This window comes from Streptomyces sp. NPDC033845, assembly GCF_055576225.1.
This window is the reverse complement of sequence record NZ_JBVIRI010000005.1, coordinates 270,329-381,751: the sequence shown is the minus strand read 5'-3', so window position 1 is coordinate 381,751 and position 111,423 is coordinate 270,329. Positions and strand designations below refer to the sequence as shown.

Here is a 111,423-nt window from a genome sequence, read left to right as displayed (position 1 = left end):
CGGCCCCCGGCGTAGGCGTCCACGCCGTAGTAGCCGGAGGTGACGTCCTTGGCGACGACGGCGGTGCCGGTCCAGGTGGCGTTCCCGGTCTTCTTCAGGAGGACCTTGCCGCCGAAGGCGCGTGAGGAGACGTACGCGTCCTTCTCGCCGGTCCGGACGGTGACCGTGACCTTGTCGCCCGGCCGGCCGAAGTCGGTGGACAGCTTGACGGTCGGGGAGACGGCGGCCGAGGCGGCGGGGGACGGGGAGTGGGAGGCCGGATGGCCGGGGCCGTCGGCGGCGAACGCCATCGCGGGGGCGCCGAGGGCGATCGACGCGGCGAGCGCGACGGCCGGAACGGTGAGTGCCATACGCATGGGAGAACCTCCTGAACGGGCCGGGTGCGTTCCCGGCACACCAGACATGAGGGACATCCCGCCCCGCCGGTTGCACCCCACCGGTCCCCCGCCGCCACCCCCCGCCGAAGGTCCCACCCGAGAACCCGCAGGCCACACCCCCGCCCAAACGCCCCCTTTGTGACCTCTTTACCCGGATTTTCGGGACCAAGGTCCTGTCGCCGGCCCCTGCGAGGCGTGGGTCGACCCGTACGAGAAGACGAAACACCAGCGGCGGAAGCTGAGTTAGCCGGTTCCGGACACGACTGAGCCCCGACGACGGACGAACCGTCGTCGGGGCTCAAGCGATCAAGCGCTCACGCGCTCAGCGGCTCGCGCCGCCACGCGCTCAGAGCTTGTCGATCACGTAGTCGATGGACGCGGTCAGGGCCTGCACGTCCGCCGGGTCGATCGCCGGGAACATGGCGATGCGCAGCTGGTTGCGGCCCAGCTTGCGGTAGGGCTCGGTGTCCACGATGCCGTTGGCGCGCAGTACCTTGGCTACCGCTGCGGCGTCCACGTCGTCCGAGAAGTCGATGGTGCCGATGACCGAGGACCGCTTGGCCGGGTCGGTGACGAACGGCTCCGCGTACTTCGAGGCCTCGGCCCAGCCGTACAGGTTGGCCGCCGAGGCCGCCGTACGGGAGGTCGCCCAGTCCAGGCCGCCCTGGCCGTTGATCCACTTCAGCTGCTGGTCGAGGAGGAAGAGGGTCGACAGCGCCGGGGTGTTGTACGTCTGGTTCTTCAGCGAGTTGTCGATCGCCGTCGGCAGCGAGAAGAACTCCGGGATGTGCCGGCCGGAGGCGTGGACGCGCGCGGCGCGCTCCAGGGCGGCCGGGGAGAACGCGGCCAGCCAGAGGCCGCCGTCCGAGGCGAAGGACTTCTGCGGGGCGAAGTAGTAGACGTCGGTCTCGGTGATGTCCACCGGCAGGCCGCCGGCGCCCGAGGTGGCGTCCACCAGGACGAGGGAACCCTCGTCGGCGCCCGCGACCCGCTTCAGCGGGGCCGCGACACCGGTGGAGGTCTCGTTGTGGGTGTACGCGTAGACGTCGACCCCGGCCTCGGCGACCGGCTCCGGGTGGGTGCCCGGGTCGGCGGAGATCACCGAGGGGTCGCCCAGCCACGGCGCCAGCTTGGCGGCCTTGGCGAACTTGGAGGAGAACTCGCCGAAGGTGAGGTGCTGCGACTTCTGCTCGATGAGCCCGTGCGTCGCGACGTCCCAGAAGGCGGTGGAGCCGCCGTTGCCCAGGATCACCTCATAGCCCTCGGGGAGGGAGAACAGGTCCCGGATGCCCTGCCGCACCGAGCCGACCAGGTTCTTGACCGGGGCTTGGCGGTGGGAGGTTCCGAGCAACGAGGTACCGGTGGCGGCCAGCGCGTCCAGCGCTTCCGTCCGCACCTTGGAGGGGCCCGCGCCGAAGCGTCCGTCGGCGGGCTTGATGTCAGCGGGAATCTGGATCTCGGCCACGAGCGGAGCGTATCGGGTCACCGCCGCGCCCGAGCCCCCGCGTCCAGCGGATGAGACGGGAAGCGTCAGGTGCCGGGAAGCATCATGGACGGATGACGCGACGGTGGACGGGGCGGGCGACGGGGCGGTTGGCGCGGCGGCGGGCGGGGCGGACGACCGGGCCGGCGGCCGGCGGGGCGTCGGCACGGGCCGCCGGAGCGGCCGCCGACCTGGAACGGGCCCTGCGGGCGGCGGTCCGCGGCGGGGTGGACTTCGGTGCGGCGGCCAGGGCGCTGACCACGATGGACGCCTCCAACTACCGGCGGGTGCCGGTGGGGGTGGTGGCCCCCCGGGACGCCGAGGACACCGAGGCGGCCCTGCGGGTCTGCGCGGAGGCCGGGGTCCCGGTCGTACCGCGCGGCGGCGGCACCTCCATCGGCGGCCAGGCCACCGGTACCGGGGTCGTCCTCGACTTCACCCGCCATATGTCAGGTCTGCTCGCCCTGGACCCGGTCGCCCGCACCGCGGTGGTCCAGCCCGGACTGGTCCTGGACACCCTGCGGGCGGCCGCCGCCCGGCACGGCCTGACCTTCGGCCCCGACCCGTCCACCCGGTCCCGCTGCACGCTCGGCGGAATGATCGGCAACAACGCCTGCGGCCCCCACTCGGTGGCCTGGGGCACCACCGCCGACAACGTGTCCGAACTGTCGGTCCTGCGCTACGGGGCCGGAGGCGCGGCCGGGGGCGGCGGGAACGGTGAGGGCGGCGGGAACGCCGGAAGCGGCGGGGTGCGGCGGATCGGCACCGGCTGGGAGGGCACCCCGCCCGCCCTGCGCCCGCTGATCGAAGCCCATCTGGGACCGCTCCGCACCCGCATGCCGGCCGACTTCGGGCGCCGGGTCTCCGGCTACGCCCTGGACGCCCTGCTGCCCGAACGGGGAGTGGCGGCGGCCCGCGCGTTCTGCGGGTCGGAGGGGACGCTGGGGGTGGTGACCGAGGCGGTGGTCCGGCTGGTGCCGCTGCCGGAGGCCCCCGTACTGGTCGTCCTCGGCTACCCGGACGAGACCGCGGCCGCCGACGCCGCCGCGGGCCTGCTGCCGTTCGGCCCGCTGACCGTGGAGGGGATGGCCGCCGACCTACTGCCGGCCGGGGCCGCGGCCGGGCTGCCCAGGGGCGGGGCCTGGCTGTTCGTGGAGGTCCCGGACCCGGCGGTGGCGGCGGCGGTACTGCGGGCGGCGGACGCGCTGGACGCCGTACGGGTCACCGATCCGGCCGGGCAGCGGGCCCTGTGGCGGATCCGCGAGGACGCCGCCGGCACCGCCACCCGCCTCCCGGACGGCACCGAGGCCTGGCCCGGCTGGGAGGACTGCGCGGTCCCGCCCGCCCGGCTCGGCTCCTACCTCCGCGAGTTCCGGGCCCTGACCGCCCGCCACGGGCTGCGCGGAGCGCCGTACGGGCACTTCGGCGAGGGCTGCGTGCACGTGCGCCTCGACTTCGACCTGGCCTCGGCGGCCGGGGTGGCCCGGTTCCGGGCCTTCTCCACCGAACTCGCCGACCTGGTCGTCGCCCACGGCGGGTCCCTCTCCGGCGAACACGGCGACGGGCAGGCGCGGGCGGAACTGCTGCCGAGGATGTACGGGCCCGAGCTGATCGGGCTGTTCGCCGCGTACAAGGACGTCTGGGACCCGGCGGGCGGCATGAACCCCGGCATCCTCACCCGCCCCTCCCGCCTCGACGAAAACCTCCGCTTCACCGTCCTCCCCCCACCCGGCACCCCCACCGCCACCCTGGGCCGCGAAGTGGCCCGCTGCGTGGGCGTAGCCAAATGCCGAACGCGCGGCCCGGCCCCTACAGGCGGCCCCGCCGCCCCCGCGTCGGCCGCGGCCCCCGCCCCGGCCGGACCCGGCGGTGGGGCGGCTGTGATGTGTCCGTCCTATCGGGTCACCGGTGAGGAGCGGCACTCCACGCGTGGGCGGGCACGGCTGCTGCACGAGATGCTGGCCGGGGAGATCATCACCGACGGGTGGCGGTCGGCGGAGGTCCATGAGGCGCTGGACCTCTGTCTCGGCTGCAAGGGCTGTCTGAGCGACTGCCCGGTGGGCGTGGACATGGCCACCTACAAGACCGAGTTCCTGCACCACCACTGGGCGGGCGGTATCCGCCCGCTGTCCCACTACACCCTCGGCGGCCTCCCGACCTGGCTCCGCCTCATCGCCGCCCTCCGAGCCACCCGCCCGGCCAACCTCCTGTCCCGCCTCTCCCCGATCCGCCATCTGACCGGCCTCTCCCCCCGCCGCCCCCTCCCGCTCCTGGCCCGTACCCCCTTCACCCGCCTCTGGCGGACCGCCACCCCGCCCACCACCCCGCCCGCCACGCCGCACGCCGTGCTGTGGCCGGACACCTTCACCCAGTACCTGTCCCCACGGACCGGCCTCGCCGCCGCCCGCGTCCTGGCCGCCGCGGGCGTGTCTCCGCGGCTGCCGCCCGCCCGGGTCTGCTGCGGACTCACCTACGTGTCCACCGGCCGCCTCGACCGGGCCCGCGCCACCCTCCGCCGCACCCTGGACGCCCTGGGCCCCCTCTCCGCGGGCGAACCCGTCGTCGTACTCGAACCCAGTTGCGCCGCGGCCCTCCGCGACGACCTGCCACGGCTCCTCCCCGAGGACCCCCGGGCGGCCCGGCTCGCCGCCTCGGTCCGTACGTTCGCCGAGGCGCTGGAGGAGCTGGCCCCCGACTGGCGGCCGCCCCGGCTGGACCGGCCCGTGGCCGGGCAGACGCACTGCCACCAGCACGCCGTACTGGGTGATGCCGCCGACCGCCGCCTCCGGGAGCGTGCCGGGCTGTCGGGCGAGCTGTCGGGGGGCTGCTGCGGGCTGGCCGGGAACTTCGGTTTCGAGCGCGGGCACCACGAGGTGTCGGTGGCCTGCGCCGAGGATCAGCTGCTGCCCGCCCTCCGGGCGGCCCGGGACGCCGACCCGGACGGGGTGGTCTTCCTCGCCGACGGATACTCCTGCCGGACCCAGATCACCCAGCTCGGCGGCTTCGGGCCTTCCCACCCGGCCCGCCACCTGGCGGAAGTCCTCGCGGAAGCCCTCCCCGAAGACCCGAGACCCGGCGGACGGCCCGTAGGAAGGCCCGCAGCAGGCCCGGCCGAAAGCCTGTCGGAAGGCCCGCCGGATGGCTGACGGAACCTCGCCGCCGCCCCCGTCCCGCCCCTGCCCCGGCGCCGCCCCGGGCCGGGCCGCCGGGGCCGGGCCGCCGGGGCCGGGCCGCCCGCCGTAAGGCAAAACACGGCGGCATGCCCCTTACGTCGGGCTTAGGCTGATGGAATGACCCGCTCCACCTCGGCTCCCGCCGCCGCCCCCGTGACCGCCGCTCCGTCTGCCGCCGGTTCCACCGCCCGTAGCTCCTCGCGGTTCGGCCCGGTGGGACTGGTGTTCACGGCCGGGGTCTCGGTGCAGTTCGGCGCGGCGCTGGCGGTCATGATCATGCCGCGGGCGGGTGCCGCCGGAGTGGTCGCGCTGCGGCTGGCCGCGGCGGCCCTGGTCCTGCTCGTGCTGTGCCGGCCCAAGGTCCGCGGTTACAACCGGTCCGACTGGGGTACCGTCCTCGCCTTCGGCGTGGCCATGGCCGGCATGAACGGCCTCTTCTACCAGGCGGTCGACCGGATCCCGCTCGGCCCGGCGGTGACCCTGGAGGTGCTGGGCCCGCTGGCGCTCTCGGTGATCGTCTCCCGCCGCCTGGTGAACCTGCTCTGGGCCGGCCTGGCCCTGGCCGGAGTGGTCCTGCTGTCCGGCCACGGCGGCGACGGCGGATTCGGTTTCGGCGCGCTCGACCCGGCCGGAGCGGCGTTCGCGCTGGGCGCGGGCGCGATGTGGGCCGCGTACATCGTCTACAGCGCCCGGACCGGACGCCGGTTCCCGCAGGCGGACGGGCTGGCCCTGGCGATGGCGGTGGCCGCGGTCCTCTCCCTGCCGCTGGGCATCGCCGACGCGGGGTCCGCGCTGCTGGTGCCGGGGACGCTTGCGCTGGGCGTGGGGGTGGGCCTGCTGTCCTCGGTGCTGCCGTACACCCTGGAGCTGCTGGCCCTGCGCCGGCTCCCGGCGCCCACCTTCGCGATCCTGATGAGCCTGGAACCGGCCATCGCGGCGACGGCCGGGTTCCTGGTGCTGCACCAGGCGCTGGGCGTGACGGACGCGCTGGCCATCGCCCTGGTGATCGCCGCCAGCATGGGCGCCGTCCGCTCCCAGACCCGCAAGCCCCGGCCGCCGGCCCCGCTCCCGTAACCCGCACTGCTCTCCAGCCGCCCCCGCGTAGGCAAGTCGTCTGGTGCGGGCGGGAGTTCGGGGTGTAAAAATCATGCAAGCATGCTTGATTGTTTTTCGTCGGGCTGCCACGCTTCCCCTCACGCCGTCGTCCCCGAGGGGAGCGCCCCGTGTCCGACCCGCTTGCTCCGCACGATCCGCACGATCCGTTCGTCGCCGTCCGGTCCGATCTGCGGGCGGAGGGGGAGGAGCTCGATCTGCTCGTCGCCGGGCTCGACGAGGAGGCGTGGGCCCGGGCCACCCCCGCGCCCGGTTGGACCGTCGCCCACCAGATCGCCCATCTCGCCTGGACCGACCGGGCCGCCTCGCTGGCGCTCACCGACGGCCCCGGCTTCGCCGCCATGGTGGAGAAGGCCCTGGCCGCCCCCGACCGCTTCGTCGACGACGGCGCCGAGGAAGGGGCCGCGCTGCCGCCCGCCGAGCTGCTGGCCGGCTGGCGGGCCGGCCGCGAGGTACTGGCCACCGCCCTCGCCACCGCCTCGACGGACGCCCGGTTCCCCTGGTTCGGGCCGCCGATGAAGGCCCCCTCGATGGCCAGCGCCCGGCTGATGGAGACCTGGGCGCACGGCCAGGACATCGCCGACGCCCTCGGAGTCCGCCGGGCACCGACCGCCCGGCTGCGGCAGGTCGCCCGGATCGGGGTACGGGCCCGGGACTACGCCTTCGCGGTACGCGGACTGCCGGTGCCCGGCGACCGGTTCCGCGTGGAGCTCACCCCGCCGCCCGGCCTGCCCGGCGACCCCGGTCCCGCGGTGTGGGCGTACGGGCCGCCCGACGCGCCCCAGCGGGTCACCGGACCGGCCCTGGACTTCTGTCTGCTGGTCACCCAGCGGGCGCACCGCGCGGACCTGGCCGTCGAGGCGTACGGTCCCGATGCCGACCGGTGGCTGGACATCGCCCAGGCCTTCGCCGGCCCGCCCGGCCCCGGCCGTGCCCCGACCGACCCCGCGACCGGAGCCCCGACGGATCCCGCGACCGATCCCGCCACCGGCGGCCCCCGATGAGCCACCCGGGGCACGGAGACGGAGACGGCCCCGCCGGTGTCCGGCGGCCGTTGCTGATCGGGAACGCCTCGGGGTTCTACGGGGACCGGGCCTCGGCGATGCGCGAGATGCTGGCCGACGGCCCGCTGGACGTCCTCACCGGGGACTACCTCGCCGAGCTGACCATGCTGATCCTCGGCCGGGACCGGCTCAAGGACCCCGGTGCGGGCTATGCGAAGTCCTTCCTGCGCCAGCTGGAGGACTGCCTGGGCCTGGCCCACGAGCGCGGGGTGCGGATCGTCGCCAACGCGGGCGGCCTCAACCCGGCCGGGCTGGCGGAGGCCGTCCGTACGCTCGCCGCCAAGGCCGGTCTGGCGATGACGGTGGCGCACGTCGAGGGCGACGACCTGATGCCGTACCGCGCGGGCGTGGGCGAGGGCGGCCCGGCCCGCCCCGGCGCGAACGCGCCCGGTGCCGGCGCCGACGGCGCGTTGACCGCCAACGCCTACCTCGGCGGCGCCGGGATCACCGCCTGTCTGCGGGCCGGCGCCGATGTGGTGGTCACCGGCCGGGTCACCGACGCGGCCCTGGTCACCGGCCCGGCCGCCTGGTGGTTCGACTGGGCCCCGGACGACTGGGACCGGCTCGCCGGGGCCGTGGTCGCCGGCCATGTCCTGGAATGCGGAACCCAGGCCACCGGCGGCAACTACGCCTTCTTCGCCCGCCCCGGAACCGATGTGCGGCGCCCCGGCTTCCCGCTCGCCGAGCTCGCCGCCGACGGCTCCTGCGTGATCACCAAGCATCCGGGCACCGGGGGACTGGTGACGGCCGGGACGGTCACCGCACAGCTCCTCTACGAGACGGCCGGCGTCCGCTACCCCGGCCCGGACGTCACGGCCCGCCTGGACACGGTCCGGCTGGCGGACGCCGGACCGGACCGGGTGCGGATCAGCGGGGTGCTGGGCGAGCCCCCGCCCGCCACGCTCAAGGTGGGGGTGACCCGGATCGGCGGCTGGCGCAACGAGGTGGTGTTCGTGCTGACCGGCCTGGACATCGAGGCCAAGGCGGCCCTGGTCCGGGAGCAGTTGGCCGGACCGCTGGAGGGGGTGGGCTCCGCCGAGTGGACCCTGGCGCGTACGGACCACCCGGACCCGGCCACCGAGGAGACGGCCTCGGCCCTGCTGCGGCTGGTGGTCCGGGACTCCTCGGCGGACCGGATCGGCCGCCCGCTGACGGCCGCCGCGATCGAGCTGGCGCTGGCCAGCTACCCGGGCTTCCACGTGGCGGGACTCCCCGGCGCCCCCCAGCCGTACGGGGTGTTCACCGCCGGGACCGCCCGGCCGTCGGAGGTCCCGCACACCGCGGTCCTCCCCGACGGCACCCGCCTGGCCATCGCCCCGGCGCCCGCCGCGACCCCGGCCCCGACTCCGGCCCCGCAGTGGTCCCGGCCCCCCGCCCCGGTCGTGGCGGTCGGCCCGACCGTCCGCGTACCGCTCGGCCTGCTGGCCGGGGCCCGCAGCGGTGACAAGGGCGGGGACGCCAACGTCGGAGTCTGGGTGGAAGCAGCACAAGGAGGGGAGCGAGGCCGGGAGGACCGCGCCGGGGAGGCCTACGCCTGGCTGCTCTCGGCCCTCACCGTCCCCGAGTTCCAGCGGCTGCTGCCCGAGACGGCCGGGCTGGTGGTCACCCGGCACGAGCTGCCCGCCCTGTACGCCCTGAACTTCACCGTCGAGGGCATCCTCGGCGACGGGGTCGCCGCCGGACACCGCTTCGACCCCCAGGCCAAGGCGCTCGGCGAATGGCTCCGCGCCCGCCACATGGACATCCCCGCCCACCTCGTCCACCCGGCCCCCGCGCCCACCCCCACCCCCACCCCGACCCGCACCCCCACCCCGACACCCACTCCGGAGGCAGGTCCGTGACCCGGCTCGGCAGCAGCGTCGACACCCGCGACCCCGACTACCTCGCCCACCGGCAGGCCGCCCTGGAGCGGCTCGCCGAGCTGGACGGAGAGCACGCCAAGGCGTTGGCCGGCGGCGGCCCCAAGTACACCGAGCGGCACCGGAGCCGCGGCAAGCTGCTGGCCCGGGAGCGGATCGAGTTGCTGCTCGATCCGGACACCCCGTTCCTGGAGCTGTCGCCGCTGGCCGCCTGGGGCAGCGACTATCCGGTGGGCGGCTCGATGGTCACCGGTATCGGCACGGTGGAGGGCGTCGAGTGCCTGGTCACCGCCAACGACCCGACCGTGCGCGGCGGCGCCTCCAATCCGTGGACGTTGAAGAAGGCGCTCCGCGCGCATGAGATCGCCTTCGCGAACCGGCTGCCCTGCGTCAGCCTGGTGGAGTCCGGCGGTGCCGACCTGCCCTCGCAGAAGGAGATCTTCATCCCCGGCGGGGCCGTGTTCCGTGATCTCACCAGGCTCTCCGCCGCCGGGATCCCGACCGTCGCCGTGGTCTTCGGCAATTCCACGGCCGGCGGGGCCTACGTCCCCGGCATGTCCGACCACACCGTGATGATCAAGGACCGGTCGAAGGTGTTCCTGGGCGGTCCGCCGCTGGTCAAGATGGCCACCGGCGAGGAGAGCGACGACGAGTCCCTCGGCGGCGCGGAGATGCACGCCCGGACCTCCGGTCTGGCGGACCACTACGCCCTCGACGAGGAGGACGCGATCCGGCAGGCCTGCCGGATCGTGGCCCGCCTCAACCACCGCAGGGCGCTGCCCGATCCGGGCCCGGCCGCCGAGCCGCTGTTCGACCCCGAGGAGCTCCTGGGGATCGTGCCCGCCGATCTGAAGACCCCCTTCGATCCGCGCGAGGTGATCGCCCGGCTGGTGGACGGGTCCGACTTCGACGAGTTCAAGCCGCTGTACGGCACCAGCCTGGTCACCGGCTGGGCCGCCCTGCACGGCCACCCGGTCGGCGTCCTGGCCAACGCCCAGGGCGTGCTGTTCAGCGCGGAGTCGCAGAAGGCGGCCCAGTTCATCCAGCTGGCCAACCAGCGGGACATCCCGCTGCTCTTCCTCCACAACACCACCGGCTACATGGTGGGCAGGGAGTACGAGCAGGGCGGCATCATCAAGCACGGCGCGATGATGATCAACGCGGTGTCCAACTCGAAGGTCCCGCACCTGTCGGTGCTCATCGGCTCCTCCTACGGGGCCGGCCACTACGGCATGTGCGGCCGCGCCTACGAGCCCCGCTTCCTGTTCGCCTGGCCCAGCGCCAAGTCCGCCGTGATGGGACCGCAGCAGCTGGCCGGGGTGCTCTCGATCGTGTCCCGGCAGTCCGCCGCCGCCAAGGGCCTGCCCTACGACGAGGAGCAGGACGCCGGGATGCGCGCCTTCGTGGAGGCCCAGATCGAGTCCGAGTCCCTGCCCCTGTTCCTGTCCGGGCGGCTGTACGACGACGGGGTCATCGACCCCCGCGACACCCGGACCGTCCTCGGCCTGTGCCTGTCCGCGATCCACAACGCCCCCGTCGAGGGCGCCCGCGGCGGCTTCGGCGTCTTCCGGATGTGAGGCCCCCCATGAGTCCCCTCCCCTCCCGCACCCTGAGCTCCGTCCTGGTCGCCAACCGCGGCGAGATCGCGGTGCGGATCTTCCGGACCGCGCGCGCCATGGGCCTGGACACCGTCGCCGTGTACTCCGATCCCGACGCCGGGGCCCTGCACGTCCGGGAGGCCGACGCGGCCGTCCGGCTGCCCGGGGCGGCCCCCGCCGAGACCTATCTGCGGGGCGATCTGCTGATCAAGGCCGCGCTGGCGGCCGGGGCCGACGCCGTGCACCCCGGTTACGGGTTCCTCTCCGAGAACGCCGGTTTCGCCCGGGCCGTGGAGGACTCCGGGCTGCTCTGGATCGGGCCGCCGCCCGGGGCCATCGAGGCGATGGCCTCCAAGACCCGGGCCAAGGAGCTGATGCGGGCCGCCGGGGTCCCCCTGCTGGAACCGGTGGACCCGGAGAAGGCCGGCCCGGACGACCTGCCGCTGCTGCTCAAGGCGGCCGCCGGCGGCGGCGGCCGCGGTATGCGGGTGGTCCGCGAACTGGCCCGGCTGCCCGAGGAACTGGCCGCGGCCACCGCCGAGGCCCGGTCCGCCTTCGGCGACGGGGAGGTCTTCGCCGAACCGTACGTGGAGCGCGGCCGCCATGTGGAGGTGCAGGTCCTCGCCGACGCCCACGGCACCGTCTGGGCCCTCGGCACCCGGGACTGCTCCCTCCAGCGAAGGCACCAGAAGGTGATCGAGGAGGCCCCGGCGCCCGCACTGCCCGAGGCCCTGCGAACCGCTCTGCACGAAGCGGCCGTGGCCGCCGCCCGGGCCGTGTCCTACCGGGGCGCGGGCACCGTGGAGTTCCTGGTCACCGCCGAGGGCAGGCCGTACTTCCTGGAGATGAACACCCGGCTCCAGGTGGAGCACCCGGTCACCGAGGAGGTGTTCGGCCTCGACCTGGTGGAACTCCAGCTGAGGATCGCCGAGGGCGCCGCCCTGCCGCCGGCCCCTCCCGAACCCTCCGGCCATGCCGTCGAGGCCCGGCTCTACGCCGAGGACCCGGCCCGCGGCTGGCGCCCGCAGGCCGGTGTGCTGCACACCCTCGCCGTCCCGGGGCGGGTCCGGGTGGACACCGGTTACGCCGACGGGGACCGGGTCGGCGTCCACTACGACCCCATGCTCGCCAAGGTCATCGCCCATGCGCCGACCCGCCCCGAAGCCCTCCGGGCCCTGGCGCACGCCCTGTCCCGGGCCCGGATCCACGGCCTGACCACCAACCGCGAGCTGCTGGTCCGCTCCCTGCGCCACCCGGAGTTCACCGCCGCCCGCCTGGACACCGGCTTCTACGACCGCCACCTGCCGGCCCTCACCGGAACCGGAACCGAAACCGCAGCCGAAACCGGAGCCGCCGCCGAAACCGAAACCGCGGCCGGAGCCGGGGCCGCGACCCAAACCGGGGCGGACACCGGAGCCCAAAGCACCGCCCTCGCCGCCCTGGCCGCCGCCCTCGCGGAGGCCGTCCCGCCCCCCGGGGCCCCGCTCGCCGCCCGGCTCGGCGGCTGGCGCAACCTGCCCTCCCAGCCCCAGTGCCGCACCTACCGCACGGCGGACGGCACGGAACACCCCGTCCGCTACCGCCACACCCGCCGCGGACCCGAACCGGAGGACCACCCCGGACTCCGGGTGGTCAGCACCGCCGCCGACCGGGTGGTCCTCGAACAGGACGGGGTGCAGCGGATGTTCCACGTGAAACACGACCCCCAGGGCACCGAGGTGTACATCGACTCCCCGCTCGGCGCCCACACGTTCACCCCCGTCCCCCGCTTCACCGACCCCCAGGACCGCACCGAACCCGGCTCCCTGCTCGCCCCCATGCCCGGCACCGTGGTCCGGGTCGCCGAGGGCCTCGCCCCCGGCACCCCCGTCACCGCCGGGCAGCCCCTGCTCTGGCTGGAGGCCATGAAGATGGAGCACCGCATCCTCGCTCCCGCCTCCGGCACGCTCACCGCGCTCCACGCCGCCGTCGGCCACCAGGTCGAACTCGGCGCCCTGCTCGCCGTAGTCCAGGAGGAAACGCCCGTATGAGCACCGCGACGGAAACCGAAGAGCACATCGCCCTGCGCGCCGCAGTCGCCGCCCTCGGCAAGCGCTACGGCCGTGAGTACCTGGCCCGGATCGCCCGCGAGGGCGGCCACCCCGAGGAACTGTGGGCCGACGCCGCCAAACTCGGCTATCTCGGGGTCAACCTCCCCGAGGAGTACGGGGGCGGAGGCGGCGGCATCGCCGAACTCTCCATCGTGCTGGAGGAACTGGGCGCGGCCGGCTCCCCGCTGCTGATGATGGTGGTCTCGCCCGCCATCTGCGGCACGGTCATCTCCCGCTTCGGCACCGAGGAGCAGAAGCGGGCCTGGCTGCCCGGACTCGCGGACGGCAGCCGCACCATGGCCTTCGGCATCACCGAACCCGACGCCGGCTCCAACTCGCACCGGATCACCACCACCGCCCGCCGGGACGGCGAGGACTGGGTGCTCAGCGGGCGCAAGGTGTTCATATCGGGTGTGGACATCGCCGACGCCACCCTGATCGTCGGCCGCACCGAGGACGCCCGCACCGGACGCCTCAAGCCCTGTCTGTTCATCGTCCCCCGGGACGCCCCCGGCTTCACCCGTTCGCGCATCGACATGGAGCTCCAGGCCGCCGAGAAGCAGTTCGAACTGGTCCTGGACGAGGTCCGGCTGCCCGCCGGCGCCCTGGTCGGGGACGAGGACGCGGGCCTGCTCCAACTGTTCGCCGGCCTCAACCCGGAACGCATCATGACCGCCGCCTTCGCCATCGGCATGGGCCGTTACGCCCTCGCCAAGGCCCTCGACTACGCCAGGACCCGGCAGGTCTGGAAGGAGCCCATCGGCGCCCACCAGGCCGTCGCCCACCCCCTGGCCCAGGCGCACATCGAGCTGGAACTGGCCCGGCTGATGATGCAGAAGGCCGCCGCGCTCTACGACTCCGGGGACGACATGGCCGCCGGTGAGGCCGCCAACATGGCCAAGTACGCTGCCGGCGAGGCCTGCGTCCGGGCGGTGGACCAGGCGGTCCACACCCTCGGCGGCAACGGCCTCACCCGCGAGTACGGACTGGCCTCCCTGATCACCGCCGCCCGGGTGGCCCGGATCGCCCCGGTCAGCCGGGAGATGATCCTGAACTTCGTCTCGCACCAGACCCTCGGCCTGCCCAAGTCCTACTAGGAGACCAAGGAGCACCATGACCCGGACCACCCGGACCGTAGGTTCCGCGCACGCCCACGGGATCACCACGCTCACCCTGGACTCCCCGGCCAACCGCAACGCGCTCTCCGCCGAACTCGTCGGCGGGCTGCGCACGGCACTCGCCGCGGCCGGGGCGGACCCGGCGGTCCGGGCCGTCCTCCTCACCCACACCGGGAACACCTTCTGCGCCGGGGCCGACCTGAAGGCCCCCTGCCCGCCCGCGGACTTCCTGGACCTGCTGGGGGAGATCGCCGCACTCCCGAAACCGGTGGTCGCCCGGGTCACCGGACACGTCAGGGCCGGCGGCCTGGGCATCCTCGGGGCCTGCGACATCGCGGCGGCCGGACCCGCCTCCAGCTACGCCCTCACCGAGACCCGCATCGGTGTCGTCCCCGCCGTCATCTCCGCCCCGCTGCTGCCCCGGCTGGACCCCCGCGCCGCCGGCCGCTACTTCCTCACCGGCGAGACCTTCGGACCCGCCGAAGCCGCCCGGATCGGACTGCTCACCCTGCACGGAGAGGACGTGGACGAGGCCCTGGCACCCGTACTCGCCGGACTCCGCCTCGCCGGCCCGGAAGCCCTGGCGGCCACGAAACAGCTGGTCAACGCCTCCGTACGGGCCGCACTCGACACGGACGGCGAAGCCCTCGCCGAACTCTCCGCCCGCCACTTCGGCTCCGCCGAGGCCCGCGAGGGCATCACCGCCCGCTTCGAACGCCGGGACCCCGCATGGGCACGGTGACCGAAGGGCCCAAGCAGGCCCGCAGCCGCGCCACCCGCGCCCGGCTCCTCGAATCCGCCGTCAGCTGCCTGGCCGAACAGGGCTGGACCGGCTCCACCGTCGCCGTGGTCGCCGAACACGCCGGAGTCTCCCGCGGCGCCGCCCAGTACCACTTCCCCACCCGCGAGGACCTGTTCACCGCAGCCGTCGAATACGTGGCCGAAGAACGCTCCGCCGCCCTGCGCGGCCTGTTCCCGGCCGGCCCCGACGCCCGCCCGGCCGCCCGCCCCGCGGTCATCGGAGCACTCGTCGACCTCTACACCGGCACCCTCTTCCGGGCCGCCCTGCAACTCTGGGTCGCCGCCTCCTACGAGGAACAGCTGCGCCCCAGGGTCAGCGAACTCGAAGCCCGGGTCGGCCGGGAGTCCCACCGGATCGCCGTGGAACTCCTGGGCGCCGACGAGTCCGTGCCCGGGGTCCGGGAGACCGTCCAGGGGCTGCTGGACCTGGCCCGCGGGCTGGGCCTGGCCAACGTCCTCACCGACGACACGGTCCGCCGCGCCCGGGTGGTGGCCCAGTGGACCCGGATCGTCGAAGCGACCCTGGGCCCCTGAGCCACCTCCGTGCGCGGGCGTCCGCCGTGCGCGGGCGTCCGCTCAGCCGACGATGTCGGAGTAGCCCTCGATGTCACCGGGGCTGCGGCGCCCCGGGCCGATGTAGTGGGCCGAGGGGCGGACCAGCCGCCCGGTGCGCTTCTGCTCCAGGATGTGCGCCGACCAGCCGGCCGTCCGGGCGCAGGTGAACATCGAGGTGAACATGTGCGCCGGGACCTCCGCGAAGTCCAGCATGATCGCGGCCCAGAACTCCACGTTGGTGGCCAGCACCCGGTCGGGCCGGCGGGCGTGCAGCTCCTCCAGGGCGGCCTTCTCCAGCGCGGCCGCCACCTCGTAGCGGGGGGCGTCCAGCTCCTTCGCGGTGCGGCGCAGCACCCGGGCGCGGGGGTCCTCGGCCCGGTAGACCCGGTGGCCGAAGCCCATCAGCCGCTCGCCCTGGTCCAGCGCCCTCTTCACGTACGCCACCGCGTCACCGGTGCGCTCGATCTCCTCGATCATGCCGAGGACCCGGGAGGGGGCGCCGCCGTGCAGCGGGCCGGACATGGCGCCCACCGCTCCGGACAGGGCGGCCGCGACATCGGCTCCGGTGGAGGCGATCACCCGGGCGGTGAAGGTGGAGGCGTTCATGCCGTGCTCGGCCGCCGAGGTCCAGTACGCGTCCACGGCCTTGACGTGCCGCGGGTCCGGCTCGCCCCGCCAGCGGATCATGAACCGCTCGACCACCGAGTCGGCCTTGTCGATCTCCGACTGCGGGACCATGGGCAGGCCCTGGCCGCGGGCGGACTGGGCGACGTACGACAGGGCCATCACGGCGGCCCGCGCCAGGTCGTCGCGGGCCTGCCGCTCGTCGATGTCGAGCAGCGGTTTCAGACCCCACACAGGGGCGAGCATCGCGAGCGCGGACTGCACGTCGACCCGGATGTCACCGGAGTGCACGGGGATCGGGAACGGTTCGGCCGCGGGCAGCCCGGGGTTGAAGGCACCGTCGACCAGCAGGCCCCACACGTTCCCGAAGGACACGTGACCGACCAGGTCTTCGATGTCGACACCCCGGTAGCGGAGGGATCCGCCCTCCTTGTCGGGTTCGGCGATCTCCGTCTCGAACGCGACGACCCCTTCGAGGCCGGGTACGAAGTCGGACATCAGGCGGCTCCTCAGATAGTGCGAACACGCGCGGCTCCCGGCGTGATTCGCGGTCCGGCGCGGTCATCCCCGTTGATGCCCGGAACGGCCGATGGTCACCCACCTGGGTTCCAGCGGACCGGCCCCAAGATTTTGTCGGCTCCTGGGGGCCTGCGGAAGCGTGACATACGGCACACCCCGGCAGTCGACCCTACGGCAGGATGGCCCGGTGACCGACCAGGACCTTGACCCCGCCACCATGCGCAAGCAGTACCGATCGCAGATCGTGACCGAGGAAGGCCTCGCCGCCGACCCGGTCGCCCAGTTCGCCCGCTGGTTCCAGGACGCGGCCGACGCGCACCTCTTCGAACCGAACGCGATGGTCGTCTCGACCGCCTCGGCCGAGGGCCGTCCCAGTTCCCGGACGGTGCTGCTGAAGCGGTTCGACGATCGCGGATTCGTCTTCTTCACCAACTACGACTCCCGCAAGGGGCGGGAGATCACCGAGAACCGGTACGTCTCCCTGCTGTTCCCCTGGCACCCGATCGCCCGCCAGGTGGTGGTGACCGGCACCGCCGAGCGCACCGGCCGCGACGAGACCGCCGCCTACTTCCGCTCCCGGCCGCACGGCTCCCAGCTGGGGGCCTGGGCCAGCGAGCAGTCCCGGGTGGTGGAGTCCCGCGCGGAGCTGGACCGCCGGTACGCGGAGCTCGCCGACCGCTATCCGGAGGGGGAACAGGTGCCGGTGCCCACCGGCTGGGGCGGCTTCCGGGTCACCCCGGAGACCGTGGAGTTCTGGCAGGGCCACGAGAACCGGCTGCACGACCGGCTGCGCTACGTCCGCGCGGACGCGCCCTCCGGCTGGCGGGTCGAACGGCTCTGCCCCTGAACGACGACACTGCCCGGGAACGCAGACGACCCGCGGGCTCGGGTTCCTCTCCTGCAGTGAGAGGAGCCGGCCGGACGTACCGGCGAGCCCGCGGGTCGGGTGACTGCTGGGGATTGGCGCCAGGCGTTCCGCCGGGCACCGCACTGGGTGCGTGCGACGACGGGCCCTTAGCCCGCAGCCACCTCACGCGTCCGGTTTCCGTACATTTCGGGAACCACCTCCCTTCTCGTGTGGCGTCAGCCTAGGCACCCCCGTCCGCCGGCTCAACCGATTTACCGCGGAGCGAATCCGGGAATATCCGGGGAATGCGGTGTGCGGTGCGTCACGTTCCGGTTCAATGATCTGACGTGCCGCACACGCGAACACCTGCGGGGGGTGTCAGGTGAGTGCTTCCGGACGTGGCGAGACCGCCGACGATCTGCTGGCCGCGCTGCTCGACGGGATGGACGCGGCCCTCTGCGCGTTCGACGCCGGCGGGGTGGTCACCCACTGGAACCGGGAGGCCGAACGGATCCTCGGCTGGTCCGCGGCCGAGGCGGTGGGCCGGCGGGGGTTCGCCGGGTGGGCGGCCCGGGCCGCCGACGCGCCCGAGGTGGAGAGCCGGCTGATGGCCGCGCTGGACGCGCCCGGCCGGCAGGTGCACGAGTTCGCGCTGGTCACCAAGGGCGGCGGGCGGGTGCTGGTGCGCACCCAGTCGGCCGGGGTGCCGGGGGCCGACGGACGGCCGGCCGGGGTGTACTGCGCCTTCGGCGAGGTGCGGGCGCAGATCGATCTGGAGCGGTCCATCGCGCTCAGCGAGGCCCTGATGGAGGACGCCTCCTGGGGGGTGGTGCTGGTCGACGCGGACCTGCGGCCGGCGGTGGTCAACGCGCATGCCGAGCGGGCCTTCGGCTCCGGGCGGACGGCCCTGCTGGGGCGGCCGCTCGGGGAGCTGCTGGACGCGGGGGCGGAGGAGCTGGAGGAGGCGCTCCAGCATGTGCTGGCCGAGGGGGCGCCGCCGGGGCCGTTGGAGGTGTGGGTGACGGTCCGGGACCGGATCGACCCCGCCGGTCCGGTCGGGGCGCGGGTGCCGGGGCGGCGGTGTTGGCGGTGCGGGTTCGTGCGGCTGGGGTCGCCGCTGGCGGAGGAGCCGGTGCCGCTCGGGGTGGGCTGGCTGTTCCAGGACGTGACCGAGGTCCGGCGGCTGGGGGTGGACGCGGACCGGCTGCGGTTCCGGGCGCACCAGCTGTACCGGGCGGGCCGGGCGGCCGGCGAGTACGAGGATCCGGCGGAGGCGGCGGCGGTGCGGCTGGAGTTCGCGCTGGCCGGGTTCGCCGATCAGGCGCTGGTGGACGTGGTGGTGGGGGAGCGGCTGGTGCGGGCCGCACAGGCCCCGGCCGCGGGTACCGGGCCGGTGCCGCTGCCGTCGGGGCCGGGGGCGCTTCCGGTCCGGTACCCGGCCGGGCATCCGGTCTTCCAGGCGGTGGACCGGATCGGCCCGGTCCGGTGCAGTGGTCCGGGCGGGCCGGCCGCCGGTGAGTGGGCGGCGGCGCGCCGCTGGCCCGGGGGCACGGCGCACGCCCTGTGCACGGTGCTGCGCAGCCGGGGCCGGACCCTGGGTGCGCTGACCTTTCTGCGCGGTCCGTCCCGGCCGGCGTTCGAGCGGGCGGACGCGGAGTACGCGGACGAGGTCGCGGCCCGGCTGGCCGCCGACCTGGACCTGGCGGGGTTCCCGCCCGGTACCGGGCCCGCCCCGGAGGGGACGGGCTAGTGCCGGAAGAAGATGCGGTCGCCGTACTCGGACATCACGCGGCCGTTCCACTCGTGGCCGCCGTCCACGTTGCCGGAGCGCAGCAGCGGGGGCTCGATGCCGCGGGCGACGAGTTCGCCGGCCGCCGCGGCCATCACGGCCTGCATGATCGCGCTGGTCACCACGGTGGAGGCGGGGGCGAAGGGGGCGTCGATGCCGTCCAGGCTGAGTTCGGCGTCGCCGACCGCGATCTTGCTGTCCAGGACGATGTCGCAGTGGTCCTTCAGATAGCCGCCGGAGACGTGCCGGGACTTGGTCTCGGTGGCGTAGGCCACCGAGGTCACCCCGATGACGGTGAGGCCGAGGGCCCGGGCGTTGATGGCCATCTCCACCGGGAGGGAGTTCCGTCCGGACAGCGAGATGATCACCAGGACGTCGCCGCTGCTCGCCGGGCTGCAGTCCAGGACCGCCCCGGCGAGTCCGTCGACACGTTCCAGGGCGCTGCCGAGGGTGGCGGGCATGACGTCGACCCCGGCGGTGCCGGGGACGGCCAGGAAGTTCATCAGGGCCAGTCCGCCGGCCCGGTAGACGACGTCCTGGGCGGGCAGGGAGGAGTGGCCGGCGCCGAAGGCGAAGAGGCGGTTGCCGGCGGCCACGGCGTCCGCGACGGCGGCGCCGGCCCGGGCGATGGCTTCCGATTCCTCGTCCCTGACACGCTGAAGCAGCCCGATGGCGGCATCGAAGAACTGACCGGCCAGCTTGCTCTCGCTCATGCGCTGAGGGCCCTTCCAGTGGGTGCGGGGTGCCTGTCCGCCGCTCACCGTGCGGTCTGGACCAAGGACCTGTCAATACGGGCGTCAATCCCTGGACGAACGGCCCGCGGGCCGAAGGCGCGGGACGGTTGTCGGCGCTCTGCGGCAGAATTGGGGGCAGGGCCAGCGCACGCTATCCGAGGGGCAAGAATGTCCGGACTGATCGATACCACGGAGATGTATCTCCGCACCATCCTTGAGCTGGAAGAGGAAGGTGTCGTCCCCATGCGCGCCCGTATCGCCGAACGGCTGGACCAGAGCGGTCCGACCGTCAGCCAGACGGTGGCCCGCATGGAGCGCGACGGCCTGGTGGCGGTGGCCAGTGACCGCCATCTGGAGCTGACCGAGGAGGGCCGCCGGCTGGCCACCCGGGTGATGCGCAAGCACCGGCTGGCCGAGTGTCTGCTGGTGGACGTGATCGGCCTGGAGTGGGAGCAGGTGCACGCGGAGGCCTGTCGCTGGGAGCACGTGATGAGCGAGGCGGTGGAGCGCCGGGTGCTGGAGCTGCTGCGGCACCCGACCGAGTCGCCGTACGGGAACCCGATCCCGGGGCTGGAGGAGCTCGGCGAGAAGGCCGAGGCGGATCCGTTCCTGGACGAGGGCATGGTGAGCCTGGCCGAGCTGGATCCGGGCAGCGAGGGCAAGACGGTGGTCGTGCGTCGGATCGGTGAGCCGATCCAGACGGACGCGCAGCTGATGTACACCCTGCGGCGGGCCGGTGTGCAGCCCGGTGCGGTGGTGAGCGTGACGGAGTCCCCCGGCGGTGTGCTGGTCGGCAGTGGCGGCGAGGCCGCCGAGCTGGAGTCGGAGATCGCCTCGCACGTCTTCGTCGCGAAGCGCTGAACCACCGCGTTCCCAGGGGGTGGATCCTCCCGTGGGACGGTCCCGGCGCCTTGCGGCGCCGGGACCGGTCCTCCCCTTGCTGACCCGGAGCCCCGAGCTCCCAGGGTCATCCCCTCGGACCGTCTTCCCCGATCGGCCCGCCTCCCGACAGGAATCTCCCCTCGGCAGCGGCGGCCAATCCTTGAGCAAGGTCACTCGAAAGAGCGGTATTGCCGGCGGGAGGGCCATTTTCGAATAGGGGTTCGATAGTGTGGCGGCACGCGAAGGGGGTGCATCTGCGGTGGTACAGCGCTTCGATGTGACAGGGGCCGACGGTGTCCGGCTGGCCGCCTGGGAGTTCCGCGAAACGGGTTCCGGTTCCGGTTCCGCTTCGGACCCGGCCGGCCGGATCGCCCCCGGCCAGACGAGCCCCGCCCGGCCGACCCCCGCCCCGACGGCACCCGACGACCGGCCCGCCGCCCTGTTACTCCACGGCCTGATGGGACGGGCCTTCCACTGGGCCGGCACGGCCGGCTGGCTCGCCTCCCGCCGCCGGGTCATCGCCCTCGACCAGCGCGGCCACGGCGACAGCGAGTCCCCCGCCCGCGGCCCCTACACCCGCGAGGCCTTCGTGGCCGACGCCGAAGCCGTCGTGGAACAGCTCGGGCTGGCCCCGGTCACCCTGGTCGGCCACTCGATGGGCGCGCTCACCGCCTGGCAGCTGGCCGCCCGCCGCCCCGACCTCGTCCAGGCCCTGGTCATCTGCGACATGCGCGCCTCCGCCCTGGGCGCCGCCTCCCAGCGCGAATGGGAGGAATGGTTCCACCGCTGGCCGCTGCCCTTCCCCAGCCAGGACGCCGCCCGCCGCTGGTTCGGCGAGGACGACCCCCGGGTGGAGCGCCCCGATCCCGGCCGCGGGGCCTTCTTCGCCGAGGTCATGCGGCAGGCCGAGGACGGCTGGCGCCCGCAGTTCTCCCGCCGCCAGATGCTCACCGCCCGCGAGACCTGGGTCCACGACGCCCACTGGGAGGAGCTCGCCCAGGTCCGCTGCCCCACCCTCGTGGTCCGCGGGCTCGACGGGGAGCTGGGCCGGGCCGAGGCCCAGGAGATGGTCCGGGTCCTCCCGGCCGGCCAGTACGCCGAGATCCCGGACGCCGGCCACTACCTGCACTACGACCAGCCGGCGGCCTGGCGGGCGGCCCTGGAACCCTTCCTGGACGGAGTCCTCACCGCCTGAACCGCCCGCCCCGAACCGCCCGCCCCGCGCTAGCCCTTGCTGACCGCCTGGAGGATCTCCGGGAGGCTGTCCGAGACCTTCGGAGCGGCCGCCCGGAGGCCCGCCCAGGCGACCAGCAGGCCCCAGCCGCAGCCCGCCGGCAGCACCAGCCACAGCCAGCCGTGCAGACCGCCCAGATGCATCCACAGGCTGAGGGCGAGCAGCGGGGAGCACACCAGCAGCGAGAACAGCAGACCGCCCACGATGCCGATCCAGGCCAGCGAGCCCTGCCCGGGGGCCACGCTCTTGAAGGCCCCGTCCTGCGGGATCGAGTACGGGAAGTACGCCGAGGCCAGCGCCCCCGTGCACACCAGTCCGCCGAGCAGCCCCAGGGACAGCCCCAGCGCCTCGGGCAGCTGCTCCCAGTCCTTCAGCAGCGCGGCCGTCACCGCGGTGACCAGCACCGTGTACGGCAGGGTGACCAGCACCAGGGCCAGGGCCCGGGCGCGCAGTTCGGCGTAGGCCTGGCGCGGGGTGGCCAGGGTCTGGGCGACCATCCAGAACGCCGAGGTGTCCTGGCCGAACTGGTTGTACATCAGCACGCCGAGCATCCCGGCGCCGAAGCAGGACAGGTAGATCGATCCGCTGCCCTGCACCGCGTTGAACACCGGCACGATGGCGCCGAGCGCCAGCGAGGAGATCCAGGCCGTCTTGGTCTTCGGGTCCCGGAACGCGTACAGCAGGGTCCGCCGCATCACCGCGCCGGTCCGGCCGCCGGGCAGCGGGGTCCAGCGGCCCGACCGTCCGGCCCGCTCCTCGGAGGCGGCGGCGGCCACCGCCGTGGAGCCGTCCGGGGTGACCATCAGCCGGGTCAGCCCGCGCTCCCAGGACACCAGCAGCGCGACCAGCGCCGCCAGGGTCAGCGCCAGTTGGGCGGCCGCCGTGCCGTACTGGCCGCGGCCCGCCGCGTCCACCATGCCGAGGGCGGTGGCCGGGGGCAGCCAGCGGACCACCGCCGCCGCGGGTTCCAGGGCCTCGGCCCCGCCCGCCTCGGACAGCCGCTGTGCGGCGAGGTTCACGAACTGGGTGCCGACGGCGATCAGCAGCCCGCTGAGCACCGCCAGGTCCCGGCCCTTGCGGCTGGACAGCAGCCGGACGTTCGCCGTGGCCACCGTCCGGGCCAGCGCCACACAACTGAGCAGCAGCAGCGGTACGGCGACCAGCCCGGCCGCGAACCCGGCGGCCCCGCGGGCCACCGCGATCACCGCGCCGACCGTCAGACAGCAGGTGAACAGCGGGCCGATCCCGATCAGCGAGGAGGTCAGCAGGGCCCGGACCAGCGGGCGCGGCCGCAGCGGCAGCATCACCAGCCGGCTGGGGTCCAGGGTCTCGTCGCCCGCGGAGAAGAACAGCGGCATGAAGGTCCAGCCCAGTGCCAGGATCCCGGCGAGCAGCACCACCACCGTGCCGGCCTGGGCGTGGCCGCGCAGCAGGGCCAGCAGCAGGGTCAGCACCGCGGCGAGCAGCAGCGCCGCCACCAGGGAGACCAGGAACACGGCCCGGCGCTTGGCCGAGCCCCGCAGCCCGTTCCGCAGCAGCGACAGCTTCAGCCGGACGAACACCCCGGTCAGCGGCGGCCCCTGCGGGGGCGCGGGCGGGGGTGTGCCCGGCCGTGCAGCGGCCGTCGTCGCGCTCATCGGGGAACCGTTCCGCCGCCGAGCCAGTCCAGGGAGTCGCCGGTCGGCCGGTCCCGGGCGCCGACCAGTTCCAGGAAGGCGTCCTGGAGGGAGGCGGCCTCGCCGCGGACCTCGGCCAGCGGGCCGGCCGCGCGGATCCGGCCCGCCGCCATCACGGCCACCCAGTCGCACAGCGACTCGACCAGTTCCATCACGTGCGAGGAGAAGACCACGGTGGCCCCGGAGCCGGTGTAGCGCTCCAGGACTCCCCGGATGGTCTGCGCGGACACCGGGTCCACGCCCTCGAACGGCTCGTCCAGGAAGAGGACTTCGGGGTTGTGCAGCAGCGCGGCGGCCAGTCCGATCTTCTTCCGCATGCCGGTCGAGTAGTCCACCACCAGCTTGTGCTGGTTGCCGGCCAGGTCGAGGACCTCCAGCAGCTGGGTGGCCCGCTTGTCGGTCTCCTCGCCGGGCAGTCCCCGCAACCGGCCCATGTAGCCGAGGAGTTCCCGCCCGGACAGCCGCTCGAACAGCCGCAGCCCCTCGGGCAGCACCCCGATCCGGGCCTTCACCTGGACCGGGTCCCGCCACACGTCGTGTCCGGCCACCTCCACCCGGCCCATGTCGGGGCGGAGCAGTCCGGTCACCATCGACAGGGTGGTGGTCTTCCCGGCGCCGTTGGGGCCGACCAGTCCCACGAACCGGCCCGCGGGCAGCTCCAGGTCCACTCCCGCCACCGCGACCTGCTCACCGAACCGCTTCCACAGGCCCGTGATCCTCACGGCGGGGGCCTGTTGCTCCGCTCCCGTGCCGTCCGCCGCGCCGGCCGCCCGCTCGCGCATGCGCCACCCGCCTCTCGCTCCGTACCCCGTCGGTCCCGTCTCACGATACGAGCGGAACGCGGGCGCGGCCGATGACGAATGTCATCAGCCGCGGCGGGCCCGGGCGTCGGAGGCCTCCCGGCCGCAGGCGTAGGCCAGCGGGCTGATCAGTTCCTCGATGTCGGGCAGCCAGCGGTTGGCGGGGGTGGGCCGGCGCGCCCACTGCACGGAGCCGCGTCCGCCGTAGCGGGTGGGCGGGGCGGCCACGAACTCCCCCTCGCCGCGGGTGACCAGGTCGATGCCGGCCGGGGACCAGCCGAGCCGGCGCACCAGGTCGGGGACCTTGGCCCCGGCGGCCGGCAGGACGAAGAACAGCATCCGGCGGTCCGGGGTCAGGGTGACCGGGCCCAGGGTGAGTTCCATCCGCTCCAGCCGGGCCAGCGCCAGGAACCCGGCGGTCTCCGGCACGTCGATCGCGTCGAAGGTGCGGCCGGTGGGCAGCAGGATGGAGGCCTTCGGGTACTTGGTCCACATCCGGCGGGCCTGTACGGCGCTGCCGGTGGCCTGCGCCGCCCAGTCCTTCACCGCCGGGTGCGCGCCGGGGGCCGCGCAGTCGGCCGCCCCGCAGGAGCATTGCTCCCGGCCGTCCCCGGGCTCCAGCCAGGTGCCGGGGAACACGTCCCAGTGCCGTTCTTCCGCGTACCGCACGGCATGGTCCAGCAGCTGTTCACCGCGCTGCGAGGGGATGGCGGCGGTGTCGGTCTCCGTGACTCCCATGGTCTCTTCCACGACCAACACAACTCCCGCCGTCACGCGGGGTTACGGCCGTGGGCCACTACTGACCGGCCGGGAGGCGGAACATCGATCCTGCATGCGGGGCGCACCGGTGCACGGGCGGGGGCGCGCGTGGGGGCGGGGAGCCGGGGGTGGGTAACGACAAAGCGCACAGCGGAAGATTCCCCGGAATATCGCCGGAATTCTCCACACATCAGCCGGGAAGTGATCAAAGCAACGATCACCCGCGGCCTCAGGGGGTTTTTGATGGCAGCCAGGCCACTAGTCGCCCGCCAGCCGAACGAACGGCTGCAGGCGCTCATCCAGGAAGCCGGGTGTTCGAACGCCGGGCTCGCCCGGCGGGTCAACATGTGCGGGGCCGAACACGGCCTCGACCTCCGGTACGACAAGACCTCGGTGGCCCGTTGGCTGCGCGGCCAGCAGCCGCGCGGCCGGGCCCCGGGCATCATCGCGGAGGCGCTCGGCCGCAAACTCGGCCGGACCGTCACCATCGACGAGATCGGCATGGCCAACGGCAAGAACCTGGCCTCCGGGGTGGGGCTGCAGTTCTCCCCGACCGTGGTCGGGGCCATCGAGCAGGTCTGTGAGCTGTGGCGCAGCGACGTCGGACGGCGGGACTTCCTGGCCGGTTCGACGGTGGCGGCCTCGGCGCTGGTCGAGCCGAGCCGGGACTGGCTGATCACCGGCGCGGACGTGGCGGTGGCGCGGACCGGCGGGGCCCGGGTGGGCATGTCCGACGTGGAGGCGGTCCGGGCGACCACGGACGCCCTGGTCGACCTGGACCACCGGTTCGGCAGCGGGCACGTCCGGCCGGTGGTGGTCCACTACCTCAACAGCGTGGTGTCCGGGCTGATCGGCGGCTCGTACCGGGAGCCGGTGGGGCGGGCGCTGTTCGCGGCGGTGGCCCGGCTCACCGAACTGGCCGGCTACATGGCCGTGGACACCGGCCAGCCGGGGCTGGCCCAGCGGTACTACATCCAGGCGCTGCGGCTGGCGCAGGCCGCCGGGGACCGGGCGTACGGCGGCTATGTGCTGGCCGCCTCGATGAGCCACCTCGCGGCGGAGCTGGGCAATCCGCGGGAGATCGCCCAGCTGGCCCGGGCCGCCCAGGAGGGCACCCGGGGGCAGGCCACCCCGCGCGCGGAGGCGATGTTCTACGCGGCGGAGGCGCGCGGGCACGCGCTGCTGGGCGATGCCCGGGCCACCCAGGTGCTGGCCTCGCGGGCGATCGGGGCGCTGGAGCGGGCGGATCCGGAGTCGGGGGACGACCCGGTGTGGATCCGGCACTTCGACGCGGCCTATCTGGCGGACGAGCTGGCGCACTGCCACCGGGACCTGGGGCAGGCGGAGGCCGGGGCGCGGCGGGCGGAGGAGGCCCTGCGGCTGCTTCCGGAGACCAAGGCCCGGCGGCGGGCCATCGGGCTGCTGCTGCTGGCCTCGGCGCAGGTGCAGCAGCGGGAGGTGGAGCAGTCGTGCGCGACGGCGACCCGGGCGGTGGAGCTGCTGGGCACGATCCGTTCGAACCGCGGCGCGGAGTACGTGGCGGACTTCCGGTCCCGGCTGGCCCCGTTCCACGAGGAGCCGGCGGCCCGCGAGTTCACGGCCCGGCTGGCCCCGCAGCCGGTGTAGGCCGTCTCTTCCGGGTCCTGCCGGGCCCGCGCCCGGTGGATGCCCGGGCCCCGGGGGGCGAGTATCCGCCCCGCGGGGCCCGGGGCGGGGTGTACCGGGTAGCGTGACCCGACGGTTCCGTGGGTTCGAAAGGGTCGGAGGAGGGTTCCGGTGACGCAGAGCGGACAGGGCGGCTACCCGTACGAGGGTGGTCAGTGGGGCCCGCCGCCGCCCGCCGCCGACCCGTACGCGGACGCGGCGACCCAGTACATTCCGCCGGTGCCCGCCGATCCGTACGCGGACGACGCCACCCAGTACGTCCCCCCGGTGCCGGCCCAGTCGCACCACGAGGCGGCGACCCAGTACATTCCGCCGGTGCCGGCCCAGCCGCACCACGAGGCGGCGACCCAGTACATTCCGCCGGTCCCGGCCCAGCCGCACCACGAGGCGGCGACCCAGTACATCCCGCCGGTCCCGGCCCAGTCGCACCACGAGGCGGCCACGCAGTACATCCCGCCGGTGCCGGCCGGGCCGGACGATGTGCAGGGGCACACGCAGCAGTTGCCTCCGGTGCAGGAGCCGCTCCGGCAGCCGCCGCCCTCCCGCAGACGGGGGCGGCCCCCGCAGCAGCAGCCCCCGCACCAGCAGTCGCTGTACCGGCAGGATCCGCCGCCGCGACCGCAGTTCCCGAACCAGCACCAGCCCCAGCCCCAGCAGTACCCGAACCAGCAGCAGTTCGCGCCGTCCCCGCCGGCCGGTTACGAGGAGCCGCCGCAGGGCCGCCGGGTGTCCGGCGGGATCATCGCGGCCCTGGTGATCGCCCTGGCGGTGGCCGGCCTCGGGGTCGGCGCGATGCTGGGGGATTCCGGCAAGGCCCAGAACAACGATCCGGCGGCGGTGTCCTCGGTGCCCTCGCCCACCGGATCGGCCGCCACCACCGGGGAGGCGCCGGTGGACCCGGTGCGCACCCAGGCGGTGCAGCTGGACAAGCTGCTGGCGGACAGCAACGACAGCCGGACCTCGGTGATCCGTGCGGTCGACGACATCAAGGCCTGCCGGAACCTGGGTGGTGCGGCCGACGACCTGCGCGACGCGGCCCGGCAGCGGGACGGGCTGGTGACCCGGCTGGAGGAGGTGCGGATCGACCGGCTTCAGGACCACGAGCGGCTGTCGGCCGCGCTGACGAAGGCCTGGAAGGCCTCGGCCGCCGCGGACCGTTCGTACGCGGCCTGGGCCGAGGATCTGGAGGACGACGACAAGAGCCGCTGCAAGGGCGGCAAGGCTCCGGGCACCAAGGACGCGGCGGCCGGCAACCGGTCCAGCGGCGAGGCCAGCAAGGCCAAGCAGTCGGCCGCGACCATGTGGAACCGGATCGCCGGCAAGTACAAGCTCACCAAGCGGGACAAGACCCAGCTGTAGGGGTTCCGGCCGGGGCCCGGGCCGGGCCCCGGCCGGTCAGCCGTGGGTGGGGGCGGACTCCATGGCGGCGGTCACGTCCGCGGTGGCCTCGCCGGGCTGGGCGACCAGCCGGCCGGCCTTCACCACCTGGAAGGTGACCCGGCCGTTGATCAGCCGCGGGTATCCGGGCACCGCGCCCATGTCCCGGGACCGCCAGCGCAGGTCGGGGGTGAGTCCGCCGGTGCCGACCCCGTCGGAGCGGTCCAGGGTGCGGGCGAGCCGCCGGCCGGTGATCTTCTCGTCGCCGAGCCGCTTCACCATCTCGGTGAAGACCGTGTAGGCGATCCAGGTGGTCTGGGTGCCGACGTCGGACGGGTCCAGGGCGTCGTCCCCGAAGGCCTGCTCGGAGATCACCTGGCGCATCGGCTGCCACAGCGGGTCGCTGGCCACCGGGTACCAGCCGGTGACGAAGGCGCCCTCGAAGGGGCTGTCGGCGCCGCCGGTCCGGTCGATGAGGGCCTGGCCGAGGCTGCCCTGCACGGAGGAGATCTTCGGCCGCTTCTTGCCGCCGACCCGCCGGAAGTAGTCGAAGAAGGTCTCGGTGCGTTCGCCGAGCGCGGCCGTCACACAGCCCTTGTCCTTGCCGCGGGAGGCCACCGCGTAGGCCTCGCGGGCCTGCGGGGCGAAGTCGGCGGAGTCCTCGGCGGCCCGCAGGTCGGCGGCCTCCAGGGGGCGGGTGCCGGCCGCGGCGGGCCGCTGGGCGGCGAGTCCGGCGTTCAGCAGGATGGGCAGCGAGTCCCCGGCGAGGGTGTCGGGGCGGATCAGGGCGATCTGTTCGCAGTCGCGGGCGAGCTGGTGCCCGGCGCCGGTCAGCAGGGCCGGCTGGCCGCCGTTGACGGGGTAGGACAGGATGCTCTGGAACTCCTCCTGGGAGACTCCGAAGCCGCCGATGAAGGGGATGCCGGCGTTCTCCAGGGGGGCCATGAAGGCCCGCCCGTGCTGGCTGTAGGAGCCGACCACGGCGACCGCGTTCTCGGCGACGGCCTGCCGGGCGCAGTCGGCGGCGCCGGTGGCGGTGTTCTGTTCGTTGCAGGTGAGCACGCGCAGCTTGCGGCCGTCGATGCCGCCCTTGTCGTTGATCCAGCGTTCGTAGGCGCGGGCCATGGCGGGCATGCCGGCCATGTTGGTGGCCTTGGTGTCCTCGGGGGCCCAGGTCATCACGGTGAGGGTCTCCCTGGAGCCCCCTGTGTCTCCAGGGAGTACCCCGCACCCGGTGACGAGGGACGCTCCCACCGCGGTCGCGAGGAGGGAACGGGATATCGCGCTGCGTCGCCTCATGGTCATGACCACGCAGACTTCCGCCCCGCGGATAACTGAGGAGTGAGGTGTACACAACATTCGGTGACGTGGAGGTGAATTGCCGGGGCCGTGGATCACCTGGTGGGGCGGCCGCCCGGTGCGGGGGCCTTCAAGATCGCAACAGAAGGGAACGTACGATCGAAAGCGTGACATTCGTCGAAGGTTCGAAGAACTCTTCCCGCCGCGGCCGCCGCTCCTCCACCATGGGCGGCATGCCGCTCAACGACATGCCGTGGTGGCGCTGGCGCAGCAACGTGCGCTCGGCGCTGCACATGCTCTCCGACCCCGCCTTCCAGGAGGACACCTGGCTGGCCGGCGCCGAGGGCTACGGAGACGTGACCGACGCCGTCTACCGGCTGGTGGAGGACACCTGGCTGGACAGCTGGTCCGCCGAGAAGTACGTGGGCACGATCTTCCGGGACTCCCAGGAGGCCGCCCTCGTCGACCTCGCCGTGCTCCGGGTGCTGCGCATCCTGCACCAGGTCGGCCCGGACGCCCCGGTCAGCGCCTATCTGGAGCACCACGCCTGGCCCGAGGCGGTCCGGGCGGCCCGCGAGGCGCACGTCCGGCTGGCCGGGGCGGACGGCGAGGACCCCGAGGCCCGGCCGCGGTCGCTGGAAGTGCTCAGGATTCTGACGCGTTCGGCCTGAACGGTGTGAAAGGCTGTCGAGCCATGAGCGATCCGCACCCCGCCACCACGCGCCAGTACGTCCTGACCCTGTCCTGCCCGGACAAGCAGGGCATCGTGCACGCCGTGTCCAGCTATCTGTTCATGACCGGCTGCAACATCGAGGACAGCCAGCAGTACGGCGACCACGAGACCGGACTGTTCTTCATGCGCGTCCACTTCTCGGCGGACGAGCCGGTGACGGTGGAGAAGCTGCGGGCCAGCTTCGCCGCGATCGGCGACACCTTCCGGATGGACTGGCAGGTCCACCGCGCCGACGAGCGCATGCGGATCGTCCTGATGGTGTCGAAGTTCGGCCACTGCCTGAACGACCTGCTGTTCCGCTCCCGGATCGGCGCCCTGCCGGTGGAGATCGCCGCGGTGGTCTCCAACCACACCGACTTCGCCGAACTGGTCGACTCCTACGGGGTGCCGTTCCGCCACATCCCCGTCACCCGCGACACCAAGGCGGCGGCCGAGGCCGAGCTGCTGGAACTGGTCCGTGAGGAGAACGTGGAGCTGGTGGTCCTGGCCCGCTACATGCAGGTGCTGTCCGACACCCTGTGCAAGGAGCTCAGCGGCCGGATCATCAACATCCACCACTCCTTCCTGCCGAGCTTCAAGGGCGCCAAGCCCTACCACCAGGCGCATCTGCGCGGGGTCAAGCTGATCGGCGCCACCGCCCACTACGTGACCGCGGACCTGGACGAGGGCCCGATCATCGAGCAGGAGGTCGAGCGGGTGGGCCACCAGGTCACCCCCGACCAGCTGGTGGCGATCGGCCGGGACGTGGAGTGCCAGGCGCTGGCCCGTGCCGTGAAATGGCACAGCGAGCACCGCGTCCTGCTCAACGGCACCCGCACGGTCGTCTTCGCGTAGCGGCAGCGTGGCGGCACCCCCGGCACCCCGGCGCCAGGTCGGCTCGGGCCGCACCCGGCCGGGGACGCGTCAGAGGCGGCTCAGGGAGGCCGCGGCGAAGAGCACGTCACGGATGGCCTCCCGGTCGCCGTGCTGTCCCGCCGCGGCCTCCTCCGGGGAGATGTGGCCCGCGGCCAGCTGGCAGAACTCGATCCCGTCCAGGGCGATCTGCGCCACCGTGTGCTCCGGGGAGGTGGCCGCGGCCGGGGAGTCCAGCGCGATGTCCCAGGACCCGCCGCCGGAACCCTCGATCTCCAGGTGCAGGGTCCGCCCCGGCGAGCCGGCCGACACCAGCCGGCGCGGCGGCGAGGCCAGGCCGGACCGCCGCCGGCCGGCCAGCGCCCCGGGCAGCAGCCGGGCCGCCAGATCGATCATCCGGTGCAGATGCACCCCGGACGGCGGGTCGTACGGATAGTCCACCGCCTCCGCGATGTCCCAGGCGTGCACCCAGCACTCGAACGCCCGCTCCAGGAAGGCGTCCCCGAGGGGCAGCGAGAACTCCCCGTAGTCCACCGCGAGTTCCGCGACACCCCGGCCCGCGAAGGACACCGTCCGCACCAGGGTGTGGCCCTGCTCCCGCCACGGCTCGCGGACGCTACGGGTGATCGGGTGCGGGCCCGACTCCCAGAACCGCTCGGTCCGGGCGGTGGTGTCCACCGGCGCGTCCGGACCCAGCGGATCCTCCAGCCCCAGCGCGGTCGCGATCAGACCGTCCACGGTCAGCAGGTGCCCGATCACCCCGGCCACCGTGGTCCGGCGGGACTGCCGCCGCTCCTCGGCGAACCACTTCAGCCGGACCGGCGTGTGCCACTCGGCATCGCCGAAGTCCCGGAGCAGCGCGTCCAGCCGGGCGGCCTCCGTGTCGTACGGACTGGCCCACACCGGCACCGGGATCCGGGCCGGCCGCTTGCCCAGACAGCCCTCCAGCACCCGCGACCGCAGCAGCGGGTTCAGGTCCAGGGTCTCCTCCGGGTGCAGCAGGCCCACGGCGTCCCGCAGCCGCAGGGCCTCCTCGGCGCAGGGCGCGCACTCGGTCAGGTGCTCCTCGACGGCCCGGGTCTCCTCCGCCGAGCAGGCGGCCAGCGCCCACGCTCCGAGCAACGACTTCAGCACCTCGTGGCTGGGCGGCGGGGCGGCCGGCTGCGGGGCCGCGCCCGGCGGCAGGTCGTCGGCGGCACCGCGCGGGCCGGGGATCCGGGCGGGGAGCGGGAGTTCGTATCCGTGGTCGGCGGACTCGGCGGGGCCGTTCATCGCGGGTTTCCGTATCCGGGCGGGCCGTATCCGGGCTGGGTGGTGCCCTCGCGGGGCAGGGCGTTGGCGGTGGACAGCAGCTGGAGGCCCAGCCGCAGCCGGCGGCGGGCCTCGTCCTCGCTGATCTGGAGGTCGGCGGCGGCCTGCCGGTAGTCCCGGCGTTTGAAGTAGGCCAGTTCCAGTGCGGCCCGCAGCGGTGCGGGCATGGAGGTGACGATGTAGTCGGCGCGGGCGGCCGCGTTGGCGGTGCGGACCTTCTGCTCCAGCTCCTCCCGGGAGCCGCGGCCGAGTTCGGCCTGCCGGAGGCGGGCCACCGCCTGCCCCTGGGTGATCCGGGCCACCCAGGAACGCATGGACCCCTGCTTGGGGTCGTAGGCGTCCGGGTTCTCCCAGATGTATCCGAACACCTCGCGGGTGATCCGGTCGGCGGCCTGCTCGTCGCCGAGCACCCGGTGCGCCAGGCTGTGCACCAGCGAGGCGAACCGGTCGTACAACTCCCCGAGCGCGGCCGCCTCCCCGCGGGCGAGCCGCTGCTGCATCCGGCGGTCCCAGCGGGGTGGTGCGTCCTTCGCCATGGTGCGGCCCCCAGCCCTTGTCGCCCTCGTCCGGGCCCGTCCGGCCCTCGTCGACCTTCCCGGTTCTTCCGAATGTAGTGTCACCCGGCCGTTCCGCACCCGTTTCGGCCAACCTCGCACGACGGAGGGGACCTCCGTGATAGGGGGCGCGCGGGTGTCCTCCGGTGACGCGCCCCGCCGCGCTCCTCGTGCGCGGGTTCGATGCGGCCACCTCCTTGACCGCTTCGCTTAACGCGCAGGCCACCGAGGCCGTACGCTCCTGCCTGTCTTGACTTGAACTGCACCCCACCGCACACGTGAAGGCGGATCCCGAACATGGACAGCGCAGAGTACGAGCGCAAGATCGCGGCCCGATTCGCCGTCTTCGACCAGGACGGCAACGGCTACATCGACCGCGAGGACTTCAGCAAGGCCGCGAAGGAGGTGATGGCCGAATTCGGTGTGACCGCGCGGTCCGACAAGGGGCAGGCGCTGATCCACGGTGCCGAGGCGTTCTGGCAGGGCATGGCCGGGATCGCGGACGTGGACGGGGACCAGCGGGTCACCCGCGAGGAGTTCATCACGGGTGCGGCCAAGCGGCTCCAGGACAGCCCCGAACGGTTCGCCGGGATCGGCCAGCAGTTCCTGCACGCGGTGATCGCGGCCGCCGACGAGGACGGCGCGGGGGTCACCCCGCCGGCCGCGGCCCGGGTGCTGCGGGCGCTGGGCACCGTCCCGGAGATCGCGGAGGCGGTGGCGGCGGGGCTGGACGCCGACCGGGACGGCAGGATCTCGGAGACCGAGATCCTGGCCGCCTTCGCCGGCTACTGCGGGGTCCAGGCCCCGGACGCGGACGGGGACCCGGGCGCGGGCGCCTGACCGGTCGGGGACCGGTCAGCCCGAGGGCTTCTGCGCGGGCGCGGGCGTCCGGCTCGGGCTCGGGTCCGGGCTCGGCGCGTTGGGCTGTGCGGCCGGCGGGATGCCCCAGACATGGGCCGGGGTGACGATCTCGGTGATCGCCCGGCCCAGATAGGTGCTGAGGCTGCCGGTGCTGCCGTCCACATCGGAGTTGATCAGCAGCACCAGGGTGGCCCCGGCGGACGGCAGCCGGACCGCGAGGGTCTCGTAGCCCGGCAGGTCGCCGTTGTGGCCCAGCCAGCCGTTGACCTCGGCGATGCCCAGACCGTACGAGACGTCCTTGTGCCCGGTCGGCCGGACCGCCAGCCGCTGGGCCTGGGTCGCGGGCTCCAGCATCGGCCTGCCGTCCGGCAGCCGCCCGCTGACCAGGGTCGGCACCCAGACGCGCAGGTCCTCCAGATCGGAGATCATCGCCCCGGCCGCCCAGGCCCACGAGGGGTTCCAGCGGGAGGTGTCGACGATCTTCCCGTCGGGGGAGAAGTCGCTGTAGCCGTGGGCGTAGGGGGAGCGGATGGCGCTGTCGGTGGGCAGGTTGGTGTCCTTCAGCCCGGCCGGCTCCAGCACCTCGTCCCGGAGGTAGTCGGTCAGGCTGCTGCCGCTGACCTTCTCGATCAGCAGACCCAGCAGGATGATGTTGGTGTTGCTGTACTCCCACTTGGCGCCCGGGGCGAACTGCGCGGGATGCGCGAAGGCGACGTCCAGCAGCTGGCGGGGGGTCCAGGTGCGCTGCGGGTCGGCCCGCATCTCGTCCAGCAGCTCGGGATCGGCGGTGTAGTCGTAGAGCCCGCTGCGCATCCCGGCGAGCTGCCGCAGGGTGATCTTCTCGCCGCCGGGGACCCCGTCCACGTAGCGTGAGATGGGATCGTCGAGACCGACCCGGCCCTGGTCGACCAGCCGGAGCAGCCCGGTCACGGTGAACGTCTTGGTGACGCTGCCGATCCGGGAGAACATGTCGGTCTTCATCGGGGTGCCGTTGCTCTTGTCGGCGGTGCCGAAGGCGCGGACGTAGTCGCCGCGGCCGTCGATCCACAGGCCGACGTCGACCCCCGGGATGGCGGCCCTCCGCATGGCCTGGGTGATCGCGGAGTCGAGCCGCTGCACGGTCCCCGGATCGAGCTCGGCGGCCGGAAGGCGTACGGCCGCCCGCGCGGCGGACTGCGGGGACGCGACGGATGCCTGCGCCGTACCGGTGGCGGAGGCGGTGCCGGACACGGTGAGCAGCAGGGTGGCGGCGGCACACGCGGGCAGCGCCCGCAATCGCGATCTGCGCATGGCGATCACCTCTGACACACCGGTCCCGTCCCCGAGCCAGTTCATCCAGCCTACGGCCGGGCGGCCGGAATCCGCTTGGTGACCTCGGCCCAGACCGTCTTGCCGACCTGTCGGGCGGACACGCCCGTACGGTCGGCCAGGGCGTGGACGATATGCAGCCCGTACCCGTCCTCCTCCTGGCCCTGGAGGCGGGCCGGCCGCATCCGGGGCACGCGCTCGGCGCGGGCGTCGGAGACCTCCACCCGGATGGCCGGGCCCAGGTCCCGCAGGCCGAGCTGGAAGTCCCGGCCGCGGACCCCGTGGCACACGGCGTTGGCGACCAGCTCGGCGATGACCTGCGCCACCCGGTCGGAGTCCTCGCTCCCCGGCGGACAACCCCACCGGGCCAGTTCGAGCACCCCGAGGTGCCGAGACAGCCGCGCCCCGCGCGGGGTGCCGCTGAACTGCTGCCGCCAGTTCCGGGCGTCGCCGCCGGGGTCGGTGCCCCCGTGCTCGTTCGAAGGAATTCCCGTTCGGGGCATTGCCCGCTCCTCTGCGTAGCCGGTCCACTACTGGGGCGGCTCAGCGTGGCGGGACGGTAGGGGACCGTGCAACGTGTCGAAGCTGGGCGGAAGGTTGGTGCCAGAGCGTTGAACATCAAGGATCTGAACCCGGAGAGCTCTCCGCAGGCCGCGTTCGGGGCGAATCTGCGCAGCTCGCGCGAGGCGCGCGGGTGGCGGCAGGAGGAGCTGGGCGTGCGGATGGACTACTCCGGCACCCATATCTCGGCGGTGGAAACCGGCCGCAAGATGCCAACCTTGCGCTTCGCGCGCAGGGCGGACCGGGCCTTCGGCACCGGGGACGCGTTCGAACGCGAATGGCGCGAGATCCGCAACGGCAGCCTGCTGGAGGGCTTCCCGGAGTACGTCTCCCACGAGTCCCGGGCGGCGGAGATCCGGCTGTACGAGGTGGGGGTGGTACCGGGGCTGCTCCAGACCCCGGAGTACGCGGAAGTGCTCGCGGCCAGTGTGGTCAAGCGCGGCGCGATCTCGCGGGAGCAGGCGGACGAACGGGTCTCCCTGGTCGCCGAACGGCAAGCCGCGCTCGACCGGGTGTCCCGCCCGCTGATCTTCGTGGTCCTGGACGAGAGCTGCCTTCTTCGGCCCGTGGGCGGACCGTCGGTCATGGACGCCCAGCTGGCACGGCTGGAGGAGTTCGCCGAGCTGCCGAACACCGTGCTCCAGATCGCCCCGTTCAGCATGGGCGAGGGACGGCCATTCACCCTGCCGGTCACGCTGATAACCCTGGCGGACCGCTCGTTGATGTCCTACGCCGAGTCCGCCCAGCGGGGCTACCTTGAGCGTGAAAGCACAGCTGTGCTGCCGTTGTTGACGGCCTATCATCAACTTCAGGCCGAAGCGCTCTCTCAAGCCGCATCAGTGGCGATGATCAGCACGTTACGAAAGGGCACGCCGTAATGACCACGACCGAATCCCCCCGCTGGTTCACCTCTTCGTACAGCGAGAACGGCGGCCAGTGTGTCGAGGTCGCGGCCAACCTCGTCGCCTCCAGCGGCCTGGTGCCCGTCCGGGACTCCAAGAACCCCGGCGGCCCCGTCCTGGACTTCGCCGCAGGGGCGTTTACCGCGTTCGTGGCGGGCATCAAGGCTGCCGAGTAGGGGTAGCACTCGTGCAGTTGCCATCTGCGAGAGGACGCCCCGTGACGACCGAATCCCCCCGCTGGTTCACCTCTTCCTACAGCGACAACGGCGGCGCCTGCGTCGAGGTGGCCACCAACCTCGCGGCCGCGCGCGGCGTGGTGCCCGTCCGGGACTCGAAGGTCCCGGACGGGCCGGTGCTGGGCTTCGGCGCCCCGGCGTTCGCCGTGTTCGTCGCGGCGCTCTAGAGGAGCGTCTTGAAGGCGGCGTAGCCGGTGGCGAACCGGGTTCCGGGGGCGAGCAGGGCGGTGCCGGTGACCGGCGGGCTGTAGAGGAGCTCTCCGGCCGTGTTGCGGGTGACGACGCCGGCCGGCTTGCCGCCGGCGCCGTCGATGTCCATGACGGTGAACGCGCTGCGGTTCTTCGCCCAGCCGTCGGCGGACGCGCGGGCCCGCGGCTTGACGGTGCCGGTGCGCACCCCGTCGTAGCGGAAGACGGTGCCGTTGGCGTCCACGGCGAGGAGTTCGCCGATGCCGTCACCGGTGAGGTCTCCGGCGCCGACGACGGTCTTGTACAGCTTCCAGTTCTTCTGGATGAGGACCCGGGCCTTGAAGGCGCCCTTGCCGTCCTGGGCGTAGAGGTAGATGTCCCCGGTGGTCGTCTGGCGGGCGATCAGGTCGGCGAGGCCGTCACCGGTGAGGTCGCCGGGTGAGGTGAGGACGTCGTACTGGCCCCAGCCCGGGCCGATCGCCTTCGTGCGGGCGGCCACCACCCGGCCCGGCTGGGCGAACTGGACCGAGAGCACGCCCTTGGCGTCCCGGACCAGGCGCTCGTTCACCCGGTCGGCGTTCATGTCGCCGAAGGGCACGAACAGTGCCTTCGGGTCCCAGCCGGTCACCATGTACGGGCTGGTGACCGGGTACCGGTCGATGCCCCTGCCCAGCAGGAAGCCGAGCTTGCTGTCCTTGTCCAGGAAGGTGATGTCGGCCTGGCCGTCGTCCGAGACCATGTCCCGGGGAACGGCTTTGCCCGTCACCGCGAGCGTGCCGTTCCGGGTGAGGGCCGGGCCCTGGCCGTCGGCCGGGTTCGCGGTCAGCGTCCAGGTGTGTTCGCCGTTGGGGACGTTCCAGCCGGCCGTGTCCGTGCCGTCCCACACCGGGCCGAAGGCGCCGTTCGTCGGGCCGCCGGTGAAGGTGCGCACCACCGTGCCGGTGGCCTTCCGCCGCACCGTCAGCGTCCAGGAGGCGGCCGGCTTCGACAGCCAGAACCGGGGCTCCCAGGTCTTCTTGGCGCTCAGGTCGGCGGTGGTGGGGGCCTCGGAGTCCGGGATCGTGAGGTCCGCGGCGCCCGATCCGACGGGGAGCACGTGCAGGGCGGACCCGGTGTCGGTCCAGGCGACGCGGGCGGACTGCCGGTCCACCGTCCAGCCCTGGCCGTAGACGGGGTCGGCGGGCTTGGGGAGTTCGCGGACGGTGCCGCCGGCCTTGAGGTCGACGGACTTCAGGGAACCGCCCGATTCCAGTACGAGGAATCCGCTGCCGAGGACGGCGAGGGTGTGCGCGGGGAGCTTGGTGTTCTTCTTGGTGCCGGTGTCGTAGACCCCGGATTCCTTCTCGCACTTCCAGTACAGCGAGCTTCCGTAGGCCTGGAGTTCCTGGATGTCGCAGCCGGACACCTTGTCGGTGCGCAGCGGGGCGCCGCTGGTGACGTTGACGGCTTCGACGGTGCCCGCCGTGCGGGTTTCCCGCCACAGTGCCGATCCGGAGAGGGCGAAGTCCCCGCCGGGCACCGGATGGCTGCCGACGATCTTTTCCCGCAGGCGGTCGAGGACGTCGATCTGGTTGAGGGGGGTCTGCCTGCGCAGGGCCACGTACCGGCCGGAGGCCTGTGCGGTGCCGGCGACGTAGTCCCGATAGCCCGCGCCCGGGACGATCTCATCGGGGTACCAGCCGGATCCGAAGGGGGCGATCTGTTCCGGGTTGACCTCGCTGTCGATCACGATGCCGCCGTCCCCGGTGGCGATCAGTTCGGCGCAGCCGCTGCGGCCGGGGGCGGGCTCGCGCCCACAGAGGTCGAAGGGCCTCTGGTACTCGCCCTGCGGATCGGGCCCGGGCACCGTGAAGAGGGCCTGCCAGTTGCCGGGCCTGGGCGTGCCGGATGATCCCACCGGGTACCGGCTGACGACACCGTGCCGGGGCCAGCCGTCGACGGTGGTGATCTCGCCGTTCTGCATGGCCAGCCGTTCGATCCGCTGGTCGCGGTTGGGGCCGGGGACGTCGCCGAGGGCCTGGACGACGGCTTTGCCGTCGGGGCCGGGGACCACCGCGTGGACGTTCACGGTGCCGTCGGCCGGCTGGCCGACGAAGATCAGCGGGCGGCCGTCGGTGTCGGTGGTGGTGCGGGTGACGGTGCCCGTGGGGGGCTCGAACAGCGGGCGGTAGCTGCCGTCGGGGGAGCGCGCGGCCAGACCGCTGCCGGGCGCGGTGCTCGTGAGCACCAGCTCCTGGCCGATCACGGAGACGGGCACGGCGTCACTGCGCCACTGGCCTTCGAAGTGGAGGGTCGGCTTCTCGGACGGTTCGGCGGTCAGGTCCCAGGCGTCGAACCCGTCGATGTACCACTGGTCCCGGTCCTCGTAGACGAGTTCGTGGATGGCGACCGACCAGCGGTTGCGGCCGGTCGCTCCGTCGGTGTCGACGGGTACCTGGCGGCCGGTCGCCGTGGCGAGGTCCAGCCAGTAGGAGGTGGGCTTCCCGGTGTGGTCGAAGAGCAGGAGGCCCGTCTCCAGCGAGGCGGACGCGCCGAGCCTCCCGGTCGTCGGCAGGCCGGTGACCGGGCGCTCGGTCTGCCGCCCGTCCTCCCAGGCCAGCAGGGCCCAGCCGGTCGCGGACCGGGTGAGCACGGTGGTGCCGATCACCGAGTGGAAGCTCTGCCCCTGGGGGAGGTTCAGGGCACGGGTGGTGCCGTCCTTCAGGTCGAGGTACTCGACCCGGTCCGTGTGGTCCGGGAACTGGTGGACCAGGGTGTCGCCGGCCAGGCCGAGTGCGGTGCCCACCTTGTCCGCGGGCAGGTGGACGCCCTGGGGCCGGCCGTAGGGCAGCCAGTCGTAGCCTCCGCGGGCGGCCGGTGCCGCCCGCAGCAGGCCGGTGGTGTTCGCGAAGCGGATGTCCACGCCGGCCGGGTTGGCGAGCTTGCGCGCGGGAATGACGAGTTCGCCGGGCAGGGCGGCGGCTGCGGAGGCCGCGGCCGCGGATGGCACGACGGCCGGCTGGACCGCTGTCGCAACGGCCGCCAGGACGGCGAGCGCTGCTGTGGTGTATCGCATGGAATCCCCCGTGATCATGGAGTTTGCCCGCCGGAGGCGAACGAGTCGCTCGGCGGCACACGGGGTCAGACCCACGGGCCGGGGGAATGGATGTACGCCGGGAGGAACTAGCTTCCGTCGGCGTACTGTTCGCGGAGTTTGTACTTGAGGACCTTGCGGAGGGTCTCGTTGCGGGGGAGGGCCTCCGTGAGTTCCAGCTGTTCGGGGAGCTTGTGGGTGGCGAGGCCCTCGGCGCGGAGCCAGGCGGTGAGGGTGGGCAGGGTGAGGGGGTCGGCGCCGGGGGGCTGTTCGACGACGGCGCAGACGCGTTCGCCGCGTTCGGGGTCGGGCAGGCCGATGACGGCGACGTCGGCGACTCCGGGGAGGCGGTGGAGGAGGTCCTCGATCTCCTTGGCGGAGATGTTCTCGCCCTTGCGGATGATGACGTCCTTGCTGCGGCCGGTGAGGACCAGATAGCCGTCCGCGGTGAGGTGGCCGAGGTCGCCGGTGATCAGGTAGCCGTCCTCGTCGAAGACGGTGGCGCTCTGGGCGGGGTCGAGGTAGCCCTGGCAGACGGCCTCGCCGCGCAGCCGGACCTCCCCGTCGGTGTCCGGGGGCAGGGGTTTGCCCTCGGGGTCGGTGATGCGGATGGACATGCCGGCCGGGGGGCGGCCCTCGGTGGTGGCGAGCCGGTCCGGGGGGTCGGCCGGTGAGCCCATGGTGATCATGGGGACCTCGGTCATGCCGTAGCCGTGGGTGAGGGCGCAGCCCAGTTCGCGGACCACGGCGTGGTAGATCTCCGGGGGTTTGGGGGCGCCGCCGCCGGCCAGCAGCCGCAGGGTGGGGATGAGCGGGCGGCCGGGGTCCTTGCGCTGTTCGGCGAGGAACATGGAGTAGAAGGCGGTGGAGCCGCCGGCCAGGGTGACCCGGTGGCGGCGGTAGCCGCCCAGGGCCTCGGGCAGGGCGAACTTCTCGAAGAGCACGGCCGGTATCCCGTACAGCAGCAGCATGATCAGGTAGTCGGGGCCGCCGATGTGGGCGTAGGGGAAGGCGATGGAGCCGATGTCGGTGGGTTCCAGGCGGAGGGCGTGGGCCAGGCAGGAGCCGCCGGCGATCAGGGAGCGGTCGGTGTGCAGGACCCCTTTGGGGTCGGAGGTGGTGCCGGAGGTCCAGTAGATCCAGCGGACCCCGGTGCCTTCGGCCGGAGGCGGCGGCAGTACGGCCGGGTCGCCTTCGGGGAGGTCCGCGTACGCCTCGAAGACGCCGCGGGCGCCGAGGCGTTCGGCCATGGCGGTGTGGTCGTACCCGCGCCAGGTGCCCGGTACGGCGAAGAACTCGGCGCCGGACTCGCGGAGCGCGAAGCCGGTCTCGCGGTCCCGGTAGAAGGGGATCACCGGGGTCTGGACGGCGCCGATGCGGGCCAGGGCGAGGGAGAGCAGCACGGTCTCCGGGCGGGTGGGCAGCTGCCAGGCGACCACGGTGCCGGGGCGGACGCCCAGGGCGTGCAGGCCGGCGGCGACCCGCTCGGCGCGGTCGTGGAGGGCGCCGAAGGTGAGGGTGCGGCCGGTGTCGGCCTCGATGAGCGCGGGGGCGTGCGGGGTGAGTGCGGCGCGGTCGGCGACCAGGGCCCACAGGGTGGGGGCCCGGCCCAGGATCTCGGCCGTGCGGGTCGGTTCCGTCATGTGCGGCCTCCACTTGCTGACGTTCCGTCAGATCTGGCCGAGAGCGTAGGGGTCGGACGCTTGTCGGTCCAGGGGTGGCGGGGCTAGCTTGTTTCTGACGATCCATCAGATTGGTTGCTGCGGCAGGGGAGACGGCCATGGAGAAGGAATTGCCTCGGATCATCAGCGTCGACGACCACGTGATCGAACCGGCCCACCTCTTCGACGTGTGGCTGCCCGCCAAGTACCGGGACCGCGGCCCCAAGCCCCTCACCGCCGGGATCGGCGAACTCGCCTACACCGGCGGCAAGTACGTCATCACCATGGACCCGGACGGCCCGCCGACCGACTGGTGGATCTACGAGGACCTCAAGTTCCCGTACAAGCGGAACATCGCCGCCGTCGGCTTCGACCGCGACGACATGACCCTGGAGGGCATCACCCGCGCCGAGATGCGGCGCGGCTGCTGGGACCCCAAGGCCCGGCTCGCCGACATGGACCTCAACCACGTCGAGGCCTCCCTCTGCTTCCCCACCTTCCCCCGCTTCTGCGGCCAGACCTTCGCCGAGGCGCGCGACAAGGAGGTCGCCCTGGCCTGCGTGCGCGCCTACAACGACTGGATGGTCGAGGAGTGGTGCGGGGACAGCGGCGGCCGGCTCATCCCGCTCTGCATCATCCCGCTCTGGGACATCGACCTCGCGGTCGCCGAGATCCGCCGCAACGCCGCCCGCGGGGTCCGCGCCGTCACCTTCTCCGAGATCCCTACCCACCTGGGCCTGCCCTCGATCCACTCCGGCTACTGGGACCCCTTCTTCGCCGTCTGCCAGGAGACCGGCACCGTCGTCAACATGCACATCGGCTCCAGCTCCCAGATGCCCGCCGCCTCCCCCGACGCCCCGCCCGCCGTCCAGGCCTCGCTCAGCTTCAACAACGCCATGGCCTCGATGATGGACTTCCTCTTCAGCGGGGTCCTGGTGAAGTTCCCGACCCTCAAACTCGCCTACAGCGAAGGCCAGATGGGCTGGATCCCGTACGCCCTGGAGCGCGCCGACGACGTCTGGCAGGAGCACCGGGCCTGGGGCGGGGTCCGCGACCTGATCCCCGAGCCGCCGTCCACCTACTACTACCGGCAGATCTTCTGCTGCTTCTTCCGCGACAAGCACGGCATCGCCTCGCTCGACGTGGTCGGCCGCGACAACGCCACCTTCGAGACCGACTACCCGCACGTGGACTCGACCTTCCCGCACACCAAGGAGGTCGCCCTCGACCACGTCAAGGGACTCGACGACGAGACCGTCCACAAGCTGATGCGCGGCAACGCCATCCGGATGCTCGGCCTGGACCTGGTCTGACCCATGGACCTCACCTACACGGCCGAGGAGGAGGAGTTCCGGGCCCGGCTGCGCCGGTGGCTGGCCAAGGTCCTCCCCGAACTGCCCGCCAAGCCGTCCCCCGACGACTGGCCCGGCCGCCGTGCCTACGACCTCGGCTGGCAGCACCGGCTGTACGAGGCCGGGTACGCGGGACTGCACTGGCCGGTGGCCGCGGGCGGCCGCGGCGCCACCCCCACCCAGCACCTGATCTTCCTGGAGGAGACCGAGCGCGCCGGGGCCCCCTACGTCGGCGCCAACTTCGTCGGACTCCTGCACGCCGGCCCGACCATCGCCGCCGAGGGCACACCGGAACAGCGGGCCCGCTGGCTGCCGCCCGTGCTGCGCGGCGAGGAGGTGTGGTGCCAGGGCTTCAGCGAGCCGGGCGCCGGCTCCGACCTGGCCTCCCTGCGCACGCGCGCGGTCCGCGACGGCGACGACTACGTCATCAGCGGATCGAAGATCTGGACCTCGCACGCGGAGGTCGCCGAATGGTGCGAACTCCTCGTCCGCACCGACCCCGCGGCGCCCAAGCACCGGGGCATCAGCTGGCTGGCCATGCCGATGGACGCCCCCGGGGTCACCGTCCGGCCGCTGCGCACCCTCGCCGGCTCCACCGAGTTCGCCGAGATGTTCCTCGACGAGGTGCGGGTGCCGGTGGCCAACCGGGTGGGCGAGGAGAACGACGGCTGGCGGGTCACCATGGTCACCCTCTCCTTCGAACGCGGCACCGCCTTCGTGGGCGAGGTGGTCGCCTGCCGGCGGGTCCTCGGCGAGCTCGCCCGGGCGGCCCGCGCCAACGGCCGCTGGGACGACCCGGTGCTGCGCCGCAGGCTGGGCCGGCTGTACGCCGAGTTCGGCGCGCTGTGGCGGCTCACCCAGTGGAACGTGAGCGCGGCCGCGCGCTCCGGCGGGGTGCCCGGGGTGGGCGGCTCGGTGTTCAAGCTCCGCTACTCGCACGCCCGCCAGGAGCTCTACGACACGGCGGCGGAGGTGCTGGGCGCCGCCTCGCTGACCCTGACGGACGGCGGGACCGGGACCGGGGCCGGGTGGACCCTCGACCGGCTGTCCTCGCTCTCGTACACGATCGCGGCCGGCACCTCGCAGATCCAGCGGAACATCGTCGCCGAGCGGATCCTCGGCCTACCGAAGGGCCGGTGAGGGAGGCCGTGGACTTCCAGCTGACCGAGGACCAGCGGGCCCTGCGGGCGGGCGTACGGGAACTGCTCGCCGGGCGGTACGGGCGCGAGGCGCTCCGCGCCGCGGTGGACGCCGCCGAGGACGGCCGGCCGGTGGTGGACCGGGAGGTGTGGCGGGAGCTGGGCGAGGCCGGGTTCTTCGCCCTCCGGCTGCCGGAGGCGGCGGGCGGGGTGGGGCTGGGCCTGCCGGAGGCGGTCCTGGTCTTCGAGGAGGCCGGCCGGGCCCTGCTGCCTGGCCCTCTGGTGGCCACCTGGCTGGCGGCCGGGTCGGTGCCGGGGGCGGCCGAGGGGCGGACCCTGGTCACGGCCCACGACCTGGCGGACGGGCTGGTGCCGTACCTGGCGGAGTCCGACGCGGTCCTGGGGGCCGGGCCGACGGCGGAAGCCGGGGCGGCGGCGGGCACCGGGGCCGGGCCGGCGGCGGGGGACCGGGTGGTCCCGGTGGACCCGCTCACCCCGCTGGGCCGGGCGGCCGGCCCGGAGCCCGCACCGCCCGGGGCGGAGCGGGCGGCCGAGGGCGCGCTGCTGACCGCCGCCCTCCAGCTGGGCAGCGCGCTGCGGACGGTCGAGCTGGCCGTGGAGTACGCGGGCACCCGGGAGCAGTTCGGCCAGCCGATCGGGGGATTCCAGGCGGTCAAACACCTGTGCGCGGAGATGCTGGTGCGGGCCGAGCTGGCCCGTACGGCGGTCTACGCGGCCGCGGTCACCGGATCCCCCGGCGAGGCGGCGGCCGCCAAGCTGCTCGCCGACGAGGCCGCCGTGCGCAACGCCCGGGACTGCCTCCAGGTCCACGGAGGCATGGGTTTCACCTGGGAGGCGGACGTCCACCTGCATCTCAAGCGGGCCTGGGTGCGGGCCGAGCAGTGGCTGACGGCGGCCTGGGCCGAGGAGCTGCTCGCGGCGGAACTTCTGGTAACGGGTGGGACAGGAGAGGACGCACGTCCGATTACAGAGAGTTGATATCTCTTTGTGTCCTTCGCCGGACTCATTACGTACCGGAGTCGGGCGGCCACTCCGGTACGCTCCCGACAATGCGAGCGGTTGAGCGGCGCGAGCGCCGCACAGTATGCACCACGCCTACTCCTTCGCGCTGGAATATGCCCGAAGCGCTTGTCGCGGTGACTGTATGTCAACCAAGCTGCTCCGCAAGGGGGTCACGTTCCGTGATCCCGTCGTCCTTTCGCGAGGCGAAGTGTCCGCCGGTTCGGATGGTGTGAGCGGTGCAGGTGCTTCAGGTTCAGCTGGAAGTAGGACCCGATCCCGCCGAGGTCGGCCGGGCGCGCCGGTGGGCGCGCTCCCGGCTGGCCGGATCCGGCATAGGGGACGACGAGCCGCTCGCCGAGACGCTGCTGCTGCTGATCTCCGAACTGGTCACCAACGCGGTGGTGCACACCGGCTGCCCGGCCGTGCTGCGGATGCTGTTGGGCGGTCCCGGGGTCCGGGTGGAGGTCGCCGACGCCAGCGCCCGCCCGCCCACCCCGCGGCACGCCTCCGGCGAGGACACCGGCGGCCGCGGCCTGGAACTCGTCGACGGTCTCGCGGACCGCTGGGGCTGGCAGCCCGAGGGTGCCGGGAAACGCATCTGGTGCGAGATCGACCGGGCCGGCCGGGGGGCCGAGCCGGCCCCTGATGCCCCGGAAGAACCCGGTGGAAACTTTGCCCGGGGACGGGAACCGCGCGTGTACCTCTAACGAGGTGTTGACGGTTCGTCACGCGTTGATCACCCTGGTGTGAGCGATTCGACGCGAGGGGACGCCAAGGTTCAGCCTTGGCGAGTGCGGGTCGTGGGGTGGCGGCTCGCCGTGCCGCGCTCGGGGCGTACACGAATGTGCGCCGCCACCCTCAACGCTCCCCGCCCCTCGACGCCGCCGGGCGGCGGCGGTGGTTCAGGACGGTTCGGCGGGGCGGCCCTCGCCCGCCATGAACCGCCAGACCAGGGCGTGCCCGAGGACGATCAGGGTGATCAGCATCAGCGCCTCGGCCTGGATCGGCCGCAGACCGGTGCCGCGCACGAGTTCGGGGAACGAGCCGACCACCGCGATCAGGGCGTACAGCACGGCCGCCGCGGCCTGCTGCCAGATCAGCGGGCGGTCGCCGCGCGCCCCGGACAGCAGCCGGACCGTGCAGAAGCAGCCGATCACGGCGAGGACGATGAAGGCGCCGCGCCAGATCTGCGGCTGCTCGGTCCCGCCGACCTGGGCGAACAGCCCCATCAGGGCCGGCAGCAGGAAGGAGAGGTAGATCCCGCCGACGGTCCGCCGGAGCCGGGAGTCGCGCATCCACTCCGGATGGCCCTGCACCACGTTCCACCACAGGCCGACCAGGGTGAAGCAGGTGGCGGAGAACAGGGCGTAGAAGGTGCTGACATCCATGCCTGCCGAGGGTGGCACCCCCGCCGCCGCCACCCCGGCCCACACGCCCGGGGGGCCGCCGTACGGTGCCCGATCAGCGGTGTGCGGCCCGTCGGCGCGCCGGTCCGCGACCTCTCAGGCGCCGGCGCCGCTCGCGATCAGTGCGGCGGCGATGCCGTTCAGCACCAGCCCGGTCACCACGCAGCCGGCCGTGAAGCGCTTGGCGATCCGGACGTTCTGCTCGCGGACCTTCCGTTCTGCGGTGACGTCCTCCCGGGTGCCCAGGTGGACCTGGGTGGGGAACTGGGGGTGGCGGACCAGCGGGTAGGTGCTGCCGACCGCCATCTCCGGGGTGGCGGTGACCCCCTGGCTGACCCGGGTGGTGGTCGCCCCCGGCCCCTCGAACTCGTAGACGGCGCTGGCCCAGTTCCGCCGGGACGGGCCGAACGGGACCAGCTCGGTGAGCAGCGCCTGGACGGAGACCCCGCGCTCCTCCAGGACGGATATCTGGTGGAGCCCGTCGCGCTCGCCCTTGACCCATCGGGCTCCGAACACGACGGAGGAGCTCAGCGCGACGAACCCGAGGAAGATGAGGACGCAGTTGAGGAGGACGATCATGGACCGGACGGTACGGGAGGAACCCGCCGCCCGGTATCCCGTCGGACCGGCGTCTCAGAGGATGGCCACCGGGGCGACCGGGGTGCCGGTGCCGCCGACGAAGGGTTCGGGCATGGCGGAGAGGAAGAAGCTGTAGCTCGAATCTTCTGCACAGGCTGTGGACAACTTTTCGAGGTTCCAGTTCTGGCCCTGGTGCATGCCCATCTCGACCAGGTGCAGGGCGTGCACCGGGAGCCACAGGTTCTCGATCTCCGGGGGGAAGATCTCGAAGGTCAGGGTGTCGTTGGCGACCGCCGCCACGTCCCGGGCGTGGAACCACTCGGGGGTGTGCACCGAGAGGCCCGGGGACGGGAAGCCGTAGCCGTGCTTGTCGCCCGCGAGGTACGTCTGGATCTGGCCGGTGCGGACCAGCACGATGTCCCCGGCCCGCACGGTGACCCCGCCGAACTCCTCGGCCTCGGCCAGGTCCGCCGAGGTGACCGCGTGGTCCCCGGGCAGCCGGTCCAGGCCCTTGGCGCGGGCCACGTCGAGCAGCACCCCGCGGGAGACGATCGGGGTGGCCTTGTCGATCCCGCTGTACTGGGCGCGGGTGTGCGGGGTGATCGAGCCGGCCGGGCGGCCGTTGTAGATCCGGCCGGAGTGCGAGACGTGCGTCAGGGCGTCCCAGTGGGTGGCGGACTGCAGGCCCATGGTCACCGCGTCGTCGCTGCACGCCACCGTGCCGGGCCCGAACAGCTCCTGGTTGATCTGCACCATGGTGTGCAGCGGGTTGACCCGGCCGGGGATCAGGCCGGCCTGCACCCCGTCCTCCTTCAGGGGCAGCGCGAGGGGGATCCGGCGGCCGGTCCGGATCTCGCCGGCGGCCGCGCGCAGCACCTCGCCGGTGATCAGGTTGAGGGTGCCGATCTCGTCGTCGGTGCCCCAGCGGCCCCAGTTGTTGACCCGTTTGGCGATGGCGTGGAACTCGGCGGGGAGGCTCATGGCTTCGTTCACTCCTGACTGACGGGGGCTTGTGCGTGTGCGTCCGCGTGGCCAAGAATCTAACGGTCCGTCAGAAACCGTGGAAGGGGCCGGGCGTGGGGAACTTCTTGGCAGGGAAGGTGGTCGCCGTCACCGGCGCCGGACGGGGCATCGGACGGGCCGTCGCGCTCGCCGCCGCCGCCCAGGGCGCCCGGGTGGTCGTCAACGACTACGGGGTCTCCATCGAGGGCGGGGAGCCCGCCAGCGAGATCGCCGAGGCCGTGGTGAAGGAGATCGCCGCGGCCGGCGGGCAGGCCGTGGCCGTCGCCGACGACATCTCCACCATGGCGGGCGGACAACGCGTCGTGGACACCGCGCTCGCCGAGTACGGACGCCTCGACGGGGTGGTCTGCGTGGCCGGCATCCTGCGCGAGCGGATGCTGTTCAACATGGCCGAGGAGGAGTGGGACCCGGTCCTCGCCACCCACCTCAAGGGCACCTTCACCGTCTTCCGGGCCGCCTCCGCCGTCATGCGCAAACAGGGCACCGGCACCCTCATCGGCTTCACCAGCGGCAACCACCAGGGCAGCGTGTCCCAGGCCAACTACTCGGCGGCCAAGGGCGGGATCATCTCGCTGGTCCGCTCCGCCGCCCTCGGCCTCAACAAGTACGGGGTGACCGCCAACGCCGTCGCCCCCGTCGCCCGCACCCGGATGTCGGCCAACGTCCCGATGGAGCTCAAGGAGATCGGCGAACCGGAGGACGTGGCCGCCCTGGTCACCTACCTGCTCAGCGACCGGGCCCGCGAGGAGGGGATCACCGGGCAGGTGTACACCATCGCCGGCCCCAAGATCGCCGTATGGGCGCAGCCGCGCGAACTGCGCGCCGGATACGCCGAGGGTGCCTGGACCCCCGAGAAGATCGCCGACTTCCTGCCCGGCACGGTCGGCACCGACCCCATGCCGATGCTCGCCCAGCTGGAGGCCATGGCCCGCGCGGCCGCCGCCAAGGACCGGCCCAACGCCTGAGGGGTGACCGTGGAGTTCGGCTTCGACACGGCGGACGGCGCCTTCCGGGCCGCCGCGCGGGAATGGCTCGGCGGACACCTGACCGGCCCGTACGCCGATGCGGCCGGGCTCGGCGGACCCGGCAGCGAACACCAGGGGGTGGCCGCCCGCCGCGCCTGGGAACGCGAACTGGGCGCGGGCGGCTGGATCGGGCTGGGCTGGCAGGCGCCCCCCGGCGCCTACGGCCAGCGGTCCGCCACCCTCACCCAGCAGGTGGTGTGGGCCGAGGAGTACGCCCGGCTGCGGGCCCCCGGCCGGGTCGGCCACATCGGCGAGAACCTCCTCGCCCCCACCCTGATCGCCTACGGCAGCCCGGAGCAGCGGGACCGCTTCCTGCCCGCCATCGCCCGCGGCGAGGAACTGTGGTGCCAGGGCTACAGCGAACCGGGCGCCGGCTCCGACCTGGCCGCGGTCCGCACCACGGCCGTCCGCGAGGGCCCGTCCGGCGGCCGGCCCGCCGGGCACCGGGTCACCGGCCAGAAGATCTGGACCTCGCTCGCCCGGGAGGCGGACCGCTGCTTCGTACTGGCCCGCACCGAGGCCGGCTCGCGCGGACACCGCGGGCTGTCCTTCCTCCTCGTACCGATGGACCAGCCCGGCCGGATCGAGGTCCGGCCGATCCGCCAGCTCTCCGGCACCAGCGAGTTCAACGAGGTGTTCTTCGACGGGGCCCACGCCGACGAGGTCGTCGGCGGCGAGGGCGAGGGCTGGACCGTCGCCATGGGCCTGCTCGCCCTGGAACGCGGGGTGTCCACCCTGGTCCAGCAGATCGGCTTCGCGGCCGAGCTGGAACGGGTGGTCGGCGAGTTCCTCGGCTCCCCGACCGCCGCCGACCCCGTCCTTCGGGACCGCCTCGTCCGGCAGTGGGCGGAACTGCGCACCATGCGCTGGAACGCCCTGCGCACCCTGGGCGGCACCGGGGACCCGGGCGCGCCCAGCGTCGCCAAACTGCTGTGGGGCGGCTGGCACCGGCGGCTGGGCGAACTCGCGGTCGCGGTCCGGGGCGCGGCGGCCGCCGCCGGAGTCCGGGACTGGGAGCCGGGCCAGGCCTACGAGGACGGCCTGGACGAGGCGCAGCGGCTGTTCCTGTTCACCCGGGCCGACACCATCTACGGCGGCTCGGACGAGATCCAGCGGAACATCATCGCCGAGCGGGTGCTCGGCCTGCCTAAGGAGTCCAGGTGAGAGGCGTCGTGTTCGACGGCAAGCAGGCCCGGGTGGTCGACGATCTGGAGATCCGCGATCCCGCACCCGGCGAGGTGCTGGTCGCGGTGAAGGCGGCCGGGCTGTGCCACAGCGACCTGTCGGTGATCGACGGGACGATCCCGTTCCCGCCACCGGTGGTCCTGGGCCACGAGGGCGCCGGGGTGGTCGAGGCGGTCGGCACCGGGGTCACCCATGTGGTGCCCGGGGACCACGTCTCGCTGTCCACCCTCGCCAACTGCGGGGCCTGCGCGGACTGCGACCGGGGCCGGCCCACCATGTGCCGCAAGGCCATCGGGATGCCGGGCCGGCCCTTCTCCCGGGGCGGCAAGCCGCTGTTCCAGTTCGCCTCCAACTCGGCGTTCGCGGAGCGGACCCTGGTGAAGGCGGTGCAGGCCGTGAAGATCCCGGAGGACATACCACTGACCAGCGCGGCCCTGATCGGCTGCGGGGTGCTGACCGGCGTCGGCGCCGTACTGAACCGGGCCAAGGTGGACCGGGGCGAGACGGTGGTGGTCATCGGCACCGGCGGGATCGGCCTCAACGTCCTCCAGGGCGCCCGGATCGCGGGAGCCTCCACGATCGTCGCGGTGGACGCCAACCCGGCGAAGGAGTCGGTGGCCCGGCAGTTCGGCGCCACCCACTTCGTGGACGCCTCCGCGGTCGCGGACAGCGTGGCCGCGGTGAGGGAGATCCTGCCGACCGGGGCCGACCACGCCTTCGAGTGCGTGGGCAACGTGAAACTGATCCGGCAGGCCGTCGACCTGCTGGACCGGCACGGACAGGCCGTGCTGCTGGGAGTCCCCGGGTTCGCGGAGGAGGCGTCCTTCCAGGTCTCCTCGATGTACCTGGACAAGACCATCATGGGCTGCCGCTACGGATCCTCGCGCCCGCAGCGCGACATCGTCCTCTACGCCCGGCTGTACCAGGAGGGCCGGCTGCTGCTGGACGAACTGGTCACCGAGGTCTACCCGGTGGAGGACTTCGCCAAGGCGGCCGACGACGCGCACCACGGGCGGGTGGCGCGGGGGGTGCTGACGTTCTAGGGGAGCGCGCGGTGGGGGCGGGCGGTGGGGGCGGGCCGGGCAGGGTCGGCCCGTCTGGCCCGTCTGGCCCGTCTGGCCCGTCCGGGCCGCCCGCTCAGTCGGCGAGGCGGCCGAACTTCCCGCGGTGGAAGAGCAGGGGGCCGTCCTCGCCGTCGGCGCCCATCGCCTCGACCCGTCCGACCACGATCAGGTGGTCGCCGCCCGTGTGGACGGCATGGATCCGGCAGTCGATCCAGGCCGGTACGTCGGCCAGCTGCGGGGACCCGGTCACGGGGGCCGGCCGGTGGTCGACCCCGGCGAACTTGTCCGCCCCGCTGACCGCGAAGGCCCGGCAGAGCCCGCCCTGTTCGGCGCCGAGGATGTTCACGCAGAACACCCCGGCTCGGGCGATCCGCGGCCAGGTGGTCGAGGTGCGGCCGACCATGAAGGTGACCAGCGGCGGATCCAGGGACAGCGCGGCGAAGGACTGGCAGGCGAAACCGGCCGGCCCGTCCGTTCCGTGCTCCCCGGCGCCCCCGGGCGCCGTGATGATCGTGACCCCGCTGGCGAAGTTGCCCAGTACGGCCCGGAAGTCGGCCGGGCTCACCGGGGCGCGTTCGTCCTCGCCGACGGCGCGGAGGTCGGGACGCGGATGCGCGTCGACGGGCATGGGCTCCGCCGCGGTGGGGGAGCCGGCTGATCTGAGGTATCGGACGACGGTGGCCGCCATCCCTGCGTGTCCCATCACATCACGGATTCAAGCTGACGGATCGTCAGATTGGAAGGGGTGGGCGGCCCAGGTGTGGGTCGGGGGTGGGCTGCGGTGCCATTGAACGCGTTCAACTGTGTCGTGGGGGGCATCCGTGAAGCGTGGGACGGGGATACCGGCCGAACGGTACGGCTGGGTGGCGGCCGTACCGCTCCTGCTCGTATCGGCGCTGTGGGCAGCGGCGGCGCTGCTCGGGCCCGCACGGGGCATCCGGTCGCTGCCCGGGCCGGGTGGCCGGTAGGGGATGCGCCGGGAGGGTGAAACCGGGGGGACGGCGGGGCCGGGGGCGGAGCCGGGGCGCCGGGGGTCGGCATCGTGGCCGGGGTCGTCGTAACGGACCCGGACCCCGGAGGACCTCCATGCTCGGCACCGATTTCCGCACCGGATCGCCCAACTGGCTCGACCTCGGCAGCACCGACATCCCCCGCACCGCCGCCTTCTACCAGGCCGTCCTCGGCTGGGAATTCGCCTCCGCCGGCCCGGAGGCCGGCGGCTACGGCTTCTTCACGTACGAAGGCCGCACCGTGGCCGCCGTAGGCGATCTCGACCCGGCGGACGAAGGGGCCCAGCCGGCCTGGATGGTGTACTTCAAGACCACCGACATCCAGGCCACCGCCCGGGCCGTGGTCGAGGGCGGGGGCCGGGTCCGGGCCGAACCCATGGACGTCATGGGGGAGGGCTGGCTCGCCCAGTTCACCGACCCGCAGGGCGCCGAGTTCGCCGTCTGGCAGGCGGACAACACCAGGGGCCTGGAGGCCACCTCCCGGGACAACACCCTGTGCTGGGTCGAACTCCACGTCGGAGACCCGCTCGCGGCCCTCTCCTTCTACGGAGACCTGTTCGGCTGGCGCTCCCAGGAGATGGACCCGCCCGGCATGACCTACCGGGTGCTGAGCATCGGCGAAGGCGACCTGGAGGACGGCTCCTTCGGCGGGGTGGCCCCGCTCCAGGACGGGCAGGAGGCGGCGCGCTGGGTGCCGTACTTCGCGGTCGCGGACGTGGACCGGGTCGCCGAGGCGGCCGCCGCGAACGGCGGGGCGGTCCTGATGCCGGGGGCCGACGTCCCCGACGTCGGCCGCATCGCCTGGCTGACCGACCCCACGGGCGCCGTCTTCGCCCTACTGACCCCCCAGCCCCGCCAGCCCTGACCCACCACCCGGTCGCGCCCGCCCGGCGGCCACCTGGCGGGCGCGGGGCGGCCGTGGCCCGGGCGGGCGGGCCGGGCGGTCCCGCGACCGGGCCCGGCGCAGCCGGGGTCCCGCGTCCGCCCGCGTGGGCGGTGCCGGGGCCCGGTGGCCTGGCCGCCCTGCGTGGTCAGCAGCCTCGGTATTTGGGGGTGCGGCGTTCCACGAAGGAGGCGACGCCCTCGTTGGCGTCCGCCGTGGTCATGTTGATCTCCTGGGCGGTGGCCTCGGCGGCGAACGCCGTCGCCCGGTCGGACTCCAGCGAGGCGTTGACGAGCTGCTTGGTCAGGGCCAGGGCCCGGGTCGGGCCCTGCGCCAGCCGCTCCGCCCAGGCGGTCGCCGTGTCCGCCAGCTCCGCCGCCGGGACCACCGCGTTGACCAGCCCGAGGCGCTCCGCGTCGGCGGCGGTCAGCGCGTCGCCGAAGAACATCAGCTCCTTGGCCTTCTGCGGTCCGACCAGCCGCGGCAGCAGATAGGCGCCGCCGCCGTCCGGGACCAGCCCCCGGCGTACGAACACCTCGATGAACCGCGCCGAATCGGCGGCGAGCACCAGATCGCAGGCCAGGGCGAGATGGGCGCCGATACCGGCGGCGGTGCCGTTGACCGCGGCGATCACCGGCTTCTCGCAGTCGAGGACCGCGGAGATCAGCCGCTGGGCGCCCTGCCGGATCATCCGGGCCACATCGCCCGCGACCCGCTCCCCGGCCGTCGGGGTACTGCCCCGGAGGTCCGCGCCGGCGCAGAACCCCTTGCCGGTGGCGGTGATCACCACCGCCCGGACGGCGGGGTCGGCGGTCGCCGCGGCCAGCAACGCGATGATCTCCTCACGCTGGTCCCAGGTGACGGCGTTCATCGCCTCCGGGCGGTTGAGGGTGATCCAGGAGACCTGGTTCTCGGTGCGGTGCAGCAGGTGTTGTGCGTTCGTGCCGGACACGGTGCTCCTCGGTTGTCGGCGTGCGGTGGCCTCCGGCCGGGTGGCCGGCACCTTGGCCCGGGCCGGGGCCCGGGGGGCCGTGCGCGGGCTCGTTCCCCCACCCCGCCCCTCCCCGAAACCGGGGCTCCGCCCCGGCCCCCGGGCGGTACGGGCCCCCGGGCCGGGCCCCGGCCACGGGCCCGCCGGGGCCCGGCCCCGTACCCCGGGTCGAGCGACGACCCGGGCCTCCGGGCCCGTACGGCCCGGGGGGCCGCTGCGCGGGCTTGTTCCCCCACCCCGCCCCTCCCCGAAACCGGGGCTCCGCCCCGGCCCCGTACCAGCCGGGCCGAAGGCCGCCCCGGGCCTCCGGCCCGCAGCCGGCCCCGGGCCCGTAGCACGGTCCCTTGGGCCCGAGGCCCGGTCGGTCGCCGGCTCCTGCGCGGCCTTCTCGGGCCATGCAGGGCCCGAGCCCGTCGGGCCGGGAGCCGGACCGGGCCCGAAGCCGGCCCCGGGCCGGTCGGGCCGGGCCCCACGGCCCGGCCGAAGCCGGCCCAGCCCCCGCCCCCCCCGGGCCGTACGGGTCCCCGGCCCCGGACACGGGCTCGACGGGCCGGACCCGTCGGCCCTGGCCCCTGGCCCTGGCCCGTACGCCGGACCCGTCGGCCCTGGCCCTGGCCCGTACGCCGGGCCCGTCGGCCCGGGCCCGGGCGGGCCGGGCCCCTGGCCCGTACGCCCGGCCGCGCCCCGGCCCGGCCGAAGCCGGCCCCTTGGCCCGGCCGCGCTGCGCGTGGTCAGCGGCAGATGGCCAAGGCGTCCAGGGCGACGGCGCCTTGGCCTCGGGGGAGGACCATCAGGGGGTTGATGTCGAGTTCGGAGAGTTCGTCGCCGAGTTCCAGGGCCATCCGCTGGATGCGGAGGACCACTTCGACCAGGGCGTCGACATCGGCGGGCGGTGCTCCGCGGACGCCTTCCAGGAGGGCGTGGCCGCGGAGTTCGGTGAGCATGGCGCGGGCCTGGTCCTCGCCGAACGGCGGGACGCGGACCGCCGCGTCGTGGAGGACCTCGACGAGGACCCCGCCCAGGCCCACCGTCACGGTGGGGCCGAACAGGTCGTCCTGGGTGACGCCGACGACCATCTCCACTCCCCGTTCCACCATCTGACAGACCAGGATCCCGTCGAGCGGGATGCCCTCGTAGCGGGCGATGTCGGTGAGTTCCCGGTAGGCGTCGCGGATCTGGCTGGCGGAGGTGAGGCCGATCTTGACCAGGCCCAGCTCGGTCTTGTGGCCCAGTTGCGGGCCCGAGGCCTTCATCACCACCGGGTAGCCGACCAGTCCGGCGGCCCGGACCGCCGCCGCCGCGCTGGTGACCAGCTGTTCGCGCGGCACCCGGATCCCGTACGCCCGCAGCAGCTGCTTCGCCGCGTGCTCGCTGAGCTGCTGTCCGGGACGCATCAGCGCCTGCGCCTTGCGGTACGAGGGGGAGGGCGTGCGCGGGGCGTCGTCGAAGGGGGAGCGGTAGGAGGCGGTGAAGCGGTGGTGGTGGAGGTAGGCGCGGACGGCGGTGATGCAGTTGCCGAAGGTGCGGAAGGTGGCCACCCGGGAGGAGCCCAGCAGCGTGTGGCGGTAGGCGTCCTCGGTGCCGACCGGGGAACCCCAGATCACGCAGATCAGTTTGTCGGTCTGCTCGGCCGCGTCCACCAGGTCCTGGGCGAGCTTGTCGCTCATCGGCGGGAACGGGCCGGTGATCGGACAGATCAGGACGCCCACGGAGGGGTCGGCGAGGATCGCGTCGATGATCTTCCGGCCGCGCCAGTCGCCGACCGGGTGACCGCCGTTGTCCACCGGGTTGGCGACGCCCAGGTACTCCGGTATCCACTGGTGGAGCTCGGTCTGCTTGGCCTCCGAGAGGGTGGGCAGGCTCAGCCCGGCCTCGGTGGCCAGGTCGGAGAAGTGGGCCCCGGTGCCGCCGGAGATGGAGTAGACGACCACCCCGTCGGCCTTCGGGGGCCGGGCGCGGGCCAGCAGGGCCGCGGTGTCCTGGAGTTCGTCCAGGCCGTCGACCCGGATCACCCCGAACTGGCGCATGGCGGCGTCGACCACCGTGTCGGCCCCGGTGAGCTTCCCGGTGTGGGAGGCGGCCATCCGGGCGCCGGTCTCGGTGCGGCCGACCTTGACGGCGACCACCGGGACGCCGTTGCGGGCGGCCCGGTCGGCGGCCAGCAGGAAGGCGCGGCCGTCCTTGAGGCCCTCCACGTAGCAGGCGATGGCTCCGACCTCGGGCCGTTCGGCGAAGTAGGAGATGAAGTCGGAGGTCTCCAGGTCGGCCTCGTTGCCGGTCGGCGCCCAGTGGGACAGCCGGATGCCCAGGTCCTGGAGGGTGTAGACGGGCCGGCCCTGGTGGCCGGACTGGGTGATCAGGGCGATGGCCGGGCCGTCGAGGTCCTCGCGGAACTCCTCGAAGGCGTTGAGGTTGGTGTTGGGTCCGAGCAGGCGCAGTCCGGAGCCGGCCACCGCGGCGGCGAGCCGGGTCTGGGCGGCCTTGCCCTCCTCGCCGGTCTCGGCGAATCCGGAGGCGAAGGCCACCGCGAACTTCACCTTGGCCTCGGAGAGCTCCCCGACGAGCGGCAGCGGGTCGGCGACCAGGAGGACGGCCAGGTCCACCTGTTCGGGGAGTTCGGCCACCGAGGTGAAGCAGGGGCGCCCGAAGACGGCCGGCCGGGTGGGGTGCACCGGGTGGACGCGGGCGCCGACCCGGTCCGCCCAGGCGAAGAGCTGGCGGGTGATGCCGGTGTTCGGCCTGCCGTCGGCGTCGGAGGCGCCGATGACGGCCACCGACTCGGGCCGGAAGAACCGGTCCAGATCGGGGACGTCGGCGTGCAGGGGCCGCCCGCTGACGTCCAGCTCGACCGCGTCGGTGCCGTCCGCGGACCGGGCCGTCGTGGAATGGACGGCCATCCGGGGGTGTTCCCCGCAGGCCTCGACGCGTGCGCGGAAGTCGGTGGTGAGGGTGCCGTGAGTAGATCCAAGCATCGTTCCGCCCGCTCCTGCTCGAAGACGACTCGTACTAACTGACGCGTAGTCAGATTACTTAACTGACGCGTCGTCAGGAACAGTGCTGCGGCAAGAATCGGCGACGGTGACGCCCGGAATCAGCTGCGGGCCTCCCCGGAGGTCCGGGAAGCCCGAGCCACGGCCCGGGCGATCCGCTCGGCGTCCAGGGCCATCTCCCGGAACATTCCGCTGATCGGGTTGCTGAAACCCGTGAAGTGCAGTCCGGGCGCCGAGGGATCCGTCCGGGCCCCGTGCACCACCGGCCTGCCGCGCCCGTCCAGCAGGCCCAGATGCCCCACCAGGCCCTCCAGCGACCGCCGGTAGCCGGTGGCCGCGATCACCGCGTCCGGGGTGATCCGCGAACCGTCGGCGAGCACCACCTCCCGGCCCTCGAACCCGGCCACGGCCGCCACCGGCTCCACCGTGCCCGCCCGCACGGCGGCGATCAGGCCCACGTCCTGCACCGGGATCGCCCCCTCCGCCACCCTGCTGTACAGGCCGGTGGACGGCCGGGGCAGCCCGTACCCGCTCAGATCCGGGACCGCCTTCGCCTGCACGGCGCTGATCCGGTCCACCAGCCGCACCGGCAGCCGGCGGACCAGGATCCCGGACCGCTGGGCGGGCCAGCCCAGGGTGGTCCGGCGCACGATGTGCGGGGCCGTACGGACCGCCAGCCGCACCCGGGACGCCCCGCCCGCCGCCAGGTCCGCGGCGATCTCGGCCCCCGTGTTGCCGACACCGACGACGAGGACGTCCCGTCCGGCGTACGGCGCCGGGTTCCGGTACTCCCGGGCGTGCAGCAGCTCCCCCGGCCAGTCGGCCGCGCCCGGCCAGTCGGGCAGCGAGGGGGTGTGGTTGTAGCCGGTGGCGACCACCACGGCCGCCGCCGCGAGCTCCCGGCCACCGCTGGCGTGCAGCACCCAGCCGGCCCCGTCGGCGGCCCGCTCGATCCGGGTGACCTCCACCCCGGTCACCAGCTCCAGCTGGTGGAACTCCGCGTACTTCTCCAGATAGCGCACCACGTTGTCCCGCGAGACCCAGCGGCCGAAGCGGCGCGGCATGGGCAGCCCGGGCAGCCCGGACAGCCGGCGGGTGGTGTGCAGGCGCAGCCGGTCGTAGTGGCGGCGCCAGGACGCTCCGACCGCGCCGGACTTCTCCACGACGACCGCGCGCACCCCGCGGGAGCGCAAGGCCGCGGCCGCGGCGAGCCCGCCGGGGCCGCCGCCGATCACGTACACGGGGCGGGGTTCGGTGCTCATGTCAGGCGCTTCGGGCATGAGGTGTGAGCGTATCGCCACGCAGCGTTGATGGGTCTCGGTCGGGCGGGGAATCGGTTGCGGATCGATCACGGGGTGGGGGATCTCCCTCGGTCGACCGTGCCGGCATGGGTCCTGACCCTTGCGCGGGGGCGGTGGATCCGCTGAACTGACGTACCGTCAGATAGAGGAAGAGGAGGGCAGGCCGCATGCAGACGCAGAGCATCTGGCTCGACACCGCCCAGTGGCTCGCCGTGCTCCGGATCGGCCTCGGCCTGTGGTGGCTGGAGAGCTGGCGGCACAAGGACAAGAAGGGCTGGTTCGAACGCGGCACGGGCATCGCCTGGGCCGCCGACGTGGCCGGCAAACACCGCTGGCCGGTGGTGCGGCGCGGCTTCGCCACGGTGGTGCAGCCACGGCCGCGCCTGATGGCGTACGTCGTCGTCTACGCCGAACTCGCCCTGGGCCTCGGCCTGGTCTTCGGCTTCCTGACCCCCGTCGCCCTGATCGGCGGCCTGCTCCTCAACCTGCTCTACCTGGTCCTGATGATCCACGACTGGGCCGAGCAGGGCCAGAACGCCATGATGGCGCTGATCTCACTGGTCGCCCTCTTCGCCATGAGCTGGCAGACCTGGTCCCTCGACGAGGCGATCGGACTGTTCCTGTGACGGCGGCGGCGAGCGGGGCGGGCGCGCCCGCGAATGGGGGCACGGGTGGGGGTGCGGGGGGCGTACGGTTCGACCTCCCCGAGCCCGACGACTTCACCCGGCCGTTCTGGGAGGCCGCCGCCGAAGGCCGGCTGCTGCTGCGCCGCTGCGCCGACTGCGGGCGGGCCCACCACTACCCGCGCGAGTTCTGCCCGTACTGCTGGGCGGGCGAGGACCGGGTCGGCTGGGAGCGGGCGGAGGGCCGGGCGGTGCTGTACACCTGGTCCGTGGTCCACCGGAACGACCTGCCGCCCTTCGGCGCCAGGGTCCCGTACGTGGCCGCCGTGGTGGACCTGGCCGAAGGCCCCCGGATGATGACCGAGATCGTGGACTGCCCCCACGAGGACCTCCGCATCGGCATGCCCCTGGAAGTCACCTTCCGCCCCGACCCCACCCCGTCCCCCGCGCCCCCGGTCTTCCGCCCGGCCCCGTCCTGACCACCCGCCTCCGGCGGCCCGGCCCGGCCCGGTCCGGTCCGGGGGCCGGGCCCGGGCCGGGCGGCGGTCCCCGCGCGGGCCTGGTCGCCCCCGCGCGGGAGCGCTAGTGGCGTAGGGCTGTGGCCGGTTGGATGGTGGCGGCCCGCCAGGCGGGGTAGAGGCCGGCCAGGAGGCCGGTGGCCAGGCCGATGGTGGGGGCGGCCGCGAGCGTCATCGGGTGGATCACCGGGGTCCAGTCCCGGAGCAGGGCCACCGCCAGGACGGTGAGCACTCCGAGGCTGGTGCCGACCAGGCCGCCGAGGGCGCCCAGTGCCCCCGACTCGGTGAGGAACTGGAGGGTGACATGGCGGCCCCGGGCGCCCAGCGCCCGGCGCAGGCCGATCTCCCCGGTCCGTTCCAGCACCGCGACCAGGGTGGTGTTGGCGATCCCCACCGCCCCGATGGCCAGGCAGAGCCCGGCCAGCAGCAGGAACAGCTGGCTCAGGTCCGAAGTGACCGAGGTGCGGAGCGACTTGGGGTCGGGCGGCGGGACGGCCTTCAGGTACTCGGGATGGTCGGGCCGCAGCGCGAGCGGTGCCTCCGCCGCGATCTGGGTGGCGGCCCCGGGCCGGGTGGCGACGAGCATCCGCGCCCCGCCCCCGGTCGGCGCCCCCCAGATCCGTTCGGCGGTGGTGTGCGGTACGACCACGCTCAGCAGCAGGTCCGCCTTGCGGCGGACGTCCTCGACGATGCCGATCACGGTGAACGGCTCCCCGTCGATGAACACGGCCGGCTGGGTCTCCAGCGTGCCGATCCCGAGCCGGGCGGCGGTCCCCGAGCCGAGCAGTGCCACCGGCGCGGCGGTTCCCGACAGGTACTCGTCGTAGAGGCGGCCCTGGGCGAGCGTGGGGACGGCGGCCTCCAGGACGCCGGGGGAGGCGGCCAGGACCTGGGCCCGTTCCCCGCCCGGGGAGCCGCCGAGGGGGCCGCCGAGCGGGCCGCCGAGGGGAGCACCACCGGGGCCGGTGCCCGGGGTGGCGCTGACCGTGCCGGGGCCCTCCAGGCGCACCTCCCAGTACACGCCCGCGTGTTCCACGCCGTTCAGTGCCTCGATCCGCCGGTCGGCGTCCTTCGGGAAGCCGAGGCCCGCGAACTCGTCGTGTTCCCGGCCCACGTCCTCGATGGTCACCTCGGTGGCGGCGAGCAGGCTGAACCGGGAGTCGATCTGTGAGGAGGCGGTGGCCGTCAGCCCGAGGACGGCGACGAAGGCGCCCACCCCGAGGACCGTGCCCAGGGCGGTGAGGGCGGACCGGGCAGGGCGTTGCAGCGTTCCGGCCAGGGCCTCGGAGAGCAGGTCGCGGGCGGACATCCGGGACTGTTCGACGGCCGGGGCATGCCTCCGGCGGAGGTTCAGCATCCGGGGGTCGTCTCGCGGAGTTCGCCGTCGCGGATGGCGATCGTGCGCCGCCCGTGGGCCGCGACCGCCGGATCGTGGGTGATGACGAGCACCGTCATGCCGTCCGCGTTGAGTTCGTCGAGCAGGGCGAGCACGCTCCCGGCCGTCGCGCTGTCCAGATTGCCGGTCGGCTCGTCGCACAGCAGCAGGGAGGGCCGGGCCACGAGGGCGCGGGCCACCGCCACCCGCTGCCGTTCGCCCCCGGACAGCCGGGTGGGCAGGGCGTCGGTACGGTGCCCGAGGCCGACCCGGACCAGCGCGGCCCGGGCCCGGTCCGCGCGTTCGGCGCGCGGGGACCGGTTGTAGACCATCGACAGCATCACGTTCTCCAGCGCGCTGCGGTGCGGCAGCAGATGGAAGGCCTGGAACACGAAGCCGATGCGGCGGCCGCGCAGTGCGGCCCGGTCGGCCTCGCCGACACGGGCCACGTCGATCCCGTCGAGGAGGTACGAGCCCTCCGTCGGGGCGTCCAGCAGCCCGGCGACGTTGAGGAAGGTGGACTTCCCGGATCCGGAGGGCCCGACGACGGCGACGAACTCGCCGCGCCGCACCACCAGATCGCAGGGCAGCAGCGCGCGCACGGGCGGCGGTCCGGGATAGGTCAGTCCGACTCCCCGGAACTCCATCACCGCCGCCGCCGCCGTCGCCGTCAGTGGCCCTGTGGTTTCCGGGGCGGTCACGGGGTGCCCGGGGAGGTGGGGAGGGCGGCGACGGCGGGGTCGCGGAGGCCGATCAGTACGCGGTCCTCGGCGGCGAGCGGCGCGCCGCCGACCGGGACCACCTCGGCATAGCCGTCCCCCTGGGTGCCGGGGCGGACCTCCACCCGGCGGCGGGACCCGTCCGCGGTGACCACGGTGACCGACGTACGCCCGTCCGCTCCCGCGGAGATCGCCGCCAGCGGCACCACGAGCGCCTCCCCGCCGGTGGAGGCGGCCTCGACGGTGAGGCGTACGTCCTGGCCGGAGAGCCGCGGGTCGAGCGGGGTGTCCGGTTCCACCACCAGGAGATAGCCCTGCGGGGCGGCCGGGGCACCGCCGTCGGGACCGGCACCGGCACCGGCTCCCGCTCCGGTGTCGGCCCGGGGCTGGTCCGGGGTGGCGGCCACGGACTTCACCGTGGCACGGGCGGTGGCCCCGGTGCGTTCCGCGAGGATCTCCACCGGGCGGCCGGGGGCGACCAGGCCGTGCTGGTGCTCCTGGAGGTAGCCCTGGACGAGGAGCTTTCCGGCGGACACGGTCATGGCGGTACCGGACACCCGGGCGCCCACCGCGGTGGACACCGAGTCCACGCGGGCGGGGAACCCGGCGAGGAAGACCACCTCGCCGGCCGGCAGCATCGGGCCGGACGCGGCCCGGGCACCGGCGAGTTCGGCGCGGGCGGCCGCCAGGTCCTCCCGGGCCCGCGCCACCGCGCGCCGGGCCTCGGCCAGCCCGCGCTCCGCCTCCCCGTCCCCGCCGGTTCCCTTCCCCGAGCCGCTCTCCGGGATGTCCGGGTCGGCCGTGTCGTCCGGTTCGTCGTCCGGTTCGTCGTCCAGTTCGTTGTCCGGCTCGTCGTCCGCCCCGGAGCCGGTCTCCCCGGCCGTCGCCTCGGCCGTCTCGGCGTCCTGGAGGGCGCGTTCGGCGTCCCGTACGGTGATGCGGGCGGCGGCCACGGCGGCGCCGTCGTCGGCGAGGGCGGGCCTCGGGTCGTAGCCCGCTGCCGAGTAGAAGGAGTGCAGGGCCTTCTTGGTGCCCTCGCCGAAGGTGCCCGTGGCGTCCCGGCCGGTGCCGTGCCCGAGTTCCCTCAACGCCCGCTGCACCTGGGCGACATCGTCGCCCTCGGCCCCGGGCCTGAGGTCCCGGTAGACCGGGAGCGAGCCCCGCAGGGCGAGGACCGGGCGGCCGGAGACCTCCAGCAGCAGTTGACCGGCCCGGACGGTGCCGCCGGGGGCGAGCGGGAGTTTGGTCACCACCGGGGCCAGGGAGTCCTCGTCGCCGCCCGTCACGGGGGCCACGGCCGTCGACTGCCCGGCCACCACGGTGCCGCGCAGCATCACGGTCTCCTTGAGGACCCGCCGCTCCACGACCGCGGTCAGCACGTCCGGGGCCGGGGCCCCGGTGTCGGCCGCCGCCTGTGCGGGGGACCTGACCAGTTGGGTGGCGGCGAACCCGCCGGCGGTCAGCAGCACCGCACCGGCCGCCACGGCCGTCAACCAGCGGCGCCGCACCGCCAGACCGCGCTGCGACCGGTCCGGCCGCCGCGGCGCTTCCGCCCGCTCCGCCCCTTCGGCCGCCTCCGCCCCCTCCACCACTTCCGCCACCTCCGGTGTTCGGGAGCCCGGGAGGCCTCAGCCGTCGCCTCCCGCGGAACATCACGCAAGGTACGACCCTCGAAACGCTCGGCGATATACAGGCTCCGGCCACGGGAGGGCCGGCTGTGGCCGAAACGCGCTGGAGCGCCCGTCCGGGAGAGGGAGGGAAGAGGGAGAGAGAAGGGGGAGAGAGGGAGCGGGCGGCGGGGCGGAGGCCGCGTACCGCTAGCGGCCCAGGACGACCGTGCCGGAGGAGCAGAACCAGCCGCCCGTGCCGGAGGCCAGGGCGACCTCGGGGAGCCGGCCGCCGGACTTGCGGACCTGGCCCTCGCCCGCCTCGCCGCGGAGCTGGCGTACCGCCTCGACCAGCAGGAACAGGCCCCGCATCCCGGGATGGCAGGCGGACAGGCCGCCGCCGTCGGTGTTGACCGGGAGGGCGCCGTCGCGCAGCAGCCGGCCCTTCTCGACGAAGGCCCCGCCCTCGCCCTTGGCGCAGAACCCGAGGTCCTCCAGGGTCACCAGGGTCATGTAGGTGAAGGCGTCGTAGATCTCGGCGACATCGACGTCGGCGGGGCGCAGTCCGGCCCGTTCGAAGGCCAGCCGGCCGGACCGTGCGGCGGGGGAGACGGTGAAGTCCTCCCATTCGGACATGGTGGTGTGCGAGACGGAGGTGCCGGTGCCGAGGATCCACACGGGGGCCTTGGCGGTGTCGGCGACGTACTCCTCCGCGGTCAGCAGTACGGCGCAGCCGCCGTCCGAGCGGATGCAGCAGTGCAGCTTGGTGAACGGGTCCGCGATCATCTCCCCGGACAGCACCTCGTCCACGGTGACCGGGGTCCGGAACATGGCGTCCGGGTTGGTGGCGGCGTTGGCGCGGGCCTGTACGGCGACCTCGGCCAGCTGCTCCAGGGTGGTGCCGTACTCGTGCATGTGGCGGCGCGCGGCCATGGCGTACTTGGCGACCAGGGTGTGTCCGTACGGCACCTCGAACTGGAGCGGTCCGCGGGCGCCGAAGGAGAGGTTCGAGGTGCGGCGGCGGGCCTTGATGTCGGCGCGCGCGGTGGACCCGTAGACCAGCAGGACGGCGTTGGCGTGCCCGGCGGCGATGGCCTCGGCCGCGTGGGCGGCCATCACCTCCCAGGTGGCGCCGCCCACCGAGGTGGAGTCCACCCAGGTGGGGCGCAGGCCCAGGTATTCGGCCACTTCGATCGGGGCCAGGGCGCCCAGCCCGGCGGAGGCGAACCCGTCGATGACCGACCGGTCCAGGCCGGAGTCGGCGAGTGCGCGGCGGGCGGCCTGGGCGTGCAGGGCGTAGGGGGTGGGTCCGTCCACCCGCCCGCAGTCCGAGAGGGCCACGCCGACGACGGCGACCCTGCGGCGGCCGGTTCCGTTGACCTTGCCGTTGACCATCACCATGAATCTGACGGTACATCAGATATGGAGGTCGGTACATCCCCGGCCCCGGCGTGCGGGGCCGCGTACCGCGCCGGTCCCCCGCCCCTGTCCATCTCCGCTCCCGGGCCCTAACATGACGCGCCGTCAGATACGGGGAGGAGCCCGCCGATGGACGCCGCCTTCACCGCGGAGCAGGACGAGATCCGCCGGACCCTGCGCGAGATCCTGGGCAAACGCTGTGGGCCGGACGAGGTCAAGGCCGCCGCCCGGACCGCCGAGGGGTATGACCCCGAGCTGTGGCAGCAGCTCGCCGGGCAGCTGGGGCTGCCGGGGATAGCCCTGCCCGAGGAGTACGGAGGGGCCGGCTGCACCCCCGCCGATCTGGTCCTGGCCTGCGAGGAGACCGGGCGGGTGCTGCTGCCCTCACCGCTGCTGGCCACCGCCGTGCTGGCCGCGCCGCTGATCTCGGCGCTGGGCACCGAGGCCCAGCGGGCCGCCCTGCTGCCGCCGCTGGCGGCGGGCGGGCTGACCGCCGCCCTGGCCGTGCCCGGTGCCGCGCTCGCCACCGCCCTCGCGCTGACCGGAGACAACACGGAGGACGACTGGGCCGGCGGGGGCCGGGCCGGCGGGGTGCAGGCCCGCCGCGCGCACCCCGGGCCGCCGGGCGGGGGACCGGCTGCCGGACCGGGCGCCGCCCAGGGGCCGGACGGGGGCGCCGATCCCGGCTGGCGGCTGTACGGGGAGGCGGCGCAGGTCCTGGACGGCCACAGCGCCGGACTGCTGCTGGTCGCCGCGCACACCGGCGGTTTCGCCCGCAGCCGGGTGCTGCTGTTCCTGGTCCGGGCCGACGCCCCGGGGCTGGTACGGGCCCGGCAGGCGGGTCTGGACGAGACCCGCCCGCAGGGCCGGGTGCAGCTGAGGGACACCCCGGCGGAGCTGCTGGGCGAGGACGGCGGCGGGGAGTCGGGCAGCACCGGTGACGCGGCCCGGGTGGCGGCCGCGCTGGCCGCGACCGGCCGGGCCGCCGCGGCGGTGCTCGCCGCCGAGGCGGTCGGGGCGGCGGGGCAGGCGCTGGCCCGCACCGTGGCGTACGTCCGGGAGCGGGAGCAGTTCGGCCGGGCCGTCGGCTCCTTCCAGGCCGTCAAGCACCGGCTGGCCGACCTCTACGTCCAGGTCCAGGCGGCCCGCTCGGCCGCCTACTACGCGTCCTGGGACCCGGAGCAGGGCGGTCTGGCCCTGGCCCAGGCCCTGGAGGCGCTCCGGATCACCGCCGGGGAGGCCATCCAGCTGCACGGCGGGATCGGCTTCACCTGGGAACACGACGCGCACCTGTACTTCAAGCGGGCCGCGGCCGACGAACTGCTCTTCGGCCCGGTCCACCGGCTGCGCGCCAGGGCGGCCCAGCGCGCCGGACTGTTCGGCCCGGAACCGGGCCGGGAAGCCGGCGGCGGCCCCAACGCCGACCTGGTGCCCGGCACCGAAACCGGCTCCGGAGGCCCCGGCGCGGGCGGGGCCGGACCGGGCTCCCGCGCCGCCTCCGGCCCCGGAGCGGGACCCGACCGCACCACCGCCGGCGGCAGTGATCCCGTCCGCGGTGCCGAACCCCAGGAAAGGGTGGGCGTCTGATGCCTCCCGGAACCAGACTGATGCAGAAGGTCTCCTCGACCATGCTGTTCGCGAAGATCGCCCCGCACTTCATCCCGGCCATGGACAAGGCGGTGCACAAGCTCACCCGGGGCAGGGTGATCCTGAGCGCCCAGATGCTGCCCGGGGTGATCCTCACCGCCAAGGGGGCCAGGAGCGGCGAACCGCGCACCACCCCGCTGGCCTGCATGCCGGAGGAGAGCGCGGGCAGCTGGCTGCTGATCGGCTCCAACTTCGGGCGTCCCGGGCATCCGGCCTGGACCGGGAACCTGCTCAAGCACCCGGACGCGGACATCAGCTGGAAGGGCCGGGACATCGCCGTCCGGGCCCGGCTGCTGACCGGTGAGGAGAGGGCCGCCGCCTGGCAGGCGGTGCTGAAGTTCTGGCCGCCGTACGCGACGTACCAGGCGCGCATCGAGCGCGAGATCCGGCTGTTCCGGCTGGAGCGGCGCTGATCGCAGCCGTACCGCCCGGAGCGCGGGCGGACCGGTGGGCCAGGCGGCGGACCCTGGCGGGTCCGCCGCCTACTTGGTCGGCTTCTTGCCGGTGATGCCCAGGTGGACCAGCAGCGCCAGGTTGGGCTTGAGCTCGGCCTGCTTCACGCCCCAGGTCTGGAACCCCTTCTGGTGCGAGGCCACCGCGGCCAGCATGGCCACCAGTGAGCCGGCCATCGCCGCCGGGCTGACGTCCTTGTCGACCTTGCCCTTGGCCTGGAGCTCCTTCACCGATTCGGTGAGGGAGTTGGTGACCGAGTTCAGGATCTTCATGCGGATCTTGTAGAACCGTTTGTCCCCCTCGGCCGCGCCGAGGTCGACGACCCGCAGGATCGCGTCGTTGCTCCGCCAGAACTCCAGGAACCCGTCCACGAGTTCCTCGGCGGCCTGCCAGCCGGACTTGCCCACCCAGGAACGCCCCTCGACCAGCGAGGTCAACTGGGCTCCCTCGGAGGCCATTTGTTCGGCGATCTCCAGGACGGCGCCCTCGACGTCCGGGAAGTACTGGTAGAAGGTCGCGGGCGAGGTGCCGGCCTTGCGGGCGACGTCGATCACCTTCACGTCGCGGTACGGCGAGCTGCTGAGCATCTCGCTGAGGCAGTCGAGCAGCTTCTGCCGCGTCGCCTGACCGCGCCGGCCGGCAACGCGGCCGTCGACGGTGCGTACTTGTCCTGTCATGCCGTCAGCTTACCGAGGGGTGATCGGCGCGCGATTCGGCCGCCTGCAAATGGGGTTACGGGGTCCCTGGCCTGGGCCTGAACGGTTCCGCGCAGGCTGCCGGAGCGGTCCGGGACCGGCCCGGGAGCGGCCCGGAAAAGGCCCGGTAAGGGCCTGATCGGGCCGCGGCCGGGGCTCCGTACCGGCCCCGCGCGCCCTTCGGCGGTATCCGGTTCGCCCGAATAGTCTTGTCAACAGGCTGTGGACAAGTGTGCGGCCCCATCATGGTGAAACCGCATGGAAACGGAAGGAAACGGGCCCATGGCCGCATTCGCAGAGGGCACTCCCTGCTGGGTGGACGCCTCGCTTCCGGACGTCGAGGCGGGCAAGCGCTTCTACGGTGAGCTCTTCGGGTGGACCTTCGGCGACGCGTCCGGCCAGTACGGCGGCTACACCCAGGCCTACCGGCGCGGCCGCAACGTCGCCGCCCTCGCCCCGAAGCCGGACGGCCGGATGCCCACCGTCTGGGGGGTCTACCTGTACACCTCCGACGCCTACGCCGCCGCCGCCCGGATCCGCGCCGCCGGCGGCCAGATGGTGATGGAGCCCATGCCGGTCGGCCCGTACGGCACCGCGGCCATGGCCGCGGACCCCGGCGGCGCCGTCTTCGGCCTCTGGCAGCCCGGCACCCACCACGGCTTCGAGTCCAGCATGCAGCCGTACACCTACTGCTGGACCGAGGTCTACACCCGGGCCCGGGACTCCGTGGACACCTTCTACGCCCAGGTCTTCGGCTACGTGGCGGAGGACCAGAGCGACGCCGGCACCGACTACCGGGTGTGGTCCCCGCCCGGCAGCGGGCCCGGCCCGGACACCGCGGTGGTCGGCCGCACCCTGCTCACCGAGGCCTTCCCCGAGTACCTGCCGGCCCACTTCCTGGTCTATTTCGCCGTCCCGGACACCGACGCGGCGGTCGCCACCGTGCGGCGGCTGGGCGGCCGGGTCAGCGCCGAGCCCTTCGACACGCCGTACGGCCGGATCGCCGTCGTCACGGACAATCAGGGCGCCGCCTTCGCGCTGCTGGCCGAGCCCGGCCCGGGCCCCGGCCCGGACACGGAGCCACTGCCGGCCGGGGCCTGACAGAATCGGGGGGCGCGGGCCCGGACCTGGGCCCGTACGGGGAGGTGTGAGGCGAGTGGTGGAGCAGCTGACGCAGCACGACCCGAGACGTATCGGCCCCTTCGAGGTGCTCGGCCGGCTCGGTGCCGGCGGCATGGGGCTGGTCTATCTCGCGCGGTCGGCGTCCGGCCGCCGGGTCGCGATCAAGACGGTACGGACCGAGCTCGCCGAGGACCAGCTGTTCCGGGTGCGCTTCACCCGCGAGGTCGAGGCGGCCCGGGCCGTCTCCGGCTTCTACACGGCCGCCGTGGTGGACGCGGACCCCCGGGCCGCGGTGCCCTGGCTGGCCACCGCCTACGTCCCGGCGCCCTCCCTGGAGGAGATCGTCAACGAGTGCGGGCCGATGCCCGCGCAGGCCGTCCGCTGGCTGGCCGCCGGCATCGCCGAGGCCCTCCAGTCCATCCACCAGGCCGGACTGGTCCACCGCGACCTCAAGCCGTCCAACGTGCTGGTGGTCGAGGACGGCCCCCGGGTGATCGACTTCGGTATCGCCAGCGGGGTCTCCAACACCCGGCTCACCATGACCAACGTGGCCGTCGGCACCCCCGCCTACATGTCCCCCGAGCAGGCCAAGGACTCGCGCAGCGTCAAGGGCGCCAGCGACGTCTTCTCGCTCGGCTCCACCCTGGTCTTCGCCGCCACCGGCCATCCGCCCTACCACGGGGCCAATCCGGTGGAGACCGTGTTCATGCTGCTGCGGGAGGGCCCGAACCTGGAGGGCCTGCCGGACGAGCTCCGGCCGCTGATCGACTCCTGCATGCAGATGGACGCCACCCTGCGGCCCACCCCGGCCGACCTCCAGGCCCAGCTGGCCCCCCACCTCTTCGCCGCCGGCGACGACAGCGGCACCGCCTCCGCCTGGCTGCCCGGCCGCGCCGTCGCCATGATCGAGACCCGGCGGGCCGGCCAGCGGACCCCGCAGCCGCAGTCCCCCGGACCGGGCGGCGGCCGCCCGGGCGCCCCCCAGGACACCCACCGCCGCGACCAGCGGGACCACCGCGACCACGGCGGGCAGCGCGACCACGGCGGGCAGCGGGACCAGGGCGGCCACCGCGGCCGTCCGGCCGCCCCCCGGCCCGCCGACCCGTGGGCCGACCCCCGGACCGGCCACGCGGCGCCCCCGCGCCCCCAGCACCCCCCGCTCACCCCGCCGCCCGGCCGCGCCCCCGCGGGCGGCGGCGAGCCGGTCCGGCTGGGCGCCTCCCCGGTGCCGATCGGGCCGGGCCCCCGGGTCTCCGCCGCCGGAGCCGCCGCCCCCGCCGCCGACTCCGCCACCGGTTGGGTCCGCCCGCCCGGCGGCTCCCCGGCGGCCGAGGGCGCCGTCGCGCACCCCGCCCCGGCCTCCGCCGCCGCCTCGCTGCCCCGGCCCGGCCCCGCGCCGGACAGCGGCCGCTGGCGGCCCTGGCGGTTCCGGATGTCCAACGAGGTGTGGGGCACCCCCACCGTGGCCGGCGAGCTCCTCTACGTCACCTCCTTCGAGGTGCACGCCCTGGACGTGGGGTCCGGCCGCCGCCAGTTCAAGACCCGGGACGTGGCCTGGGCCATGGCCGTCACCGACGGCCGCATCCACGCCTCCGACGGCCCCTCCCTGTACGCCCTGGACGCCCTGGAGGGCACCGAGCGGTGGCGGCTGTCCACCGAGGCCTGGGTGTACGCCCTGCGCGCCGACCGGGGCACCGTGGTCACCGCCACCCGCGGCGGCGGGATCCAGGCGTACGAGGCCGTCGACGGCCGCCGGCTGTGGCAGCTGACCGGGGCCCAGACCGACTTCGAGACCGCCGATGCCGCCCCGGTGCTGCACGACGGCACCGTCTACGTCTGGCAGGACGCCCGGCTCCGCGCCCTCGACGCCCGCACCGGCCGGGAGAGCTGGTCCTACCCGGTGGGCGACGCCGCCGCCTGCGGGAACGTGCCCGTCCGGGTCACCTCGGCCCCCGACGGCAACGCCTACGTCACGGCCGGCACCCGGGTGATCTGCGTGGACCGGGCCTCCGGCCGGGTCCGCTGGCACTTCGAGGCCCCGGCCGTCTTCCTGGCCCCGCCCGCCTTCGCCCCCGGCCCGGCGGTCACCGGCGGCGGGGTCTACCTCGCGGACTACCTGGGCACCGTCTACGCCATCGACGCCGCCACCGGAGCCGACCGCTGGCGGATCGCCACCGAGCCCCGCCAGTCCCCGGACCCGGTGGTGGTCGCCGACGGCAACGTCCACCTGGCCTCCGGCAGCGCCCTGTACACCCTGGACGCGGTCACCGGCACACCCAAGTGGCGGTTCGCGGCCGGAGCCGAGATCACCGGCGCCCCGGCGGTCGCCGACGGCCGGGTCCACTTCGGCTCGGCCGACCACTGCCTCTACACCCTGGACGCGGGCGGCGGCCAGCTCCGCTGGAAGCTGGCCACCGGCGGGGAGATCGCCGGCTCCCCGGTCGCCCAGGCGGGCGTGGTGTACGCGTGCAGCAAGGACCGCTGCGTGTACGCCCTGGACGCCGCCAAGGGCACCGGCACCCGCACCACGCCCTGAGCGGGGTGTTCGGCCCCGCCGGGGCGGGCATGGCACCGGGAGTGACAGGATGGGATCCATGAGCAACGAAAACGTCTACTTCGACATCTCCATCGACGGCGCCGACGCGGGCCGCATCGAGTTCAAGCTCTTCGACGACGTCGTCCCGAAGACCGCCCAGAACTTCCGCGAGCTGGCCACCGGCCAGCACGGCTTCGGCTACGCCGGCTCCCCGTTCCACCGCGTCATCCCGAACTTCATGCTCCAGGGCGGTGACTTCACCAACCAGAACGGCACCGGCGGCAAGAGCATCTACGGCGAGAAGTTCGCCGACGAGAACTTCACCCTGAAGCACGACCGCCCGTTCCTGCTGTCGATGGCGAACGCCGGCCGCAACACCAACGGCTCGCAGTTCTTCATCACCACCATCGTCACCGACTGGCTGGACGGCAAGCACGTCGTCTTCGGCGAGGTCGTGAACGGCTCCGACCTGGTCAAGAAGATCGAGGCCCTCGGCTCCGGCTCCGGCCGCACCTCCGCCAAGATCGAGGTCAAGGCCTCCGGCATCGTCGAGGCCTGATCCGCCTCCCCGCGCACCCCGCGGCCCCCGTCCCCACCAGGACGGGGGCCGCACCCGCATTCCCCGGCGCCCGGCCACCCCCTAGGGTCCCCGTATGGCGAGGTACGTGAGGTTCCAGGCGACCGTCCGCAGCCCGCGCGGGCACTTCCCCGGGGTGTTCGCCCTGGCCAACGGACTGGCCCGGGAGGGCCGGCTCAGCGCGGCGGAGCACCGGTTCTGGCGGGCGGGCAACGACTGGTACGACGCCGCCTACCCCGACCCCTCGGCCACCGATCCGACGGTCTACGACCCGGAGCGGAACCCGGGCGCCGTCGCCTGGTTCAAGGCCGGCGCGGGCCATCTGCTGGAGCGGGTCCCCGGCTATCTGGACCTGCTGGCCGCCCACGGGGTCGGCTGCGAGCGGGTGGAGTCCGACGACCCGGGCCGGATCGTCTACGAGGACGAGGTACAGGTCGTCGCCGTCCCGGCGGACCGGACGGACCGGACGGACCGGACGGGCCGAACGGGCCGGAGCGGCTCGGCCTAGGCCGGGGGGTCCTGGGGGCGTGGCGGCCAGGGCTGGTCCAGTGGGGGGACCGAGGGGTCCGAGACCGGGGGCGGGGCGGGGGCCAGGGTGTGGCTGGGGCGGGGGCGGCCGGACATCAGGGCGGCCCCGAGGAGCAGCAGCGCGCCGCTGCCGAAGGCGCTCGCCACGCCGTCGCCGAGGCCGGTGCCGTCCCCGCCGACCGAGAGGCCGGCGGGGGACTGCCCCTGCCGGACCATCCACAGCACGGCGAAGCCGAGCACCACCACCCCGGCCAGTGCCATCAGCAGCCGGGAGCGGAGCAGGACGGCGACCACCGCCAGCAGTGCGGCGAACAGGAACGGCAGCAGCATCGAGGTCATCACTGCCGCGCCGCGGTCGGTGATGCCGGTGCCGGTGAAGAGTTCGTCGACGCGGTAGTCGCGCCCGTGACGGCCGTCGTACCAGGCACGGAAGGGGCTCCAGACGGCGGCCGTCGCTCCGGCCAGACCCAGCAGGGAGCCGAGAACGTTGCGGATCATGCCCGGCCTCCTGCGTCGGGGTCTCGGCTCGAACCTACGTCCGCGAGCGGGCCCCCGCACCCCGGGAGCCGTCCGGGCCCGCGGTCTCCAGGCGCTTGCGGAGGGCGTCGTTCAGGGCGGTGAAGTCCCGCTGGGTGCCGTCCAGGAGCTTCCCCAGCAGGGGGACCAGCAGCCCGCGGAAGTTCTCCCCGTGCTCCAGCCGGGTGGCCCGTCCGGGCGCCTCGGACAGCCGGAACCAGTGCTCGCCGTCGAACAGCCCGGGCACCAGGAAGCGGCCCAGCCAGCGCAGCTCCCGGCCCGGCTCGGCGCGCAGCACCTTCGGGCGGAAGGTGGTGGGACGCCCGCCGGAGCCGGGGAACATCCGCAGGGTGAGCCGCCCGCCGGGGACGAGCTCCCCGGCGGCCTCCCGGATGAAGGGGTTCCAGTCCGGGTAGCGGTCCAGGTCGGTGAGGACCGCCCAGACCTCCTCCGGGGCGGCGTCGATGACGGTCTCGGTCGCGATGGTGCGCATGGCTGTGCGTGCTCCTTCGGTCGGGTTCCACCGAAGGGACGCGGAGAGGTTCCGTGCGGGGCTGCCGCCGGGTTCGGTGCCGGGCCCGTCGCCGGGCCGGATGGGGATGCAACCACGTTTGGCTGTCTGCGTGCCTGGTCAGAGGCCTGTCTTCGCCTCAGGCGAAGCGAGCGGAGGGAGGCGTTCCGGCCATTGGCCCGCGAATGGCGGCAATCCGCCGCCAGCCGCCGGGGGGGGGGGGGGGGGGGCGGGGGGGGGGGCCCCCCCGGGGGGGGGGGGGCGCGGGGGGGGGGGGGGGGGGGGGGGGGGGGGGGCGGGGGGGGGGGGGGGGGGGCGGGGGGGGGGGGGGGGGGGGGGGCGCGGGGGGGGGGGGGGGGGGGGGGGGGGGGGGGCCTGCGGCCGCCGGGGGGGGGGGCCCCCCCCGGGGCCCCCCCCCCCCCCCGGGGCCCCCCCCGCCCGGCGGCTGGTAGCGTGGCCGGCCGTTGGCCCGGGGGAGGGGTTCCACCGTCATGACCGTCCGAACCATGCGCACCGCCCGTACCGTTCGTACCGCCCGCACCGTCACGGGGGCCCGGGCGACCGCCGTCCTGCTGGCCGCCGCGCTGGTGCTCACCGGCTGCGGCGGTGGCAAGGGCAAGAAGTCCAAGTCCTCCTCGCGGAGCGGCGGCAAGAGCACGAGCCGGGACCACGGCGGCACGGGCTCCGGCGGCTCCGGCTCCGGCGGCTCCGGGAGCTCCGGGGGTTCGGGGAGCACGGCGGCGCCGGGGTCGGCGGTGGTCGGCACCGGCCTGGTGACCGGCTGTCCGGACGCCGCGCGGCCGTCCGTGGCGGTGTCGGTGACCTCCCGGCTGGACCGGGCGGAGACCTTCGTGGTGACGGTCCGGATGACGGACTCGGCCGGTCTGCACGTGGAGACCTTCACCGGCCGGCAGCGGCTGGAGGCCCGGGACAGCCGGGTGCTGACCGGCCGGATGCGGGCTCCGGAGCGGGCCGCCGAGGTGCGGAACTGCCGGGTGGAGTCCGTCGGCCTCGCCTCCCGGTCCACCACCGGCGGCTCCACCACCTCCGGGAGCGGCACCGGGGGCGCCTACGGGGGCACCTCCGGCGGGTCGGTCTCCCGCCCGAGGACCGGTCCGACGACCGGCCCGAAGACCGCGTCCAAGGGCCCCTCCAAGAGCACGAGGAGCACGTCGAAGGGCGGCTCGCGGTCCTCCGGCTCGAAGGGCCGCCGCTGACCGTCGTCGTCGCCCCCCGCCCGGCGGTCAGCGCAGCCGGTACTCCCGGCCGGGGCGGCGGTCGGCGAAGAGCGCGGCCTGCCGGTCCGGGGGCAGGTTGCCGAGGGCGATCAGCTGGGGGGCCTGGGCCAGCGCCTGCTGGAGGGCGGCCTGTTTCGCCGACCACAGGGCCCGTACGGTGCCCTGCACGGCCCCGGTCGGGAAGCCGGCCAGGGTCTCGGCGGCCCGCAGGGCGGCGGGCAGCAGCCCGGCCGGTGCGGTGAGCTCGGAGACCAGTCCGATCTCGTGGGCCCGCTGGGCGGAGAGCCGCTCGGCGGTGCCCATCAGGGACATCCGGGCGGCTTCCCCGAAGGGCATCCGCTGGGCCATGTAGACCGCCTCGTAGGCGCTGACCATGCCGTAGGCGGTGTGCGGGTCGAAGAAGCTGGCGGTGTCGGCGGCGATCAGGAACTCCGACTCCCCGAGCAGGTAGAAGGCCCCGCCGCAGGCCATGCCGTTGACGGCCGCGACCACCGGTTTCCAGAGGTCGTTGGCCTTGGGGCCGACGGTGAGCAGCGGGTCGTCCACCGAGTAGGGGGAGCCGGGCTGCGGGACCTCCGCCGACCGGTCGATGCCGGTGCAGAAGGCGGCCGTCCCGGCGCCGGTGAGGACCACCGCCCGGACCGTGTCGTCGAAGCGGAACTCCTGCCAGGCGGTGGTGAGTTCGGCGGCGGTGTCCAGGTCGATGGCGTTGTGCCGGTGTTCCCGGTCCAGGGTGAGGACGGCGACCCCGGTGGTCTTGTCCCGTTCGACGGACAGGCTCATGGCTTCTCCGCCGTCCAGCGGGGGACGCTCATCCCGCCGATCTCGGTGAAGACGACCTGCACCCGGGCGCCGATCCGGAGCCGGGAGGGGTCCACCGAGTCCAGTGGGGCGTCCGGGGCGGTCACCAGGTTGCCGGCCAGCCGGATGCCGGGGGCGTCGGCGAGTTCCACCAGGATCACGTTGTACGGGGCCTGTGCGGCGTACGCGGGCAGCAGCGGCGGGTGCGGCAGGACGTACGACCAGATGCGGCCGCGGCCGCTCATGGCCCGCCACTCGGAGGCGAAGGACTGGCAGTGCGGGCAGCAGGGGCGGGGCGGGAACCGGAGTCGGCCGCAGTCGGCGCAGGCCTGGATCCGGAGTTCGCCGCGGGCGGCGTAGTCCCAGAAGGGCTGCCCGTCCTCATCGGGGACGGGCAGCAGCAGTCCCTCGCCGGTGGTGCCGCCGGTACCGGCGGAGGTGCTCGGGGACACGGTCACGGGGGCTCCTCAGGCTCGGAGAAGGATCGCGGAGGTGGGCACGCCCTCGCCCGCCGTGACCAGGCAGGTCGCGGCGTCGGGGACCTGGGCGGTGGAGATGCCGCGGAGCTGCTTGACGCCCTCGTTGATCAGGTTGAAGCCGTGGACGTAGGCCTCGCTGAGTCCGCCCCCGCCGGTGTTGACCGGGAGCCGGCCGCCGATCTCCAGGGCGCCGCCCTCGGTGAACGCGGCGCCCTCGCCGCGCCCGCAGAAGCCGTAGCCCTCCAGGGAGAGCGGGATCAGCGGGGTGAAGGCGTCGTAGATCTGGGCCACGTCCACGTCCTGGGGGCCGAAGTCGGCCTGCTTCCACAGGTGCCGGGCGGCGGTCCAGGCGGGGCCGGAGAGCGGGTCGTCGTTCCAGTAGTTGACCATGCCGTGGTGCTGGGCGGGCAGGCCCTGGGCGACCGAGTGGACGTAGACGGGCTTCTGGCGGCAGTCCCGGGCCCGTTCGGCGGAGACGATCACGCAGGCCAGGGCCCCGTCGGTCTCCAGGCAGTTGTCGAAGAGGCAGAGCGGGTCGCTGATCCAGCGGGCGGTCATGTACATCTCGCGGGTCAGCGGGCGCTCGTACATCATCGCGGCCGGGTTCTGGTTGGCCCGGTTGCGGCAGGCCAGGGCCACGTTGAAGAGGTGGTCGCGGGTGGCGCCGTACTCGTGCATGTAGCGGCGGGCCAGCATGCCGATCTCGTCGGCCGGGCGGAGCAGCCCGAAGGGCCGGGTCCACTGGCCGGGGGTGGGCAGTTGTACCGCGGTGTTCTTCCAGGGGCGCGGGCCGCTGCCGCGTTTGCGGGAGCGCCAGGCGACTCCGACGGTGGCCTGTCCGGTGGCGACCGCGGCGGCGAGGTGTCCGACGGTGGCGCAGGAACCGCCGCCGCCGTAGCCGACCTTGGAGAAGAAGGTGACGTCGCCGGCGCCGATGGCCTTGGCGACCTCGACCTCGTCGGTCTCCTCCATGGTGTAGGAGGCGAAGGCGTCGACCTCGGCGGGCGCGATCCCCGCGTCCTCCAGCGCCGCCAGGATGGCCCGGCAGGCCAGTTCCTTCTCGCTCTGCGGGAGTCGTTTGGCAAAGGCGGTCTGGCCTATGCCGACGATCGCCGTGGCGTCCTTGAGCGTTGCCGCCATCGCCCCACCTCCGGGTGTGCGCGGGTGTGCACCAGTGCTGACAGCCGCGAAGGCTACAGCTAATCTGACGGATAGTCAGCTAGCTGGAGGGTGGGCGATGCGCGAAGACGAGCGGGGCGATCTGCGCTGGGGCAGCATTCCCGGTCTGGTCCGGGCGGCCGCGGAGCGGTACCCGGACCACGAGGCGGTGGTCGACGGCCGGGTCCGGATCGGCTACGCGGAACTCGGCGAGCGGGTCGAGCGGGCCGCCGCCGCCTGTATCGCCTCCGGGGTGGAACCCGGGGACCGGGTGGCCGTCTGGGCCCCCAACACCCTGGACTGGATCGTCTCCGCCCTGGGCGCGGTCACCGCCGGGGCCGTCCTGGTCCCGCTCAACACCCGGTTCAAGGGCACCGAGGCCGCCTACGTGCTGCGCCGCAGCCGGGCCCGGCTGCTCTTCGTCACCGGCACCTTCCTCGGCACCTCCTACGTGGCCTCGCTGCGCCGGGCGGCCGACGACGGCCCCGGGGACGGCCCGCTGCCCGGGCTGCCGCACCTGCGCGAGGTCGTGGTCCTCGCCGAGGACGCCCCGGAGTCCTTCCGCACCTGGAAGGAGTTCCTCAAGGGCGGCGAGGGGGTCGGGCCGGACACCGTCCGGGCCCGCGCGGACTCCATCGCCCCGGACGCCCCCTCCGACATCATCTTCACCTCGGGCACCACCGGCAGCCCCAAGGGGGCGGTGATCAGCCACGCCCAGACGCTCCGCTGCTACCAGGTGTGGAGCGAGCTCGCCGGGCTCCGCGAGGGCGACCGCTATCTGATCGTGAACCCGTTCTTCCACACCTTCGGCTACAAGGCCGGGATCATCGCCTGCCTGATGCGCGGGGCCACCATGGTCCCGCAGCCGGTGTTCAACGTGGAGACCGTCCTCGCCAACGTGGCCGCCGAGCGGATCTCCGTCCTCCCCGGCCCGCCCACCCTGCACCAGTCGCTGCTCGACCACCCGGCCCGCGACCACCACGACCTCTCCGCCCTGCGGCTGGTGGTCACCGGCGCGGCGGTGGTCCCGCTCCGGCTGGTCGAGCGGCTCCGCGCCGAGCTGAAGATCGCCACCGTGCTCACCGCGTACGGCCTCTCCGAGGCCAGCGGCATCGTCACCATGTGCCGGCGCGGGGACCCGGCCGAGACCGTGGCCGCCACCTCCGGCCGGGCCATCCCCGGCACCGAGGTCCGGATCACCGGCCCCGAGGGGCAGGTGCTGCCGCCCGGTGAGGCGGGCGAGGTCCAGGTCCGCGGCCACCACGTGATGCGCGGCTACTACGAGGACCCCGAGGAGACCGCCCGCGCCATCACCCCGGAGGGCTGGCTGCGGACCGGGGACATCGGGGTGCTGGACCCGGCCGGCAACCTGCGGATCACCGACCGGATCAAGGACATGTTCATCGTCGGCGGGTTCAACGCCTATCCGGCCGAGATCGAACAGCTCCTCGGACTGCACCCGGACATCGCCGACGTGGCCGTGGTCGGCGTCCCCGACCCCCGCCTCGGCGAGGTCGGCAAGGCCTACGCGGTCCGCCGCCCCGGCGCCACCCTCACCTCGGACGACCTGATCGCCTGGTCCCGCCGGGAGATGGCCAACTACAAGGTGCCGCGCCAGGTCGAGTTCGTCCCCGAACTCCCGCGCAACGCCAGCGGCAAGGTCCTCAAGACCGAGCTCCGGGCCCGGCCGCACGCCCCGTCCTGACGGGCCGCCGGGGGACGACCCCGGGCGGAGGCCGAGGTGTTCACCCGTTCGGGCTAGCCTGCACGGGTGACCAGGCAAAGATCAGTCATCCGGTTCCGCTGGGAGGGTCCCGTCCTGGGGGCCATCGTGGCCCTCGCCGTGCTCATCGTGGGCATCGTCGTGCTGCTGCCCGAGGACGGCGGGGACAAGCCGCCGGCCGCCACCGAGGCGGTGCGGACCGGACCGCTGCCCGCGGAGCTCTCCGCGCCCTTCACCGCGTTCACCGAGGGCTACGACTGCTTCCGGATCCCCACCCTGACCACCACCACGACCGGCCAGCTGCTGGCCATCGCCGAAGCCCGCACCAAGGGCTGCGCCGACATCGGCGACATCGACCTGGTCATGAAGCGGTCCACCGACCACGGACGCACCTGGGGCCCGCTCCAGGTGATCCGCGGCGCCGACGACTCCGGCGGCTTCGGCAACCCGGTCCCCATGGTCGACTCCGAGTCCGGCCGGCTCACCCTCATGTACGCGTACAACGACTGGAGCGCCGGCCCCAAGGGCGACCGGGTCCGGGCCCCGCGGGAACTCCGGATGGCGCACAGCACCGACGACGGGGCCACCTGGACCGCCGCCCTCACCTCCCTCGGCCAGCTCAAGCGGGCGGACTGGGAGTGGGTGTCGGTGGGCCCCGGGCATGGCATCCAGCTGCGCTCCGAGGAGAGCGGCAAGCCCGGCCGGATGGTCGTCACCGGTGACTACCGCAAGCGCGGCAACGCCCACGGGGCGATGCTCTACTACAGCGACGACGGCGGCCTGTCCTGGGAGCTCGGCGCCAGCTGGGACGCCCCCGAGGGCAGCCCGGCCCCCGGCGAGCCGGCCCTGACCGAGCTGCCCGACGGCCGCATCTACATCAACGCCCGGTCCACCCAGACCTGCGGCACCACCGACCACCGGGTGTCCGCGGTCATCGAGGACGTCACCGCCGCCGAGTTCCCCGAACCCGGCTTCCGGCCGGTCCCCAACCTGGCGGCCCCGCCGGTCTCCGGCTCCCTGCTCCAGGTCCCCGGCGGCCCGCTGCTGTTCTCCTCCCCGACCCGCCCCGGCGCCGAGTTCTCCGACCGCTGGACGCTCGCCGTGCGCACCTCCCGGGACGGCGGCGCCACCTGGTCCTCCAAGGGGGCCGTGGTCGCCCGGGAACGCGCCGGGTACTCGGAGATGGCGCTGATGCGCAACGGCGAGGTCGGCCTGCTCTACGAGACCGGCACCACCAACTCCACCGGCTCGCTGAAGTTCACCGCCTTCGACCCCTCCTGGGTGGGCCCGGCCGCCGAGGACCTCACCCCCCGCCGCACCAGCGACGACACCCCGAACAAGAACCACGCCCTGGTCCACGGCCGCCCGGGGATCATCGCCCGCGAGTCCGGCAAGGCGCTGTACCTCAACGGCACCACCGACTACCTGCGGCTGGTCAACTGCACCGACTCGCTGCGGCTGGGCGGGGACTTCGCGGTCGCCGCCTGGGTGCGGTTCGACGGCGGCACCGGCCGGCAGCCGCTGCTGTGGGCCTCCGGGCAGAACGCCCCCAACCGGCAGCTGGTCGTCGAGACCGTCGACGGCCGGATCGAGGCGCGGATCAACGGCGGCGGCCGGAAGCCGGCCACCGTGGCCACCCAGGGCCGCTTCCACGGGGAACGCTGGCGGCATGTGGTCGTCCAGCGGGTGGGCCGCCAGCTCCAGCTGTCCGTGGACGGCGGCCCGGCCCAGGTCACCGACCTGGAGGACGGCCACATGGCCTTCCAGCCGGAGGACGCCTTCACCGTCTACATCGGCACCCAGCCCGACCACAAGGCCTACTACCGGGGCGCCCTGGACGACCTGCGGATCTACGGCCGGGCGCTGACCACGGAGGACCTGACCGCCCTGCGGACCGGCCGCGAGGTCCGGCCCGACCAGGAACGGGTCCGGCTCAGCATGTCCAGCGTCTGGTGAGCCCGCCGGGCCCGGCCCGGTTCAGGCCGGGCGGCGGGCCAGCAGGAGCCGCCAGTTCGGGGTGCCGTCCGGGCGTCGGCCGAACCGGTCCAGCGGCAGGGTCTCCACGCCGAACCCGGCCCGCTCCAGATCGGCCCGGACCGCCCCGAACGGGAAGGTCCGGTAGTACATGACGAAGCTCGGCCGCCACACCGCGTTCCGCACCCGCATCGCCGCGTCGAACCCGGCCGCCGCCCAGTAGAGCGGGGAGCCGGCCGGCAGCGGGGCCCCGATCGGGAACGCGAACACCCCGCCCGGCCGCAGCGCCCCGTGCACCCCGCGGAACAGGGCGGGCCGCTCGGCGGGCAGGAAGTGGCCGAAGGCCCCGAAGCTGACCGCCAGGTCGTAGCGGCCGGTCAGGTCGTACGCCCGGTCCGGGCCGCCCGGCAGCTCCCGGGCGTCGGCCCGGACGAAGTCCACGGCCGGACCGCCGCCCGGCCCGTACCCGTCGCCGCGGTCGCCGTCCGGCCCGTGGCGGCGCCCGGCCTCCGCGAGCATGCCGGCGCTGATGTCCACCCCGGTCACCCGCTCCCGGCACAGCCGCCGCAGCAGGCCCGTACCGGCACCGGTGCCGCAGCACAGGTCCAGCCCGGCCGGGACCGTGCCCACCTCCGCGGCGAGGGCCTCCTCCACGGCGTCGAGCATCCGGTCCGGGGTCCGGAACGGGGTGTGGTCGAACTTGGGGGCGAGCAGGTCGTAGCCCCGCTCGACGGAGGACAGGGCCTGGACGGCCAGTTCACGCACGCTGGGACCCGAGGGAGCGAACATGCCCCCCACCCTAGGGTGTCCTCCCCGGCCGCCCGGTCCGGTCCCGCTACCTTCCGCCGCATGACAGAAGAGCCCACGGTCGTCCTGGTCCACGGATTCTGGGGCGGCGCCGCCCACTGGTCGAAGGTCATCACCGAGCTGGACCGGCGCGGCCTCGGCGAGCTGCGCGCCGTCGAGCTGCCGCTGACCTCCCTCGCGGAGGACGCGGAGCGGACCCGCCGGATGGTCCGGCAGGTCGACGGACCGGTCCTGCTGGTGGGCCATTCCTACGGCGGGGCGGTGATCACCGAGGCCGGGGACCTGCCGAACGTCACCGGGCTCGTCTACATCGCCGCCTTCGCGCCCGACGCGGGCGAGAGCCCCGGGCAGATCAGCGAGCAGAACCCGCCGGCGGCCTTCCCGAACCTGGCCCCGGACTCCGACGGCTATCTGTGGCTCCGGCAGGACAAGTTCCACGAGAGCTTCTGCCAGGACCTGGCCGCCGAGGAGGCCCGGGTGATGGCGGTGACCCAGAAGGCCCCGCTGGCCGGCACCTTCGGGGACACCGTCACGGCCCCGGCCTGGCGGGCCAAGCCCACCTGGTACCAGCTGTCCCGGGAGGACCGGATGATCCACCCGGCCAACCAGCGGATGATGGCGGACCGGATGGCCCCCCGCGAGTTCGTCGAACTCGACGCCGGACACGCCTCGCTGGCCTCCCGGCCCGGCCCGGTGTCCGACCTGATCGAGGCCGCCGCCCGCGCTTAGCCCGCCGGGCGGTCCGGGCCGTCCGGACGCACGTGTGCGGCGGCCCCGATGGCTCCCCCTCCGGGCCACCGCGACCGCCGCACACCCCCCGTACGTCCCCCGTACGTTCCCCCGTGCCCCCCGTGGTTCCCCCGTGCCGGCCGGTCCGGGTTACGGACGCGGGCCGGTCGCGTGGTTGTCGAGCGTCTGGAGCTCCTCGCCGGTGGCGTGGTTGTCCAGCGGGCCGGCCCCCGGCTTGGTGCCCGGCTTGACCACCGGCTTGGTGGGGTCGGGCTTGATCTCGATGCCGGTGGCGTGGTTGTCCAGCGAGATGATGTCGCCCTCGCCCGGAATCGCGTTCTCAGTCGTCATCGTCCACTCCTGAAGGTTGGCCGTCCCGTTCGGCGATTCCCCCGTGGACCGCCGAACGGGTCTTTCCTGTCCGACCCGCATGCCCCCCGGCGCCTCGGGTCGATGAACCCATCATGTCGGACCGGGATAAACGAACGATGAACGCCCCCGCGGCGCCCGTTCAGGCGGCCAGTTCCGAGGACAGCAGGGCGCGCACCTCGGCGAGTTCGGCGGATCCCAGCTGCTCGAACACCGCCTGGGCGTCCTTCCAGCAGGCCCGCGCCCGGTCGATCTGCCCGATCCGGTACAGCGCCCGGCCCAGCACCATCACCACGCAGGCCCGCCGCCACTCCCCGCCCATCACCCGCAGGGCGATGGCCTGTTCGGCGTGCGAGGCCGCCATGGTGGCCCGTCCGGAGGCCAGGTGGACCTCGGCGAGCCGGTAGTGGGTGATGCCCTCCCACAGCGGCTGCCGGTTGTCGTGGAACAGCGACCGGGCCTCGGACAGCTGCTCCAGGGCCTCCTTGAGCCGGCCCGCCTGGATCAGCACGGTGCCCAGCGCGTACCGCCCGTTGGCCAGCCGCAGGGTGAGCCCCATCCGGTCGTAGATGGCGATGCCCTCCTCGGCCAGCTCGATGGCGGAGGGCAGCCGGCCCAGGTTGGCCCGGATCCGGGACAGGTTGCACAGGGCGCTGGCCTCGCCGACCTTGTTGCCGTCGGCGCGGAAGTTGCCGATGGCTTCCAGGAGGTGGCGTTCGCCGTCCTCGTTGCGGCCCTCGTAGAGCGCGATGATGCCCCGGTCGTTGGGCGCCCAGCAACTGGGCAGCGGGTCCCCGGCGGCCCGGGCCAGCGCGGTGGCCTGCCGGGCCTCGTCGTCGGCCTCGGCGAACCGGCCGGCCACCAGGTGCACGTTGGTGAGGATGGTCCGGGCCCGGCCCTCGGCGTGCGGGTCGCGGGCGTTCTCCGCGGCCTCGCGCAGCGCGATGGCGGCGGACTCGTACTGCTTGGAGTTGGCCCCCGATTCCAGGAGGTCCTTCCCGGCCCACAGCAGGTCCACGGCCCGGCGCAGCGGGCCGGGGGTGTCGTGCTGCCGGGCGGCGGTCTGCCGTACGCAGGCCAGCAGCGGGTTCGCCTCCGCGTACAGCCAGTCCAGGGCGGCGTGCCGGTCGGCGAACGCCGGGCCGGGGTGGGCGGTCGGGGCCAGGTGGCCGACCAGCCGGTCACCGGGCCGCTCCAGCGCGTACACGGCGGCCACGCTGGCCAGGTAGAAGTCCAGCAGCCGGGAGAGCGCGTCCCGGCCTCCGGACTCGGGCCGCTCGTCGCGTTCGGCGCAGGCCCGGGCGTAGAGGCGTACGAGGTCGTGGAAGCGGTAGCGGCCGGGCGCGGCCGATTCCAGCAGGGAGCAGTCGACCAGGGCTTCGAGGAGGTCCTCGGTGGTGTGCTCGGGCAGGTCCAGCAGCGCGGCGGCCGCGCCGAGGGAGATGTCCGGGCCGTCGGCGAGGCCCAGCAGCCGGAAGGCCCGCTGCTGGCCGGGCTCCAGCTGGCCGTAGCCGAGTTCGAAGGTGGCCTTCACGGCGAGGTCGCCGGTCTGGAGCTCGTCCAGTCGGCGGCGCTCGTCGGCGAGCTTGGCGGCCAGCACCGACACCGTCCAGGTGCGGCGGGCGGCCAGCCGGGAGGCGGCGATCCGGATGGCCAGCGGCAGGAACCCGCAGGCGCCGACCACGTCCAGGGCGGCCTGCCGTTCGGCGCCGACCCGTTCCGCGCCGACGATCCGGGTGAACAGCTGGAGGGCCTCCTCGGGGGACATCACGTCGAGGTCGACCAGGTGTGCCCCGGCCAGTCCGGCCATCCGGACCCGGCTGGTGACCAGGGCTGCGCAGCCGGCGGTGCCGGGCAGCAGCGGGCGGACCTGGGCGGCGTCCCGGGCGTTGTCGAGGAGGACGAGGACGCGGCGGCCGTCGAGGGTGGAGCGATACAGCGCGGCCCGTTCGGCGGCGGTGTCGGGGATGGCGGTGTCGGGGGTGCCGAGGGCGCGGAGGAAGGCGCCGAGCACGGCGACGGGTTCGGCGGGGCGGGCCTCGGTGCCCTGGAGGTCCACGTACAGCTGGCCGTCGGGGAACCGGGGGCGGGCGGCGTGGGCCACGTGCACGGCCAGGGTGGTCTTGCCGACGCCGCCGATGCCGGCCAGCGCGGACACCGCCATCACCTGGCCCTCGGAGGCGGAGAGGATCTCGGAGAGCTCCTGGACGAAGGCGGTCCGGCCGGTGAAGTCGGGCACGGTGGCGGGCAGCTGGGCGGGCCGGACCGGGCGGGGCGCGGTGGCGGGTTCGGGGGCGGCGGTGCGGTCGAGTTCGCTGTCGGCGCGCAGGATCCGCTGCTGGAGGGCGGAGAGCTCGGGGCGCGGGTCCACGCCGAGCTCGTCGGCGAGCAGCCGGCGGGTGTCGGCGTAGACGGCGAGGGCCTCGGCCTGCCGGCCGCTGCGGTAGAGGGCGAGCATGAGGAGCTCGCGGAGCCGTTCGCGCAGCGGGTGGGCGGCGGTGAGGGCGGTGAGCTCGGAGACGGCCTCGGCGTGGCTGCCGAGGTCGAGGTCGAGGTCGAGCCGGGTCTCCAGGAGCTGGAGCCGCCATTCGCCGAGCCGGGTGCGTTCGGTGTCGGCGTACGGTCCGGGCACCCCGGCGAGCGGTTCGCCGTCCCACAGGTCCAGGGCGCGGCCGAGCAGGACGCGGGCGGTGGGGCGGTCGCCGGTGGTGCGTGCGGTGTCGGCGGCGGCGGCGAGTTCGCGGGCCTCCGCGAGGTCGAGGGCGACGGGGGTGCCGAGCCGGATGGCGTAGCCGCCGGACTCGCTGACCAGGGCGCCCGGGTCGAGGATCTTGCGGATCCGGGAGGCGTAGGTGCGGATGGTGGCCAGGGCCTGCGGGGGCGGGTCCTCGCCCCAGATGGCGTCGATCAGCTCGGGGGCGGTGGCGGTCCGGCCCTCGCGCAGCAGCAGGGCGGCGAGCAGGGCGCGCTGCTGGGGGCTTCCGGAAGCGAGTGGTTCGGTTCCGCGCCAGGCGCGGATGGGGCCGAGTACGGCGAAGCGGGGTCCGGGCGGGGCCTGTTCGGCGGTCCGGCCGCCCTGGGGGGCGGTGCGCTGCTGCGGAATGGCGGGTGTGCCGGCCTTGCCCTCCATCTGTCTTCCCCTCCCTCGTCGCTCCGTCGCGGCCCGTTGCGATCCGTTGCGATCCGTTGTCGAGTGCAACGGTCAGTCTGCCCTGTTTGCTGCGGGCACGTCAGCCCACCCGGGCCCCGCCCGTGTACCGAGCACGTCCCAACTAGCTGACGGTTCGTCAGATCAGCGCTACCGTAAGACCCATGGAGACCTTCCCGAAGATCATCTCGGTGGACGACCACACAGTGGAGCCCCCTCACGTCTGGCGGGACCGGCTCCCGTCCAAATACCGCGACACCGGCCCGCGCGTGGTCCGCGCCCCCCTCAAGGAAATGACCTTCCTCGGCGGCAAGTTCGCCCCGGTCATGGGAGCGCCCGGCGACGACGGCCCGATCGGCGACTGGTGGGTCTACGAGGACCTGCACCGGCCGCTGACCCGCCTCGACACCGCCGTCGGCTACGACCGGGACGAGATCAAACTGGAGGTCATCACCTACGAGCAGATGCGCCCGGGCTCCTTCTCCGTCCCGGACCGGCTCGCCGACATGGACGTCAACCACGTCCAGTCCGCCCTCTGCTTCCCCACCTTCCCGCGCTTCTGCGGCCAGACCTTCACCGAGGCCAAGGACCGCGAGCTGGGTCTGCTGGGCGTCCGCGCCTACAACGACTGGATGGTCGAGGAGTGGTGCGGCCCCGAGGCCGGCGGTCGGCTGATCCCGCTCACCCTGATCCCGCTCTGGGACGCCCGCCTGGCCGCCGCCGAGGTCCGCCGCAACGCCGCCCGCGGGGTCCGCGCCGTCGCCTTCTCCGAGATACCCCCGCACCTGGGCCTGCCGTCCGTCCACACCGACGAGTGGGACCCCTTCCTCCAGGCCTGCGACGAGACCGGCACGGTCATCGCCATGCACATCGGCTCCTCCAGCCGGATGCCCTCCACCTCCGCCGACGCCCCGCCCGCCGTGGGCTCCACCATCACCTTCGCCAACTGCTGCTTCTCCATGGTCGACTGGCTGATGAGCGGCAAGTTCGAACGCTTCCCCAACCTGAAGATCATGTACGCGGAGGGCCAGATCGGCTGGATCCCCTACATCCTGGAACGCGCCGACGTGGTCTGGGAGGAGAACCGCGGCTGGGGCGGCGTCGCCGACAAGGTCCACCGGCCGCCGTCCGAGCTGTTCACCGAGCACGTCTACGGCTGCTTCTTCGACGACGCGTTCGGTCTGAAGAACCTGGACGCCATCGGCGTCGGCAACGTCCTCTACGAGACCGACTACCCGCACTCCGACTCCACCTGGCCCAAGTCCCGGGAGGTCGGCGAGGCCCAGATGGGCCACCTGCCCCCCGCCGACGTGGACCGCATCGTCCGCGGCAACGCCATCGACCTCCTGGGCCTCACCCCGGACGGCCTCTGGGCGGGCCCCGGCGCCTGACCCGCCCCCGGGCGCCCGCCCACCGCCCCGGCCCGCGCCCGAACGCGCAGGTCCGGGGCGGTCGGCGGAATCCGGTTGCGCAATTCCCCGACCGGTTGCGGAATGGCCGGGACCGCCCCCGTGATCACCGGGACCGATTGCCGGGGCGCCGACCCCGTGTTTGCATTCCGGTGATCGACGCGGACACCGCCTCCGTGGAAGCCCGCCCCGCTGCGGCTGCGCACGGCCACCGTCGGTCTGACCGACGCCAAGGGGGTCTTCCGCCCCTTCCCCGCCCCGACCGGCCAGGACTGCCGCAGGCCGGACCGGCAGACTCCTCGCCAAGGGCGACCACCTCGCCTGGGCCCGTCTCGACCCCGCCCCCGGCTCCCGCGCCACCTACCAGGTCACCCGCTGGAAGTGATCCGGCCGGTTCCCGGCCCGCCCCGCGTCAGGGGTTGGCCGGGGGCGGGTTGGTGGTGGGGGCCTCCAGGGTGGCCCCGGGCTTGATCTTGAAGGAGTGGATCGGAGGGCCGATCACCACGCCGCCGGGGCTCATCGGGGTGGGGTCCCAGGGTGCGCCCGAGCAGTTCTCGCCCTGGTAGATGAACACGGCCGTGGAGGTGTTGTTGCTGACGGACCCGAAGGCGCTGCCCTCGGGCGGGTCGGGGAAGACCTCGTCGAGGGTGTAGCACTTCCCGTCCGTCGGCGAGTTGATGACCTTGATCGGAGCGCCTATGAGTTTTCCCCCGTCCCCGGGGGTGCTCAGGGTGACCTGTACGGCGCCCACGGCGGCCGAGGCCCCCGTCGGGACGGTCACGGTGAGCGTCAGGGCCGTTCCCACGGCGAGGGACAGCCCGGCCCAGCGGGCGATCGGCCGACGGAGCATGGCAACCTCCAAGGTGCCGGAAGGCGCTGCGCGGGGTGCTGTCCCGGCGCTGCCCGGGTGCCGCCCCGGCTCGCGCCGGTCCCCCGCTGCCCCCTTCCGCCCCAGTATCCGCCGCCCGGGCCGGCGCCGCACACGCGGCCGCCGGCCCCGTCCGGTGGGGCTACAGGGCGGTCGGCTGGACCGAGGACCAGCCCTTGGCGGTCGGGGTGTAGACCAGGCCGCCGACCACCAGGAAGCCTTCCGGGCCCTCGCGGACCTGGCGGACCCCGCCCGGGACCTCGAACTCCTTGACCTTCTTCCGGGTGGCCAGGTCCACGACCACGCCGGAGTTCCGGCACCGCACATAGGCCAGTCCGTCCGTCACCACCACCGCGTTCGCCGCCTCCGGGCGCCGGGAGTCGGCGCAGTCCCGGGGGAGCGGGAGCCGCCAGAGGGCGCCGCCGGAGTCCTGGTTGAGCTCCATGAAGGCGGGCTCACCGCTCAGCGAGGCCGCCATCAGGTACGTCCGGCCGGCGGCCACCGCCAGTCCGGACAGCGGCTGCCCGCCGTACGGGATGTCGATCGCCTCGTCCTTCCCGGTCTCCCCGCGCAGCACGCTCGGCCCGCTGTCCCGGTTGCACAGGAACACGGCCTCCCGGCTGCCCTTCGGCAGCACCGCCATCCCGCGCGACTGGCAGGGCGCGGACATCGGGAAGATGGTGGCGTCCTCGACCCCGATGGGGATCTGCTTCCCGGTGGCCCCGTTCACGGCCGCCATGAAGGCCTGCAACCCGACGTCGGGGTTCTGCAGCCGCCCCTGCACGTACACCCGGCCGCCCGCCACCCGCAGCGCCGGATAGCCGTCGTCGGAGGGTTCCACGGTGGTCGTCCACAGGGTCTGGGCGGCCCGCGTCTCCACGGCCGTCACCGTGCCCTGGTCGTTCACCGCGTATGCCCGCCCGCCCTGCGGGTCCAGGGTCAGCCGACGGAACTTCGTGTCGGTGCGGTTCTGCCCGCGGATGCCGCCGTCGGCCATGGCGACGGCGGTGAACCCGTTGTCGCCGAGCACCACCACGGTGTCCCCGTCCACCACGGGGGCCTCGTTCCGGATGCTCATGTCCTGCGTCCACTGGACCAGGCCGGTCGCCGCGTCGTAGCGGGTGAGGGTGCCGAACCTGTCGCCGGTCGGGCTGGGCGTGCCGCACACGAGCGAGGCGTCCGCGTAGACGCAGTTGCCCGCCCCGGCCGCCCCGCTCCAGGCCCGCCAGCCGGCGGGGCGGCGGGCGGAGGAGTCGGCGTAGGCGTGGGTGCCGTCCGCGTTGCCGCCGATGGTGGGCGCGTACGCGGACAGGGTGCCGGTCACCGCGGACCGGCCGGACGCGGGCGGGGCCGACGCCGAGGGCGAGCGCTGCCCGGCCGGACTGCTCGCCGTTCCCGGGGTCTTGGGGTCGGCCCCGGGGCCGTCGTCCCGGAGGCCGAGGCCGAGGTAGGTGCCGCCGCCGGCGAGCACCGCGACCGCGAGCACCCCGGCGAGGATCCCCCGCCGCCCCCGCCGCCCCGGCCGCCCCGGCCGCCGCCCGCCGCCACCCGCGGGCCCGGTCACCGGTTCCAGGTCCGCGACGGGCCCGGTGGGCGGCCCGGACCGCCGGGTCGGACCGCCGGGCGCCGCCGCCCCGAGGAGCACCGCCCCGCCCGCGTCCCCCGTGCCGCCGGTGGCCGCCGAGCCCTCGGCCCGGGAAGGCGCCCCGGCCGCCGGACCGGAGCCCACCGGACCGGAGACGTGCTCCCAGGCGGCTGCCGGGAGCTCCGCCAGTGCGGCCAGCAGCGCGTTCGGGCCCGGCCGGGCCTCGGGCTCCTTGGCGAGGCAGGCGCCCAGCAGCGAGCGCAGCGGCTCCTCGACCTCCCCCAGCTCGGGCGGCACCGAAACCACCCGGTAGGCCGTCATGTAGTGCGAGTCCGCGTCGAACGGCCCCCGCCCGGTGGCCGCGAACACCAGCACCGACCCCAGCGAGAACACGTCCGAGGAGGGCTTCACCCGCTGCGGGGCCGACAGCTGCTCGGGCGACATGAACGGCGGGGTGCCCAGGATCTGCCCGGTGGAGGTCAGGGTCTGCTGTCCGGCGGCCCGCGAGATCCCGAAGTCGATGACCCGCGGCCCGTCGTCCGTCAGCAGCACGTTGTCCGGTTTCAGATCGCGGTGGATCACCCCGGTGGTGTGCAGCTCGCGCAGTGCCTCCACCAGCCCCAGCGCCAGGACCCGCAGTTCGTCCCCGCGCAGGGGCCCGTCGCCCTTCACCCGGGCGCCGAGCGTCCGGCCGGGAACCAGCTGGGTGGCCATCCAGGGCCGGTCGGCGTCGGGATCGGCGTCCACCACGGGCGCGGTGAAGGCGCCGCTCACCCGGCGGGCGGCCGCCACCTCCTGCCGGAACCGGGTCCGGAACTCCGGGTCGTCGGCGAACTGCTGGTGCACCACCTTCACGGCGACCAGCCGCCCGGAGGCCGCGCGCCCGGAGAAGACCGTTCCCATGCCGCCGGACCCGAGCCGGTCGATCAGGACGTAACCGCCGATCGCCCGCGGATCTCCGTCCCGCAGTGTCATGTCCCCGCCCCGCCCGCCCCGTGTCTCTTCCCGTCGGCGGCAGCCTATCCCGGCAGCCCGCCGAGCCCCCGGGCCGCCGCCCGCCAAGGGGGATTTGCCCATGGAAGAGCCCTCGGGGTCGTCGTCGGAACCCGACCACCGGCGCGCTCCGCATCCCCGCCGTCCTGGCCGCCGCGGCGGCCCTGCTGTCGGTCGCCGCCTGCGTCCCGGTCGCCGCCGGTACGGACGGCAAGGCGGCCCCGCCCGCCGCCGCGCCCACCGGCACCCCGGGCGCGTCCGCCCCCGCGAAGCCCGCCACCACCCCGTGCGGCGCTGCGGACATCTCGCTCGACACGGCCTTCTACCGCCAGGACGGCCGACGGCACGTCCTCCTGACGGCCACCAACACCGGGGACGCGCCCTGCACCCTCTACCGCTACCCGTGGGTGCGCCTCGGGGACTCCCCGGACCCCATCGGACCGCTGGAGTCCGACCACCGCGCGATCGCCACGATCGGCCCGGGGGAGAAGGGCTACGCGGGCCTGCGCCTCCACCGGATCGGCGACGAGACGGAACGGGCGACCCGGATGACCGTCGGCTTCGGCACCCGGGAGAACACCTCCGAGGCGGGCCGGCCCCTACCCGTCCCGCCGACCGCCGGGATCGGTCGCGGTCGTCCTGTCGGCGCCTGAGGGCTGTCGTCGAGGTGCGGGGACCGGGTGAGGTTCAGCGGGGTGTCTGGGAACGGAAGCTGTGGCCGAGCTCGGGGCCGAGTCCGTAGTAGTGGCGGAAGTTGTAGATCAGCGGACTCCACCTCGCGGGGTCGACGTGCTGAGAGCCGGGGACGACGATGCGCGGATCGGCGTGGACCTTGAGCACCTGGGCTTCGACGATGAGGAACACACCGGAGACGTCGGGCTGGACCCGGGCGGCTCGGGCCTCCAGTTGCAGGGGGCATTCGGCGACCCGGGGCGGCCGGACCAGCGCGGAGGGCTCAGGTCGCAGCCCGGCGGCCGTGAACTTGTCCCGCTCGGATCGGAAGGCGCCCTGCTTGTCCACGGGCACGGGGGTGCGCCCGGTGAGCGGCGCGAGCTGTTCCACCGCCGGCCACTGGGTCGGCGCGGGCAGGTTGATCACGAGCTCGGGCCGGCTGCGGAGGTTGTGCGCGGTCTGCCCCTCGACCCCCACACCCAGGACGACCACCTGGCCCAGTGCCCACGCCGAGGAGATCGGCGCGAGATTGAAGGAGCCGTCCTCGTTCTCCGTGGAGAGCAGCACGACGGGTGTTCCGAAGTACAGGATGCTCGGTGTGATGGTCACATGGTCCGCCGAGGTGTCGGCGGGCGCGCTGTCCGGCGTCAGGGTGTTCATGGGACCCGACGGTAGGGCGGAGAATCTTCGGCGCGCGCCGAAGGATCCGCGGTGGATGATGGACGGTGATGAACAACCGTGACGCGCATGCCGAAGGCCCGGACCTGGCCGCCCTGGCCGGTCTCCTGGCCGACAACACCCGCGCCGGGTTCTGCCTCGCGCTGCTGGACGGCCGGGCCTGGACCGCGACCGAGTTGGCCCGCCATGTCGGGGTGGCCGCCTCGACTGCGACTGAGCACTTGAACCTCCTTGTCGCCGGAGGATTGCTGGCACAGGAGCGTCAGGGCCGTCATCGCTACGTTCGCCTGGCCGGCCCCGCCGCGGCGGAACTGATCGAGAACCTCGCCTCGATGGCGCCTCTACGAGCCACCCCGCCCCACTCACTGCCGGCTGTCAACCGCAGCCGGGCGCTGGCCCGCGCCCGCACTTGCTACGACCACCTCGCCGGCGCCCTCGGGGTCGCGATCACCAGGGCCATGACCGATCGGGGACTGCTCGACTGGGAGCATGGACTGACGCTCACCGGAAACGGGACCGCCTGGCTGAGCGAGCTCGGCATCACCCTTCCGCCCGACAAGCGGCGTCCGCCTGTCCGCTCATGCCTGGACTGGACAGAACGCCGCCCCCACCTGGCCGGCGCCGTCGGTGCCGCCGTATGCCGGCATGCCTTCGACGCCGACTGGATCACTCAGATCGGCACCGGCCGCGCCGTCGTTGTCACCGACACCGGCCAGCGCGCCCTCCGGGACCACCTCGGCCCGTCCGACGATTGGTCCGTTACCGACCCACGCTCCTAGGCGGTGACCCCGCCCACGAAGGCGTTCCAGGCGGCGGCCGACACCCCGAACTCGGGCCCGTCCGTCACCTTGGAGTCCCGGACGTGCACGGCGTCGGCGCAGGCCGCGACCTCCACGCAGTCGTCGCCGTCGCTGCTGCTGTACGAGGACTTGTGCCAGGCCAGCGCGACCTCGACGCAGCTGTCGCCGTCACTGCTGCTGTAGCTGCTCTTGAACCAGTGCAGACCGGAGTTGCCGCTCATAACGTTCCTCGCATTCGCTTCAGCAGGCCCACGGTGTCCGCCGGATTGAGGGCCTGGATGCGAAGTTTTGCATACCGCTGGTGGAGCGCGCTGATGTCCTCGGGCTGGGTCAACACCCTCCCGTTGCGCTGTCCTTCCGCGTACCCGAGCCACTCGTGCTCGTCCGTTTCGAGGAGGCGAAACGAGCCGCCCAGTCCCGCATGTTCCGGGCAGACGGTCGGGACGATCTGGAGGTCCACGTTCGGCAGCGCCGCACATTCCAGCAGGTGGTCGATCAGCTCCCGGGTGACGTCCGGGCCACCTGTCTGCCGCTCGATGACCACCTGGTCGATGATGAAGCTGAGCGCGATGTACGGGGACCGGTGCAGCAGCTTCTGCCGGGCCAAACGGGAGGCCAGACGAGTTTCCAGCTCCTCGGGCTGTGGCAGTGGCGGTACCGACAGGATCAGCGCCCGCGCGTAGGCCTCGGTCTGCAACAGGCCCGGGATGGAGCGGCACTCGTACGTGTAGAGGCTGACCGCCGTGTCCTCCAGCCTCGCCCACTGCCGGAACCAGGACGCCAGCCCCCGCCTGGCGTTGAGCTCGCGGTGGGCGGTCATGATCACGCCGTCCGTGCGGAGCACTCCCTCCACCCGTTTGATGAAGGCCTCGGACGGGAAGCGGCGGCCCTGTTCCACGGACCCCACGTATTCGACCGAGTAGCGGACCAGGACGGCCATCTCCTCCTGGGTGATCTCGCACTTCTTGCGGAACGCCTGGATCAGCCGTCCGAAGTTCCGCAGTTCGAGCACCGGATCGCCGTGCTCCTCGCTGGGGTACTCGTCCTCGACCATGTTGTTCGTCATGGTGGTCACCTCCCGGGCTGGCCATCGTCACGGGATGTGACCCGTCCTGTACACCAATCGGAGCCGTACAGACGGATGTACGAGAGGGAGCGGGGCGGTGCTAGCGGAACAGGCCCAGGTGGACCGGGGTCTGTTCGGCGGGGCGGTCGAGGAGGACGGCCAGGCCGGGGGGCCAGACCGGTTCGGTGAGGGCGGCCAGGCTCTGCGGGTCGAGCCAGTGCCAGTCGGCCTGCGGGGTGTCGGTGGCCGGCGGGCGGTGGGGGCCGGTGGTCAGGTAGATGTACTCGTGCTGGCGGACCGGGTGCCCGGTGTGCACGAAGTCGTGCTCCCAGGTGCAGAGCAGCCGCTGCGGGGTCAGGTCGGCCCAGCCGGTCTCCTCGCGGAGTTCCCGGACGGCGCAGTCCTCGGGGGTCTCGCCGGGGTCGATCCCGCCGCCCGGGGGCAGCCAGTGGACGCCGTTCCTGTCGTGGCTCTCGCGGAAGAGGAACACCGCGCCTTCGGGGGACTGGATCACGATGCGGGCGGCCCGCCTGGGAGTTCGCATCAGATCAGGGTAAGCCTGGGGCGGGCGGAGACCGAGGGGTTTGTCCGTCCCTTGGCCTCCGCCCGTGTCCTCCGTCCGGTCGGGCCGCCGGTCAGGCCGCGGCCAGGGCCAGGGTGGGGGAGAGCCGGGCGGCGCGGACCGCCGGGTAGAGGCCCGCGACGGTGCCGATGCACAGGGTGGCGCCGAAGCCGCCGCCGACCGCCCAGGCGGGCACCACCCAGGGGAGGCCGCCGGAGTGCGCGTACACACCGGTGGCGGCGGCCCCGAGGGCGATTCCGGCGATGCCGCCGAGTCCGGACAGCAGCAGGGACTCGGTGACGAACTGGATGCGGATCTGTCCCTTGGTGGCGCCCAGGGAGCGGCGCAGCCCGATCTCGTGGCGGCGCTCCAGCACCGAGATGATCATGGTGTTGGCGACGCCGACCCCGCCGACCAGCAGGGCGATCCCGCCGAGGCCCAGCAGCAGGGTGCTGAAGGCGCCTTCGGTGGCGGCCTTGGCCTGGAGGGCCGCCGAGGGGTCGGTGACGTTCACGGCGCTGGGGGTCTGCGGGTTGGCGGTCTTGGGGATCAGTGACCGGACCTGCTGCACGGTGGCGTCCGTGGAGCGCTCGTAGACGGCGGTGGGGTGGCCGTCGAAGCCGAGGAGCGAGGTGGCCGCGTCCCAGCCGACCAGGGCCGAGCGCTCGATCTCGGGGGCGAGCGGGATCGGCCGGAGGATGCCGACGACGGTGAAGTAGCGTCCGTCGATGAACACCTGCTGGCCGGGTGCGGTGATGCCGAGACGTCGGGCGGCGACATCGCCGAGGACCACGGCCGGGTAGCGGCCGGTGGCCGCGTTCAGCCAGGTCCCCGAGGCGACCCCGGCGCGCAGGGTGCCCAGCAGGTCGTCCTTGGTGGCCTTGACGGTGATGCCGCCGGTCTCCTCCTTCGGGATGTTCTCGGTCCGCCGGACGGCCACCGGGAGGTCGGCGGTGGTGCCCACCGACTCCACCCCCTCGATCCGGGAGATCATCCCGGGGGCCTCGGCGGGAAGCTTGGTGTCCTGGCCGTCGAACATGGAGGCGCCGGGAGAGACGACCAGCATGTTGGTGCCCAGCTTGTCGAGCTCGCGCAGCAGCTTCGCCTGGCTGGAGGAGGAGATCCCGACCACCGCGATCATGGTGGCGATGCCGATGGCGATGCCCAGGGCCGACAGGAACACCCGCATGGGGCGGGAGCGCAGCCCGGCCGAGCCCACGTGCAGCACCTCGCGGGGACCCAGCCGGGCGGGGCGCAGCTTGCGGCTCATGACGCGGCCTCCGGGTCCGTCGCCCGTACGTCGGCCACGACCTCGCCGTCGCGGATGCGGACCGACCGGGGCAGGCTCGCCGCGATCTCGTGGTCGTGGGTGATCACGGCGATGGTGGCGCCGTCCCGGTTGAGTTCGTGGAGGAGTTCCATCACGGACTCGCCGGAGGCGGTGTCGAGGGCGCCGGTGGGTTCGTCGGCGAGCAGCAGGTCCGGTTCGCCGGCGACGGCGCGGGCGATGGCCACGCGCTGCTTCTGGCCGCCGGAGAGTTCGTGCGGGCGGTGGTCCATGCGGTCGCCGAGGCCGACCCGGTCCAGGGCGGTCTCGGCCCGGCGCAGCCGCTCGGCGCGCGGCAGGCCCGAGTACAGCAGGCCTTCCGCGACGTTGGCGCGGGCGCTGATCCCGGGGACCAGGTGGAAGGACTGGAAGACGAAGCCGACGTGCCGGGCGCGGAGTGCGGACAGGGCCCGGTCGGAGAGGGCGGCGACATCGTGTCCGGCGATGGCGACGCGGCCGGCGGTGGGCCGGTCCAGGGTGCCGACGATGTGCAGCAGGGTGGACTTCCCGGAGCCGGACGGGCCGACGATGGCGAGGAGTTCGCCCGCCCCGACGGTCAGGTCGACGCCGCGGAGGGCGGCGACGCCGCCGGGGTACTCCTTGGTGACCCCGGTGAGCTCGACGACGTTCCGGGCGGCGTCCTGGTGGGTTGGGGTGCGGGTGGGTGCGGGTGTGGGTGCGGGGGTGCTCATGTCCTGGGGACCCCGACCTTCATGCCCTCCCGCAGACCGCCGCCGGTGACCTCGACCCGGCCCTGGCCGAACATGCCGAGGGTCACCTTGACCTCGCGGACCGTGCCGTTCTCGACGACCTGGACGCCGAACCCGCCGCCGGAGAGGGCGAGGAGGGCGTTCACCGGCACCGAGAGAACGTTCTCGCGGACCTCGGCGGTCAGGTCCACGGAGACCGTGGACCGGTCCGGGCCCTGGGCCTTGGCGGGGTCGTCGAAGACGACCACCACCTCCAGCTCGGCCTTGCCGCCGCCCCCGCCGCCGGCTCCGCCGCCCGAGCCGCCGTTCCCGCCCTCGCCGCCGGGCGGCGGAGCGCCGACCGAGTCGATGCGGCCGGTGGCGGTACCCCCGGCGGGCAGCGTGACGGTGACCTTCTCGCCGGTCCTGGCCTGCGCGGACTGGGCGGCGTCGATCCGGAAGCGGACGATGCGCTCGGTGCCGGTGACCGTGAGGACCGGGCGGCCCGGGCCCGGCTCGTCGCCGAGGGCCGCGTCGGCCCGCTGGACCCGCTGCGGGCCGGAGGCGAAGGCGATGTCCTCCTTGCCGACCTGCCCGGTCTGCTTCACCTTGTGGGACTTCTGCCAGCGCTTGACGGCGGTCACCGTCCCCGCGGTGAACTTGCCGTCCTCCGGGTCCAGGCCGGTGCCGAAGCCGAGGGCCTGGAGGTTCCGCTTCAGCTGCTTGACGTCCTCGCCCTTGTCCCCGGACTTCAGCGGCCGGTACATGGGGGAGGACCCGTACATCAGCCGTACCGCCCGGCCGTTGACCTCGTAGAGCTTCCCGTCCCGGGCGATGCTCGCGCCGTTCTCCGCGATCCAGGTCAGCACCCCGGGACCGGCCGCGTTCAGCTTGCGTTCCTGTGCGAAGCCGAGGGTGCCCTCCACCCGCCGTCCGGAGCTGAGGTCGCCGCGCTGGACCGGGGCGGTGTCCGGGGGCAGGGCGGCGGAGTTCCGGCCCGGGCCGGAGCCCTCCTCCGGGTCGGAGGCCCGGGCGTCCAGTACGGCGTAACCGCCGCCGCCCGCGGCCAGCAGCACGGCCAGGGCCGCCGTCAGCCACACGCCGCGGCGGCGCCCGGCGGTGCGCCGGCTCACGCGTTCTCGCACTTCTTCTGGGCGTCCTGGAACGCCTGCTCCTGGCCCTTGGGTATCTCGATCCCGGACCGGGCGTTGCCGTTGTAGACCGGGTCGGGCAGGTTCACGCCGTTCTTGCGCATGCACTGGACCCACTTGAGCTCCTTGTCCTTCTCCTCCTGGGTGGGTCCGCTGCCGGTGCCCGGGGCCTGCATGCCGCAGGCCTCCATGGCCTTCTGCATCTTGGCCGGGTCCGAGCCGCCGCCCAGGGTCATCCCGCGCGGGTCCTGGCCGGGCTCCGGGTCGGGGGCGTCGATGCCGTTCTTGCGGAGGCACTGGCGGACCTTGAGCGCCCGGTCCGCGTCCTCGGCGCTCGGACCGGAGCCGCCGGAGCCACCGGAGGCGCTCGCCGAGCCGTCCGAGGCCTTGTCCTCCTTCTCGCCGCCCCCGCCGCCCGCGCCCGAGCAGGCGGTGACGAACAGGGTCAGCCCGGTCAGCAGGGCCGCCGTGGTCATGGTCATGGAAGTGGTGCCGCGAGTGCGCTGGGTTCGCTTCATGCGCCCGAGCCTGCTCCGGGAGCGGGTTTCGCTTCCCTAACGGCGGATGCTTACAACGGCGAAATGCCGGACTCGGGTAAAGAGGACGGCATGCGAGTTCTGGTGGTGGAGGACGAGGAGTTCCTCCGGGAGATGATCGCCGAAGGGCTGCGGCGCGACGCGCTGGCCGTGGACGAGGCGGCCGACGGCCCGGAGGCCCTGCGCAAGCTGCGCCTGGGCGAGTACGACGTCCTGGTCCTCGACCGCGACCTGCCCGGCCTGCACGGGGACGAGGTGTGCCGGCAGGTGGTCCGGGAGCGGCTCCTCACCCGGGTGCTGATGCTGACCGCCTCCGGGACCGTCCGGGACCGGGTCGAGGGCCTCGGCCTGGGCGCCGACGACTACCTCACCAAGCCCTTCGCCTACGACGAACTGCTCGCCCGGGTCCTCGCCCTGGCCCGCCGGGCCCGGCCCGCGCTGCCGCCGGTGCTGCGCCGGGGCGGGCTGGCCGTGGACACCGCCGGGCGGTCCGCCACCCGGGACGGGCGGCGGCTGGCGCTGTCCCGCAAGGAGTTCGCCGTGCTGGAGGCGCTGCTGCGGGCGGAGGGCGCGGTGGTCGGCAACGAGGACCTGATCGAGCAGGTCTGGGAGGAGGACACCAGCTACCGCACGAACGCCGTCCGGGTCACCCTGAGCAAGCTGCGCTCCAAACTGGGCGACCCCCCACTCATCGAAACGGTCCCCGGCGCCGGCTACCGCATCCCCACCCCGAACCCCCCGGGCCCGCCCCCGACCACCGGCTCCGCCGGTTCGGGGTCCACGTGAGCCCGGGCCGCGGGCCCGAGGACCCGGGCCCCGGGTCGTTGCGCCGCGCGCCCCGCGCGCGGCGGTGGCTGCCGCGCAGCGAGCGGGCGCGGCTGACCGCGCTCTACGGTTCGCTGCTGGTGCTCGCCGGTGGCGGTCTGGTCGCGCTGATGAACGTCCTGCTGCGCAACGGCCTCTACACCAGCATCAGCAACGCCATCACCATCACCTCGGTCGGCCCCGGTGTCTCGGTGCAGCCGGGCAACCGGCTGCCGGTTCCGGCCCAGCGGATCCCGGAGGGCGATGGCGGCAAGCTGCCCACCGCCGAGCAGCTGGCGCAGTACCGGGCCACCCAGAACCTTTCGGTCGCCGCCGAACAGGCCACCCTCCAGGACCTGCTGCTGGTCTCCCTGATCGCCTTCGGGGTGTTCGCGGTGCTGTCGGTCTGGCTGGCCTGGTGGATGGCGGGCCGGGTGCTCCGCCCGGTCGGGGTGATCACCGAGACGGCCCGCCGGCTGTCCGGGGCCAATCTGCACGAGCGGATCGGGCTGCGGGCGCCGCCGGGCGAGCTGAAGCGGCTCGCCGACACCTTCGACGGGATGCTCGACCGGATGGAGCACCTGGTGGCCGCACAAAGGCGGTTCGCCGCGAACGCGGCCCATGAGCTGCGGACCCCGCTGGCCGTGCAGCGGGCGGCGGCGGAGATCGGTCTGGCCGGCGGGCCCTCCCCGGAGCGTGTGGAGCGGATCCGGGGCAAGCTGATCGACACGGCGGTGGCCAGCGAGCGGCTCATCGACTCGCTGCTCCTCCTCGCGGTCTCCGAGGAGGGGGTGGACCCGGCGGCAGTCACGGATCTGGACCTGGCCGAGGTGGTGGCCGCGGAACTGGCCGCGGCGGGTCCCGCCGCGGACGCGCTGACCGTGCAACGCACCCTGGCCCCGCTCCCGGTGACGGGGGACCGGCTGCTGCTGGGACACCTGGTCCGGAACCTGCTCGCCAATGCGGTACGTCACAACCGGCCGGGCGGCCGGATCGTCCTCGGCACCTCCGCCGAGGGCCTGCTGACGGTCTCGAACACCGGCGCGGTCATCGGTCCGGCGGAGGTCCCGGCGCTGCTGGAACCCTTCCGCCGGCGTGCCGAACGGCAGCACACCCCAGGTGAGGGCGCCGGGTTGGGGCTTTCCATCGTCGCCTCGATCGCCCGCGCGCACGGTGCCGAGCTGACCGCGGAGGCCAATCCGGCGCCGGACGGCGGGCTGACGGTCCGGGTCCGCTTCGCCGGCCCCGGCCATCCAGAGAAGTTGATTGCTCAACAAAAATTCTGATCTTCTGTGTACGGTCGGCCGCATGAGCAAGCACGCCCGCGCCCGGTCCAGCTCCTCCCGACGGGTGGCCTTCGCCGCCACCGTCGGTCTGCTCGCGTTCACGGGCGGCTGGGTCTACGCCCTCCAGGACGGCAACACCCCCGGCTCGCGGGCCTCCGCCGCGGCCGGTGCCGAGGACGACGGCCGGCCCTCCGCCGACCGGGCCGACCGTTCCGCCGACCGGGCCGCCGACGGCACGGCCCCGGCCGGCGGGGTCGCCGGGTCCGCCGCGCGGGACCCGCGCGAACTCCCGGGCCTCAGCGCCGCCACCCGCGCCAAGGTCCCCGCCGAATCCCGGCAGGTCGTGGTGGTCGTCGGCAAGGCCGCGGACTCCTCCGTCGGCACCGCCACCCTCTACACCCGCCCCACCGCCGGCGCCCCCTGGACCGTGGCCGGCAGCTGGCCCGCCCGCAACGGCGCCAAGGGCTGGGCGACCGACCGCAAGTACGGCGACCTGTCCTCCCCCCAGGGGGTCTACTCCCTCACCGACGCCGGCGGGCTGCTCGCCGCCCCGCCCGGCACCCGGCTGCCCTACGACCGGGACCGCGCCTTCACGGCCACCGGCCGCGGGGTCGAGGGCGAGTCCCTGGCCGGCTCCTTCGACTACGTCGTCGCCATCGACTTCAACCGCGAGCGCGGCACTTCCCCGCTCGACCAGACCAAGCCCGAGGGCCCCGCCAAGGGCGGCAACATCTGGCTGCACGTGGACCACGACGGCCCCTCCCAGGGCTGTGTCGGCATTCCCAAGGAGGGCATGCGGAAGGTCCTCCAGACCCTGGACCCGGCCGCGAAGCCGGTCATCGTGATGGGCCCGGCCGGCTTCTGACCCCGGCCGGACGGCCCCGCCGCGCCCCGCCCCTTCCACCCGCCGCGCCCAACCCCTTTACTGACGAGCCGTCAGCTACGACGATGGCCCCCGGCAGCTGCCGTATGACGGACCGTCAGGTAAAGGTGGGGTCGCCCATGGCGCGGGTATTCGAAGAAGGCCGGCTGGTGTACGGGATGCAGCTCCCGGTGCAGTCGCAGAGCAGCATCTACGCCGAGCCCTGGGAGGCCACCGCCGGCGCCGCCGATCTCGCGGAGATCGCCCGGGCCGCGGACCGGGCCGGCTTCGGCTATCTGGCCTCCTGCGACCACGTGGCCATCCCGCGCCGGCTGGCCGCGGCGATGAGCACCGTCTGGTACGACCCGGTGGCCACCCTGGCCTTCATCGCCGGGGTCACCGAGCGGGTCAGGCTGCTCAGCCATGTGGCGATCGTGGCGCTGCGCCATCCGCTGATCAGCGCCAAGCAGTACGCCACCCTCGACCACCTCAGCGGCGGCCGGCTGATCCTCGGGGTCGGGGCCGGGCACGTCCAGGAGGAGTTCGAGGTCCTCGGGGTCGACTTCGAGCGGCGCGGCCCGCTGCTCGACGAGGTGCTGGACGCCCTCCGGGCCGCCCTGGGGCCGGAGGAGTTCCCCGAGTTCCAGGGGGACTTCTACCGCTTCGAGGGGCTCGGCCAGCTGCCCCGCCCGGCGCAGGCGCGGGTCCCGGTCTGGGTGGGCGGCTCCTCGCCCGCCGCCGTCCGCCGGGCCGCCGTCCGCGGCGACGGCTGGCTCCCGCAGGGCGACCCGAGGGACCGGCTGCCCGGCCAGATCGCCCGGATCCGGGAGCTGCGGGAGGCCGCCGGGATCACCGACCCGATCGAGATCGGTGCCATCACCGAGGCCCTGTACGTGGGCGAGCCCGGCTGGGAGACCGGCCGGCGCACCCTCACCGGCAAGCCGGAGGCCCTCGCCGAGTCCCTGCGCGAGTACCGGGCGCTGGGCGTGGACCAGATCCAGGTGCGGTTCCGCAGCCGGGACCGGGCCGAGCTCTGCGACCAGATCACCGCCTTCGGGGCCGAGGTCGCGCCCCACCTCGACGACTAGGGGAGTGGCCGTGGGCAAGCTGGACGGGCGCGTGGTCCTGATCACCGGGGCGGCGCGCGGCCAGGGCGAGCAGGAGGCCCGGCTGTTCGCCGCCGAGGGGGCCTCGGTGCTGCTGGGCGACGTACTGGACGAACAGGGCGGCCGGGTGGCCGCGGAGATCGCCGAGGGGGCCGGCAAGGACCGGGTCCGCTACGTCCACCTGGACGTCGGCCGGGAGGAGGACTGGACGGCGGCGGTCGCCGTGGCCGAGGAGGCCTTCGGCGGCCGGATCGACGGGCTGGTCAACAACGCCGGGATCCTGCGGTTCAACGCCCTGGTGGACACCCCGCTGGAGGAGTTCGAGCAGCTGGTGCGGGTCAACCAGGTGGGCACCTTCCTCGGGATCAGGACCGTCGCCCCGGAGATCGCGGCGGCGGGCGGTGGCACCATCGTCAACACCTCCTCCTACACCGGCCTCACCGGCATGGCGTACGTCGGCTCCTATGCCGCGACCAAGGCGGCCGTGATCGGGCTGACCCGGGTGGCCGCCCTGGAGCTCGCCGCCCAGGGCGTCCGGGTCAACGCCATGTGCCCGGGGGCGGTGGACACCCCGATGGCGAATCCGGCGCTGCTGGAGCCGGAGGGGCCCTCGCCGGAGGCCGCCGAGGCGATGGCGGCCCTCTACCGCAAGGTGGTGCCGCTGGGCCGGGCCGGGCTGCCGGCCGAGGTGGCCCGTCTGGCCCTCTTCCTGACCAGCGAGGACTCCTCGTACATCACCGGCCAGCCGTTCGTCATCGACGGCGGCTGGATGGCCGGGGTCAGCATTCTCTGACCGTTCCTGACGAGGCGTCAGGTATTGACGCGACACCCCCCGGATGGAACAGTCGAACCCATCGATCTGACGATGCGTCAGAAACCAAAGGACGGTGAACCCCCTTGGAATTCGGGCTCTTTGTGCAGGGATACGTGCCGGAGGCGCGCTCCAAGGTCGACCCCGAGGCGGAGCACAAGGCGCTGCTGGAGGAGACCGAGTACGTCATCCAGGCCGACAGGTCGGGCTTCAAGTACGCCTGGGCCTCCGAGCACCACTTCCTGGAGGAGTACTCCCACCTCTCGGCCAACGAGGTCTTCCTCGGCTACCTCGCCGCCGCCACCGAGCGCATCCACCTCGGCTCGGGCATCTTCAACCCGCTCGCCCCGGTGAACCACCCGGTGAAGGTCGCCGAGAAGGTCACCATGCTCGACCACCTCTCCAAGGGCCGCTTCGAGTTCGGCACCGGCCGCGGCGCCGGCAGCCACGAGATCCTCGGCTTCATGCCCGGCATCACGGACATGAACCACACCAAGGAGATCTGGGAGGAGACCATCGCCGAGTTCCCCAAGATGTTCCTCCAGGAGGAATACGAGGGGTTCCAGGGCAAGCACTGGTCGCTGCCGCCCCGCAAGGTGTTCCCCAAGCCCTACGGCAAGGCCCACCCGGCCATGTGGTACGCCGCCGGATCCCCCTCCTCCTACGCCATGGCGGCGAAGAAGGGCCTCGGCGTCCTGGGCTTCAGCGTCCAGAAGGTCTCCGACATGGAATGGGTCCTGGAGCAGTACAAGACCGCCATCCAGGAGGCCAAGGCCATCGGCGCCTTCGTCAACGACAACGTCATGGTCACCTCCACCGCGATCTGCGCCGAGACCCACGACAAGGCCGTCGAGATCGCCGTCAACGCCAACATGAACCGCTTCCAGTCGCTGGTCTTCCGCTACCACGACACCTTCCCGCGCCCCGAGGCCATCCCCCAGTGGCCCGAGACCCTCCCCGAGTACAACGCGGAGATCATCGAGCTGCTCATCGCCGAGGAACTCCTGATCTGCGGGGACCCCTCCGAGGTCCGCGCCCAGTGCAAGCGCTGGGAACAGGCCGGCGCCGACCAGCTGTCCTTCGGCCTGCCCACCGGCGTCGGCTACGAGGACACCCTCAACACCATCAAGCTGATCGGCGAGCACGTCATCCCGCACATCGACACCGACCCCGTGCACCGCACCACCCGCTTCCGCGAGGCCGCCGGTTCCTGACCGGCCCCCGAACCGGGGCGGCGTCTTCCCGGACCGCCGCCCCGCAACGGCCCCGGCCGGAGGCCGAGCCGAGGCCGCGGCCGGCCCGGCGGCTTCCGACCGGGGCACACGCACGCCCAACGGACCGGAGAGGGACGTCATGCTCGACCACCTGATCAAGGGCGCCACCGTCGTGGACGGCACCGGCGCCCCCGCCCGGGTCGCCGACGTCGGCATCCGCGGCGGCCGGATCGCCGTCATCGCCGACCCGGGAACCATCACCGAACCCGCCACCACCAGCGAGGACGCCACCGGCCTCGTCCTCACCCCCGGGTTCATCGACCCGCACACCCACTACGACGCCCAGCTCTTCTGGGACCCCTACGCCACCCCCTCCATGAACCACGGGGTGACCACCGTCGCCGGCGGCAACTGCGGTTTCACCCTCGCCCCGCTGCACCCCGACCGCCCCGAGGACGCCGACTACACCCGCCGGATGATGAGCAAGGTCGAGGGCATGGCCCTGGCCGCCCTGGAGGAGGGCGTCGACTGGACCTGGTCCACCTTCGGCGAGTACCTCGACGCCCTCGACGGCCGGATCGCCGTCAACGCCGGCTTCATGGTCGGCCACTGCGCCCTCCGGCGGCACGTCATGGGCGAGGACGCGGTCGGCGGCACCCCCACCGGGGAACAGCTGACCGCCATGACCGACCTGCTCCACGAGGCGATGGACGCCGGCGCCTGGGGCCTGTCCACCACCCAGTCCGCCACCCACTCCGACGGGGACGGCGCCCCGGTCGCCTCCCGGCACGCCGAACCCGCCGAACTCCTCGCACTCTCCCGGGCCGTCGGCGAACACGAGGGCACCCAGCTCGAAGCGATCGTGGCCGGCTGCCTCGACCAGTTCGCCGACGCCGAGATCGACCTCTTCGTCGAGATGAGCGCCGCCGCCGGCCGCCCCCTCAACTGGAACGTCCTCACCATCGACGCCGCCGTCCCCGAACGCGTCCCGCGCCAGCTGGTCCCCAGCGAACGCGCCCGCAAGGCCGGCGGCCGGATCGTCGCCCTCACCATGCCCATCCTCACCCCCATGAACATGTCCCTGGGGACCTTCTGCGCCCTCAACCTGATCCCCGGCTGGGGCGAGGTCCTCGGACTCCCGGTGCCCGAACGCATCGAGAGGCTCCGCGACCCCGAGGTCCGGGCCGAGATGCTGCGCCGCGCCGACAGCAAGGAGGCCGGGGTGTTCCGGCGGCTCGCCGACTTCGGCCGCTACGTCATCGGGGACACCTACAGCGAGGCCAACGCGGGCCTCTCCGGCCGGGTGGTCAACGACATCGCCGCCGAACGCGGCCAGGACCCCTTCGCCTGCCTCGTCGAGATCTGCTCCCACGACGACCTGCGGACCGTCCTGTGGCCCATGCCCACCGACAACGACCCCGCCACCTGGGCGCTGCGCGCCGAGACCTGGCAGCACGAGGACGTGATGCTCGGCGGCTCCGACGCCGGCGCCCACCTGGACCGGATGTGCGGGGCCCCCTACACCACCCGGTTCCTCGGCGACTGCCTGCGCGGCCGCAAACTGGTCCCGCTGGAACAGGCCGTACGGATGCTCACCGAGGACCCGGCCCAGCTGTTCGGGCTGCGCGAACGCGGCCGGATAGCCGAGGGCTTCCACGCCGACCTGGTCCTCTTCGACCCCGAACACATCGAGGCCGGCCCCGCCACCCTGGTCCACGACCTGCCCGGGGACAGCCCCCGCCTGGACTCCCGGGCCATCGGCATCGTCTCGGTCCGCGTCAACGGCGTGGAGACCATCCGCGAGGACCGGGTCACCGGCGCCGTCCCCGGCATCGTGCTCCGCTCCGGCCGCGACACCAGGACGGTGAGCACCCGGTGAACGACCGGTCCGCAGCCCAGCGGTTGTACATCGGCGGGGAGTGGGTGGAGCCCGAGGGGGGCCACTACGAGGTCGTGGACCCGGCCGACGAGTCCGTGGTCGGCCTGGCCCCCGAGGCCTCCCGCGCGCAGGTCGCCGAGGCCGCCCGGGCCGCCCGGGAGGCCTTCGCGTCCTGGTCCCGGACCCGGCCCGAGGAACGGGCCGCGATCCTGGACCGGGCCGCCGACATCATGCAGCGCGAGTTCGACCCCTGGACGGCGCTCGCTCAGGCGGAGACCGGCGCCCCGACCGGGATCGCCCGTGGCATGCAGGTCGGGGTGGGCGTCGCCCGGTTCCGCCGGTACGCCCGGGGCGCCCTGGAACCGGTGGAGCGGGGGCTGCCGCCCCAGGTCACCGAGGCCGGGCCGATGGGCCGGGCGGGCATCCTCGGCGCGCTGGAAGTGCGGCAGCCGGTGGGTGTGGTCAGCTGCATCACCTCCTACAACAACCCGTGGGCCAATCCGGCCGGCAAGGTGGCCCCGGCCCTCGCCATGGGCAACACGGTGCTGGTCAAACCCGCCCCGCAGGACCCGCTGTCGGTGTTCCGGATGGCCGAGGCACTGGCAGAGGCCGGGGCCCCGCCCGGGGTGGTGAACGTGGTGGGCGGCCGGGCGGTGGAGGTCGGCGAGGCCTGCGTCGACTCCCCGGACGTGGACATGGTCTCCTTCACCGGCTCCACGGCGGTCGGACAGCGCATCGCCGAGGTCTGCGGACGCGGCATGAAGCGCCAGCTGATGGAACTGGGCGGAAAGGGCGCGGCGATCGTCTTCGAGGACGCCGACCTGGACGCCGCGGTGATGGGCATCGGCACCACCTTCTCCTTCTACAGCGGCCAGATCTGCACCGCCCCGACCCGGGTGCTGGTCCACCGCTCGGCGCACGACGCGCTGGTGGAGAAGCTGACCGGCTACCTGGCCTTCATGAAGGTCGGCCACCCGGCGGCCGCGGGCACCGTGGTCGGCCCGGTCATCTCGGCGGCCCACCGCGACCGGGTGGAGTCGTACGTGGAGCTGGGCCGCAAGGAGGGCGCCCGGGTCCTCGCGGGCGGCGAGCGCCCGGTGGTGGGGGAGGGCGCGCGGCGGGGCAAGGGCTTCTACGTGGCCCCGACCCTGCTGGTCGACTGCACCAACGACATGCGGGTGGTCCGGGAGGAGATCTTCGGGCCGGTGGTCGTGGTGGTCCCCTTCGACACCGAGGAGGAGGCGGTGGCCCTGGCCAACGACTCCGACTACGGCCTCCTCTCCTACGTCTGGTCCGGCGACCCGGCCCGCGCCTTCCGGGTGGCCCGGCGGCTCCGGGCGGGCGGGGTGGGCGTCAACACCATCGGCCGGAACATGGAGGCGCCGTTCGGCGGCTTCAAACGCTCCGGGGTCGGCCGCGACGTCGGCTCGTACGCCCTGCACGCGTACAGCGAGATCCAGTCGATCGTCTGGACCACCTAGGGGTGCCGTCCCCTAGCGGGCGCTGTCCGGGGCGAGGAGGCCGAAGGCCGCCTCGCCCCGCACGCGGCCGTTGACCTGGAGCTGCAGCAGGTGCTCGCCGGAGTGGTAGCGGCGGGTGGTGATCGGTCTGAAGGAGTGCCGGCGGGTGCCGGCCAGGGTGCCGCCCGGGGGCAGCGAGCGGGTGGCGAGCTTGAAGACCTTCGGGGTGCGGCCGCCGTTCGCCTTCACATGGTGGATCACGTAGTCCACGACCAGCTCGGCCGGGCCGTCCCCGTCGTTGGTGACGGCGTAGTCGAAGACCAGGTACTCGCCGACGGTGACCTTCGGGGTGCCCAGCAGCGGTCCGCTGACGCTGACGGGGGCCTCGGGGGAGTGGCCGAGCAGGGTGAGGGCGTCCGGCCGGCCCGCCTTGACCAGGGTGCGCAGCCCGTGCCGGACCACGCGATCCGTCGTGGCGGCCGGCGGCTCCTCCGCCAGCCAGCGCCCGGCGGTCCCGACCGCGAGCTCCGGGTGGTCGCGGCTGATGTCGTTGAGGTGGTTGGAGACGGAGCGGCGGACGTACTCGGAGTCGTCCCGGTACAGCGCGTCCAGCACCGGCAGCGCCGGGCGCGGGTCCGCGACGAAGGCGGGCAGCCGCGGGGCCCAGGGCAGCCGGGGCCGGGTGCCCTCGCTGGCCAGCCGGCGGACGTGCGGGTCCGGGTCGGCGGTCCAGTCCAGGACGGCGGCCAGGGCACGGCGCGGATCGGCCCGCAGGAAGGGGCGTACGGCGGATTCGGCGGTCAGCCGGGGCGTGAGGTCGCGCAGCAGGTCCAGGGCCGGTTCGAAGACGTCGAGCTCGAAGGCGCGGACCGCCACCGCCTCGTTGACGGGGAAGGTCATCCAGCCGTCGAAGCCGGGCTCGGCGAGCGCGGTCCGCAGGACGGCCTCGAAGGCGGGCCACCGTTCGGGCAGGTCGTCGAGGACGGCGTCGCGGACGGCGGTGACGCGGTCGCGGAAGCCGAGCCCTTCAAGGGCCGCGGCGCGGGTCCGCAGTGCGGGCGAGCCGCTCCGGCCACCGGCCACGGCGAGCCGCCGGGCCAGGTTACTGACGGTATCCGCGCTGAGGAGTTCGTCTGCCGTGGGCATGCGCCCAGTCTGTCGGACGACGCCCGGGTTTGGGGCGGGCGGAAAATTGCCACGGGAAAGTTTTGAATGGGGCAAAACGGGCACGGCTGCGGTTTCCGCATTCCGGAAGATTCGGCTCGACGCCTGCCGATCCCGGGATAGATGCCTGAGTGAACCTTGTATTGCGAGCGTGTGAACGCCCCAGGTCTCGGGATCAAAGGAGTTTAGTCCTGTGAAGTACTGGACTTAAGTCTTCCGTATAGGGAAACCGCAGCATCTAACGTCCTGTCCCATGACACAGCTGGACGTCCGGCCCCGGGCCGGAGACACGGTAAGCGGCGTCGCCGACGACGGCGGCGTGCGCGGCAAGGGCCTCGGCAAGGGCTCCGTGGGGCTCATGGGCAGTGCCGTCATCGGCATCTCCACCGTGGCCCCCGTCTACTGCCTCACCTCCACCCTCGGCTCCACCGCCGGCGAGGTCGGCATGCAGATGCCGGCCATCTTCCTGGCCGGCTTCCTGCCGATGCTGCTGGTCGCCTTCGCCTACCGCGAGCTCAACAAGGCCATGCCGGACTGCGGCACCTCCTTCACCTGGACCGTGAAGGCCTTCGGCCCCCGGGTCGGCTGGATGTGCGGCTGGGGCCTGGTGATCGCCACGATCATCGTCCTCTCCAACCTGGCCGGCGTCGCCACCTCCTACTTCTGGCTGCTGGCCGGCGAGATCACCAACAACGCGTCGGTGGCCGCCCTGGACGACAACAAGCTCGTCCACATCACCACCTGCCTCACCCTGATCGCCGTCGCCACCGCCATCAGCTACCGCGGCATGACCGCCACCAAGGGCGTCCAGTACGCCCTGGTCGGACTCCAGCTCGCCGTCCTCGCGATCTTCGTGGCCATGGCCTTCCAGAAGGCCTCCGCCGGCTCCTTCGACACCGGCCTGGACTTCTCCTGGCAGTGGATGAACCCCTTCGCGGTCGAGTCCATGGCCGCCTTCACCGCCGGACTCTCGCTCTCGATCTTCATGTACTGGGGCTGGGACGCCTGCCTGGCCACCAACGAGGAGACCACCGGCTCCGCCAAGACCCCCGGTCGTGCCTCGCTCATCGCGATGGTCGTCCTCGTCGGCTCCTACCTGGCCACCGGCATCGCCGCCCAGATGGCCGTCGGCTCCGGCGAGAAGGGCCTCGGCCTCGGCAACCCGGAGACCTCCGACAACGTCTTCGCCGCCCTCGCCGGCCCGGTCATGGGCCCGATGCTCGGCATCCTGCTCTTCGTCGCGGTCCTCGCCTCGGCAGCCGCCTCGCTCCAGACCACCTTCATCCCGGTCGCCCGCACCGTCCTGGCCATGTCCACGTACGAGGCGCTGCCGCCCTCGTACGCCAAGGTCCACCCCCGGTTCAAGACCCCCGGCCGCGCCACCGTCATGGCGGGCGTCGCCACCGGAGCCTTCTACACGGTCATGACCCTGGTCAGCGAGAACGTCCTCACCGACACGATCTTCGCCCTCGGCCTGATGATCTGCTTCTACTACTCGCTGACGGCCTTCGCCTGCGCCTGGTACTTCCGCAAGGACCTGGCCCGCTCCGCCCGCGACCTGTTCTTCAAGGGCGTCTTCCCGGTGCTCGGCGGCCTGCTGCTCGCCGCGGTCTTCTGCAAGACCCTCTACGACACCTACGACCCCTCCTACGGCTCCGGCTCGGCCGTCTTCGGAGTCGGCAGCGTCTTCGTCATCGGCGTCGGCCTGCTGGCCCTCGGCATGGTCATCATGCTGGTCACCGCCCGCCGCAGCCCCGCCTTCTTCCGCGGCGAGGTCCTGACCAAGACCACCCCCGCCCTGGTGGTGGAGGACTGACCGCACCCCCCGCGCGGCGCCCCCGCCGCACCCCCGCTGTGTCTGAGCCCCGAGGGCCCCGATCGTCCTGCCGACGACCGGGGCCCCCGGGCATTCGGGGCTCCCGCCCGACCGGGGGGTGACCGGGAGCGCGACGGGGTCGTTGACGGTGCATGACGACGACTCCCAAGACGAACGCCATGAAGCGCGCCCTCGCCCTCCTCGCCCTCTCCGGCGGTGCCGCCGCCGCCCTGATCCCCGCCACCGCGGCCCACGCCGACGAGTCCCCGCTGCGCAGCACCCCGGTCACCGAACGGGTCGTGGAGATGGTCGACAACCCCTCGCAGACCGTCACCGACGCCGAGACCGCCGTCGACACCACCTCCACCGTCCTCGGCACCTCCGCCCAGGCCGCCGGATCCTCCCTCGGCACCGCCCAGGGCGCCCTCAAGACCGGCCTCCCCCAGGCCCCCTCGGTAGCCGCCACCCCCACCGCTGGCTGACCGCCGCCCCCCCTTCACCCCCCTCCCCACCCCGACTCCCATCCCGGTGCCGGGTCGTTGAGCAGCGCATGGCCCTCTGGTTGCTGAACCACCTCGACACCTTCGCCCTCGGCGTCCTGCTGGTGGGCGGCATCGTGCTGCTCGCCGCCGCCGGCAGCATCGCCGCCCGCCGCCGGTTCCCCCACCTCGCCGGCGGCGAGCACAACGAGATGGTCGGGGTCGCCCTCGGCATGTTCGGCGCCATCTACGGCATCATCCTGGCCTTCGTCGTGGTCACCCTGTG

General features: G+C 73.8%; 100 protein-coding genes (2 of these 100 only partly in view). 55 read left to right on the top strand and 45 right to left on the bottom strand.

Annotated features, from left to right (window positions below; translation table 11 throughout):
* Positions 1-356, bottom strand: the 5' portion of a protein-coding gene (locus ACZ50K_RS14015) for a hypothetical protein (protein ID WP_468902004.1). Its footprint begins 193 nt before the window's first position; only the first 356 of its 549 coding nucleotides appear in the window; the start codon lies at positions 354-356; its stop codon lies beyond the left edge, outside the window.
* Positions 357-723: 367 nt separating this feature from the next.
* Positions 724-1,842 carry a phosphoserine transaminase gene (gene serC / locus ACZ50K_RS14010; RefSeq protein ID WP_468902002.1) on the bottom strand — a complete coding sequence of 373 codons (1,119 nt, stop codon included), beginning with the start codon at positions 1,840-1,842 and terminating at the stop codon, positions 724-726.
* Positions 1,843-1,934: 92 nt separating this feature from the next.
* On the opposite strand from serC, the gene ACZ50K_RS14005 reads away from it, so the two are divergent.
* The 9 genes from ACZ50K_RS14005 (at position 1,935) to ACZ50K_RS13965 (ending at position 15,210) form a co-directional block, all read left to right on the top strand.
* A complete protein-coding gene (locus ACZ50K_RS14005) occupies positions 1,935-5,006 on the top strand; it encodes an FAD-binding and (Fe-S)-binding domain-containing protein (protein ID WP_468902000.1) in 3,072 nt (1,023 codons plus the stop codon).
* A gap of 144 nt (positions 5,007-5,150) precedes the next feature.
* Complete coding sequence (locus tag ACZ50K_RS14000; protein ID WP_468901999.1) at positions 5,151-6,107, top strand: EamA family transporter; 957 nt, start codon at positions 5,151-5,153, stop codon at positions 6,105-6,107.
* 149 nt (positions 6,108-6,256) lie between these two features.
* Positions 6,257-7,150 (top strand): TIGR03084 family metal-binding protein, encoded by an 894-nt coding sequence (locus ACZ50K_RS13995; protein WP_468901997.1) that lies wholly within the window; start codon positions 6,257-6,259, stop codon positions 7,148-7,150.
* Positions 7,147-9,051 (top strand): acyclic terpene utilization AtuA family protein, encoded by a 1,905-nt coding sequence (locus ACZ50K_RS13990; protein ID WP_468901995.1) that lies wholly within the window; start codon positions 7,147-7,149, stop codon positions 9,049-9,051. The genes ACZ50K_RS13995 and ACZ50K_RS13990 overlap by 4 nt, the downstream gene beginning before the upstream one ends.
* Entirely contained in the window at positions 9,048-10,646 is a 1,599-nt protein-coding gene (locus ACZ50K_RS13985; protein ID WP_468901993.1) for an acyl-CoA carboxylase subunit beta, read from the top strand. Before ACZ50K_RS13990 ends, ACZ50K_RS13985 begins: the two co-directional genes overlap by 4 nt.
* Before the next feature lie 8 nt (positions 10,647-10,654).
* Positions 10,655-12,697, top strand: coding sequence for an acetyl/propionyl/methylcrotonyl-CoA carboxylase subunit alpha (locus ACZ50K_RS13980; RefSeq protein WP_468901990.1), 2,043 nt, complete (start codon positions 10,655-10,657; stop codon positions 12,695-12,697).
* Entirely contained in the window at positions 12,694-13,854 is a 1,161-nt protein-coding gene (locus tag ACZ50K_RS13975; protein ID WP_468901988.1) for an acyl-CoA dehydrogenase family protein, read from the top strand. The genes ACZ50K_RS13980 and ACZ50K_RS13975 overlap by 4 nt, the downstream gene beginning before the upstream one ends.
* 16 nt (positions 13,855-13,870) lie before the next feature.
* Positions 13,871-14,617 (top strand): enoyl-CoA hydratase family protein, encoded by a 747-nt coding sequence (locus tag ACZ50K_RS13970; protein ID WP_468901985.1) that lies wholly within the window; start codon positions 13,871-13,873, stop codon positions 14,615-14,617.
* Positions 14,605-15,210 (top strand): TetR/AcrR family transcriptional regulator, encoded by a 606-nt coding sequence (locus tag ACZ50K_RS13965; protein ID WP_468901982.1) that lies wholly within the window; start codon positions 14,605-14,607, stop codon positions 15,208-15,210. Before ACZ50K_RS13970 ends, ACZ50K_RS13965 begins: the two co-directional genes overlap by 13 nt.
* A gap of 42 nt (positions 15,211-15,252) precedes the next feature.
* Here the strand turns inward: ACZ50K_RS13965 and ACZ50K_RS13960 are convergent, their stop codons facing one another.
* On the bottom strand, positions 15,253-16,353 hold the full coding sequence (locus ACZ50K_RS13960) for a citrate synthase 2 (RefSeq protein ID WP_468901979.1): 1,101 nt from the start codon (positions 16,351-16,353) through the stop codon (positions 15,253-15,255).
* 238 nt (positions 16,354-16,591) lie between these two features.
* Between ACZ50K_RS13960 and pdxH the strand changes: the two genes are divergently transcribed.
* Together pdxH and ACZ50K_RS13950 are read left to right on the top strand one after the other, a co-directional pair.
* Positions 16,592-17,221 (top strand): pyridoxamine 5'-phosphate oxidase, encoded by a 630-nt coding sequence (gene pdxH / locus ACZ50K_RS13955; protein ID WP_468902440.1) that lies wholly within the window; start codon positions 16,592-16,594, stop codon positions 17,219-17,221.
* 382 nt (positions 17,222-17,603) lie between these two features.
* Complete coding sequence (locus ACZ50K_RS13950; RefSeq protein WP_468901976.1) at positions 17,604-18,971, top strand: PAS domain-containing protein; 1,368 nt, start codon at positions 17,604-17,606, stop codon at positions 18,969-18,971.
* Here the strand turns inward: ACZ50K_RS13950 and ACZ50K_RS13945 are convergent.
* Positions 18,968-19,723, bottom strand: coding sequence for an SIS domain-containing protein (locus ACZ50K_RS13945; RefSeq protein ID WP_468901974.1), 756 nt, complete (start codon positions 19,721-19,723; stop codon positions 18,968-18,970). The two genes, ACZ50K_RS13950 and ACZ50K_RS13945, sit on opposite strands and share 4 nt — an antisense overlap.
* A gap of 189 nt (positions 19,724-19,912) precedes the next feature.
* Between ACZ50K_RS13945 and ACZ50K_RS13940 the strand changes: the two genes are divergently transcribed.
* Together ACZ50K_RS13940 and ACZ50K_RS13935 are read left to right on the top strand one after the other, a co-directional pair.
* Complete coding sequence (locus ACZ50K_RS13940; RefSeq protein WP_468901971.1) at positions 19,913-20,605, top strand: metal-dependent transcriptional regulator; 693 nt, start codon at positions 19,913-19,915, stop codon at positions 20,603-20,605.
* 280 nt (positions 20,606-20,885) lie between these two features.
* The gene (locus tag ACZ50K_RS13935) at positions 20,886-21,821 is read left to right on the top strand and encodes an alpha/beta fold hydrolase (RefSeq protein ID WP_468901968.1); all 936 of its coding nucleotides are present in this window, start codon (positions 20,886-20,888) and stop codon (positions 21,819-21,821) included.
* A gap of 29 nt (positions 21,822-21,850) precedes the next feature.
* Here ACZ50K_RS13935 and ACZ50K_RS13930 read toward each other — a convergent pair whose 3' ends face one another.
* From ACZ50K_RS13930 to ACZ50K_RS13920, 3 genes are all read right to left on the bottom strand, one after another.
* Complete coding sequence (locus tag ACZ50K_RS13930; RefSeq protein ID WP_468901966.1) at positions 21,851-23,497, bottom strand: transporter; 1,647 nt, start codon at positions 23,495-23,497, stop codon at positions 21,851-21,853.
* The gene (locus ACZ50K_RS13925) at positions 23,494-24,318 is read right to left on the bottom strand and encodes an ABC transporter ATP-binding protein (RefSeq protein ID WP_468901963.1); all 825 of its coding nucleotides are present in this window, start codon (positions 24,316-24,318) and stop codon (positions 23,494-23,496) included. Before ACZ50K_RS13925 ends, ACZ50K_RS13930 begins: the two co-directional genes overlap by 4 nt.
* An 84-nt stretch (positions 24,319-24,402) precedes the next feature.
* On the bottom strand, positions 24,403-25,074 hold the full coding sequence (locus tag ACZ50K_RS13920; RefSeq protein WP_468901960.1) for a bifunctional DNA primase/polymerase: 672 nt from the start codon (positions 25,072-25,074) through the stop codon (positions 24,403-24,405).
* 264 nt (positions 25,075-25,338) lie between these two features.
* Here ACZ50K_RS13920 and ACZ50K_RS13915 point away from each other — a divergent pair, with 264 nt between their 5' ends.
* Both ACZ50K_RS13915 and ACZ50K_RS13910 read left to right on the top strand, forming a co-directional pair.
* Positions 25,339-26,721, top strand: coding sequence for a transcriptional regulator (locus tag ACZ50K_RS13915; RefSeq protein WP_468901957.1), 1,383 nt, complete (start codon positions 25,339-25,341; stop codon positions 26,719-26,721).
* A gap of 150 nt (positions 26,722-26,871) precedes the next feature.
* On the top strand, positions 26,872-28,119 hold the full coding sequence (locus ACZ50K_RS13910; RefSeq protein WP_468901954.1) for a hypothetical protein: 1,248 nt from the start codon (positions 26,872-26,874) through the stop codon (positions 28,117-28,119).
* Positions 28,120-28,155: 36 nt separating this feature from the next.
* On the opposite strand, the gene ACZ50K_RS13905 is transcribed toward ACZ50K_RS13910, so the two are convergent.
* Complete coding sequence (locus ACZ50K_RS13905; protein ID WP_468901952.1) at positions 28,156-29,442, bottom strand: ABC transporter substrate-binding protein; 1,287 nt, start codon at positions 29,440-29,442, stop codon at positions 28,156-28,158.
* Positions 29,443-29,660: 218 nt separating this feature from the next.
* Between ACZ50K_RS13905 and ACZ50K_RS13900 the strand changes: the two genes are divergently transcribed.
* Positions 29,661-30,107, top strand: a complete 447-nt coding sequence (locus ACZ50K_RS13900; protein WP_468902437.1) for an SCO4402 family protein — start codon at positions 29,661-29,663, stop codon at positions 30,105-30,107.
* Between the two features lie 23 nt (positions 30,108-30,130).
* Positions 30,131-31,003 (top strand): formyltetrahydrofolate deformylase, encoded by an 873-nt coding sequence (purU, locus tag ACZ50K_RS13895; protein ID WP_468901950.1) that lies wholly within the window; start codon positions 30,131-30,133, stop codon positions 31,001-31,003.
* 69 nt (positions 31,004-31,072) lie between these two features.
* Here the strand turns inward: purU and ACZ50K_RS13890 are convergent, their stop codons facing one another.
* Together ACZ50K_RS13890 and ACZ50K_RS13885 are read right to left on the bottom strand one after the other, a co-directional pair.
* Complete coding sequence (locus tag ACZ50K_RS13890; protein ID WP_468901947.1) at positions 31,073-32,293, bottom strand: maleylpyruvate isomerase N-terminal domain-containing protein; 1,221 nt, start codon at positions 32,291-32,293, stop codon at positions 31,073-31,075.
* The gene (locus ACZ50K_RS13885; RefSeq protein ID WP_468901944.1) at positions 32,290-32,868 is read right to left on the bottom strand and encodes a sigma-70 family RNA polymerase sigma factor; all 579 of its coding nucleotides are present in this window, start codon (positions 32,866-32,868) and stop codon (positions 32,290-32,292) included. The genes ACZ50K_RS13890 and ACZ50K_RS13885 overlap by 4 nt, the downstream gene beginning before the upstream one ends.
* A gap of 315 nt (positions 32,869-33,183) precedes the next feature.
* On the opposite strand from ACZ50K_RS13885, the gene ACZ50K_RS13880 reads away from it, so the two are divergent.
* On the top strand, positions 33,184-33,726 hold the full coding sequence (locus ACZ50K_RS13880) for an EF-hand domain-containing protein (protein WP_468901941.1): 543 nt from the start codon (positions 33,184-33,186) through the stop codon (positions 33,724-33,726).
* 15 nt (positions 33,727-33,741) lie between these two features.
* Here ACZ50K_RS13880 and ACZ50K_RS13875 read toward each other — a convergent pair whose 3' ends face one another.
* Together ACZ50K_RS13875 and ACZ50K_RS13870 are read right to left on the bottom strand one after the other, a co-directional pair.
* A complete protein-coding gene (locus ACZ50K_RS13875; RefSeq protein WP_468901940.1) occupies positions 33,742-35,037 on the bottom strand; it encodes a serine hydrolase domain-containing protein in 1,296 nt (431 codons plus the stop codon).
* A gap of 50 nt (positions 35,038-35,087) precedes the next feature.
* On the bottom strand, positions 35,088-35,558 hold the full coding sequence (locus ACZ50K_RS13870; RefSeq protein ID WP_468901938.1) for an ATP-binding protein: 471 nt from the start codon (positions 35,556-35,558) through the stop codon (positions 35,088-35,090).
* Between the two features lie 108 nt (positions 35,559-35,666).
* On the opposite strand from ACZ50K_RS13870, the gene ACZ50K_RS13865 reads away from it, so the two are divergent.
* From ACZ50K_RS13865 to ACZ50K_RS13855, 3 genes are read left to right on the top strand one after another with little or no spacing between them, the layout of a single operon-like run.
* Positions 35,667-36,494 carry a helix-turn-helix domain-containing protein gene (locus ACZ50K_RS13865; RefSeq protein ID WP_468901935.1) on the top strand — a complete coding sequence of 276 codons (828 nt, stop codon included), beginning with the start codon at positions 35,667-35,669 and terminating at the stop codon, positions 36,492-36,494.
* Positions 36,494-36,694, top strand: a complete 201-nt coding sequence (locus ACZ50K_RS13860) for a DUF397 domain-containing protein (protein WP_468901932.1) — start codon at positions 36,494-36,496, stop codon at positions 36,692-36,694. The genes ACZ50K_RS13865 and ACZ50K_RS13860 overlap by 1 nt, the downstream gene beginning before the upstream one ends.
* Positions 36,695-36,735: 41 nt before the next feature.
* Entirely contained in the window at positions 36,736-36,921 is a 186-nt protein-coding gene (locus tag ACZ50K_RS13855) for a DUF397 domain-containing protein (protein ID WP_468901930.1), read from the top strand.
* Here ACZ50K_RS13855 and ACZ50K_RS13850 read toward each other — a convergent pair.
* The gene (locus ACZ50K_RS13850) at positions 36,918-39,998 is read right to left on the bottom strand and encodes an FG-GAP-like repeat-containing protein (RefSeq protein ID WP_468901927.1); all 3,081 of its coding nucleotides are present in this window, start codon (positions 39,996-39,998) and stop codon (positions 36,918-36,920) included. The two genes, ACZ50K_RS13855 and ACZ50K_RS13850, sit on opposite strands and share 4 nt — an antisense overlap.
* A gap of 107 nt (positions 39,999-40,105) precedes the next feature.
* Positions 40,106-41,659, bottom strand: coding sequence for a class I adenylate-forming enzyme family protein (locus ACZ50K_RS13845; RefSeq protein WP_468901925.1), 1,554 nt, complete (start codon positions 41,657-41,659; stop codon positions 40,106-40,108).
* Between the two features lie 137 nt (positions 41,660-41,796).
* On the opposite strand from ACZ50K_RS13845, the gene ACZ50K_RS13840 reads away from it, so the two are divergent.
* From ACZ50K_RS13840 to ACZ50K_RS13825, 4 genes are all read left to right on the top strand, one after another.
* A complete protein-coding gene (locus ACZ50K_RS13840) occupies positions 41,797-42,990 on the top strand; it encodes an amidohydrolase family protein (protein WP_468901922.1) in 1,194 nt (397 codons plus the stop codon).
* A 3-nt stretch (positions 42,991-42,993) separates the two neighbouring features.
* Positions 42,994-44,169 carry an acyl-CoA dehydrogenase gene (locus ACZ50K_RS13835; RefSeq protein WP_468901920.1) on the top strand — a complete coding sequence of 392 codons (1,176 nt, stop codon included), beginning with the start codon at positions 42,994-42,996 and terminating at the stop codon, positions 44,167-44,169.
* Positions 44,170-44,177: 8 nt separating this feature from the next.
* Positions 44,178-45,167 carry an acyl-CoA dehydrogenase family protein gene (locus ACZ50K_RS13830; protein ID WP_468902435.1) on the top strand — a complete coding sequence of 330 codons (990 nt, stop codon included), beginning with the start codon at positions 44,178-44,180 and terminating at the stop codon, positions 45,165-45,167.
* 260 nt (positions 45,168-45,427) lie between these two features.
* Positions 45,428-45,898 carry an ATP-binding protein gene (locus tag ACZ50K_RS13825; protein ID WP_468901917.1) on the top strand — a complete coding sequence of 157 codons (471 nt, stop codon included), beginning with the start codon at positions 45,428-45,430 and terminating at the stop codon, positions 45,896-45,898.
* A gap of 195 nt (positions 45,899-46,093) precedes the next feature.
* Here the strand turns inward: ACZ50K_RS13825 and ACZ50K_RS13820 are convergent, their stop codons facing one another.
* From ACZ50K_RS13820 to ACZ50K_RS13810, 3 genes are all read right to left on the bottom strand, one after another.
* Positions 46,094-46,579 carry a hypothetical protein gene (locus ACZ50K_RS13820; RefSeq protein WP_468901914.1) on the bottom strand — a complete coding sequence of 162 codons (486 nt, stop codon included), beginning with the start codon at positions 46,577-46,579 and terminating at the stop codon, positions 46,094-46,096.
* A 114-nt stretch (positions 46,580-46,693) separates the two neighbouring features.
* Entirely contained in the window at positions 46,694-47,176 is a 483-nt protein-coding gene (locus ACZ50K_RS13815) for a hypothetical protein (RefSeq protein ID WP_468901912.1), read from the bottom strand.
* 54 nt (positions 47,177-47,230) lie between these two features.
* Positions 47,231-48,157, bottom strand: a complete 927-nt coding sequence (locus ACZ50K_RS13810) for a cyclase family protein (protein ID WP_468901910.1) — start codon at positions 48,155-48,157, stop codon at positions 47,231-47,233.
* Positions 48,158-48,252: 95 nt separating this feature from the next.
* Here ACZ50K_RS13810 and ACZ50K_RS13805 point away from each other — a divergent pair, with 95 nt between their 5' ends.
* The 3 genes from ACZ50K_RS13805 to ACZ50K_RS13795 are packed head-to-tail and all read left to right on the top strand — an operon-like array spanning position 48,253 to position 51,452.
* Positions 48,253-49,164 (top strand): SDR family NAD(P)-dependent oxidoreductase, encoded by a 912-nt coding sequence (locus ACZ50K_RS13805; RefSeq protein ID WP_468901908.1) that lies wholly within the window; start codon positions 48,253-48,255, stop codon positions 49,162-49,164.
* Between the two features lie 9 nt (positions 49,165-49,173).
* The gene (locus ACZ50K_RS13800) at positions 49,174-50,388 is read left to right on the top strand and encodes an acyl-CoA dehydrogenase family protein (RefSeq protein ID WP_468902433.1); all 1,215 of its coding nucleotides are present in this window, start codon (positions 49,174-49,176) and stop codon (positions 50,386-50,388) included.
* Positions 50,385-51,452: a Zn-dependent alcohol dehydrogenase gene (locus ACZ50K_RS13795; protein ID WP_468901905.1), complete on the top strand. Its 1,068-nt coding sequence runs from the start codon at positions 50,385-50,387 to the stop codon at positions 51,450-51,452. Before ACZ50K_RS13800 ends, ACZ50K_RS13795 begins: the two co-directional genes overlap by 4 nt.
* A gap of 94 nt (positions 51,453-51,546) precedes the next feature.
* On the opposite strand, the gene ACZ50K_RS13790 is transcribed toward ACZ50K_RS13795, so the two are convergent.
* On the bottom strand, positions 51,547-52,161 hold the full coding sequence (locus ACZ50K_RS13790; RefSeq protein ID WP_468902430.1) for a flavin reductase family protein: 615 nt from the start codon (positions 52,159-52,161) through the stop codon (positions 51,547-51,549).
* A 398-nt stretch (positions 52,162-52,559) separates the two neighbouring features.
* On the opposite strand from ACZ50K_RS13790, the gene ACZ50K_RS13785 reads away from it, so the two are divergent.
* Complete coding sequence (locus ACZ50K_RS13785; RefSeq protein ID WP_468901902.1) at positions 52,560-53,348, top strand: VOC family protein; 789 nt, start codon at positions 52,560-52,562, stop codon at positions 53,346-53,348.
* A 166-nt stretch (positions 53,349-53,514) separates the two neighbouring features.
* Here the strand turns inward: ACZ50K_RS13785 and ACZ50K_RS13780 are convergent, their stop codons facing one another.
* From ACZ50K_RS13780 to ACZ50K_RS13770, 3 genes are all read right to left on the bottom strand, one after another.
* Complete coding sequence (locus ACZ50K_RS13780) at positions 53,515-54,237, bottom strand: enoyl-CoA hydratase/isomerase family protein (RefSeq protein WP_468902427.1); 723 nt, start codon at positions 54,235-54,237, stop codon at positions 53,515-53,517.
* Between the two features lie 851 nt (positions 54,238-55,088).
* The gene (locus tag ACZ50K_RS13775) at positions 55,089-57,329 is read right to left on the bottom strand and encodes an acetate--CoA ligase family protein (protein WP_468901900.1); all 2,241 of its coding nucleotides are present in this window, start codon (positions 57,327-57,329) and stop codon (positions 55,089-55,091) included.
* A gap of 119 nt (positions 57,330-57,448) precedes the next feature.
* Positions 57,449-58,627: a flavin-containing monooxygenase gene (locus ACZ50K_RS13770; RefSeq protein ID WP_468901897.1), complete on the bottom strand. Its 1,179-nt coding sequence runs from the start codon at positions 58,625-58,627 to the stop codon at positions 57,449-57,451.
* Positions 58,628-58,815: 188 nt separating this feature from the next.
* On the opposite strand from ACZ50K_RS13770, the gene ACZ50K_RS13765 reads away from it, so the two are divergent.
* Complete coding sequence (locus tag ACZ50K_RS13765; RefSeq protein WP_468901895.1) at positions 58,816-59,274, top strand: DoxX family protein; 459 nt, start codon at positions 58,816-58,818, stop codon at positions 59,272-59,274.
* The gene (locus ACZ50K_RS13760; protein WP_468901892.1) at positions 59,271-59,750 is read left to right on the top strand and encodes a Zn-ribbon domain-containing OB-fold protein; all 480 of its coding nucleotides are present in this window, start codon (positions 59,271-59,273) and stop codon (positions 59,748-59,750) included. Before ACZ50K_RS13765 ends, ACZ50K_RS13760 begins: the two co-directional genes overlap by 4 nt.
* Positions 59,751-59,853: 103 nt before the next feature.
* Here ACZ50K_RS13760 and ACZ50K_RS13755 read toward each other — a convergent pair whose 3' ends face one another.
* The 4 genes from ACZ50K_RS13755 to ACZ50K_RS13740 form a co-directional block, all read right to left on the bottom strand.
* Positions 59,854-61,146, bottom strand: a complete 1,293-nt coding sequence (locus ACZ50K_RS13755; protein WP_468901890.1) for an ABC transporter permease — start codon at positions 61,144-61,146, stop codon at positions 59,854-59,856.
* The gene (locus tag ACZ50K_RS13750; protein WP_468902424.1) at positions 61,140-61,811 is read right to left on the bottom strand and encodes an ABC transporter ATP-binding protein; all 672 of its coding nucleotides are present in this window, start codon (positions 61,809-61,811) and stop codon (positions 61,140-61,142) included. Before ACZ50K_RS13750 ends, ACZ50K_RS13755 begins: the two co-directional genes overlap by 7 nt.
* 50 nt (positions 61,812-61,861) lie before the next feature.
* Positions 61,862-63,475: a peptidoglycan-binding protein gene (locus ACZ50K_RS13745; RefSeq protein ID WP_468901887.1), complete on the bottom strand. Its 1,614-nt coding sequence runs from the start codon at positions 63,473-63,475 to the stop codon at positions 61,862-61,864.
* Positions 63,476-63,700: 225 nt separating this feature from the next.
* Positions 63,701-64,891, bottom strand: a complete 1,191-nt coding sequence (locus tag ACZ50K_RS13740) for a thiolase C-terminal domain-containing protein (RefSeq protein WP_468901884.1) — start codon at positions 64,889-64,891, stop codon at positions 63,701-63,703.
* A 147-nt stretch (positions 64,892-65,038) separates the two neighbouring features.
* Between ACZ50K_RS13740 and ACZ50K_RS13735 the strand changes: the two genes are divergently transcribed.
* Positions 65,039-66,496: an acyl-CoA dehydrogenase family protein gene (locus ACZ50K_RS13735; RefSeq protein WP_468901881.1), complete on the top strand. Its 1,458-nt coding sequence runs from the start codon at positions 65,039-65,041 to the stop codon at positions 66,494-66,496.
* Complete coding sequence (locus ACZ50K_RS13730; RefSeq protein WP_468901878.1) at positions 66,496-66,969, top strand: nitroreductase family deazaflavin-dependent oxidoreductase; 474 nt, start codon at positions 66,496-66,498, stop codon at positions 66,967-66,969. The genes ACZ50K_RS13735 and ACZ50K_RS13730 overlap by 1 nt, the downstream gene beginning before the upstream one ends.
* Before the next feature lie 69 nt (positions 66,970-67,038).
* Here the strand turns inward: ACZ50K_RS13730 and ACZ50K_RS13725 are convergent, their stop codons facing one another.
* On the bottom strand, positions 67,039-67,686 hold the full coding sequence (locus ACZ50K_RS13725) for a TetR family transcriptional regulator (protein ID WP_468901875.1): 648 nt from the start codon (positions 67,684-67,686) through the stop codon (positions 67,039-67,041).
* Positions 67,687-67,986: 300 nt separating this feature from the next.
* On the opposite strand from ACZ50K_RS13725, the gene kbpA reads away from it, so the two are divergent.
* The 4 genes from kbpA to ACZ50K_RS13705 all read left to right on the top strand — a co-directional run bounded on the left by kbpA (position 67,987) and on the right by ACZ50K_RS13705 (position 72,447).
* Positions 67,987-68,805: an AfsK-binding protein KbpA gene (gene kbpA / locus ACZ50K_RS13720; protein ID WP_468901873.1), complete on the top strand. Its 819-nt coding sequence runs from the start codon at positions 67,987-67,989 to the stop codon at positions 68,803-68,805.
* Positions 68,806-68,863: 58 nt separating this feature from the next.
* Positions 68,864-71,362 carry a protein serine/threonine kinase AfsK gene (gene afsK / locus ACZ50K_RS13715; protein ID WP_468901870.1) on the top strand — a complete coding sequence of 833 codons (2,499 nt, stop codon included), beginning with the start codon at positions 68,864-68,866 and terminating at the stop codon, positions 71,360-71,362.
* 58 nt (positions 71,363-71,420) lie between these two features.
* Positions 71,421-71,921, top strand: coding sequence for a peptidylprolyl isomerase (locus ACZ50K_RS13710; RefSeq protein WP_468901868.1), 501 nt, complete (start codon positions 71,421-71,423; stop codon positions 71,919-71,921).
* Between the two features lie 94 nt (positions 71,922-72,015).
* Positions 72,016-72,447 carry a hypothetical protein gene (locus ACZ50K_RS13705; protein WP_468901866.1) on the top strand — a complete coding sequence of 144 codons (432 nt, stop codon included), beginning with the start codon at positions 72,016-72,018 and terminating at the stop codon, positions 72,445-72,447.
* On the opposite strand, the gene ACZ50K_RS13700 is transcribed toward ACZ50K_RS13705, so the two are convergent.
* Positions 72,444-72,965: a hypothetical protein gene (locus tag ACZ50K_RS13700; RefSeq protein WP_468901863.1), complete on the bottom strand. Its 522-nt coding sequence runs from the start codon at positions 72,963-72,965 to the stop codon at positions 72,444-72,446. The two genes, ACZ50K_RS13705 and ACZ50K_RS13700, sit on opposite strands and share 4 nt — an antisense overlap.
* A 34-nt stretch (positions 72,966-72,999) precedes the next feature.
* On the bottom strand, positions 73,000-73,476 hold the full coding sequence (locus ACZ50K_RS13695; RefSeq protein ID WP_468901861.1) for an SRPBCC family protein: 477 nt from the start codon (positions 73,474-73,476) through the stop codon (positions 73,000-73,002).
* A gap of 509 nt (positions 73,477-73,985) precedes the next feature.
* On the opposite strand from ACZ50K_RS13695, the gene ACZ50K_RS13690 reads away from it, so the two are divergent.
* Complete coding sequence (locus tag ACZ50K_RS13690; protein ID WP_468901858.1) at positions 73,986-74,711, top strand: hypothetical protein; 726 nt, start codon at positions 73,986-73,988, stop codon at positions 74,709-74,711.
* A gap of 27 nt (positions 74,712-74,738) precedes the next feature.
* Here ACZ50K_RS13690 and ACZ50K_RS13685 read toward each other — a convergent pair whose 3' ends face one another.
* The 3 genes from ACZ50K_RS13685 to ACZ50K_RS13675 all read right to left on the bottom strand — a co-directional run bounded on the left by ACZ50K_RS13685 (position 74,739) and on the right by ACZ50K_RS13675 (position 77,152).
* Positions 74,739-75,515 carry an enoyl-CoA hydratase/isomerase family protein gene (locus tag ACZ50K_RS13685; protein WP_468901855.1) on the bottom strand — a complete coding sequence of 259 codons (777 nt, stop codon included), beginning with the start codon at positions 75,513-75,515 and terminating at the stop codon, positions 74,739-74,741.
* Positions 75,512-75,937, bottom strand: coding sequence for a Zn-ribbon domain-containing OB-fold protein (locus tag ACZ50K_RS13680; protein WP_468902421.1), 426 nt, complete (start codon positions 75,935-75,937; stop codon positions 75,512-75,514). Before ACZ50K_RS13680 ends, ACZ50K_RS13685 begins: the two co-directional genes overlap by 4 nt.
* Positions 75,938-76,000: 63 nt before the next feature.
* On the bottom strand, positions 76,001-77,152 hold the full coding sequence (locus tag ACZ50K_RS13675; protein WP_468901852.1) for a lipid-transfer protein: 1,152 nt from the start codon (positions 77,150-77,152) through the stop codon (positions 76,001-76,003).
* 97 nt (positions 77,153-77,249) lie between these two features.
* On the opposite strand from ACZ50K_RS13675, the gene ACZ50K_RS13670 reads away from it, so the two are divergent.
* Positions 77,250-78,875, top strand: coding sequence for a FadD3 family acyl-CoA ligase (locus ACZ50K_RS13670; protein ID WP_468901850.1), 1,626 nt, complete (start codon positions 77,250-77,252; stop codon positions 78,873-78,875).
* A gap of 66 nt (positions 78,876-78,941) precedes the next feature.
* Positions 78,942-80,849: an exo-alpha-sialidase gene (locus ACZ50K_RS13665; RefSeq protein WP_468901849.1), complete on the top strand. Its 1,908-nt coding sequence runs from the start codon at positions 78,942-78,944 to the stop codon at positions 80,847-80,849.
* A gap of 21 nt (positions 80,850-80,870) precedes the next feature.
* Here ACZ50K_RS13665 and ACZ50K_RS13660 read toward each other — a convergent pair whose 3' ends face one another.
* Positions 80,871-81,656 carry a class I SAM-dependent DNA methyltransferase gene (locus ACZ50K_RS13660; RefSeq protein WP_468901847.1) on the bottom strand — a complete coding sequence of 262 codons (786 nt, stop codon included), beginning with the start codon at positions 81,654-81,656 and terminating at the stop codon, positions 80,871-80,873.
* Between the two features lie 60 nt (positions 81,657-81,716).
* Between ACZ50K_RS13660 and ACZ50K_RS13655 the strand changes: the two genes are divergently transcribed.
* Positions 81,717-82,403, top strand: a complete 687-nt coding sequence (locus tag ACZ50K_RS13655) for an alpha/beta hydrolase (protein WP_468901844.1) — start codon at positions 81,717-81,719, stop codon at positions 82,401-82,403.
* A gap of 150 nt (positions 82,404-82,553) precedes the next feature.
* Here ACZ50K_RS13655 and ACZ50K_RS13650 read toward each other — a convergent pair whose 3' ends face one another.
* Positions 82,554-82,754 (bottom strand): hypothetical protein, encoded by a 201-nt coding sequence (locus ACZ50K_RS13650; RefSeq protein ID WP_468901843.1) that lies wholly within the window; start codon positions 82,752-82,754, stop codon positions 82,554-82,556.
* Between the two features lie 160 nt (positions 82,755-82,914).
* Complete coding sequence (gene afsR / locus ACZ50K_RS13645; protein ID WP_468901841.1) at positions 82,915-85,902, bottom strand: SARP-family global regulator AfsR; 2,988 nt, start codon at positions 85,900-85,902, stop codon at positions 82,915-82,917.
* A 182-nt stretch (positions 85,903-86,084) separates the two neighbouring features.
* On the opposite strand from afsR, the gene ACZ50K_RS13640 reads away from it, so the two are divergent.
* Complete coding sequence (locus ACZ50K_RS13640) at positions 86,085-87,311, top strand: amidohydrolase family protein (RefSeq protein ID WP_468901838.1); 1,227 nt, start codon at positions 86,085-86,087, stop codon at positions 87,309-87,311.
* A gap of 430 nt (positions 87,312-87,741) precedes the next feature.
* On the opposite strand, the gene ACZ50K_RS13635 is transcribed toward ACZ50K_RS13640, so the two are convergent.
* Positions 87,742-88,179 (bottom strand): hypothetical protein, encoded by a 438-nt coding sequence (locus ACZ50K_RS13635; RefSeq protein ID WP_468901835.1) that lies wholly within the window; start codon positions 88,177-88,179, stop codon positions 87,742-87,744.
* A 160-nt stretch (positions 88,180-88,339) separates the two neighbouring features.
* Positions 88,340-90,757, bottom strand: a complete 2,418-nt coding sequence (locus ACZ50K_RS13630) for a protein kinase domain-containing protein (RefSeq protein ID WP_468901832.1) — start codon at positions 90,755-90,757, stop codon at positions 88,340-88,342.
* A gap of 20 nt (positions 90,758-90,777) precedes the next feature.
* Here ACZ50K_RS13630 and ACZ50K_RS13625 point away from each other — a divergent pair, with 20 nt between their 5' ends.
* Positions 90,778-91,428 carry a DUF4232 domain-containing protein gene (locus ACZ50K_RS13625; RefSeq protein WP_468901829.1) on the top strand — a complete coding sequence of 217 codons (651 nt, stop codon included), beginning with the start codon at positions 90,778-90,780 and terminating at the stop codon, positions 91,426-91,428.
* 34 nt (positions 91,429-91,462) lie between these two features.
* On the opposite strand, the gene ACZ50K_RS13620 is transcribed toward ACZ50K_RS13625, so the two are convergent.
* Positions 91,463-92,107: a flavin reductase family protein gene (locus ACZ50K_RS13620; protein WP_468901827.1), complete on the bottom strand. Its 645-nt coding sequence runs from the start codon at positions 92,105-92,107 to the stop codon at positions 91,463-91,465.
* Positions 92,108-92,175: 68 nt separating this feature from the next.
* On the opposite strand from ACZ50K_RS13620, the gene ACZ50K_RS13615 reads away from it, so the two are divergent.
* Positions 92,176-92,904, top strand: coding sequence for an ArsR/SmtB family transcription factor (locus ACZ50K_RS13615; protein ID WP_468901824.1), 729 nt, complete (start codon positions 92,176-92,178; stop codon positions 92,902-92,904).
* Here ACZ50K_RS13615 and ACZ50K_RS13610 read toward each other — a convergent pair.
* The 7 genes from ACZ50K_RS13610 to ACZ50K_RS13580 form a co-directional block, all read right to left on the bottom strand.
* Positions 92,901-93,146, bottom strand: a complete 246-nt coding sequence (locus tag ACZ50K_RS13610; RefSeq protein WP_468901821.1) for a DUF397 domain-containing protein — start codon at positions 93,144-93,146, stop codon at positions 92,901-92,903. The genes ACZ50K_RS13615 and ACZ50K_RS13610 overlap by 4 nt on opposite strands.
* Positions 93,143-93,991, bottom strand: a complete 849-nt coding sequence (locus tag ACZ50K_RS13605; RefSeq protein ID WP_468901818.1) for a helix-turn-helix domain-containing protein — start codon at positions 93,989-93,991, stop codon at positions 93,143-93,145. The genes ACZ50K_RS13610 and ACZ50K_RS13605 overlap by 4 nt, the downstream gene beginning before the upstream one ends.
* A gap of 100 nt (positions 93,992-94,091) precedes the next feature.
* Positions 94,092-94,535: an NUDIX hydrolase gene (locus ACZ50K_RS13600; protein WP_468901815.1), complete on the bottom strand. Its 444-nt coding sequence runs from the start codon at positions 94,533-94,535 to the stop codon at positions 94,092-94,094.
* Positions 94,536-94,626: 91 nt separating this feature from the next.
* Positions 94,627-95,823, bottom strand: a complete 1,197-nt coding sequence (locus tag ACZ50K_RS13595; protein ID WP_468901812.1) for an ABC transporter permease — start codon at positions 95,821-95,823, stop codon at positions 94,627-94,629.
* Complete coding sequence (locus ACZ50K_RS13590) at positions 95,820-96,572, bottom strand: ABC transporter ATP-binding protein (RefSeq protein ID WP_468901809.1); 753 nt, start codon at positions 96,570-96,572, stop codon at positions 95,820-95,822. Before ACZ50K_RS13590 ends, ACZ50K_RS13595 begins: the two co-directional genes overlap by 4 nt.
* Positions 96,569-97,702: a peptidoglycan-binding protein gene (locus tag ACZ50K_RS13585; RefSeq protein ID WP_468901806.1), complete on the bottom strand. Its 1,134-nt coding sequence runs from the start codon at positions 97,700-97,702 to the stop codon at positions 96,569-96,571. Before ACZ50K_RS13585 ends, ACZ50K_RS13590 begins: the two co-directional genes overlap by 4 nt.
* Positions 97,699-98,238: a hypothetical protein gene (locus tag ACZ50K_RS13580; protein WP_468901804.1), complete on the bottom strand. Its 540-nt coding sequence runs from the start codon at positions 98,236-98,238 to the stop codon at positions 97,699-97,701. Before ACZ50K_RS13580 ends, ACZ50K_RS13585 begins: the two co-directional genes overlap by 4 nt.
* A gap of 90 nt (positions 98,239-98,328) precedes the next feature.
* Between ACZ50K_RS13580 and ACZ50K_RS13575 the strand changes: the two genes are divergently transcribed.
* The 8 genes from ACZ50K_RS13575 to ACZ50K_RS13540 all read left to right on the top strand — a co-directional run bounded on the left by ACZ50K_RS13575 (position 98,329) and on the right by ACZ50K_RS13540 (position 107,699).
* On the top strand, positions 98,329-99,042 hold the full coding sequence (locus tag ACZ50K_RS13575) for a response regulator transcription factor (protein ID WP_468901801.1): 714 nt from the start codon (positions 98,329-98,331) through the stop codon (positions 99,040-99,042).
* A gap of 68 nt (positions 99,043-99,110) precedes the next feature.
* Positions 99,111-100,346: a sensor histidine kinase gene (locus ACZ50K_RS13570; RefSeq protein ID WP_468902418.1), complete on the top strand. Its 1,236-nt coding sequence runs from the start codon at positions 99,111-99,113 to the stop codon at positions 100,344-100,346.
* Positions 100,347-100,368: 22 nt separating this feature from the next.
* Positions 100,369-101,211: a L,D-transpeptidase family protein gene (locus ACZ50K_RS13565; protein WP_468901798.1), complete on the top strand. Its 843-nt coding sequence runs from the start codon at positions 100,369-100,371 to the stop codon at positions 101,209-101,211.
* 137 nt (positions 101,212-101,348) lie between these two features.
* Positions 101,349-102,296 carry an LLM class F420-dependent oxidoreductase gene (locus ACZ50K_RS13560; protein WP_468901795.1) on the top strand — a complete coding sequence of 316 codons (948 nt, stop codon included), beginning with the start codon at positions 101,349-101,351 and terminating at the stop codon, positions 102,294-102,296.
* A 10-nt stretch (positions 102,297-102,306) separates the two neighbouring features.
* Positions 102,307-103,107, top strand: a complete 801-nt coding sequence (locus ACZ50K_RS13555; protein WP_468901792.1) for an SDR family NAD(P)-dependent oxidoreductase — start codon at positions 102,307-102,309, stop codon at positions 103,105-103,107.
* A gap of 104 nt (positions 103,108-103,211) precedes the next feature.
* Positions 103,212-104,339: an LLM class flavin-dependent oxidoreductase gene (locus tag ACZ50K_RS13550; protein WP_468901789.1), complete on the top strand. Its 1,128-nt coding sequence runs from the start codon at positions 103,212-103,214 to the stop codon at positions 104,337-104,339.
* A 139-nt stretch (positions 104,340-104,478) separates the two neighbouring features.
* Positions 104,479-106,218, top strand: a complete 1,740-nt coding sequence (locus tag ACZ50K_RS13545) for an N-acyl-D-amino-acid deacylase family protein (RefSeq protein WP_468901786.1) — start codon at positions 104,479-104,481, stop codon at positions 106,216-106,218.
* A complete protein-coding gene (locus tag ACZ50K_RS13540) occupies positions 106,215-107,699 on the top strand; it encodes an aldehyde dehydrogenase family protein (RefSeq protein WP_468901784.1) in 1,485 nt (494 codons plus the stop codon). Before ACZ50K_RS13545 ends, ACZ50K_RS13540 begins: the two co-directional genes overlap by 4 nt.
* A gap of 12 nt (positions 107,700-107,711) precedes the next feature.
* Here ACZ50K_RS13540 and ACZ50K_RS13535 read toward each other — a convergent pair whose 3' ends face one another.
* Positions 107,712-108,824, bottom strand: coding sequence for a DNA alkylation repair protein (locus tag ACZ50K_RS13535; RefSeq protein WP_468901781.1), 1,113 nt, complete (start codon positions 108,822-108,824; stop codon positions 107,712-107,714).
* 271 nt (positions 108,825-109,095) lie between these two features.
* On the opposite strand from ACZ50K_RS13535, the gene ACZ50K_RS13530 reads away from it, so the two are divergent.
* From ACZ50K_RS13530 to ACZ50K_RS13520, 3 genes are all read left to right on the top strand, one after another.
* Positions 109,096-110,658 carry an APC family permease gene (locus ACZ50K_RS13530; protein WP_468901779.1) on the top strand — a complete coding sequence of 521 codons (1,563 nt, stop codon included), beginning with the start codon at positions 109,096-109,098 and terminating at the stop codon, positions 110,656-110,658.
* A gap of 152 nt (positions 110,659-110,810) precedes the next feature.
* Positions 110,811-111,140 carry a hypothetical protein gene (locus ACZ50K_RS13525; protein WP_468901777.1) on the top strand — a complete coding sequence of 110 codons (330 nt, stop codon included), beginning with the start codon at positions 110,811-110,813 and terminating at the stop codon, positions 111,138-111,140.
* Between the two features lie 68 nt (positions 111,141-111,208).
* Positions 111,209-111,423: the start of a bestrophin-like domain gene (locus ACZ50K_RS13520; protein WP_468901774.1), read on the top strand. 607 nt of this gene lie beyond the right edge of the window; the window shows 215 of its 822 coding nt (coding positions 1-215); its start codon is at positions 111,209-111,211; its stop codon lies beyond the right edge, outside the window.

Bases quoted from the DNA above. Each gene is read 5' to 3' on its own strand.
- ACZ50K_RS13580 (WP_468901804.1), bottom strand. From the start codon at position 98,238: ATGAAGCGAACCCAGCGCACTCGCGGCACCACTTCCATGACCATGACC.
- ACZ50K_RS13915 (WP_468901957.1), top strand. From the start codon at position 25,339: ATGGCAGCCAGGCCACTAGTCGCCCGCCAGCCGAACGAACGGCTGCAG.
- ACZ50K_RS13780 (WP_468902427.1), bottom strand. From the start codon at position 54,237: ATGAACGCCGTCACCTGGGACCAGCGTGAGGAGATCATCGCGTTGCTG.
- ACZ50K_RS13725 (WP_468901875.1), bottom strand. From the start codon at position 67,686: ATGACAGGACAAGTACGCACCGTCGACGGCCGCGTTGCCGGCCGGCGC.
- ACZ50K_RS13575 (WP_468901801.1), top strand. From the start codon at position 98,329: ATGCGAGTTCTGGTGGTGGAGGACGAGGAGTTCCTCCGGGAGATGATC.
- ACZ50K_RS13750 (WP_468902424.1), bottom strand. From the start codon at position 61,811: ATGGAGTTCCGGGGAGTCGGACTGACCTATCCCGGACCGCCGCCCGTG.
- ACZ50K_RS13835 (WP_468901920.1), top strand. From the start codon at position 42,994: ATGGACCTCACCTACACGGCCGAGGAGGAGGAGTTCCGGGCCCGGCTG.
- ACZ50K_RS13755 (WP_468901890.1), bottom strand. From the start codon at position 61,146: ATGCTGAACCTCCGCCGGAGGCATGCCCCGGCCGTCGAACAGTCCCGG.
- ACZ50K_RS13820 (WP_468901914.1), bottom strand. From the start codon at position 46,579: ATGGATGTCAGCACCTTCTACGCCCTGTTCTCCGCCACCTGCTTCACC.
- ACZ50K_RS13640 (WP_468901838.1), top strand. From the start codon at position 86,085: ATGGAGACCTTCCCGAAGATCATCTCGGTGGACGACCACACAGTGGAG.
- ACZ50K_RS13845 (WP_468901925.1), bottom strand. From the start codon at position 41,659: ATGACGGAACCGACCCGCACGGCCGAGATCCTGGGCCGGGCCCCCACC.
- ACZ50K_RS13815 (WP_468901912.1), bottom strand. From the start codon at position 47,176: ATGATCGTCCTCCTCAACTGCGTCCTCATCTTCCTCGGGTTCGTCGCG.
- ACZ50K_RS13900 (WP_468902437.1), top strand. From the start codon at position 29,661: ATGGGCGGCATGCCGCTCAACGACATGCCGTGGTGGCGCTGGCGCAGC.
- ACZ50K_RS13660 (WP_468901847.1), bottom strand. From the start codon at position 81,656: ATGTTCGCTCCCTCGGGTCCCAGCGTGCGTGAACTGGCCGTCCAGGCC.
- ACZ50K_RS13545 (WP_468901786.1), top strand. From the start codon at position 104,479: ATGCTCGACCACCTGATCAAGGGCGCCACCGTCGTGGACGGCACCGGC.
- ACZ50K_RS13525 (WP_468901777.1), top strand. From the start codon at position 110,811: ATGACGACGACTCCCAAGACGAACGCCATGAAGCGCGCCCTCGCCCTC.
- ACZ50K_RS13890 (WP_468901947.1), bottom strand. From the start codon at position 32,293: ATGAACGGCCCCGCCGAGTCCGCCGACCACGGATACGAACTCCCGCTC.
- ACZ50K_RS13605 (WP_468901818.1), bottom strand. From the start codon at position 93,991: ATGACGAACAACATGGTCGAGGACGAGTACCCCAGCGAGGAGCACGGC.
- ACZ50K_RS13635 (WP_468901835.1), bottom strand. From the start codon at position 88,179: ATGCTCCGTCGGCCGATCGCCCGCTGGGCCGGGCTGTCCCTCGCCGTG.
- ACZ50K_RS13595 (WP_468901812.1), bottom strand. From the start codon at position 95,823: ATGAGCCGCAAGCTGCGCCCCGCCCGGCTGGGTCCCCGCGAGGTGCTG.
- ACZ50K_RS13770 (WP_468901897.1), bottom strand. From the start codon at position 58,627: ATGCCCGAAGCGCCTGACATGAGCACCGAACCCCGCCCCGTGTACGTG.
- ACZ50K_RS13790 (WP_468902430.1), bottom strand. From the start codon at position 52,161: ATGGCGGCCACCGTCGTCCGATACCTCAGATCAGCCGGCTCCCCCACC.
- ACZ50K_RS13610 (WP_468901821.1), bottom strand. From the start codon at position 93,146: ATGAGCGGCAACTCCGGTCTGCACTGGTTCAAGAGCAGCTACAGCAGC.
- pdxH (WP_468902440.1), top strand. From the start codon at position 16,592: ATGCGCAAGCAGTACCGATCGCAGATCGTGACCGAGGAAGGCCTCGCC.
- ACZ50K_RS13535 (WP_468901781.1), bottom strand. From the start codon at position 108,824: ATGCCCACGGCAGACGAACTCCTCAGCGCGGATACCGTCAGTAACCTG.
- purU (WP_468901950.1), top strand. From the start codon at position 30,131: ATGAGCGATCCGCACCCCGCCACCACGCGCCAGTACGTCCTGACCCTG.
- ACZ50K_RS13925 (WP_468901963.1), bottom strand. From the start codon at position 24,318: ATGCGCGAGCGGGCGGCCGGCGCGGCGGACGGCACGGGAGCGGAGCAA.
- ACZ50K_RS13590 (WP_468901809.1), bottom strand. From the start codon at position 96,572: ATGAGCACCCCCGCACCCACACCCGCACCCACCCGCACCCCAACCCAC.
- ACZ50K_RS13700 (WP_468901863.1), bottom strand. From the start codon at position 72,965: ATGATCCGCAACGTTCTCGGCTCCCTGCTGGGTCTGGCCGGAGCGACG.
- ACZ50K_RS13975 (WP_468901988.1), top strand. From the start codon at position 12,694: ATGAGCACCGCGACGGAAACCGAAGAGCACATCGCCCTGCGCGCCGCA.
- ACZ50K_RS13810 (WP_468901910.1), bottom strand. From the start codon at position 48,157: ATGAGCCTCCCCGCCGAGTTCCACGCCATCGCCAAACGGGTCAACAAC.
- ACZ50K_RS13705 (WP_468901866.1), top strand. From the start codon at position 72,016: ATGGCGAGGTACGTGAGGTTCCAGGCGACCGTCCGCAGCCCGCGCGGG.
- ACZ50K_RS13710 (WP_468901868.1), top strand. From the start codon at position 71,421: ATGAGCAACGAAAACGTCTACTTCGACATCTCCATCGACGGCGCCGAC.
- ACZ50K_RS13765 (WP_468901895.1), top strand. From the start codon at position 58,816: ATGCAGACGCAGAGCATCTGGCTCGACACCGCCCAGTGGCTCGCCGTG.
- ACZ50K_RS13730 (WP_468901878.1), top strand. From the start codon at position 66,496: ATGCCTCCCGGAACCAGACTGATGCAGAAGGTCTCCTCGACCATGCTG.
- ACZ50K_RS13860 (WP_468901932.1), top strand. From the start codon at position 36,494: ATGACCACGACCGAATCCCCCCGCTGGTTCACCTCTTCGTACAGCGAG.
- ACZ50K_RS13565 (WP_468901798.1), top strand. From the start codon at position 100,369: ATGAGCAAGCACGCCCGCGCCCGGTCCAGCTCCTCCCGACGGGTGGCC.
- ACZ50K_RS13905 (WP_468901952.1), bottom strand. From the start codon at position 29,442: ATGACCATGAGGCGACGCAGCGCGATATCCCGTTCCCTCCTCGCGACC.
- ACZ50K_RS14000 (WP_468901999.1), top strand. From the start codon at position 5,151: ATGACCCGCTCCACCTCGGCTCCCGCCGCCGCCCCCGTGACCGCCGCT.
- ACZ50K_RS13690 (WP_468901858.1), top strand. From the start codon at position 73,986: ATGACCGTCCGAACCATGCGCACCGCCCGTACCGTTCGTACCGCCCGC.
- ACZ50K_RS13870 (WP_468901938.1), bottom strand. From the start codon at position 35,558: ATGCCCCGAACGGGAATTCCTTCGAACGAGCACGGGGGCACCGACCCC.
- afsR (WP_468901841.1), bottom strand. From the start codon at position 85,902: ATGGAGGGCAAGGCCGGCACACCCGCCATTCCGCAGCAGCGCACCGCC.
- ACZ50K_RS13775 (WP_468901900.1), bottom strand. From the start codon at position 57,329: ATGCTTGGATCTACTCACGGCACCCTCACCACCGACTTCCGCGCACGC.
- ACZ50K_RS14005 (WP_468902000.1), top strand. From the start codon at position 1,935: ATGACGCGACGGTGGACGGGGCGGGCGACGGGGCGGTTGGCGCGGCGG.
- ACZ50K_RS13880 (WP_468901941.1), top strand. From the start codon at position 33,184: ATGGACAGCGCAGAGTACGAGCGCAAGATCGCGGCCCGATTCGCCGTC.
- kbpA (WP_468901873.1), top strand. From the start codon at position 67,987: ATGGCCGCATTCGCAGAGGGCACTCCCTGCTGGGTGGACGCCTCGCTT.
- ACZ50K_RS13965 (WP_468901982.1), top strand. From the start codon at position 14,605: ATGGGCACGGTGACCGAAGGGCCCAAGCAGGCCCGCAGCCGCGCCACC.
- ACZ50K_RS13940 (WP_468901971.1), top strand. From the start codon at position 19,913: ATGTCCGGACTGATCGATACCACGGAGATGTATCTCCGCACCATCCTT.
- ACZ50K_RS13740 (WP_468901884.1), bottom strand. From the start codon at position 64,891: ATGGTGATGGTCAACGGCAAGGTCAACGGAACCGGCCGCCGCAGGGTC.
- ACZ50K_RS13685 (WP_468901855.1), bottom strand. From the start codon at position 75,515: ATGAGCCTGTCCGTCGAACGGGACAAGACCACCGGGGTCGCCGTCCTC.
- ACZ50K_RS13735 (WP_468901881.1), top strand. From the start codon at position 65,039: ATGGACGCCGCCTTCACCGCGGAGCAGGACGAGATCCGCCGGACCCTG.
- ACZ50K_RS13885 (WP_468901944.1), bottom strand. From the start codon at position 32,868: ATGGCGAAGGACGCACCACCCCGCTGGGACCGCCGGATGCAGCAGCGG.
- ACZ50K_RS13930 (WP_468901966.1), bottom strand. From the start codon at position 23,497: ATGAGCGCGACGACGGCCGCTGCACGGCCGGGCACACCCCCGCCCGCG.
- ACZ50K_RS13630 (WP_468901832.1), bottom strand. From the start codon at position 90,757: ATGACACTGCGGGACGGAGATCCGCGGGCGATCGGCGGTTACGTCCTG.
- ACZ50K_RS13970 (WP_468901985.1), top strand. From the start codon at position 13,871: ATGACCCGGACCACCCGGACCGTAGGTTCCGCGCACGCCCACGGGATC.
- ACZ50K_RS13875 (WP_468901940.1), bottom strand. From the start codon at position 35,037: ATGCGCAGATCGCGATTGCGGGCGCTGCCCGCGTGTGCCGCCGCCACC.
- ACZ50K_RS13655 (WP_468901844.1), top strand. From the start codon at position 81,717: ATGACAGAAGAGCCCACGGTCGTCCTGGTCCACGGATTCTGGGGCGGC.
- ACZ50K_RS13600 (WP_468901815.1), bottom strand. From the start codon at position 94,535: ATGCGAACTCCCAGGCGGGCCGCCCGCATCGTGATCCAGTCCCCCGAA.
- ACZ50K_RS13530 (WP_468901779.1), top strand. From the start codon at position 109,096: ATGACACAGCTGGACGTCCGGCCCCGGGCCGGAGACACGGTAAGCGGC.
- ACZ50K_RS13695 (WP_468901861.1), bottom strand. From the start codon at position 73,476: ATGCGCACCATCGCGACCGAGACCGTCATCGACGCCGCCCCGGAGGAG.
- ACZ50K_RS13980 (WP_468901990.1), top strand. From the start codon at position 10,655: ATGAGTCCCCTCCCCTCCCGCACCCTGAGCTCCGTCCTGGTCGCCAAC.
- ACZ50K_RS13675 (WP_468901852.1), bottom strand. From the start codon at position 77,152: ATGGCGGCAACGCTCAAGGACGCCACGGCGATCGTCGGCATAGGCCAG.
- ACZ50K_RS13620 (WP_468901827.1), bottom strand. From the start codon at position 92,107: ATGAACACCCTGACGCCGGACAGCGCGCCCGCCGACACCTCGGCGGAC.
- ACZ50K_RS13840 (WP_468901922.1), top strand. From the start codon at position 41,797: ATGGAGAAGGAATTGCCTCGGATCATCAGCGTCGACGACCACGTGATC.
- ACZ50K_RS13615 (WP_468901824.1), top strand. From the start codon at position 92,176: ATGAACAACCGTGACGCGCATGCCGAAGGCCCGGACCTGGCCGCCCTG.
- ACZ50K_RS13785 (WP_468901902.1), top strand. From the start codon at position 52,560: ATGCTCGGCACCGATTTCCGCACCGGATCGCCCAACTGGCTCGACCTC.
- ACZ50K_RS13670 (WP_468901850.1), top strand. From the start codon at position 77,250: ATGCGCGAAGACGAGCGGGGCGATCTGCGCTGGGGCAGCATTCCCGGT.
- ACZ50K_RS13920 (WP_468901960.1), bottom strand. From the start codon at position 25,074: ATGGGAGTCACGGAGACCGACACCGCCGCCATCCCCTCGCAGCGCGGT.
- ACZ50K_RS13560 (WP_468901795.1), top strand. From the start codon at position 101,349: ATGGCGCGGGTATTCGAAGAAGGCCGGCTGGTGTACGGGATGCAGCTC.
- ACZ50K_RS13945 (WP_468901974.1), bottom strand. From the start codon at position 19,723: ATGAGCGAGAGCAAGCTGGCCGGTCAGTTCTTCGATGCCGCCATCGGG.
- ACZ50K_RS13990 (WP_468901995.1), top strand. From the start codon at position 7,147: ATGAGCCACCCGGGGCACGGAGACGGAGACGGCCCCGCCGGTGTCCGG.
- ACZ50K_RS13960 (WP_468901979.1), bottom strand. From the start codon at position 16,353: ATGTCCGACTTCGTACCCGGCCTCGAAGGGGTCGTCGCGTTCGAGACG.
- ACZ50K_RS13850 (WP_468901927.1), bottom strand. From the start codon at position 39,998: ATGCGATACACCACAGCAGCGCTCGCCGTCCTGGCGGCCGTTGCGACA.
- ACZ50K_RS13650 (WP_468901843.1), bottom strand. From the start codon at position 82,754: ATGACGACTGAGAACGCGATTCCGGGCGAGGGCGACATCATCTCGCTG.